Annotated in this window: 97 protein-coding genes, 3 tRNA genes, 1 pseudogene and 1 riboswitch (1 of these 102 running past the window's edge); of the genes and pseudogenes, 42 read left to right on the top strand and 59 right to left on the bottom strand. The window is 59.1% G+C overall.

Annotated features, from left to right (window positions below):
* Nucleotides 1-17, top strand: the end of a protein-coding gene (locus OKC31_RS07765) for a hypothetical protein (protein ID WP_270656663.1). Its footprint begins 367 nt before the window's first position; 17 of the gene's 384 nt are visible here — the last part of the coding sequence; the start codon falls outside the window, past its left edge; it ends in the stop codon at nucleotides 15-17.
* An 80-nt stretch (nucleotides 18-97) separates the two neighbouring features.
* A pseudogene (locus tag OKC31_RS07760) lies at nucleotides 98-1136 on the top strand (IS481 family transposase).
* A gap of 223 nt (nucleotides 1137-1359) precedes the next feature.
* On the opposite strand, the gene OKC31_RS07755 reads toward OKC31_RS07760, so the two are convergent.
* Entirely contained in the window at nucleotides 1360-2496 is a 1137-nt protein-coding gene (locus OKC31_RS07755; RefSeq protein ID WP_139472845.1) for a porin, read from the bottom strand.
* A gap of 395 nt (nucleotides 2497-2891) precedes the next feature.
* On the opposite strand from OKC31_RS07755, the gene dinG reads away from it, so the two are divergent.
* The 3 genes from dinG to OKC31_RS07740 all read left to right on the top strand — a co-directional run bounded on the left by dinG (nucleotide 2892) and on the right by OKC31_RS07740 (nucleotide 6844).
* On the top strand, nucleotides 2892-4964 hold the full coding sequence (gene dinG / locus OKC31_RS07750; protein WP_270656661.1) for an ATP-dependent DNA helicase DinG: 2073 nt from the start codon (nucleotides 2892-2894) through the stop codon (nucleotides 4962-4964).
* A gap of 142 nt (nucleotides 4965-5106) precedes the next feature.
* Nucleotides 5107-5766: a YccT family protein gene (locus tag OKC31_RS07745; RefSeq protein WP_270656659.1), complete on the top strand. Its 660-nt coding sequence runs from the start codon at nucleotides 5107-5109 to the stop codon at nucleotides 5764-5766.
* Nucleotides 5767-5947: 181 nt separating this feature from the next.
* Nucleotides 5948-6844, top strand: a complete 897-nt coding sequence (locus OKC31_RS07740; protein ID WP_270656657.1) for a histone deacetylase family protein — start codon at nucleotides 5948-5950, stop codon at nucleotides 6842-6844.
* A 158-nt stretch (nucleotides 6845-7002) separates the two neighbouring features.
* On the opposite strand, the gene ylqF is transcribed toward OKC31_RS07740, so the two are convergent.
* Nucleotides 7003-7953 carry a ribosome biogenesis GTPase YlqF gene (ylqF, locus tag OKC31_RS07735; RefSeq protein WP_270656655.1) on the bottom strand — a complete coding sequence of 317 codons (951 nt, stop codon included), beginning with the start codon at nucleotides 7951-7953 and terminating at the stop codon, nucleotides 7003-7005.
* Nucleotides 7954-8276: 323 nt separating this feature from the next.
* On the opposite strand from ylqF, the gene OKC31_RS07730 reads away from it, so the two are divergent.
* The 8 genes from OKC31_RS07730 (at nucleotide 8277) to OKC31_RS07695 (ending at nucleotide 16953) form a co-directional block, all read left to right on the top strand.
* Nucleotides 8277-9674 (top strand): alkaline phosphatase, encoded by a 1398-nt coding sequence (locus OKC31_RS07730; RefSeq protein WP_005334065.1) that lies wholly within the window; start codon nucleotides 8277-8279, stop codon nucleotides 9672-9674.
* Nucleotides 9675-9685: 11 nt separating this feature from the next.
* Complete coding sequence (locus OKC31_RS07725) at nucleotides 9686-11077, top strand: alkaline phosphatase (protein WP_101529765.1); 1392 nt, start codon at nucleotides 9686-9688, stop codon at nucleotides 11075-11077.
* 72 nt (nucleotides 11078-11149) lie between these two features.
* Nucleotides 11150-11836 carry a hypothetical protein gene (locus tag OKC31_RS07720; protein WP_270656762.1) on the top strand — a complete coding sequence of 229 codons (687 nt, stop codon included), beginning with the start codon at nucleotides 11150-11152 and terminating at the stop codon, nucleotides 11834-11836.
* Nucleotides 11837-11918: 82 nt separating this feature from the next.
* A complete protein-coding gene (locus OKC31_RS07715; RefSeq protein ID WP_270656654.1) occupies nucleotides 11919-12656 on the top strand; it encodes a substrate-binding periplasmic protein in 738 nt (245 codons plus the stop codon).
* Between the two features lie 245 nt (nucleotides 12657-12901).
* Entirely contained in the window at nucleotides 12902-13297 is a 396-nt protein-coding gene (rnk, locus tag OKC31_RS07710) for a nucleoside diphosphate kinase regulator (RefSeq protein WP_005334070.1), read from the top strand.
* Between the two features lie 192 nt (nucleotides 13298-13489).
* On the top strand, nucleotides 13490-14080 hold the full coding sequence (gene uhpA / locus OKC31_RS07705) for a transcriptional regulator UhpA (RefSeq protein WP_236271137.1): 591 nt from the start codon (nucleotides 13490-13492) through the stop codon (nucleotides 14078-14080).
* Entirely contained in the window at nucleotides 14077-15597 is a 1521-nt protein-coding gene (gene uhpB, locus OKC31_RS07700) for a signal transduction histidine-protein kinase/phosphatase UhpB (protein ID WP_005334072.1), read from the top strand. Before uhpA ends, uhpB begins: the two co-directional genes overlap by 4 nt.
* Nucleotides 15598-15618: 21 nt before the next feature.
* On the top strand, nucleotides 15619-16953 hold the full coding sequence (locus OKC31_RS07695) for an MFS transporter (protein ID WP_270656653.1): 1335 nt from the start codon (nucleotides 15619-15621) through the stop codon (nucleotides 16951-16953).
* A 92-nt stretch (nucleotides 16954-17045) separates the two neighbouring features.
* Here OKC31_RS07695 and OKC31_RS07690 read toward each other — a convergent pair whose 3' ends face one another.
* Entirely contained in the window at nucleotides 17046-18179 is a 1134-nt protein-coding gene (locus OKC31_RS07690; RefSeq protein WP_270656652.1) for a GGDEF domain-containing protein, read from the bottom strand.
* A 520-nt stretch (nucleotides 18180-18699) separates the two neighbouring features.
* On the opposite strand from OKC31_RS07690, the gene OKC31_RS07685 reads away from it, so the two are divergent.
* The 4 genes from OKC31_RS07685 (at nucleotide 18700) to OKC31_RS07670 (ending at nucleotide 21392) form a co-directional block, all read left to right on the top strand.
* Nucleotides 18700-19500, top strand: coding sequence for a transporter substrate-binding domain-containing protein (locus OKC31_RS07685; RefSeq protein WP_005334079.1), 801 nt, complete (start codon nucleotides 18700-18702; stop codon nucleotides 19498-19500).
* Nucleotides 19501-19599: 99 nt separating this feature from the next.
* Nucleotides 19600-20559, top strand: a complete 960-nt coding sequence (locus tag OKC31_RS07680; protein WP_236352767.1) for an amino acid ABC transporter permease — start codon at nucleotides 19600-19602, stop codon at nucleotides 20557-20559.
* Nucleotides 20543-20665, top strand: a complete 123-nt coding sequence (locus OKC31_RS07675; protein WP_265177487.1) for a hypothetical protein — start codon at nucleotides 20543-20545, stop codon at nucleotides 20663-20665. The genes OKC31_RS07680 and OKC31_RS07675 overlap by 17 nt, the downstream gene beginning before the upstream one ends.
* The gene (locus OKC31_RS07670) at nucleotides 20649-21392 is read left to right on the top strand and encodes an amino acid ABC transporter ATP-binding protein (RefSeq protein ID WP_058056064.1); all 744 of its coding nucleotides are present in this window, start codon (nucleotides 20649-20651) and stop codon (nucleotides 21390-21392) included. Before OKC31_RS07675 ends, OKC31_RS07670 begins: the two co-directional genes overlap by 17 nt.
* Before the next feature lie 107 nt (nucleotides 21393-21499).
* Here the strand turns inward: OKC31_RS07670 and OKC31_RS07665 are convergent, their stop codons facing one another.
* Nucleotides 21500-22291, bottom strand: a complete 792-nt coding sequence (locus OKC31_RS07665; RefSeq protein WP_201990370.1) for a substrate-binding periplasmic protein — start codon at nucleotides 22289-22291, stop codon at nucleotides 21500-21502.
* 168 nt (nucleotides 22292-22459) lie between these two features.
* Here OKC31_RS07665 and OKC31_RS07660 point away from each other — a divergent pair, with 168 nt between their 5' ends.
* The gene (locus OKC31_RS07660; RefSeq protein ID WP_201990372.1) at nucleotides 22460-23299 is read left to right on the top strand and encodes a sterol desaturase family protein; all 840 of its coding nucleotides are present in this window, start codon (nucleotides 22460-22462) and stop codon (nucleotides 23297-23299) included.
* Nucleotides 23300-23410: 111 nt separating this feature from the next.
* On the opposite strand, the gene OKC31_RS07655 is transcribed toward OKC31_RS07660, so the two are convergent.
* From OKC31_RS07655 to tadA, 9 genes are all read right to left on the bottom strand, one after another.
* Nucleotides 23411-24826, bottom strand: a complete 1416-nt coding sequence (locus OKC31_RS07655) for a basic amino acid/polyamine antiporter (RefSeq protein WP_270656651.1) — start codon at nucleotides 24824-24826, stop codon at nucleotides 23411-23413.
* 9 nt (nucleotides 24827-24835) lie between these two features.
* Nucleotides 24836-25738: a homocysteine S-methyltransferase family protein gene (locus tag OKC31_RS07650; protein ID WP_270656649.1), complete on the bottom strand. Its 903-nt coding sequence runs from the start codon at nucleotides 25736-25738 to the stop codon at nucleotides 24836-24838.
* Nucleotides 25739-26031: 293 nt separating this feature from the next.
* The gene (locus OKC31_RS07645) at nucleotides 26032-26574 is read right to left on the bottom strand and encodes a hypothetical protein (RefSeq protein WP_041202118.1); all 543 of its coding nucleotides are present in this window, start codon (nucleotides 26572-26574) and stop codon (nucleotides 26032-26034) included.
* Nucleotides 26575-26593: 19 nt separating this feature from the next.
* A complete protein-coding gene (locus tag OKC31_RS07640; protein ID WP_270656647.1) occupies nucleotides 26594-27913 on the bottom strand; it encodes a hemolysin family protein in 1320 nt (439 codons plus the stop codon).
* Nucleotides 27914-28103: 190 nt separating this feature from the next.
* Nucleotides 28104-28814 carry a phosphate signaling complex protein PhoU gene (gene phoU, locus OKC31_RS07635; RefSeq protein ID WP_005334097.1) on the bottom strand — a complete coding sequence of 237 codons (711 nt, stop codon included), beginning with the start codon at nucleotides 28812-28814 and terminating at the stop codon, nucleotides 28104-28106.
* Nucleotides 28815-28899: 85 nt separating this feature from the next.
* Nucleotides 28900-29718, bottom strand: a complete 819-nt coding sequence (gene pstB, locus OKC31_RS07630; RefSeq protein ID WP_005334102.1) for a phosphate ABC transporter ATP-binding protein PstB — start codon at nucleotides 29716-29718, stop codon at nucleotides 28900-28902.
* Between the two features lie 133 nt (nucleotides 29719-29851).
* Entirely contained in the window at nucleotides 29852-31501 is a 1650-nt protein-coding gene (gene pstA, locus OKC31_RS07625) for a phosphate ABC transporter permease PstA (RefSeq protein ID WP_064336777.1), read from the bottom strand.
* A 32-nt stretch (nucleotides 31502-31533) separates the two neighbouring features.
* The gene (locus OKC31_RS07620; protein WP_270656645.1) at nucleotides 31534-33771 is read right to left on the bottom strand and encodes an ABC transporter permease subunit; all 2238 of its coding nucleotides are present in this window, start codon (nucleotides 33769-33771) and stop codon (nucleotides 31534-31536) included.
* Between the two features lie 204 nt (nucleotides 33772-33975).
* Nucleotides 33976-34533 (bottom strand): tRNA adenosine(34) deaminase TadA, encoded by a 558-nt coding sequence (tadA, locus tag OKC31_RS07615; RefSeq protein ID WP_371167952.1) that lies wholly within the window; start codon nucleotides 34531-34533, stop codon nucleotides 33976-33978.
* A gap of 249 nt (nucleotides 34534-34782) precedes the next feature.
* On the opposite strand from tadA, the gene OKC31_RS07610 reads away from it, so the two are divergent.
* From OKC31_RS07610 to aceA, 4 genes are all read left to right on the top strand, one after another.
* Nucleotides 34783-34859: transfer RNA gene (locus tag OKC31_RS07610), tRNA-Pro, on the top strand.
* A gap of 223 nt (nucleotides 34860-35082) precedes the next feature.
* Entirely contained in the window at nucleotides 35083-35223 is a 141-nt protein-coding gene (locus tag OKC31_RS07605) for a hypothetical protein (RefSeq protein ID WP_005334106.1), read from the top strand.
* A 688-nt stretch (nucleotides 35224-35911) separates the two neighbouring features.
* Nucleotides 35912-37519 (top strand): malate synthase A, encoded by a 1608-nt coding sequence (aceB, locus tag OKC31_RS07600; RefSeq protein WP_270656643.1) that lies wholly within the window; start codon nucleotides 35912-35914, stop codon nucleotides 37517-37519.
* Nucleotides 37520-37592: 73 nt separating this feature from the next.
* Complete coding sequence (gene aceA / locus OKC31_RS07595; RefSeq protein WP_005344572.1) at nucleotides 37593-38906, top strand: isocitrate lyase; 1314 nt, start codon at nucleotides 37593-37595, stop codon at nucleotides 38904-38906.
* A 107-nt stretch (nucleotides 38907-39013) separates the two neighbouring features.
* Here aceA and hda read toward each other — a convergent pair whose 3' ends face one another.
* The 3 genes from hda to upp all read right to left on the bottom strand — a co-directional run bounded on the left by hda (nucleotide 39014) and on the right by upp (nucleotide 41614).
* Nucleotides 39014-39715, bottom strand: coding sequence for a DnaA inactivator Hda (gene hda / locus OKC31_RS07590; protein WP_021231044.1), 702 nt, complete (start codon nucleotides 39713-39715; stop codon nucleotides 39014-39016).
* 102 nt (nucleotides 39716-39817) lie between these two features.
* The gene (locus OKC31_RS07585) at nucleotides 39818-40837 is read right to left on the bottom strand and encodes a DUF2066 domain-containing protein (RefSeq protein WP_270656641.1); all 1020 of its coding nucleotides are present in this window, start codon (nucleotides 40835-40837) and stop codon (nucleotides 39818-39820) included.
* Between the two features lie 150 nt (nucleotides 40838-40987).
* On the bottom strand, nucleotides 40988-41614 hold the full coding sequence (upp, locus tag OKC31_RS07580; RefSeq protein WP_005334115.1) for a uracil phosphoribosyltransferase: 627 nt from the start codon (nucleotides 41612-41614) through the stop codon (nucleotides 40988-40990).
* Between the two features lie 176 nt (nucleotides 41615-41790).
* Here upp and purM point away from each other — a divergent pair, with 176 nt between their 5' ends.
* Nucleotides 41791-42828: a phosphoribosylformylglycinamidine cyclo-ligase gene (purM, locus tag OKC31_RS07575; protein ID WP_021231046.1), complete on the top strand. Its 1038-nt coding sequence runs from the start codon at nucleotides 41791-41793 to the stop codon at nucleotides 42826-42828.
* A complete protein-coding gene (purN, locus tag OKC31_RS07570; protein WP_005350686.1) occupies nucleotides 42825-43463 on the top strand; it encodes a phosphoribosylglycinamide formyltransferase in 639 nt (212 codons plus the stop codon). Before purM ends, purN begins: the two co-directional genes overlap by 4 nt.
* A gap of 239 nt (nucleotides 43464-43702) precedes the next feature.
* Here purN and OKC31_RS07565 read toward each other — a convergent pair whose 3' ends face one another.
* The 5 genes from OKC31_RS07565 to OKC31_RS07545 form a co-directional block, all read right to left on the bottom strand.
* Nucleotides 43703-44464, bottom strand: a complete 762-nt coding sequence (locus tag OKC31_RS07565) for a Nif3-like dinuclear metal center hexameric protein (protein ID WP_421298560.1) — start codon at nucleotides 44462-44464, stop codon at nucleotides 43703-43705.
* A 141-nt stretch (nucleotides 44465-44605) separates the two neighbouring features.
* Nucleotides 44606-45949: a sigma-54-dependent transcriptional regulator gene (locus tag OKC31_RS07560; protein ID WP_021231049.1), complete on the bottom strand. Its 1344-nt coding sequence runs from the start codon at nucleotides 45947-45949 to the stop codon at nucleotides 44606-44608.
* Nucleotides 45946-46980: a sensor histidine kinase gene (locus tag OKC31_RS07555; RefSeq protein ID WP_076492076.1), complete on the bottom strand. Its 1035-nt coding sequence runs from the start codon at nucleotides 46978-46980 to the stop codon at nucleotides 45946-45948. Before OKC31_RS07555 ends, OKC31_RS07560 begins: the two co-directional genes overlap by 4 nt.
* A 106-nt stretch (nucleotides 46981-47086) precedes the next feature.
* Nucleotides 47087-48508, bottom strand: a complete 1422-nt coding sequence (locus tag OKC31_RS07550) for a sigma-54 dependent transcriptional regulator (RefSeq protein WP_031227792.1) — start codon at nucleotides 48506-48508, stop codon at nucleotides 47087-47089.
* Nucleotides 48509-48776: 268 nt separating this feature from the next.
* The gene (locus OKC31_RS07545) at nucleotides 48777-49655 is read right to left on the bottom strand and encodes a DUF2726 domain-containing protein (RefSeq protein ID WP_270656640.1); all 879 of its coding nucleotides are present in this window, start codon (nucleotides 49653-49655) and stop codon (nucleotides 48777-48779) included.
* 196 nt (nucleotides 49656-49851) lie between these two features.
* On the opposite strand from OKC31_RS07545, the gene OKC31_RS07540 reads away from it, so the two are divergent.
* The 3 genes from OKC31_RS07540 to ppx all read left to right on the top strand — a co-directional run bounded on the left by OKC31_RS07540 (nucleotide 49852) and on the right by ppx (nucleotide 53991).
* Nucleotides 49852-50367, top strand: a complete 516-nt coding sequence (locus tag OKC31_RS07540; RefSeq protein ID WP_139463284.1) for a glycine cleavage system protein R — start codon at nucleotides 49852-49854, stop codon at nucleotides 50365-50367.
* A gap of 74 nt (nucleotides 50368-50441) precedes the next feature.
* Nucleotides 50442-52511 (top strand): polyphosphate kinase 1, encoded by a 2070-nt coding sequence (ppk1, locus tag OKC31_RS07535; protein WP_270656639.1) that lies wholly within the window; start codon nucleotides 50442-50444, stop codon nucleotides 52509-52511.
* Nucleotides 52501-53991 (top strand): exopolyphosphatase, encoded by a 1491-nt coding sequence (ppx, locus tag OKC31_RS07530; RefSeq protein WP_270656636.1) that lies wholly within the window; start codon nucleotides 52501-52503, stop codon nucleotides 53989-53991. Before ppk1 ends, ppx begins: the two co-directional genes overlap by 11 nt.
* Nucleotides 53992-54051: 60 nt before the next feature.
* Here the strand turns inward: ppx and mgtE are convergent, their stop codons facing one another.
* From mgtE to OKC31_RS07460, 14 genes are all read right to left on the bottom strand, one after another.
* On the bottom strand, nucleotides 54052-55395 hold the full coding sequence (gene mgtE / locus OKC31_RS07525) for a magnesium transporter (RefSeq protein ID WP_019446139.1): 1344 nt from the start codon (nucleotides 55393-55395) through the stop codon (nucleotides 54052-54054).
* A gap of 122 nt (nucleotides 55396-55517) precedes the next feature.
* Nucleotides 55518-55687: riboswitch (M-box (ykoK) riboswitch) on the bottom strand.
* 183 nt (nucleotides 55688-55870) lie between these two features.
* A complete protein-coding gene (gene flgL / locus OKC31_RS07520; protein WP_076492068.1) occupies nucleotides 55871-57079 on the bottom strand; it encodes a flagellar hook-associated protein FlgL in 1209 nt (402 codons plus the stop codon).
* Between the two features lie 4 nt (nucleotides 57080-57083).
* Nucleotides 57084-59087, bottom strand: a complete 2004-nt coding sequence (locus tag OKC31_RS07515; RefSeq protein WP_270656635.1) for a FlgK family flagellar hook-associated protein — start codon at nucleotides 59085-59087, stop codon at nucleotides 57084-57086.
* A 3-nt stretch (nucleotides 59088-59090) separates the two neighbouring features.
* Nucleotides 59091-60164: a flagellar assembly peptidoglycan hydrolase FlgJ gene (flgJ, locus tag OKC31_RS07510; RefSeq protein ID WP_270656633.1), complete on the bottom strand. Its 1074-nt coding sequence runs from the start codon at nucleotides 60162-60164 to the stop codon at nucleotides 59091-59093.
* A 43-nt stretch (nucleotides 60165-60207) separates the two neighbouring features.
* Complete coding sequence (locus tag OKC31_RS07505) at nucleotides 60208-61305, bottom strand: flagellar basal body P-ring protein FlgI (protein WP_005350664.1); 1098 nt, start codon at nucleotides 61303-61305, stop codon at nucleotides 60208-60210.
* 8 nt (nucleotides 61306-61313) lie between these two features.
* Complete coding sequence (gene flgH / locus OKC31_RS07500) at nucleotides 61314-61985, bottom strand: flagellar basal body L-ring protein FlgH (RefSeq protein WP_005350662.1); 672 nt, start codon at nucleotides 61983-61985, stop codon at nucleotides 61314-61316.
* Nucleotides 61986-61999: 14 nt separating this feature from the next.
* Nucleotides 62000-62788, bottom strand: coding sequence for a flagellar basal-body rod protein FlgG (gene flgG / locus OKC31_RS07495; RefSeq protein WP_005334158.1), 789 nt, complete (start codon nucleotides 62786-62788; stop codon nucleotides 62000-62002).
* A gap of 14 nt (nucleotides 62789-62802) precedes the next feature.
* On the bottom strand, nucleotides 62803-63549 hold the full coding sequence (flgF, locus tag OKC31_RS07490; protein ID WP_005334159.1) for a flagellar basal-body rod protein FlgF: 747 nt from the start codon (nucleotides 63547-63549) through the stop codon (nucleotides 62803-62805).
* Nucleotides 63550-63693: 144 nt separating this feature from the next.
* Nucleotides 63694-65067: a flagellar hook protein FlgE gene (flgE, locus tag OKC31_RS07485; protein ID WP_042080196.1), complete on the bottom strand. Its 1374-nt coding sequence runs from the start codon at nucleotides 65065-65067 to the stop codon at nucleotides 63694-63696.
* Between the two features lie 10 nt (nucleotides 65068-65077).
* Nucleotides 65078-65818, bottom strand: a complete 741-nt coding sequence (locus OKC31_RS07480; protein WP_005350659.1) for a flagellar hook assembly protein FlgD — start codon at nucleotides 65816-65818, stop codon at nucleotides 65078-65080.
* 15 nt (nucleotides 65819-65833) lie between these two features.
* Nucleotides 65834-66253: a flagellar basal body rod protein FlgC gene (gene flgC, locus OKC31_RS07475; protein WP_005350658.1), complete on the bottom strand. Its 420-nt coding sequence runs from the start codon at nucleotides 66251-66253 to the stop codon at nucleotides 65834-65836.
* On the bottom strand, nucleotides 66253-66651 hold the full coding sequence (gene flgB / locus OKC31_RS07470; RefSeq protein ID WP_005334169.1) for a flagellar basal body rod protein FlgB: 399 nt from the start codon (nucleotides 66649-66651) through the stop codon (nucleotides 66253-66255). Before flgB ends, flgC begins: the two co-directional genes overlap by 1 nt.
* Before the next feature lie 295 nt (nucleotides 66652-66946).
* Nucleotides 66947-67771 carry a CheR family methyltransferase gene (locus tag OKC31_RS07465; RefSeq protein ID WP_005350656.1) on the bottom strand — a complete coding sequence of 275 codons (825 nt, stop codon included), beginning with the start codon at nucleotides 67769-67771 and terminating at the stop codon, nucleotides 66947-66949.
* A gap of 17 nt (nucleotides 67772-67788) precedes the next feature.
* A complete protein-coding gene (locus tag OKC31_RS07460) occupies nucleotides 67789-68700 on the bottom strand; it encodes a chemotaxis protein CheV (protein WP_005334174.1) in 912 nt (303 codons plus the stop codon).
* 144 nt (nucleotides 68701-68844) lie between these two features.
* On the opposite strand from OKC31_RS07460, the gene flgA reads away from it, so the two are divergent.
* The 3 genes from flgA (at nucleotide 68845) to OKC31_RS07445 (ending at nucleotide 70352) form a co-directional block, all read left to right on the top strand.
* Nucleotides 68845-69528, top strand: a complete 684-nt coding sequence (gene flgA / locus OKC31_RS07455; RefSeq protein WP_005334175.1) for a flagellar basal body P-ring formation chaperone FlgA — start codon at nucleotides 68845-68847, stop codon at nucleotides 69526-69528.
* Nucleotides 69529-69618: 90 nt separating this feature from the next.
* Nucleotides 69619-69939 (top strand): flagellar biosynthesis anti-sigma factor FlgM, encoded by a 321-nt coding sequence (gene flgM, locus OKC31_RS07450; protein WP_005334177.1) that lies wholly within the window; start codon nucleotides 69619-69621, stop codon nucleotides 69937-69939.
* On the top strand, nucleotides 69936-70352 hold the full coding sequence (locus OKC31_RS07445; RefSeq protein ID WP_204483827.1) for a flagella synthesis protein FlgN: 417 nt from the start codon (nucleotides 69936-69938) through the stop codon (nucleotides 70350-70352). Before flgM ends, OKC31_RS07445 begins: the two co-directional genes overlap by 4 nt.
* Nucleotides 70353-70388: 36 nt before the next feature.
* Here OKC31_RS07445 and yfcE read toward each other — a convergent pair whose 3' ends face one another.
* The gene (yfcE, locus tag OKC31_RS07440; RefSeq protein ID WP_270656630.1) at nucleotides 70389-70931 is read right to left on the bottom strand and encodes a phosphodiesterase; all 543 of its coding nucleotides are present in this window, start codon (nucleotides 70929-70931) and stop codon (nucleotides 70389-70391) included.
* 10 nt (nucleotides 70932-70941) lie between these two features.
* Nucleotides 70942-72579: a peptide ABC transporter substrate-binding protein gene (locus OKC31_RS07435; RefSeq protein ID WP_270656627.1), complete on the bottom strand. Its 1638-nt coding sequence runs from the start codon at nucleotides 72577-72579 to the stop codon at nucleotides 70942-70944.
* Between the two features lie 156 nt (nucleotides 72580-72735).
* Between OKC31_RS07435 and OKC31_RS07430 the strand changes: the two genes are divergently transcribed.
* A complete protein-coding gene (locus OKC31_RS07430) occupies nucleotides 72736-73635 on the top strand; it encodes a DMT family transporter (RefSeq protein WP_270656625.1) in 900 nt (299 codons plus the stop codon).
* A 19-nt stretch (nucleotides 73636-73654) separates the two neighbouring features.
* Here OKC31_RS07430 and rsuA read toward each other — a convergent pair whose 3' ends face one another.
* A complete protein-coding gene (rsuA, locus tag OKC31_RS07425) occupies nucleotides 73655-74347 on the bottom strand; it encodes a 16S rRNA pseudouridine(516) synthase RsuA (protein WP_270656623.1) in 693 nt (230 codons plus the stop codon).
* A 168-nt stretch (nucleotides 74348-74515) separates the two neighbouring features.
* Here rsuA and OKC31_RS07420 point away from each other — a divergent pair, with 168 nt between their 5' ends.
* Nucleotides 74516-75715: an HD-GYP domain-containing protein gene (locus OKC31_RS07420; RefSeq protein WP_270656620.1), complete on the top strand. Its 1200-nt coding sequence runs from the start codon at nucleotides 74516-74518 to the stop codon at nucleotides 75713-75715.
* Between the two features lie 18 nt (nucleotides 75716-75733).
* On the opposite strand, the gene OKC31_RS07415 is transcribed toward OKC31_RS07420, so the two are convergent.
* Entirely contained in the window at nucleotides 75734-75913 is a 180-nt protein-coding gene (locus OKC31_RS07415; RefSeq protein WP_270656618.1) for a hypothetical protein, read from the bottom strand.
* 131 nt (nucleotides 75914-76044) lie between these two features.
* Nucleotides 76045-76698, bottom strand: coding sequence for a fructose-6-phosphate aldolase (fsa, locus tag OKC31_RS07410; RefSeq protein WP_270656616.1), 654 nt, complete (start codon nucleotides 76696-76698; stop codon nucleotides 76045-76047).
* Between the two features lie 128 nt (nucleotides 76699-76826).
* Between fsa and OKC31_RS07405 the strand changes: the two genes are divergently transcribed.
* The 4 genes from OKC31_RS07405 to OKC31_RS07390 all read left to right on the top strand — a co-directional run bounded on the left by OKC31_RS07405 (nucleotide 76827) and on the right by OKC31_RS07390 (nucleotide 82883).
* Nucleotides 76827-77723, top strand: a complete 897-nt coding sequence (locus OKC31_RS07405; RefSeq protein ID WP_270656613.1) for a glycyl-radical enzyme activating protein — start codon at nucleotides 76827-76829, stop codon at nucleotides 77721-77723.
* Nucleotides 77724-77775: 52 nt separating this feature from the next.
* Nucleotides 77776-80208, top strand: coding sequence for a formate C-acetyltransferase/glycerol dehydratase family glycyl radical enzyme (locus OKC31_RS07400; RefSeq protein WP_270656611.1), 2433 nt, complete (start codon nucleotides 77776-77778; stop codon nucleotides 80206-80208).
* 94 nt (nucleotides 80209-80302) lie between these two features.
* Nucleotides 80303-81049, top strand: coding sequence for a DeoR/GlpR family DNA-binding transcription regulator (locus tag OKC31_RS07395; RefSeq protein WP_005350628.1), 747 nt, complete (start codon nucleotides 80303-80305; stop codon nucleotides 81047-81049).
* Between the two features lie 127 nt (nucleotides 81050-81176).
* Complete coding sequence (locus OKC31_RS07390; protein WP_270656609.1) at nucleotides 81177-82883, top strand: extracellular solute-binding protein; 1707 nt, start codon at nucleotides 81177-81179, stop codon at nucleotides 82881-82883.
* Nucleotides 82884-82977: 94 nt separating this feature from the next.
* Here the strand turns inward: OKC31_RS07390 and OKC31_RS07385 are convergent, their stop codons facing one another.
* Both OKC31_RS07385 and OKC31_RS07380 read right to left on the bottom strand, forming a co-directional pair.
* Nucleotides 82978-83370 (bottom strand): DUF2750 domain-containing protein, encoded by a 393-nt coding sequence (locus OKC31_RS07385; protein ID WP_005334204.1) that lies wholly within the window; start codon nucleotides 83368-83370, stop codon nucleotides 82978-82980.
* Nucleotides 83371-83529: 159 nt separating this feature from the next.
* On the bottom strand, nucleotides 83530-84078 hold the full coding sequence (locus tag OKC31_RS07380; RefSeq protein ID WP_270656606.1) for a hypothetical protein: 549 nt from the start codon (nucleotides 84076-84078) through the stop codon (nucleotides 83530-83532).
* A 245-nt stretch (nucleotides 84079-84323) separates the two neighbouring features.
* Between OKC31_RS07380 and OKC31_RS07375 the strand changes: the two genes are divergently transcribed.
* Entirely contained in the window at nucleotides 84324-84572 is a 249-nt protein-coding gene (locus tag OKC31_RS07375) for a TIGR02647 family protein (RefSeq protein ID WP_005334209.1), read from the top strand.
* Here OKC31_RS07375 and OKC31_RS07370 read toward each other — a convergent pair.
* The 11 genes from OKC31_RS07370 to OKC31_RS07320 all read right to left on the bottom strand — a co-directional run bounded on the left by OKC31_RS07370 (nucleotide 84559) and on the right by OKC31_RS07320 (nucleotide 98285).
* Nucleotides 84559-84864 (bottom strand): hypothetical protein, encoded by a 306-nt coding sequence (locus OKC31_RS07370; RefSeq protein WP_021231075.1) that lies wholly within the window; start codon nucleotides 84862-84864, stop codon nucleotides 84559-84561. The two genes, OKC31_RS07375 and OKC31_RS07370, sit on opposite strands and share 14 nt — an antisense overlap.
* 90 nt (nucleotides 84865-84954) lie before the next feature.
* Nucleotides 84955-85164 carry a cold-shock protein gene (locus OKC31_RS07365; protein WP_005302803.1) on the bottom strand — a complete coding sequence of 70 codons (210 nt, stop codon included), beginning with the start codon at nucleotides 85162-85164 and terminating at the stop codon, nucleotides 84955-84957.
* A 208-nt stretch (nucleotides 85165-85372) separates the two neighbouring features.
* Nucleotides 85373-86473 carry a dihydrolipoamide acetyltransferase family protein gene (locus tag OKC31_RS07360; RefSeq protein ID WP_101529471.1) on the bottom strand — a complete coding sequence of 367 codons (1101 nt, stop codon included), beginning with the start codon at nucleotides 86471-86473 and terminating at the stop codon, nucleotides 85373-85375.
* Nucleotides 86470-87456 (bottom strand): alpha-ketoacid dehydrogenase subunit beta, encoded by a 987-nt coding sequence (locus OKC31_RS07355; RefSeq protein WP_270656603.1) that lies wholly within the window; start codon nucleotides 87454-87456, stop codon nucleotides 86470-86472. Before OKC31_RS07355 ends, OKC31_RS07360 begins: the two co-directional genes overlap by 4 nt.
* On the bottom strand, nucleotides 87449-88537 hold the full coding sequence (gene pdhA, locus OKC31_RS07350; protein WP_100654074.1) for a pyruvate dehydrogenase (acetyl-transferring) E1 component subunit alpha: 1089 nt from the start codon (nucleotides 88535-88537) through the stop codon (nucleotides 87449-87451). The genes OKC31_RS07355 and pdhA overlap by 8 nt, the downstream gene beginning before the upstream one ends.
* A 267-nt stretch (nucleotides 88538-88804) precedes the next feature.
* On the bottom strand, nucleotides 88805-89674 hold the full coding sequence (locus OKC31_RS07345; RefSeq protein ID WP_270656601.1) for a hypothetical protein: 870 nt from the start codon (nucleotides 89672-89674) through the stop codon (nucleotides 88805-88807).
* Nucleotides 89671-93660, bottom strand: a complete 3990-nt coding sequence (locus OKC31_RS07340) for an amino acid adenylation domain-containing protein (RefSeq protein ID WP_270656600.1) — start codon at nucleotides 93658-93660, stop codon at nucleotides 89671-89673. The genes OKC31_RS07345 and OKC31_RS07340 overlap by 4 nt, the downstream gene beginning before the upstream one ends.
* Nucleotides 93661-93785: 125 nt before the next feature.
* The gene (dhbA, locus tag OKC31_RS07335) at nucleotides 93786-94553 is read right to left on the bottom strand and encodes a 2,3-dihydro-2,3-dihydroxybenzoate dehydrogenase (RefSeq protein WP_270656598.1); all 768 of its coding nucleotides are present in this window, start codon (nucleotides 94551-94553) and stop codon (nucleotides 93786-93788) included.
* Nucleotides 94550-95497: an isochorismatase family protein gene (locus OKC31_RS07330; protein ID WP_270656596.1), complete on the bottom strand. Its 948-nt coding sequence runs from the start codon at nucleotides 95495-95497 to the stop codon at nucleotides 94550-94552. The genes dhbA and OKC31_RS07330 overlap by 4 nt, the downstream gene beginning before the upstream one ends.
* A complete protein-coding gene (locus OKC31_RS07325) occupies nucleotides 95494-97140 on the bottom strand; it encodes a (2,3-dihydroxybenzoyl)adenylate synthase (RefSeq protein ID WP_270656595.1) in 1647 nt (548 codons plus the stop codon). The genes OKC31_RS07330 and OKC31_RS07325 overlap by 4 nt, the downstream gene beginning before the upstream one ends.
* The gene (locus OKC31_RS07320; RefSeq protein WP_257697236.1) at nucleotides 97137-98285 is read right to left on the bottom strand and encodes an isochorismate synthase; all 1149 of its coding nucleotides are present in this window, start codon (nucleotides 98283-98285) and stop codon (nucleotides 97137-97139) included. Before OKC31_RS07320 ends, OKC31_RS07325 begins: the two co-directional genes overlap by 4 nt.
* 266 nt (nucleotides 98286-98551) lie before the next feature.
* Between OKC31_RS07320 and OKC31_RS07315 the strand changes: the two genes are divergently transcribed.
* Both OKC31_RS07315 and OKC31_RS07310 read left to right on the top strand, forming a co-directional pair.
* Nucleotides 98552-100504 (top strand): TonB-dependent receptor domain-containing protein, encoded by a 1953-nt coding sequence (locus OKC31_RS07315; RefSeq protein WP_216955108.1) that lies wholly within the window; start codon nucleotides 98552-98554, stop codon nucleotides 100502-100504.
* A gap of 125 nt (nucleotides 100505-100629) precedes the next feature.
* Nucleotides 100630-101694 (top strand): 3-deoxy-7-phosphoheptulonate synthase, encoded by a 1065-nt coding sequence (locus OKC31_RS07310; RefSeq protein ID WP_270656593.1) that lies wholly within the window; start codon nucleotides 100630-100632, stop codon nucleotides 101692-101694.
* A 77-nt stretch (nucleotides 101695-101771) separates the two neighbouring features.
* Here OKC31_RS07310 and OKC31_RS07305 read toward each other — a convergent pair whose 3' ends face one another.
* The 3 genes from OKC31_RS07305 to OKC31_RS07295 form a co-directional block, all read right to left on the bottom strand.
* Complete coding sequence (locus OKC31_RS07305; RefSeq protein WP_227094893.1) at nucleotides 101772-102770, bottom strand: LacI family DNA-binding transcriptional regulator; 999 nt, start codon at nucleotides 102768-102770, stop codon at nucleotides 101772-101774.
* A 177-nt stretch (nucleotides 102771-102947) separates the two neighbouring features.
* Nucleotides 102948-104849, bottom strand: coding sequence for a transglycosylase SLT domain-containing protein (locus OKC31_RS07300; RefSeq protein WP_040066126.1), 1902 nt, complete (start codon nucleotides 104847-104849; stop codon nucleotides 102948-102950).
* 99 nt (nucleotides 104850-104948) lie between these two features.
* The gene (locus OKC31_RS07295; RefSeq protein ID WP_021231088.1) at nucleotides 104949-107453 is read right to left on the bottom strand and encodes a putative bifunctional diguanylate cyclase/phosphodiesterase; all 2505 of its coding nucleotides are present in this window, start codon (nucleotides 107451-107453) and stop codon (nucleotides 104949-104951) included.
* A gap of 368 nt (nucleotides 107454-107821) precedes the next feature.
* Here OKC31_RS07295 and hpf point away from each other — a divergent pair, with 368 nt between their 5' ends.
* Complete coding sequence (hpf, locus tag OKC31_RS07290) at nucleotides 107822-108160, top strand: ribosome hibernation-promoting factor, HPF/YfiA family (RefSeq protein ID WP_005334257.1); 339 nt, start codon at nucleotides 107822-107824, stop codon at nucleotides 108158-108160.
* 111 nt (nucleotides 108161-108271) lie between these two features.
* Here the strand turns inward: hpf and OKC31_RS07285 are convergent, their stop codons facing one another.
* Nucleotides 108272-108781, bottom strand: a complete 510-nt coding sequence (locus OKC31_RS07285; protein WP_100654827.1) for a VC2046/SO_2500 family protein — start codon at nucleotides 108779-108781, stop codon at nucleotides 108272-108274.
* 124 nt (nucleotides 108782-108905) lie between these two features.
* Here OKC31_RS07285 and OKC31_RS07280 point away from each other — a divergent pair.
* Both OKC31_RS07280 and OKC31_RS07275 read left to right on the top strand, forming a co-directional pair.
* A tRNA-Tyr gene (locus tag OKC31_RS07280) sits at nucleotides 108906-108990 on the top strand.
* A gap of 34 nt (nucleotides 108991-109024) precedes the next feature.
* Nucleotides 109025-109109 (top strand) — tRNA-Tyr (locus OKC31_RS07275).
* A gap of 176 nt (nucleotides 109110-109285) precedes the next feature.
* Here the strand turns inward: OKC31_RS07275 and tamB are convergent.
* Nucleotides 109286-113107, bottom strand: a complete 3822-nt coding sequence (tamB, locus tag OKC31_RS07270; RefSeq protein ID WP_270656591.1) for an autotransporter assembly complex protein TamB — start codon at nucleotides 113105-113107, stop codon at nucleotides 109286-109288.
* 61 nt (nucleotides 113108-113168) lie between these two features.
* Nucleotides 113169-114944: an autotransporter assembly complex protein TamA gene (tamA, locus tag OKC31_RS07265; RefSeq protein ID WP_005334265.1), complete on the bottom strand. Its 1776-nt coding sequence runs from the start codon at nucleotides 114942-114944 to the stop codon at nucleotides 113169-113171.
* Between the last annotated feature and the right edge of the window lie 399 nt (nucleotides 114945-115343).

The raw sequence follows: 115343 nt of genomic DNA, 5'->3' as shown, positions 1-115343 counted from the left end.
GTATCCTGTTCGATTGATAATCCCGACACCAGCCTTGCCAGACACCAAGCCCCGCCAAGGGGCTTTTTTGCACCTGCAAAATACTATCAGCCTCTGCATGATCACCAACGAGAAAGTAGCACGTCGCAAACTCAGCCTGCTAGAGCTTGCCAAAGAGCTCAATAATGTCAGCAAAGCCTGCAAATTCATTGGCTACAGCCGTCAGCAGTTCTACGAAATTCGCCGTAATTACCAGACCTATGGCGCCGAGTGATTGCTCGACAAATTGCCTGGCTGTAAAGGGGCTCATCCCAATCGGGTTGCGCCCGAGATTGAACAGGCCATCTTCAATTACTCCCTCACCAGACCAACTCATGGCCCGCTGCGAGTCGCCCAAGAACTGGCTCTGCAAGGCATCAATGTCAGTGCGGGCGGTGCGTGGCGTGTGGCAACGGCACGACTTGCTCTCCAAACACGACCGCTGGCTGCGCCTTGAGAAAACTCACCGTGAGCAGACCATTGAGCTCAATGACGAGCAAATTCACCTGTTAGAGCGCTTCAGCCCCGAGTTTCGCGAACGCCAGATTGAGGTCCACTACACCGGGGAACTGGTGGCGGTCGACACCTTCTTCGTCGGCGCGCTCAAGGTGGTTGGTAAGGTGTATCTGCAAACCGTGCTGGACTGCTACAGTTGCCACGCCTGGGGACGGCTCTACACCAGCAAGCTGCCGGTGACCTCGGTTCATGTGCTCAATGAAACGGTGCAGCCGTTCTTCGAAGCCCACGAGGCACGGGTCTATACCATCCTGTCGGACAACGGGCGCGAGTTCTGTGGGCGCCCTGACCACCATCCCTACGAGCTGTTCCTGCAACTGGAGGGGATTGAGCACCGGACAACCAAGGTGCGCAGGCCACAGAGCAACGGCTTTATCGAGCGACTGCATCGCACACTGCTGGATGAACACTTCCGAATCAAGGGGAGAACGACTTGGTATTAGTCGGTGGAGCAGATGCAGACAAACCTGGATAGCTACCTGGAGCACTACAACACCCAACGGCCACATCAGGGCAGGATGATGGAGGGGCAAACCCCCTACAACATGTTCAAGAAGGGTCTGAAATTGATACCGAAGGAAGTGCGCACTAAAGTAGCGTAAACAAGACACCGATTTGAGGCCGGTGTCAGGTGATAACTAGATCTGTACAAATTAACCGAGACCGGCAATTTGCCAACTATCACTAGAAATTACAATCCGGCGATTCACCAGAACTCCGTTACGCAATAGCAATGCAGCCAAAAAGAAAATGGCCGAGATATCATCTCGGCCATTCGTAGCCTGGTCAAAGACTCAAGCCAGGATATTACTCATGTGCAACTTATTAGAAGTTGTACTGCATACCGAATTCAAACTGGTCGTCTTTTTCACCAGCATTTTCGATTGCATAGTTAGCGTAAGACTTCAGATTGCCAGTAAATGCATATTCAACACCGAGTACTACACGGTCAAAAATATCGGCATAACCAGCACTCTTACCAGTATAAGTTGCTTCGCTTTCTAGGAAGTTATAGCCAGCAAGCAACTTCCAAGCATCGATGGTATAAGAACCGGCGATTTCATAACCACGAGCTTTCATGCTTTCATCTGCATAAGACTCAATCTTGGATTGGTTATACATGGCACCAACGTAGAAGGCATCGTACGCATAAGACGCGCCCAGAGCCCAATCTTCTTTAGATTTGGCGCGAACAATCTCATCACCAAGAGTAACAACGACACCGTCAGCAAGGCTTCCTGCGGTCACATCTTCAAACTTCTTGTCTTGGTAACTCGCACCAAAACCAAAGCCGTTGGTGAAGTTATAACCAGCGCCGACCGCATAACCGTTTTTCAGGCCCGCGTCATTAGCATTGTTCTGACCACCTGCTGTGGTGTTAATACCAACTTGCTCATCAGATGAATAGGAGCTGTTGTGGCTGATGTAGGAAGCATTAAAGAAAGCGCCATCCCATGCACCACGATAAATCACTTGGCCTTCTTGACGACCGTCGTCCAAGTTGCCTACGTTGCCCAACTCTTCGAAGATATCGGCACGGTCACGAACACCCCATTTAGCAGCGGTATCAGTCTGACCAAACAGGAATTGACCGTACTGGGAACCATCAAAACCGGCAAAAACATGACGCGAAGCGAACTGTTTATCATCAGCACCTGAGTTTTCTGATTCGACCTGCCACTCACCCATGGCCAGAGCAGACCATGTATTATTCAGTGCGACCTTACCACTCAGCCCCATACGGGCATAGGTGTTGACCTCGCCCTTCTTGGTTTGAAACTGATCCTTTACAAAGCTATTTTTAGTCGTATCAAAACTCGCGCTGTCTTCCTCACCTTGATAGCGAGCATGCACGCGACCGTTCACATCAAATTTGGCGCCATCTTTGTCATACACGGTAGCAGCGTTGGCTGCGGAAGCGAACAGAGCCGGAATAGCAATAGCCAGAATTGTCTTTTTCATAGTTTCCAATGCCTACTGTAATTAAACACTAAGTTGTTGTTATTCCCTGTGTTAGCGATGTTCTTTGCATCACTATGCCGCCGAGACTAGCACCGGATTTTTTGAACCGCAATGAAAAAACTTGGAACTTTTTACGGAAATCATAGTCATGGAGGCAAAAATGTGAGCCAAGTCTCACCTGACAGCAAGGCAAAAGGAAAACGTTTACAATGAATCCTGCTGATTATTTGGACTCAAATAGTCTATTTTGCATGCAAGCAACGCTAACTACCTGATAAACAACCAAAGTGGTCTGATCAGCCTAAAACAGCCGTGATAATGGCTGTTACCTCGACCTCACCAAGGGGTTGCGGGTATCCTTGTCCTTCGATTAACCCCTAACTGGGCTTATCTTCATGCTCTCTACTCGCCTTAAAGCCACCATTCGTCAAACCTATCGCCAGATTTCGGATGGATTACCCGGTTTTGTGCCGCGCAAAGAGCAGAACTTTCTGGTGGCCGAGATAGCCAAAACCCTGACCGGCGAGTACGACAAACAGCGCCGTATTCTGGTTGCCGAAGCAGGAACCGGTATCGGCAAATCTCTCTCTTATGCGCAGGGTGCCATCCCGGTGGCGCGGCTCACCCAGAAAAAGCTGGTGATCTCTACCGCCACCGTGGCCCTGCAAGAGCAGCTGATCCACAAAGACCTTCCTTTTTACCACCGCCACAGCGAGCTGCCGTTTCGCTTTATGCTGGTCAAGGGGCGTCAGCGCTACTGCTGCGAGCATCTGCTGGAGCAGGCAGCCAGTGGTGCCGAGATGGCCAACTTCGAGCTCGACTTTGGCAGTCTGAGCAAATCCAAACCATCTGACAGCGACAAAGATCGCTACCAGGCCCTGTGGCAGGCCTACACCAATGGCAAATGGGACGGGGATCGGGACAACTGGCCGGAACCCATTCCCGACACTTGCTGGGATCGCATCGCCGCCGACCGCCACACCTGCAACAAGGCGCTGAGCCATCACCAGCACTGCCCCTTTCATCGCGCCCGCAACGACATGGAGAGCGCCGATGTGCTGGTCGTCAACCATGCGCTGCTGCTCTCCGATCTGACCATGGGCGGCGGCATCATTCTGCCCCCCCCCGATGAGTGCATCTATGTGCTGGATGAGGCCCATCACCTGCCCACCATCGCCCGGGATCACGGCGCGGCGTCGGCCAGCGTCAAAGGCTCGCGTCGCTGGCTGGAGAAGCTGGTACAAAGTGCAGGCAAGCTGGCGCGGACTCTTAATAAGGAGAGCCTGCTCGACCCCCAACTCAAACTGCAGGATGCACTGGCCTCCATCCAGCCCGACCTGAAGGAGGTCGAGCAGTGGCTCAGCGCCAACGATCGGCTTTTTGGCAGTGAACCCCACTACCGCTTCGCCGAAGGGGTATTGCCGGATCCCCTGCCCATGCTGGCGGAGAATCTCAAGGAGTCGAGCAAGAAGGCGCTGCGGGCGCTGGATCGGATGCAAGGGGCCATAGGTGAAGCGCTGAAAGATGGCGAGATCCGCCGCAAGGAGGCCGAACCCCTGCTGGCAGAGAGCGGTTTTCATCTGCAACGGCTGGAGAGTTTCTGCGCCCTCTGGGAGATGCTGGGGCGCCATGTGCCGACCGGCAAAACCCCGCTCGCCCGCTGGATGGCCAAGAGCGATGACGGCGATATCTGGCTGCACGCCTCACCGATTGAGGTAGGCTATCTGCTGGAAGAGTGGCTCTGGTCGAAATGTCTGGGGGCCGTACTGGTCTCCGCGACCCTCACCGCCCTCTCTTCCTTTAGTTATTTTCGCCATCAGGTGGGGCTCAAGGAGCACGACGGTACCCGCTATCTGCGCCTGCGCTCCCCCTTTGACTATCAGAAAGCCGAGCTCTATCTGCCCAAGATGGAGCACGAACCCAACTCGCCGGCCTTTACCAACGAACTCATCAGCGTGCTGCCACGCATTTTGGCGGGCAAGGAGGCGAGTCTGGTGCTCTTCTCCTCCTACCGCCAGATGAATGAGGTGGCTGTTGGCTTGCGAGCCAAGGGACTGTCATTGCTGGTGCAGGGGGAAGCCTCCCGCAATGCCCTGCTCACCCTGCACAAACAAAAGTGCGATGGCGGTCAGGCCAGCATTCTGTTTGGTACCGGCAGCTTCTCGGAGGGGCTGGATCTGCCGGGTCACTACCTCACCAATCTGGTGATCACCAAGCTCCCCTTTGCGGTGCCCAACTCACCGGTCGAGGAGGCTACCGCCGAATGGGTGGAGCAGCGAGGGGGGAACCCGTTTCTGCAACTGACGGTGCCGGAGGCCTCCCGCAAACTGATCCAGGCCTGTGGTCGCCTCATTCGCAAAGAGGCCGATCGGGGGCGAGTCACCATTCTGGACCGCCGCCTGCTGACCAAACGTTATGGCAAGGGGTTGCTTGATGCCCTCCCCCCGTTCACACGTCGGATCGAATAAATATGTCAGCCTCTATTGATAAACAAACTGACAGCAGCGCAAACGTTGACCACCAGAAAGAGCCATTGCCGCAGTAGACCAAACCTGTAAAAATGAGCCCCTGTTTTCAGTGGGCAATCGCCTGACTGTTCAAGGAGATGAAATGAAACTGACTGTTCTGGTACCGGCGCTGGCTGGTCTGTTGTGGGCCGGTAGCGCCCTTGCTGATGCCCAATTGGAAGTGACCACCCCGTATGTCGTCCAGCTGATCGATGGTCAATCCATCAACCCCAAGCTGCTCGACAAAACCAGCACCTTCCCCCTCTCTGCCGGCAAACACCAGTTGGTCGTCGCCTTTGAAGGCAACTACTCCAGCCGTAACGAAATCAAGCTGGTCACCGCCGAGCCGCTGGTGCTGAACTTCACCGCCGCCGACAATCAGCAGCTGGTGCTGGACTACAAAAAGCCCCGCAACGAAGCCGAAGCCAAGCAGTTTGTCAAAGAGCAGAAAGTGGCGCTGAAAGACAAAGTCAGTGGCCAGCAAGTGAGCAGCGAACAGTTCGTGATGCCGAAAGTAGAAGGCTTCCAGCTGACCCGTGACTATCAGCAAGAGCTGATCAACATGGGCAAAGCCTTCAACCAGCCCAAGACCGTCACCGTCTCCTCTGCTGCCGTGATGGCCGCCGCCAGCGCACCGGTTCAGGTTGCCCCCAGCAAGGCTCAAAGCAATCCGGAAGCGCTGACCCAGTTGCAAAACTGGTACAACAAGGCCGATGCGGAAACCCGCAAAGCCTTCCAGATCTGGGTTATCCAGCAGCAATAAGCCGGGCTGAGTGATTGACTGAAAGGGGAGCCAAGCTCCCCTTTTCCATATCCTGCGGTCTCACTCACGACGCGTCTTTATTTATGCGCTGCCACTTCCCCTTTATATAGGGAGTACATATATGGATTCATCTGCTGATTTCATATATAGAAAGCGCCACCTTGCCAGGGAGAATGGCACCATGTCGTTGCGCATTTTCTATCACCCTCTCTACTCCTCCCTGACGCTACCCGAGCGCCATCGCTTTCCGCTGGCCAAGTATCAGGGGCTGTTTGAACGCCTGCAGGTGCAGGGTTACCCCCTTGGCGAAGCACCGGCCGCAACCTGTGAGCAAATCTGTCGCATTCACGATGCCGATTATGTCGCGGCGGCCCTGAGCGGCCAGCTGGAAGATCGCGCCATCCGCAAGATCGGTTTTCCCTGGTCACCCATGCTGATAGAGCGCACCTTGCGCTCGGTGGGTGCCACCGTTGCCGCCAGCCGCCATGCTCTTGAGCAGGGATGCGGCTTGCAGATCTCCGGTGGCTACCACCACGCCCATCGGGATCACGGCAGCGGTTTTTGTCTGTTCAACGATCTGGTGATTGCGGCGCAGGCTTGCCTCGACGAGGGGCACTGTGAACAGGTGCTGATCGTCGATCTCGATGTGCATCAGGGGGATGGCAGTGCGGCCCTGTGCGCCGGACGGCGCGATATCATCACCCTCTCCCTCCATGGTGAGCACAACTTTCCCCATCACAAAGCCACCTCTCACCTCGACTTTCCGCTGCCAAGCGGCATGACGGACGATGCCTATCTCACCACATTGCAGCAGGCGCTCTCGCTGGCACTGCGCCTCTATTCGCCTGATCTCATCCTCTATCAGGCGGGCGTCGATGTGCATCATGCCGACGAGCTTGGCTATCTCTCCCTGAGCGATGAAGGGGTGCGCCTGCGCGATGCCATGGTGTTTGACTGTGCAATCCAGCATGGGTTGCCAATCGCGGCGGTGCCCGGTGGCGGCTATCGCCGCGACTGGCAGCAGCTGATCCCGCTTCATATGTCGCTGTTTGAAACAGCGCGCCACCGTTTTGGCTGATGGCATGGCTTTATAGCGCGGACACCCCATCAGAGTCGGGCGGGCACTTCACCAGATAAAACAGAAGAGGCGACCCCTGGGGGCGCCTATTCGTGTTTAGTCATCTGGGTCACACAAGCTCGCTCGTTGTCAGGCAAGCTTGGGACGCCTGAGGATAACTATTTCTGACGCTTGCGGGCGTACTTGCGACGGGCGCGGGCCTGACGCTCCTCTTCCCGCTCGGCCTTCTCTTTGGCTTTTTGCTCGGCTTCTGCGGCGGCTTCGACAATCTCGACGCTCACCATCTCCGGCGTCTCCAGCGAGATGCGGCCAAGCAAGCCGGAGCGGAACTCGTTGATCAGGATCTCGGACGCCTTGTGCAGGTCGGCCAGCCCCCCTTTGCGCATAAACGCCCGCTGGCGGGCGATCATCTCCAGCAGCTCGATCTCAGTCTCGGGCAACTCGTCAATCTGGTAGCGCGCCTTGATCCGCTCCGGATAGGCCTTGATGAAGTAATCGGCGGCGAACATGGCGATATCGGCATAGTCGAACACCGTGTCCTTGATGGCCGCTGTGATGGCCAGACGATAACCACAGGAGGGCGGGTTGAGCTTGGGCCAGAGGAAACCCGGGGTATCGGTCAGGATAACGTTGTTATCCAGCTTGATCCGCTGCTGGGACTTGGTCACCCCCGCCTCGTTGCCGGTACGGGCGATGATGCGCCCGGCCAGGGTATTGATCAGGGTGGACTTGCCCACGTTGGGGATCCCCATGATCATCGCCCGTACACCGCGCAGCTCAAAGTTGCGCTCCGGCAGCATCTCGTGGCAGAGAGTCAGCAGTTGCTTGATCTTCTCCGGCTCTTGTTGCGTCAGCGGCAGCGCCTTGATCCCCTTCTCTTTTTCCATGTGTGCCACCCACAGATCGGTGATCGCCGGATCGGCCAGGTCCGCCTTGTTCAGCACCTTGATCACCGGGGTATAACCACGCAGCTCGGGCACCAGCGGGTTTTCGCTGGAGAAGGGGATGCGGGCATCGAGCATCTCGATGATCACATCGACCTGGGGCATGACCTCGGCAATCTCTTTGCGGGCCTTGTGCATGTGACCGGGGAACCAGTTGATGGACATATCCGTTACTCTCTGTGGGGGCTGCGGGCGCGCGCATGGAACAACAGGCACTCTGCCGCGGGCATCGAACGAAGGGGGCGCATTTTACCTGCTGCGGGCACATTTTGACAGGTCATTCTAGCCATCACTTCATCAAATCAGCAAACCGCCGAGGCGGAGCAACCTTGCCGGAAGCGACCGGACCAACCGGCTCAATTGATAGATAAAACATTGATATAGTGTAACATTTTTATCACTTTTTCACACAACCGTCACCGATAGTCAGTAAAAGTGTCATCTGCCCCCTCTAGGCTGCGCTCAGGTTTTACAAGGAGCGAACCCCAATGAGAAAAATGGCAGGACTTGCAGTGATGATCGGCGCCGCCCTGGCTGCCGGCTGCAAATCAGACAATGACACGGTGGCGACCAAGCCCGCAGCCCAACCCACCAACGTCATCTTCTTCCTCGGTGACGGCATGGGTCTCAACACCCTGACGGCGGCCCGCATCTACGGTGTCGGCGAAGAGGGTGATCTCACCATCGATACCCTGCCAGAGACGGCCTTTATCAAGACTTTCTCCCACGATGCCCAGGTCACTGACTCGGCCCCCTCCATGGCGGCCTACATGACCGGGGTCAAGAGCAACAACGGCGTCATCAGCATGGACGGCGACGCCACCTATGAGAGTGACTGCAGCAAGAGCGCCGGCAAGCCGGTGACCACCCTGCTGGAGCTGGCCAAAGCCGATGGCCGCGGCACCGGTGTGGTAACCAGCACCCGGGTAACCCACGCCACCCCGGCGGCTACCTATGCCCATATCTGCAACCGGGATCTGGAGGCAGATATCGCCGTCCAGCTGGTACCGGGCGGCAAAGGCTACAACAGCGCCCTCAAGGAGGGGCTGGATGTGGTGCTCGGTGGCGGCAGCAGCTTCTTCCTGCCCAAAGCTGACAAGGGCAAGCGGGAAGATGGCCGCAACCTCATCAGCGAAATGCAGGCCAAGGGCTACCAGTTTGCCAGCAATCTGGATGAGCTGAACAAGGCCGATGCGGGCAAGCCGCTGCTGGGACTGTTTGGTTCCAGTCACATGAAATATGACCTGGACCGCCCTGCCAGCGAGCCGTCACTGGCCCAGATGACCCTGGCCGCCATCAAGCAGCTCAAGGGCAAAGAGAAGGGTTACTTCCTGATGGTGGAAGGGGGACGTATCGACCACGCCCTGCACGACACCAACGCCAAGCGGGCGCTGCAGGACACCATCGCCTTCGACAACGCCATCAAGGCCGCCATCGACGAGGTGAAAAAGAGCGACCCCGAGCTGAAAAACACCCTGATCGTGGTCACCGCTGACCACGACCACACGCTAGTGCTCAACGGCTATGCCAAGCGCACCGGCAAGACCACCGCCGACAACCCCGGCGTACTCGGCCTGGTGAAGAACTACGAGACTGGCGAGCCAAGCAAGGATAGCGAGGGCATGCCCTACACCATCATAGGTTTTGGCAACGGCTACAACCGGGTGGATGGCCCGCGCAGCAGCGTCGCCCCGCTCGACGACGCCACCGTCTCCGCCAATGACTACCACCAGGAAGTGGTGGTCAAGGTAGGCGAGATCGGCAACGAGACCCACGGCGGCACAGATGTCTTCCTCGGCGCCATCGGCAAGGGGGCTGACAGCTTCCATGGCTCACTCGATAACACCGCCGTGTTCGGCAAGATCAAGGCTGCGGCCAAGCTGTAAGGAGCACTTTCATGAGCAAACAGATGAACACATCCATCAAGCACACGCTGGTCTGCGCCGCCCTGTTCAGTGCGCTGGGCGCAACCTCCCAGGCACAGGCCGGTGATGCCAAAAACGTCATTCTCTTTATCGGTGATGGCATGGGCCCCACCGTGCTCACCGCTACCCGCCTGTTCAAGGTGGGAGAAGAGGGCAATCTGGAGATGATGAAACTGCCGCGCAGTGCCCGCATCAAGACCTTCTCCAACGATGCCCAGACCACCGACTCGGCCCCCTCCATGGCGGCCTACACCACCGGGGTCAAGATGAACAACGAGGTGATCGCCATGAGCAGCGACACCAAAGCCGTTGCCCCCGGCAAAGACGTCAATGGCAACAAAACCGTCAACAATTGCAGCAGCGATAACGGCAAGCCGGTGCCCACCATCCTGGAGCTGGCCAAGGCGGCAGGCAAATCGGTCGGGGCCGTCACCACTACCGAGCTGACCCACGCGACCCCGGCGGCTACCTACGCCCACATCTGCCATCGGGATGCCGCTTATGACATCGCCGCACAAGCTGTTCCGGGAGGCGCAGGTTTCAACCAGGCGCTGGGAGATGGGGTCGATGTGCTGATGGGCGGTGGTGCCAACCACTGGACCCCCTACAGCGCCAGCAACAAGGGCGGTCGCAATGACAACCGCGACCTGACCGCCGAGATGAAGGCGCAGGGATACAGCTATGTCACTACCCAAAGTGAACTGGCCAAGGTCACCAGTGGCAAAGTGCTCGGTCTGTTCAGCAGCAAATCCCACCTCGACTACGAGCTGGATCGGGTCGCCAAGGGGGCTGCCAATACCCAGCCGTCCCTCTCCGAGATGACCGCCAAGGCGATAGATCTGCTGAGCAAAAACAGTCAGGGTTACTTCCTGATGGTAGAAGGCGGCCGGATCGATCACGCCCTGCACGGCACCAATGCCAAGCGCTCGCTCACCGACGCGGTGGCTCTGGATGAGGCGGTCAAAACGGCGCTGGGTAAAGTGGATCTCAGCAATACCCTGATCGTGGTCACCGCCGACCATGACCACACCATGACCATTAACGGCTACTCCGCCAAGGGCAATCCGGTGCTGGATCTGGTGAAAAATGGCGACGGCTCGACCCAGAACGACGTGGATGGCAAGCCCTTCACCACCCTGGTGTTCGGTAACGGCCCCAATCGTGCGGCCGTGCGCCCGGTCCTCACCAGCGATCAGGTGATGGCCAATGACTACCTGCAGGAGACCGGCGTCAAGCTGACATCGGAAACCCACGGCGGCGGCGATGTGATGCTGTTTGCCGATGGCGCCGGCAGCAACCGCTTCAAAGGCACGCTGGATAACACCAAGGTGTTTGGCAAATTGCGGGAGGCGCTCGGCCTGTAAGCAGCAGGGGCCCGGCTGCATCTGAGCAATCGACTCAGCGGCCCGGGCCCCGGCTCTTTCGAGCGACAGATGATGATGCGACTTTTGCTTTCGTTATGGCTGCTTGGCAGCACCCTCGCCTTCCCTCTGCATGCTGACGACACGCCCCCGGATCTCGCCGCCCGGATCAGCTATCACGACCGGAACACCGGCAGCGATGGCATCGCCAGAGAGAGTATCTGGCAAGAGAAGTGGCTGCGGGTGGGTAATCAGGTGTGGAGCCAGCGGCTCATTCCCCTACCCCTTGCCCGCGCCTATCACGCCACTCACGACGCCACCCCCGGCCACAAGCACTTTACCCACCAGATGGCAGCCCGCTGGGTCAGTCGCAGTGATGAAGGTGAGTTGCAACTGCGTTATGCCGACAGCTGGCACAACCAGCTGGTTGAAGTGCCGGTGGAAGAGTATGGCCAGGTGGCCTTCAAACCCGACTGGCCACGGATCCGCCATCTCGTCCACCCGGCGCTGCTCGAGGGAATGACCCCGCTGGATGAGGCCGCCCCCGAGCAGGCCCGCTGGTATGAAAAGCGCGAAGGGCAGCGACGAACCCGCATTCTCTGGTCGAGTCAGTGGCAGATCCCGCTGGTGGTCGAATCGGCCAGTCTCGACGGCTATCGCAGCTACCGGATGGAGGTGACCCTGCGCAAGCTGCCTGCTCAGCTCCCCTGGCAGCAACTCGCTGATTACGAAGTGCGCGATCTGCGGGATTTCTTCGACTGAGATCCCAACCCCTCAGCGGGTACAACGACAACGCAGGCAGGAATGTTACACTCTGCATATTCGACTCTGGCTCACGACCTTGATGCGCGCTCTCTGCCTGCCCTTTTTTGCCCTGCTGTTATTGCTGGTACACACCGGTGCCCAGGCTATTGTGCTGGTGGCGGCCGAGTTGCCCCCCTATGTCATTCGCTCCTCTCACGGCAAACCAAGCGGTGTCGCCATCGAGATCATGGAAGAGGCCGCGCGACGCCTTAAAGAACCGCTCACCATCGAGCTGATGCCACTTCCACGTGCACTGACCCAGACAATTCACCGCCCCGATGTCTTGATGATACCGCCTGTGCGAAGCAGTCAGCGAGAGCACCTCTATCAGTGGGTAACGCCCATCCTCGATGAGCAATTTTTGATCGTCAGCGATCGCCGGTTTCACCCAAAAGCACTGAAAAGCAGCGATTTGAAAAACCTTGATGTGGGCGTGCTGCGCTACTCGTTTGGTCAACATCTACTCAAGCAACGCATCGGGATCCAGGGAGAGACAGTGGCAGATGAGCAACTCAACGCTCATAAACTCCATCGCGGTCGCATTGATGCCTGGGTCGCCGCATGGAATGTCATCCTGTATGCCCAACAACAAGACAAACGCTCATCACAACAGCTGGTTCGCGGGGAAGTGTTGATGAACACCCAACTGTTCCTGGCCGCTCACAAGAATTTCCCCTTCAAACAGGCGCAGCGCTGGCAAGCCGTAATCGACGAGATGCGCCATGATGGCACACTGGCGCGGATCATCCGTCAGTACAACTATCAGGCTCCTGAGTAGTCACTCAATCACGGTTGCCAAGGCCGGCCAGAATGGTTATGGTAGCCCCATGAAAATACTCGCTATTTCCTCGCATTTGCTCACACCCTGCTGAGCCCCCGCCTCGCTCCTTCGGCCGCGAGTCGCTTGGGGGCATGGCATTTTCAATTGATTGAACCTGTTGAATCCATTTTTGTAACACCCAGTGTGATGGCCAACCTGCACCCGCCGGTATGGGCCTATCCGCTATTGATAAGGAATATCTTATGAAACAACCTCATCTGGTTATCTCCAGCCTTGATCTGGACCGTATCGAACAACTGCTCGGCAACCATCCGCAGCATCTGGCCCTGCAAGAGGAGCTGGACCGCGCCGAGATCCGCGAACCGGCGGACATGCCGCCGGACGTGGTCACCATGAACAGCAAGGTTCGCTTCAAGATGCAGAGCAGCGGCAACGAGTTCTGCCTCACCCTGGTCTATCCGCGCGATGCCAAGGGCGACGAGAGCAACATCTCGGTACTGGCGCCGGTGGGCAGCGCCCTGCTCGGCCTGAAAGTGGGCGACAGCATCGCCTGGCCTGGCCCGGCCGGCCGCACCATCGAGGTCGAAATTCTGGAAGTGGTCTATCAGCCGGAGCGCGCCGGCGAGCTGCACCGCTGAGTCCCCCGGGCTGGTCATCCCCTGTTGATCAGCCCGCTTGCTCGCCCTTGCCAGCTGATCCCGATCAAGCTTTGCGCACCTTGCCCCCCGGTTTTTAGCCCCTTTTCCTGCTGCTGCTTGAGCCTGACTCGGGGGGCAGGTATCTTGTTGGCCGCGTCATGGTCATGACGCACCGAATTTCAGGCTGACATCATGATAAAAATTGCCCTCATCGACGATCACCAGATCGTCCGATCCGGTTTTGCCCAACTGCTCAATCTGGAGCCAGACCTGCAGGTGGTCGGCGAATTCGGCTCCGCCAGCGATGCCCTTGCCGGCCTGCCCGGCAGCGGGGCGCGCGTCTGTGTCTGCGACATCTCGATGCCCGATCAGTCGGGACTGGATCTGCTCAAGCAGCTCCCCTCCGGCCTTGCGGTGGTGATGCTCTCGGTGCACGACAGCCCGGCCCTCATCGAGCAGGCCTTGCAAACCGGCGCCAAGGGGTTTCTCTCCAAACGCTGCAGTCCGGACGAGCTGATCGCTGCCGTGCGCACCGCCGCCCAGGGGGGGTGTTATCTTACGCCGGACATCGCCCAGAAACTGGCCAGCAGCAGCCGGGATCCCCTCACCAATCGGGAGCGGGAGATTGCCCAGTTGCTGGCACAGGGGCTGGAGGTGAAGGCCATCGCCGAGCAGCTCGGCCTCTCCCCCAAGACGGTGCACGTCCATCGCGCCAACCTGATGGACAAGCTCAAGGTCAGCAACAACGTCGAGCTGGCCCACCGCATGCTGGATAGCTGGTGATCTCCCGTTTTGCCAGCTATGTCGCCATCGCGCTGGCGGCCTGCTTCATCTTTGCCGCCGGCTGGTTTTGCCTCTGGAGCATCAGCCTGCATCTGGCAGGCGGCCCGGCGCTGGCGGTGCTGCTGTTCCCCTTCGGCCTGCGCCTCGGCTTGCTGCTGCAAAGCCCGGGCCACTACTGGCCGCCGCTATTATTGTGCGAAGGGCTGCTGCTCTACTGGCTCAATCTGGAGGTAGGGCTGCCCCACTGGCCTTGGCTGGTCGCGGGCAGTCTGCTGACCCTGCTACCGCTGCTGATTGCCCGTCGCCAACAGGTGCGCAACGACTGGCAGCAACTGTTGCTGCTGCTCGCCACCGTCACGGCGGCGGCGCTGCTGCAAGCCCTGCTCTGGCATCTGGCCGGGGAAGATGGCCTCTCGGCCCTGCTGCTCAGCCTGACCGGCGGGCTGACGCTGACCTCCACCTGCATGCTGATCTGGCACTACCTCACCCGCGCCACCTGGGTGCCGCTGGGGCCTGCGCTGGTGGATCAGCCGGTGGAGTGGCGCTTTCGCCATCTGGTCTGGTATCTGCTGCTGTTCGTATTGAGCCTCTGGCTGCAACTGGGATTGCCCAACTCGCTGGTGCGCTTCACCCCGTTTTGTCTGGCCATCCCCATCATCGCCATGGCGTGGCGCTACGGCTGGCAAGGGGCACTGCTCGCCACCCTGATGAACACCATCGCCCTGCTGGCCAGTCAGGCCTGGCACGATCACCCCCTCGATCTGCTGCTCTCCCTGCTGGCCCAGAGTCTCACTGGCCTGCTGCTGGGTGCCGGGATCCAGCGCCAGCGCGAACTCAATCAGGCGCTGACGCGCCAGCTCGCCCACAATCGCCAGCTCACCGAGCGGCTGCTGGAGACCGAGGAGAGTATCCGCAAGGAGGTGGCGCGCGAGCTGCACGACGACATCGGCCAGACCATCACAGCCATTCGAACCCAGGCAGGGATCGTGCGCCGCCTAGCCCCCGATAATGCCGGGGTGGGCCAGAGCAGCGCCCTGATCGACACACTGTCGCTAGGGATCTACGACGCGGTGCGCGGTCTGCTCGGGCGGCTGCGCCCGCGCCAGCTCGACGACATGACTCTGGAACAGGCGGTACGGGCACTGCTCAGAGAGCTGGAGCTGGAGCGTCACGGCATCGTCACCCGGCTGGAGTGGCAGCTGGCGGATGGGGATCTCTCGGATGCCCAGCGGGTCACCCTGTTTCGGGTCTGTCAGGAGGGGCTCAACAACGTGGTCAAACATGCCAACGCCCACTCGGTCACCATTCGCGCCCGGACCAGCGGCGAGCAGTTGCAACTGGTGCTGGAAGATGATGGCCGCGGTCTGCCGGAAAGCCGCCCGCAACAGGGCTATGGCCTGCTCGGCATTCGCGAGCGGGTACAGGCCCTCGGGGGCAGTCTGCAACTCTCCTGCATCCACGGCACCCAACTGACGGTCAACCTGCCCAGTCGCAGACGGGAGGAGAGTCATGGCTAATCACCACCAGAGGGCCTGCCTGTGCTGAGTTTTATGAGAAGCGCGCCGCCCCGGCCCCTTATCCGGGATCAGGCCGAGATCGATGCCACCTATCGCCACTGGCGGCTGCACCTGCTGCTGACCATGTATCTGGGCTACGCGGTCTTCTACTTCACCCGCAAGAGTTTCAACTTCGCCATGCCGGACATGCTGGCGAGCGGCATGCTGGACAAGTCCGATATCGGCATACTCTGGACCCTGTTCTACATCACCTACGGCTGCTCCAAGTTCTTCTCCGGCATCATCAGTGACCGCGCCAACCCGCGCTACTTTATGGGTGTCGGACTGATGGCCACCGGCGTTATCAATATCCTGTTCGGCCTCTCGTCGGCACTCTGGATGTTTGCCGCCCTCTGGGTTGCCAACGCCTTCTTTCAGGGCTGGGGCTGGCCCCCCTGCTCCAAGCTGCTCACCAGCTGGTATTCGCGCACCGAGCGCGGGGTCTGGTGGTCGGCCTGGAACACCGCCCACAACGTCGGCGGGGCGCTCATCCCCCTTATCGTCAGCACCATCGCCCTGCAGCATGGCTGGCGCTACGGCATGATAGTGCCCGGCCTTATCGCCATCATCGCGGGGTTATTCCTCTGCTGGCGGCTGCGGGATACCCCGGCCGCCATGGGGTTGCCGTCGGTGGGCGAGTGGCGCAAGGATGCGATGGAGCTGGCCCAGCAGACTCAGGATGCGGGGCTCTCCCATCGCCAGATCCTGCGCAAATATGTGCTGGGCAACCCCTATATCTGGCTGCTCGCCTGCTGTTACGTACTGGTCTATGTGGTGCGCACCGCCATCAATGACTGGGGCAATCTCTACATGACCGAGCAGCGCGGCTTCAATCTGATGAGCGCCAACTCGGCCATCTCCATGTTCGAGGTGGGAGGCTTTATCGGTGCGCTGGTGGCGGGCTGGGGATCGGACAAGCTGTTCAACGGCAACCGTGGCCCGATGAACCTCATCTTTGCGGTGGGGATCCTGCTGGCGGTGGGATCGCTCTGGCTGATGCCCTTCTTCAGCTATGTGATGCAGGCGGCCTGCTTCTTTACTATCGGCTTTTTCGTGTTTGGCCCCCAGATGCTGATCGGCATGGCGGCAGCGGAGTGCTCCCACAAAAATTCAGCAGGGGCTGCCACCGGCTTTGTCGGGCTGTTCGCCTACATGGGGGCGGCGCTGTCGGGCTATCCGCTGGCCAAGGTGATGGAGATCTGGCACTGGAACGGCTTCTTCGTAGTGATCTCGGTGGCGGCAGGCGTTTCGGCCCTGCTGCTGCTCCCCTTTCTCAAGGCGCAGGCACCGAGAACCCCTCAAACGAATGCAGAGTAGCGGGTGGCAGCTGACAAGCTATATCCGGCAAACAGAAACAATCAGGGCGCGGATCACCGCGCCCTGATTTTATTCCTGAACCTATTCCTGCATCAGGCAGCCTGACAGACCCGGTTCTTTCCTTCCCGCTTGGCCCGATAGAGAGCGTCATCCGCACGGCTGAACAGGCTGTCAAAGTGCCACTCACCCTGCCAGTGAGCAATACCCATGCTGACGGTGATATGGATCCCCTCTACCTCGCAGGCTGCAAGCTGAACCCGCAGTGACTGACAACGGGCAATCGCCTCCTCTGCGGTGGCATGGCGAAACAACAGCACAAACTCCTCGCCCCCAAAGCGACTGGCCAATACTCCCTCCAGCTCGCGCAGTGCCAACCCGACCCGCTCCAGCACCCGATCCCCCACCTCATGGCCATGCCGATCGTTGATCTGCTTGAAGTCATCCAGATCGAGCACCGCCAGCGCCCCCTGCTGTGCAGGGCGTCCCCGGGCCAGACGCTCCATAAAACCACGGCGATTGAACAAGCCGGTCAACGGATCATGACTGGCCTGATAGCGCAGCTCCAGCGCCCGGTGCTGGTTGCAGAGCAGTAGCACCCCGAAGGTGAGCATGGAGCTACCCACCAGCATGGAGACATAGGGCAACACGTTGAACAACTGACGCTGGAACGGGCTTTCGATCACCTCGCCCCACACGGTAAATATCCGCATCAGGGTCATGGCAATCAGCACCAGATTGAGGCCAATCAGCACCCAGACCGCCACCTGATAATCGGGTCGACCGTGACGCCAGAGCTGCCAGATGATGAGCGTACTGAGCATGAGGAAGGTGGCGCTGCTGATCATCACCCGTACCGCAATCCGGCCATCGATGGCGACCGACCAGGTCATGACGGCGGCAAACAGCAGGATGAATCCCCAGCAGACAGGCCAGCCCGGCGATTGCCGGAAGAAACAGCGTTGGGCGACCAGCAATAACGACACATGAAAAATCAGGAAGACATTGCCCACCCAGGAGCCATAGGGGGTGGGTGTCAGCAGCAGACTGGCAAATCCCGCCTGACCCAGCATGGCAAACAGACTGGACCACCACCAGACCCCGACGCCGGGAATATCGTTGTGGGTAACGCGAATGATGGTAAGAGTGAGGAAACCGAGACAATAGCCACACAAGGCCATGATCATCAAGGTAAAAATATCCAGCTTAAGCAGTAGTGAGGCGTCCATACCAAAGCCATGCAGAGAGGGTAACTGAGTATATGAGAAGCGTTTGCCAAGACCCAGTGCGACTTGATGGTTTTCACAATAAAGCCCGTTCGTTTGCTGACAAACAGAGCAATGCGTGTGATATCCCACCAATGCGTATTCGTATCAGCCTCATAAAAAGCCTCTTACGGAGCCCAATAGCACAATAAGAGCTGCAAGCGGCACCCTGGCTTTGTAACAAAATGTCTTGGGGATAATTTGGGCTTGAACCCACTCAATTAGATAGATATGTTGTTTTCGTGTGATTTTATGAATGAAGCCATGAGCAATAAATGTCTCTAACCTGTTGAGTCTTCTGACACAATCTGTTTTTGGTACATTTTTCACTCAACCACTATTCATAGCATCTCATATGGGGCTTTTGTCCCGCTCAAGACATTCATCCTGTCTTGCCTGTTGCCGGATGCAGCAGTCTCTTGTGCCACGGAGTCGCACGGGATCAGGTTCAAGGCCGAACACACCACCGACAGAGACGTCACTTATGATCAAAAAACTGATTCTTTCTACCCTGCTGTTTTGCGGGATCGCCACGGCGGCCCCGACCCCTGCCCCCACCTCCACCCTGGATGCCGTGCTCGAACGTGGCGTGCTGCGAGTCGGCTTCGATGCAGGCTATCAACCCTTCGAGATGACCAACAAGCAGGGCCAATACATCGGCTTTGACGTGGATCTCGCCAAGATGGTCGCCAAAGAGATGGGCGTGAAGGTCGAGTTCGTCAACACCGCCTGGGATGGCATCATTCCGGCACTGCTGACCAACAAGTTCGACGTCATCATGGGCGGCATGACCGTCACTCCCCAGCGTAACCTGCGAGTCAACTTCGCCGATCCTTACATCGTGGTCGGCCAGACCATAGTCCTGCGCAAAGAGAAGGCGGGTGAAATCAAATCCTTCACCGACCTCAACGACCCGAAATACAAGATCGCGGTCAAGCTCGGCACCACCGGCGAGCAGGCAGTCAAGCGCCTGATCCCCAAAGCCACCCTGCTGCAGTTTGAAACTCAGGATGACGCCAAGCTGGAAGTGATCAACGGCAAGGTCGATGCGTTCGTCTATGACCTGCCCTACAACGCTATTTTCGCCTCCCAGAATCAGGGCGCCGTGGTGCACCTCGACAAGCCGTTCACCTTCGAGCCGCTGGCCTGGGCCATCCGCAAAGGGGATCAGGACACCCTCAACTGGTTCAACAACTACCTGCGCCAGATCAAGGGCGATGGCAGCTACGACCGTCTCTACAAGAAGTGGTTCGAATCCAACGCCTGGCTGAACCAGCTCAAATAACCTCCGGGGGGCGGCACATGCCGCCCCTGCACCACGCAGCTCCCCACACAATAACGAGAAGAGGTTGTGACTGTGCACACACCCAAACCGACAAGACAGATGGAAAAACAGCCCAATCAGCTACTCTGGCATGGGGTTTTCCTGCTGATGCTGCTGGTTGCCGTATTCGGCATCTACAAGGCTGTCCAGTCAGTGGATTACACCTGGCGCTGGGAACGCATTCCCCAATACATCGCCTATCAGGCGGAGCAGAAGAATCTCGCCGAATTTGACGGCACCGTGATGACGGGCACCAGCGAGGCCGAGAAGGGCAAGCTGTTCCTGCAAGACGATCTCGACCCCAATGTGCGGCAAGCCATTGCCAGTACCGGCGTACAAGTCGCCGAAGGGGATACCGTTTTTCGTGGCGATACCCTCGACACCCAACTGAGCTGGACCGCAGGCCCCATCGCCTGGGGCGTCTGGGTCACCGTCAAGCTCTCGCTGGTGGCAGGCATCTTCGCCATCCTGCTCGGCACCCTGGCCGGGCTGGCGCGCCTCTCCCCCAATCCCGCCCTGCGCAATCTGGCCATCACCTATGTGGAGCTGATCCGCGGCACACCGCTGCTGGTGCAGATCTTTATTGTCTACTTCTTTATCGGTACCGTGCTGAACCTCGATCGCTTCACCGCCGGGGTCGCCGCGCTGGCGGTCTTTACCGGTGCCTATGTGGCGGAGATCGTCCGCGCCGGTATCAGCTCCATCCACAAGGGGCAGATGGAGGCGGGTCGCAGCCTGGGTATGACCTCGGCCCAGACCATGCGCTATGTCATCCTGCCGCAGGCGTTCAAGCGGGTACTACCACCGCTGGCAGGCCAATTCATCAACCTCATCAAGGACTCCTCGCTGGTCTCGGTCATCTCCATCACCGATCTGACCAAGGCCGGTCGCGAGGTAGTCAGCTCCACCTTCAGTCCGTTCGAGGTGTGGTTTACCGTCGCCTTGCTCTATCTGGTGCTGACCGGCACCCTCTCCTTCTTGGTACGCCGTCTCGAGGTGAAATATGCACGCAGTAACTGATCCCATCATCAAGGTGCAACGGGCGTCGAGAAGTGCAGCCATCACCGGCACCCCTTTCACCTTCCCGGTTCGTTTTCTGGAGGCGAAATATGCGCGCAGCAACTGATCCCATCATCAAAGCGACCGGCGTAGAGAAGTTCTACGGTAGCGAAGTGCACGCCCTGAAAAATGTCAGCACCGAGGTGGCCGAAGGGGAAGTGGTGGTGATCGTCGGCCCCAGCGGTTCGGGCAAGTCCACCTTCCTGCGCACCCTCAACCAGCTGGAGACCATCAACGACGGCAATATCGTGGTCGATGGAATCAGCCTGACCGAACCGGGCGATGTCAACAAGCTGCGGGAAGAGGTGGGCATGGTGTTTCAGTCCTTCAACCTCTTCCCCCACCTGACGGTGCTGGATAATATCTGCCTCGCTCCGCAGAAGGTGCGTGGCCTGTCGCGCCGTGAGGCCGAAGACAGAGCCAAGGCGCTGCTGCTGAAAGTGGGGCTGTCGGTGAAAGCGGCCAGCTATCCCTCCCAACTCTCCGGCGGTCAGCAACAGCGGGTGGCCATCGCCCGGGCGCTCGCCATGCAGCCACGCATAATGCTGTTTGACGAGCCCACCAGTGCGCTGGACCCCGAAATGGTGGGGGAAGTGCTGGATGTGATGAAGGGGCTGGCCCGCGAAGGAATGACCATGGTGGTGGTGACCCACGAGATGGGCTTTGCCCGCGAGGTGGCTGATCGGGTGCTCTTTATGGAGAGTGGCGAACTGCTGGTGGATGAAAAACCTGCAGACTTCTTCGACAATCCCCCCTCCCCGCGTCTGCGCCAGTTCCTCAGTCAGGTGCTGTAGCCAACATGCTCTGCTGGATAAACGAAGAGGGACCGCAAGGTCCCTCTTCTTGTGTTTCACGCTGAGCAGACTCAACCCAGCTGAACCCGAGTGCCCCTCTCATCGGCTCAGCGCGGGGACTTTCCCAGATAGCGCTCCACGATCACTTTCACCCCGTCACGTTTTTTGAGCTGATAGAGCTCCTTGTCAAACTGGTCGATAAAGGCCTGTTTGTAGGGGTACTCCCCCTTGCGGCTGTAGCCGAGAAACCCCTGCTCCTTGCTGAGCACCGGCCCCTGTTTGAGCAGGGACATATCGGCCACCGCCAGCTGCTCGGCCTTTATCATGTTGAGCAACTCATAGAGCAGGGAGAGACGATCATTAATGGTGCAATCGACCCTGCCGCGGACAATCTTGAGCAGGTTCTCCCGATTGCTTTTCACCTCCTCCACGTCGATCTGCTTCTCTTTTACTGCCTGCCAGAAGGCATCGCCGCCGACGGCAAAACCGGCGTTCATGCCAAAACGCAAACCGTGATAGTCGAGCGGAAACCTGGCCTGCGGGGTATTGGCCGCCACACTGGCTCCGCACATCACCACCAGCTCTTCATCCAGCATCGGCTGGGAGTAGGGCCACATATAAGGGCGGGTGTCGGGCATGTAGTAGGGTGGAAAAATAGCGAAGGCGGCCCCCTGCTCCACCATGCTCAGGCCGCGCCGCCAAGGCATGGGCTTGAGCACCACCTCATAGTCAGGCATGGCAGAGGTCACCTCGCGGATGATGTCGGCATAGATCCCCCTGACCTCCTCCCCTTCCTGCCAGGAGTAGGGGGGATAGGCGGCATCCGCCAGGATCTCGACCCGGGTCTTGGCGTGCGCCATCATGCACAACCCCAACAACAAGCAACACCAGACGCGCATAAGCCAGCACCTCCTGAAAAAGCCTGCATCAAGCATAGCCATCCACTGCGCCTTCCTCTGCTGGCGCGCCATATTTCATGCCATCTCTTCGTTGGCTGAAAAATGTTAATGAAATATTAAGGTCATCCTTTATGCTGGAGAGCAATTGCTCTGAATGGATGGCCGCATATGGATGTGCAACTGCTTCTGCTCTACCTCTCCCCGATTTTTCTGGCCTTTATCGGCTGGGAGATGCTTTACCTGCGCAAACATGGCGCTGACTTTCCCACCGCCACCTACCAGTGGCGGGATCTGTTCGCCAACGCCGCCCTGGCCCTGATGCACCAAGGGGGCGATGCTCTGGCGGCCATCGCCATTGCTTATCTGTATGACACCCTCTGGGGCTGGCGACTGTTCGATATCGAGCTGAATCTCTGGAGTGTGCTACTGCTGTTCCTGTTGCAGGATCTCTGCTACTGGCTGTTCCACTTCACCAGCCACCATGTGCGCTGGCTGTGGGCCTCCCACGTGGTGCACCACAGCTCGGAGCGGCTCAACCTCTCCACCGCCTTTCGCCAGAGCCTGATGTACCCCATCTCCGGCATGTGGCTGTTCTGGATCCCGATGATTGTCATCGGCTTCCCGCCCGAGGCGGTGGTCGCCACCGTGCTGCTGAGTCTGGGCTTCCAGTTCTTCGTCCACACCCAGGTAGTGGGCAAACTCGGCTGGCTTGAGTGGCTCTTCAACACCCCCTCCCACCACAGGGTGCATCACGCCAGCAACGCCAAGTACATAGACCGCAACTTTGCCGGGGTGCTGATCATCTGGGATCGGCTGTTCGGCACCTTTGTCGAAGAAGATCCGGCCGAGCCGTGTCGCTTTGGCATCACCAAGCCGATCCACAGCTTCAACCCCCTCACTCTCACCTTCCATGAGTGGCGCGACATGCTGCGTGACGCCCGTGGCCTGCCATGGCGACAAAAACTCGCGGTGCTGTTTGGCAAACCGGCCGGACCAGCCAGACGCTAGGCCTTCGCCCCGAATCGCAACTCCCGGATAGCAAGCCCCTGATAACCAGTCCCTGATAACAAGAGAGCGCCACTGTGGCGCTCTCTTTTATGGTCAGTCACATCTTCGATATCAGAGATGGGCAAACGACCAGACGGCGGGGATCAGGCTCAGTAAGGTCACTCCGGCCAACAGCCGCTCGCGACCACTCAGGCAAAGATCTGCGCCCAGCTGACGGCGGCTGTAGAGAAACAGCAGCAAGCCCGGCCCGTAGAGCAACAACGACAGCAGCAGATACTCCACCCCGGCGGCATAGAGCAGCCAGAAGCCGTAACCGCTCGACACCAGCGCCACCGCCCGCATCAGACTGCGGCCCTGCCCGCCCTCACCCTTCCTGCTGAACGAGAGCTTGAGCAAGAACAGCCCGATCAGCAGGTAAGGCACCAGGATCATCGAGGTGGAGATAAGCAGCAGGCTGGTGTAACCCTTGCCGAGCAGCCACACCAGCAGCAGGCATGTTTGCACCGTCAGGCTGGTGAGCCAGAGCGAGGCGATAGGCGTCCCATTGCGGTTCTGGCGCCGGAAGATGGCGGGAAACGCGCCGTGGCGGGCTGCGCTGAAGGGCACCTCCGCCGAGAAGAGGGTCCAGCTCACGTAGGAGGCAAGCACCGAGACGATAAGGCCGACGCTGATGAGCAGCTTGCCCCAGGAGCCGGTCATCTGGGCCATCAGCCCTGCCATGGAGGGGTTGGGCAGCGCCGCCAGCTCGGGTCGGCTCAATATTCCCAGCGCCAGCACCGAGATAAGCACATAGAGCAGCAGTGCCAACACGACCCCCAGTACGGTGGCGGTGCCCACATCCCGCCGGTTTCTGGCGCGGGCCGACAACACCGCCGCCCCCTCGATACCGGTGAAGACCCAGAGGGTGATCAGCATGGTGTTGCGCACCTGCTCGGAAACCGGCACCGCCAGGCTACTACCCTGCTGATCCGCCGCGAAGGTGACCGGATCGAACCAGTAGCAGGCGAACAGAATAAACAGCAGCAGCGGCAGGCTCTTGGCCAGGGTCGCCACCAGATTGAACTGCGCCGCCTGCTGCACGCCGCGAGCCACCAGCAGGTGCACCGCCCAAAGGATGCAGGACTCGCCGACAAACGCCGCCAGGGTATTGCCGTCACCAAACCAGATCTGCTCCGGCGTATCGACAAAGCTGCCCAGCGCCGCAAAGGCGATCACCAGATAGCCCACCACGCCGATGGTGGCACAGAGCCAGTATCCCCAGGCGGAGAAGAAGCCCACCAGCTCGCCAAAACCTGCGCGGGCGTAGCTGTAGATGCCGCCGTCGAGATCCGGTCTGAGTCGCGACAGATAGAGAAAACTCATGGCGAGCGCCAGGATGCCCACACCCGTCACGCCCCAACCGATCAGCACGGCGCGGGCGCCTGCCACCTCGGCCATGTTCTGGGGCAGGCTGAAAATCCCCGCCCCCACCATGGAGCTGAACACCAGCGCGGTGAGAGACCAGAGCCCAATCTTGTTCTCTTTCATGGAAGCTCCTTAGCGCAACCGGCTGCTCAGCGCCTGCATATGCTCGGGACCGATACCGCAGCAACCGCCGATGAGGTTCGCCCCGGCCCCGCGCCAGCGCTCGGCCCAGCCAAGGTAATCCAGCGGCCCCAGATCGGCGCGGATCTCGTCCAGCCCATCGTTGGCGGTGGCCTCTTTGGGTTGCGGCGGGAAGGCGTTGGCATAGGCACCGAGGCGGATGTCGCTGCGACCCTCTGCCTGCAACGCAGCACTTGCCACCTTGAGCGCCCCCTCAATCACCTCGGGCTGACAGCAGTTGAACAGGATGGCATCGACCCCGGCCGCCACCAGCGCGGTCACCGCATCAGCTACCCGCTCGCCGGAACGTAGTCGCGGCTCGTTGCCCGGCGCCTCATCTTCCAGCGTGAAGGAGACCCAGAACGGCTTGCCATCGTCAGGCAGCAGCGCTTTCAGAGCCAGTGGCTCGGCAATCAGGCTCATGGTCTCGGCCAGCCAGATATCCACATGAGGGGATAGCGCCCGGATAAGCGGCGTCGCCAGCTCGCTCACCCGGTCCGCCTTGAACAGGTCGGCACGGTAGGAGCCAAACAGCGGTGGCAGAGAACCCGCCACCTGCACGGCGCCCTTCTGCTCGTCAGCCACCTCACGGGCCAGTTGACCAGCCAGCGCTGCCAGCCCCTCCCCGTCGGCAAAGAAACGCTCATCGCCGATATGAAACGGCACCAGCGCATAGCTGTTGGTAGTAATGACTCTGGCCCCGCTCGCCACATAGGCCTGATGCACGTAACGCACCGTCTCTGGCGCCTCCATCAAGGCCAGCGCCGACCACTCGGGTTGACGAAACGGTGCCCCCCGCCGTGCCAGCTCGCGCCCCATGCCCCCATCCAGCACCCACAATTCCCTGGTTTTCATCTGTCGTGTCTCTTTGTTATATGCGTTGTTTATTTGCGTATTTATCTGTTTGTTTTGTTGATCTGCGGTTTCGCATCGAATCGCTGCAGATCGTCCAGCTTCATCTTGGGAAGCGCTTTTATTATGCAGCCATAAAAACATATAGATGTTTAGACGGCCAAAACAAGATAAAACAAAGTGCCACGGGCGGCAATCAGTATCAGCAGAAATCAGCGTGCAAACGGCGAGGCAAACGCAGAAATGCAAGAGGCCACCCGAAGGTGGCCTCATCACTATCTTGATCCGCTGGCGACTTAACGCCCGGCCAGCACGCGCTTGATCTGCTTGACCCAGTCGGAGACCCGACCCTGCTGCGGCAAACCGCGCCAGATCTGCTCCCATTGGGCAGGGCTGAGCGGACGACCGAGACGACGCTGCACACCCGCATAGAGGTAGTCATGGGCCGTGGTGGCCGCATGCTCGGAGGTGAGGAATTTGGAGACCGGATCGGTCAACCGCACGTCCCGCATGCCGAGCAGCGGATAGTCGTTGTGCACCGCCGCCAGCATGGTCTCGCGCATGGCGGACTCGATGTAGCCACGAGCAAACAGGGCGGTCACCGACTCCAGCGACCCCTGATCCGGGCCGTGATACTGCTCGTCAAAGACCGGGCTCGGCTCGGCCATGCCGCTTTGTACCACCGCATCGGGATCCGGCTGCGGCACCACCACGGCAGGCTTGGGGGTTACCGGCTTGGCTGCCACTGTGGCTTTGCGCGGCGCACTCTGACTACAGGCACCCAGTGCCAGGGCGAGCGCGACACAGGCCAGCGCACGGGAATGAGACTGCATCTTCATGACTCTTATGTCGCTCCTTTTACGATTCCTGAGCTAGCTTCTCGGCCACCGCCGGTTCGACCCGGGTAACCAGCAGCTGATCAATCTTGTAACTGTCGATATCCACCACTTCGAACTTGTAACCGGCGTATTTGACCGAGTCAGTGCGTTTGGGGATCTTGCGCAGCATATACATGATAAAGCCGGCGATGGTCTCGTAGTTCTGGTTCTCTGGGAACTCTTCGATATCGAAGGCACGCATCACGTCGGAGATGGGGGTAACCCCGTCCACCAGCCAGGAGTTCTCGTCGCGCTGGACGATCTGCTCTTCCACCACGTGGGTCGCCCACTCGCCCATGACGGTACTCATCAGGTCGTTCATGGTGACAATCCCCACCACCAGCGCGTACTCGTTCATCACCACGGCAAAGTCGCCACGATGATTCTTGAAGTACTCCATCGCCTCATAGAGGTTCAGGGTATCGGGGATGATGATGACGTTCTGCACCAGGTTGCCACCGATAAGGTCGATGCTCTGGCCGCCGATAACGCGGATCAGCAGCTCTTTGGCATCGACAAAGCCCTTGATGCTGTCGAGGTTGTGGTCACAGACCAGAAACTTGTTGTGGGGATGTTCGGCGATCTTCGCCTTGATGCTCTCTTCACTCTCTTGCAGGGTGAAATAGATCAGGCTCTCGCGGGCCGTCATGGCAGAGGTGACACCAAGGGACTGCAACTCGAACACGTTCTCGATGAGCTGATGCTCCTCGCGCTGGATAACCCCCGCCTCGGCACCGGCATCCATCACCGCATAGATATCATCGGAGGTGATCTCGTCGTTGCGCACCGTGGAGACGCGCATCAGACGGAACAGGGAGTTGGCCAACCCGTTGAAGATCCACACCAGCGGCATCAACACGGTGACGAAGAAGAGCATGGGGCGCACCACCACCACGGCAATCTGCTCGGGCATGGTCATGGCCAGACGCTTGGGCATCAGATCGGCGATCAGGATAAACATGCCGGTGACGAACACGAAGGAGGCACCGGAGCTGATCTCGCCAAGCCAGGGACCCTGGTAGAACTGAGAGACAATCCCCTTGATGGCGGGGTTGAGGGCAGACTCACCCAGGATACCGCCCAGAATGGCGACGGTATTGAGGCCAATCTGCACCACGGTGAAAAAGTTGCCCGGCTGGGCCTGCAAGGCCAGCACCTTTTCGGCCTGGCGATTACCTTCATCCGCCATCACCTGCAATTTGATTTTGCGAGACGCGGCGAGAGAAATCTCGGAGAGGGAGAAGAACACACTGCCGCCAACCAGCAGCATTAAAAAGAACAAACTATCGGCAAAACTCATGATTAACCTATTGCTACACCCGCCTTAGCACAAGACGGCAAACTGGGCCCGGGAGACCGGACCGTGAGCCCATCCGGGACTCACACAGGGGGAGTATTCTATCAGAAAACAGCCAGTTGGGGGCTTTATCTTACTCCGACCAGTTATGCAACAAAAAAGGCGCTTCACGCGCCTTTTTATTCACTTCCGGTTAGCCCTTGCCCAGCAGGGTACCCAGATCATCCGCCTTGGTGTGGCGCACATCCTTGCCTTTCACGTAGTAGACGATGTACTCGCAGATGTGCTGGCAGCGATCGCCGACCCGCTCGATGGCCCGCGCCGCCCACAGGACGTTGAGCACCTGGGGGATGGTGCGGGGATCTTCCATCATGTAGGTCATCAGCTCGCGAATGATGGACTCGTACTCGCGGTCTACCTTGTCATCTTCCTTGTAGACCGCCAGCGCCGCATCCAGATCCATGCGGGCGAAGGCGTCGAGCACATCGTGCAGCATCTTGATGGTACGACGGCCCATGTTCTCCAGAGACACCAGCGGCGGCTGCGGCTTGTTGGCGTTGTCGGTCAGCATGCGGGCGATCTTGTCGGCCACGTCGCCAATGCGCTCCAGATCGGTGATGGTCTTGATGATGGCCATCACCAGTCGCAGGTCGGAGGCTGTCGGCTGACGCTTGGCGATGATGCGAGTGCACTCCTCGTCGATCGCCACTTCCATGGCGTTGACCTTGTGGTCGTTGGCCACGATTTTGCGGGCCGCATCGAGATCCTGATCGTGGATCGCTGCGATGGCGTCGGTGAGCTGCTGCTCCACCAGACCGCCCATCACCAGCACCTGGTTGCGCACGCTCTCTAGCTCGGCATTGAACTGACCGGAGATGTGTTTATTGAGGTTCATATTGTCCATACAAATAATCCTTGATTGCTCCGATTATGCCTTAGCCGTTGAACCGACTGCCAATCTGTTTGCTGAGATTCATCCTCTCCTCTCCTTAGCCGTAACGACCGGTAATGTAATCTTCGGTCTTTTTCTTGGCCGGGGTGGTGAAAATGGTGTTGGTATCCGAGTACTCGATAAGCTCGCCCATATACATGAAGGCGGTCTGATCCGACACTCGCGCAGCCTGTTGCATGTTGTGGGTCACAATCACCACGGTGAACTGGCTCTTGAGCTCGTTGATCAGCTCCTCGATGGTCAGGGTGGAGATGGGGTCGAGCGCCGAGGTCGGTTCATCGAGCAGCAACACTTCCGGCTCAATGGCGATGGCACGGGCAATCACCAGACGCTGCTGCTGACCACCGGAGAGACCGAAGGCGTTGTCATGCAGACGATCCTTCACCTCGTCCCACAGGGCCGCACCGCGCAGAGAGCGCTCGGCGGCCTCATCCAGGGTACGGCGATCATTGATCCCCTGCAGGCGCAGACCATAGACCACGTTCTCGTAGATGGACTTGGGAAACGGGTTCGGGCGCTGGAACACCATGCCCACCTGACGGCGCAGGGCAGAAACATCGACGCTCTTGTCATAGATGTTGTGGCCGTGCAGCTGAATTTCCCCCTCGATGCGGCAGATCTCCACCAGATCGTTCATCCGGTTGATGCAGCGCAGCAGGGTCGATTTACCACAGCCTGACGGGCCGATAAAGGCGGTCACCTGCCCTTTAGGGATCTTCATGTTGACGTTGAACAACGCCTGCTTGCTGCCGTAGTACAGGTTGAGATCCTTCACCTCCAGCGCGGTCTGCTCCGGGGTCAGGTTGAGCAGGTCCAGCGCGGTGTGCTGGGTAGACGTGGTCGTTACGTTGATCATCTGTTACCTCAAAATCTATCTGGAGTGGCCGGACAGCTGCCGGCGCCCCTCACGTATTGGTGCAGAGAGATGGCGGCTCGCGCTCGGCCGCCCCTCTGTTATCTCACTCTTGTATCACTCAAGCGGCGCCGGATTAATGCTCCAGCGACCGGAATTTCTCGCGCAAGTGGTTACGAATACCGATAGCGGTCAGGTTCAGACCCACGATCACCGTCACCAGCAGGAAGGAGGTGGCGTAGACCAGCGGGCGGGCCGCCTCGACGTTAGGGCTCTGGAAGCCGACGTCATAGATGTGGAAGCCCAGGTGCATGAACTTGCGCTCCACATGCAGATACGGGAAGTTGCCATCCATCGGCAGGGTCGGTGCCAGTTTTACCACCCCCACCAGCATCAGCGGCGCCACTTCACCGGCTGCACGGGCAATCGCCAGAATAAGGCCGGTCATGATGGCCGGGCTCGCCATCGGCAGCACGATGCGCCACAGGGTCTCGGCCTGGGTGGCACCCAGTGCCAACGAGCCCTGACGGATGGTGCTCGGGATCCGCGCCAACCCCTCTTCGGTGGAGACAATCACCACCGGCAGAGTCAGGATGGCCAGGGTCAGCGCCGACCAGATCACGCCGGGTGAGCCAAAGGTCGGGCTCGGCAGCGCTTCCGGGTAGAAGAGGCGGTCGATGCTGCCCCCCAGGGTGTAAACGAAGAAGCCCAGACCAAACACGCCGTAGACGATGGAGGGCACGCCCGCCAGGTTGATCACCGCAATGCGGATGATCTTGGTCAGACTGTTCTTGCCCGCGTATTCGTGCAGGTAGACTGCCGCCACCACCCCCAGCGGGGTCACGATGATCGCCATCAGGAACACCATGAACACGGTGCCGAAGATGGCCGGGAACACCCCGCCCTCGGTGTTGGCTTCACGGGGATCGTCAGAGACGAACTTGCCTATCTGGTGGAACCAGTGACCTACCTTGGCCAGCAGGCTCATGTCGTTGGGCCATACCACGTCCAGTACCTTGGACATCGGCATGGTCACCAGCTCGCCACGCATATCCTTGACGGTAATGGCGTCGCGGTCCGCTTGGCTACGCAGGGAGAAGAGCTCTTTTTCCAGCACTTGATAGCGATCGTTGAGGGCCTGACGCTCGCTGGCCAGTTCGGCTTTGAGCTGATCGGTCAGCTTGTCATCCAGCTCGGCCTTGCGCTCTTTCAGGCGCAGCCGCTCCAGTTGATAGTTGATGCTGCCGATGTCCCCTTTTTGCAGATCGTTGGCCTGTTCGGAGAGGGCATTGGCTCGCGCCAGCACCCGCTGCAGGGCAGGATGCAGATCAGAGGTGAGCTCGCGGCCATCCTCTTTCACCCCGACGATATAGCCATAGAAGTTGCCGTTAGTGGCACGCTCAACCATGGCCAGCTCAGCCGGCTGGCTCTGGGACTTGATGTCCGTCTCCAGCACCCAGCGAAAATCGAGGTCAACGAACTCACGGTTGCCGGTCTTGACCAGATAGCGGGTCAGCAGCTCGCGCTCTTCCCCTTCCAATGGCAGACCTGCAGCGCGCAGTCGCTCCACCGGTACCTGCTCGCGATCGTTGATCTCGCCGATCAGTACGCTCTTGTTGCCGCTGGCGTCTTCCAGCTGCCACTCATAGATGGGGTGCGGCCAGAAGTAGACCAGACCACGCCAGCCGATCAGCAGCAGCAGACCCAGTACCGCCACCAGACTCAGGCTGACGGCACCGCCGGTCATCCAGATCCAGGGGGCCCCTGATTTAAACCACTTACCCATTGTCGATTCCTTGTCCATTACAGAGTCGCCCCTTACATCGAGCTGTATTTTTCACGCAACCGCTGACGGACAAATTCGGCCAGGGTGTTGAACAAAAAGGTGAACACAAACAGGACGAAGGCCGCGAGGAACAGTACCCGATAGTGGGAGCTGCCCACTTCCGATTCCGGCATCTCCACCGCGATGTTGGCGGCGAGGGTGCGCAGCCCCTGGAACATGGAGAAGTCCATGATGGGGGTGTTGCCGGTAGCCATCAGCACGATCATGGTCTCGCCCACGGCGCGGCCAAGGCCCATCATCACCGCCGAGAAGATGCCCGGGCTCGCGGTGAGGATCACCACCCGGCTCAGGGTCTGCCACGGGGTGGCCCCTAGCGCCAGCGAGCCCTGGGTCAGGTGCTTGGGCACCGAGAAGACTGCATCTTCAGCGATGGAGAAGATGGTGGGGATGACCGCAAAGCCCATGGCGATACCGACCACCAGCGAGTTGCGCTGGTCAAACTTGATGCCCATTTCGTGAGTCAGCCAGATGCGCGAATCGCCGTGCATAAAAGCATTCTCGATGAGCGGGCTCAGGGCGAAGGCCCCCCAGCCAATCAGCAGCAGCACCGGGATCAACAGGATGGCGTGCCACCCCTCCGGCAGCCAGGACTTGCCGCGCTCCGGCAGATAGTTCCAGAGCAATGCAGTCAGCAGCATCCCCATCGGCAGCAATATCAGCAGCAGGATCACCCCGGGCAAGGCACCCTCGATGATCGGCGCCAGCCACAGACCCGCCAGGAAGCCCAAGATAACAGTCGGCAGCGCCGCCATGATCTCGACCGTTGGCTTGACGTATTTGCGCAGCCCCGCCGACATGAAGTAGGCGGTATAGATGGCACCGGCCACGCCGAGCGGCACAGCAAACACCATGGCGTAAAAAGAGGCTTTCAGCGTACCGAATACCAGCGGCACCAAACTCAGCTTGGCTTCAAAGTCGTTGCTGGCGGAGGTGGATTGCCACACATACTGGGGCTCCGGATACCCTTCATACCACACCTGTTGCCAGAGGGCAGACCAGGTCACTTCGGGGTGCTCGTTCTCCACCGAGAAGAGCTTGAAGGTATTCCCTTGCTGCATCAGCAACAGGTTGTGACGGGGGGAGATGGCCAGGGCAGAGAGTTCGCCCCCTTCCACCGTCTCGGTCAGCAGCTTGGTCTCGCCGGTGGCGTGGAAGAAGCTGATGATGCCGTCCTTGTCGGCACTGATGAAGCCTTTGCGAAAGTGCTCGGGAGTCAGCAGATCTACCGCGCCATCGCCCTTGAAGTCACGAATTTGGGTGAACTGGCGTTTGCCATCCTTCGCCACTTCGAACCACTGGGAAATCACGCCGTTGTCATTACCCACCAGCAGTGAAGAGGCGCCGGAGAGCAGCTGAACCCGGGTCACATTGGCGTTGGGTGCATTGATCTCCAGCACGTTGCGCAGGGAGATTTCGCTCAGGTTATGAATGTCATAGACGGAGAGACGATTGCCCTCGCGCACGAACAGGATCCGCAGATTGGGGGTCAGCAACATCTGATCCACATGGCGCGGCAGGGACGGAATGGTGTAGTTCTCACTGCTCCACTCAATCTCCCCGGAGATGAAGTTCTCCTCACCGCTCATCACAGTCATCACGCCACGACCATCTTCGGTCACGGCGGCGGTCGCCATCTTGTCCTTGGTGGCTTCGAACACCATCAGTTGCAGCGCCTTCCCTTGCGGGTCGATCACCACCGGCTCTTCGCCGAAGGGATATTGCAGGCTGGGCTCAATCACCCGCACATCGTTGGGATAGGAAACCTTGAACGCTGGCTGGACGACCTGCGCCTTGCCATCGGCAAAGCCGTAAGCAATCAGCCGCTGGCCCGGTGCCGGGGTCGCTACCGTGGTGATGTCACCAGCAACCTGAGCCTGACCCAGTGACTGGCCGACCTTGATCTTGTCATCTCCCTGCACCGTAAAGAAGTTGACCTGCCCTTTATCGCTGAAGCGATAGCCGATCTCGTTCTGCTCTTCCACGCCGAGCCAGGCGGTCTTCCCTGCGGCAGGCAGGGTAAACGAGGTGGTCTGCTCCATGGAGGCGCCATTGAAGATGGGTTTCACCACATAGAGCAGATAAAAGAAGATAAGCAGCAGCGCCACCAGTACCAGGGCTCCGCCTGTGGTGACGCCATATTTGGCCAATTTATCCTTGATCCGGCGTTTTCTACTGCCCGCCATGACCAGGTTTAACGATTCCGATGACATGCAAGACCTCAATGTAAGCTAGGCTTCGCGGCATTATATGGCGGTTGCATGACAGTTTTGTTACATCGAGAGTGCTTTAACAGAGGTTGTTAACGGAAAAATGGGCGGGGATCCTTTCGAAGGAAGATGGACGCAATGTATTGTTTATAAAGGGATATTTATGAGGATAATCAGCAAGGGCAGCCTGCACTGCCCCCGAATGATTCAGGAAAGGGTATCGTTTGATTGTTGGAGCGCCAGTTTGGCCGCCTTTTTTTCGGCGCGGCGGCGCTTGAAGAAGGCCGACAACTGAGCCGAGCAGGCATCGGCCAGCACGCCGCCGGTCAGCTCGACTCTATGATTGTGGCGCGGGTCCTGCAAGATCTCGAACACCGACCCCGCGGCACCGGTCTTGAGATCTCGGGCGCCGTAAACCACCCGCTTGACCCGGCTATGGATCAGCGCACCGGCACACATACAGCAGGGCTCCAGCGTCACATAAAGAGTGGTGTCGAGCAGGCGGTAGTTCGCCAGCTGCTTGCCCGCCGCCCGGATTGCCATCACCTCGGCATGGGCACAGGCATCGTGTTCGCTGATGGAGCGGTTCCACCCCTCTCCCACCACCTGACCATCCAGCACCAGTACGGCACCGACCGGGATCTCGCCAATCCCTTCGGCCCGGGCGGCCAATGCCATGGCATGGCGCATCCACTGTTCGTCCTGCTCGGTTTGGCTCTGTGCCTGACTCGGTATTTCTGGGACCTCTGATGGTTTCACGCCCATCCCCTCTTTATATTGTTCAATTGTGCTGTTTACATTCCAGCTATCCATACCTGTCAGATGAATCCATAGATAGCAGGCATGATAGCTCGCAGTGACAGGGCGGCGATTATGCCAAATCTGCACGTCAGACCCAAGCCGCATCCAGACTGAGCAATAAAGAAGCAATCGGCATCTCTATGATAAAAAAGGAGTTGCACCCGTTTGGCCATGCTATTAGACTTCCTCCCCGTCAGCCGAGTCTGACTCCGTCGGTGTGTAGCGCAGCCAGGTAGCGCATCTGCATGGGGTGTAGAGGGTCGGAGGTTCGAATCCTCTCACACCGACCATTTTCCCCGAGAATAGCCCAGTCAAACGACTGGGCTATTTTTTTGCCTCCGATTTATCCTCCTGACAACGCCAGCCTGCCAAGAACAAAAAACACTCAGAACCACTTGAATCTTTTTGCCGAACTCATTAAGATGCGCAACTTTCCGCCGGTAGACAACACAGGGAGGTGGAAACACGAGTGAAGGGATCACTGTCCGGCTTGCGTGCAACACAGGACCAGGCATGAACCAGAACACCGATTTCGCACCCGCCATTACGCTTTATTCCGTTCCTCACGACACCCCTTGCCACACCGAAAGCGAAAATGAACAGGTCATCCAGCTGGATGTGATCGATCTTGCCGAACCGGATGATGACTATTGAGCCCGGCCAGATGGCCGCTCAATCACTGGGGCATCGCCTGTTCAACACACTCAGTTTCACACCCTTGGCGAGAAATCTGCAAAAAACGACAAACTGCTAATTCTATCAAGGATGGCAGTATTATTGACTAATGCGTCTCCCTCTTCCCTCCCCGGCATCCCCCCCGACAATTGATACAAACCTACGTTATTGCGCTTCACTTTCCATCGTTGCAACCGCTGGTGCCAACAGAGCCTGCATCACCACACCAAGTTTAAAACGCACGTTCACCAACTAGATCTAGCAATAGCAAAACATTCATTGCCACATTCAAACGCACTTTATACGGCTGTTTTGGCAAAGCCTGGAGTTAGGTCGGGATTTGTTTTTGCATTTGTAATTTTATTACGTAATAAGTTACAGAACGAGGAGCAAGGTAACGGCCCAAATTAGCCGTTGTCAGATGGGAAAAAGCAGGAGCATAACCATCTGCGTAGAGTTTTTATACCAACCAAATAAAGCAATAAAAAACATCAACTTAACCATATCCAAAAAACAAGTGTTTAAAAAAAACTGTTGACGTACTCAACAATATTTCGCACCTTATCAATCGTGTTATCCCGTTGTTGCGGTAACGTTTCAGGAACAGGGATTCGACTTTAGTCGTAGTTAGTAAGTTCAAAATGTAATTCTCAAAGGAGTGAACCTTATGTCGGCACCGGCTCAGACCCACTGCAGCGCCCGCCTTCGCATCCAGGGCGAGATGCTGCCCGAATACGCGCAAATTCTGACGCCGGACGCGGTGGCTCTGGTCTCCGAACTGGTGGAACGTTTTGCTCCCCAAAGAGGGGAATTGCTGAAACAACGTGTGGCACGTCAGGCCCGTATCGATGGTGGCGAGCTGCCGGACTTCCTGCCGGAAACCGCCCACATCCGTGAAGGTGACTGGACCATTCGCGGCATTCCTGCCGACCTGCAAGACCGCCGTGTGGAGATCACAGGCCCGGTCGAGCGCAAGATGGTGATCAACGCCCTCAACGCCAACGTCAAGGTGTTCATGGCGGATTTCGAGGATTCACTGGCACCCGCCTGGAACAAGGTGATCGAGGGCCAAATCAACCTGCGCGATGCGGTCAACGGCACCATTTCTTACACCAGTCCGGAAGGTAAGGCTTATACCCTGAACCCCAATCCGGCCGTCCTCATTTGCCGGGTGCGCGGTCTGCACCTGCCGGAAAAACATGTCACCTTCGATGGCGAACCCATCCCCGGCGGCCTGTTCGATTTTGCCCTCTACTTCCTGCACAACTATCAGGCGCTGCTGGCCAAAGGCTCGGGCCCCTACTTCTACGTGCCCAAGTTGCAGAGCCATCTGGAAGGGCGTTGGTGGAGCGAGGTGTTCGCCTGGACCGAGGACAAGTTCGGTCTGCCCCGTGGCACCATTAAGGCCACCGTGCTGATTGAAACCCTGCCAGCCGTATTCGAGATGGATGAGCTGCTCTATCAGATGAAGGATCACATCGTCGCCCTCAACTGCGGCCGCTGGGACTACATCTTCAGCTATATCAAAACCTTGAAGAGCCATCCGGATCGGGTACTGCCCGACCGCCAGGTGGTGACCATGGACAAGCCGTTCCTCTCCGCCTACTCGCGGCTGCTGATCAAGACCTGTCACAAGCGCGGTGCGCTGGCGATGGGGGGTATGGCCGCCTTTATTCCGGCCAAGGACGCGGCCGTCAACGAGCAGGTCTTCGCCAAGGTCAAGGCCGACAAGGAGCGCGAAGCCAACAACGGCCACGACGGTACCTGGGTCGCCCACCCTGGCCTCGCTGATACCGCCATGGCGGTGTTCAACGCCACCATTGCGGCTGGTGCCAAGAACCAGATTGGCGTGCTGCGTGAGCAGGATGCCCCAATCACCGCCGCCGACCTGCTGGCCCCCTGTGAGGGCGAGCGCACCGAGGCAGGGATGCGCACCAATATCCGGGTCGCCCTGCAATATCTGGAGGCCTGGATCAACGGGAACGGCTGCGTGCCCATCTACGGTCTGATGGAAGATGCCGCCACAGCCGAGATCTCCCGCACCTCCATCTGGCAGTGGATCCGCCACGGCAAGAGCCTGTCTAATGGCAAGGTAGTGACCAAGGATCTGTTCCGCCAGATGCTGGCCGAGGAGCAGGAGGTGGTCAAAGCCGAGGTGGGCGCCGCGCGCTGGCAGGCAGGACGCTTTGCCGAGGCAGGCGAGCTGATGGAAGAGATCACCTGCGCCGATACCCTGATCGATTTTCTGACGCTGCCCGGTTACGAGCGGCTCTGAATCACGGGCCCCCAGCGGGGCTCGCCAATAACAAGTCAATGGAAACGTGAAATCAATGAAAGAGGGAACTGATATGGCACTGACCCGTGAGCAACAGATCCAGGCTATCGAGAAAGACTGGGCGGAAAACCCCCGCTGGAAAGGGATCAAGCGCGGCTACAGCGCCGAAGATGTGGTGAACCTGCGCGGCAGCTTGCAGCCGGTGCACACTCTGGCCCAGCGTGGTGCCGACAAGCTGTGGGGTCTGATCCACGGCGACGCCAAGAAAGGCTACGTCAACTGCCTCGGCGCCCTGACCGGTGGTCAGGCGGTGCAGCAGGCCAAGGCGGGGATCGAAGCGATCTACCTCTCCGGCTGGCAGGTGGCGGCGGACAACAACTTGTCCTCCACCATGTATCCGGATCAGTCCCTCTACCCGGCCAACTCGGTACCGTCCGTGGTGGAGCGCATCAACAACTCCTTCGCCCGTGCCGACCAGATCCAGTGGGCCAACAAGGTTGGACCGCAGGATGAGGGCTTTATCGACTACTTCCTGCCCATCGTGGCGGATGCGGAAGCCGGTTTCGGCGGTGTGCTTAACGCCTTCGAACTGATGAAGGGGATGATTGAAGCGGGCGCCGCTGGCGTGCACTTCGAAGATCAGCTCGCTTCGGTCAAGAAGTGCGGTCATATGGGTGGCAAGGTGCTGGTACCGACTCAGGAAGCGGTACAGAAACTGGTTGCCGCCCGTCTGGCAGCCGATGTGTGCGGCACCACAACTCTGGTGATCGCCCGTACCGACGCCAACGCCGCTGACCTGTTGACCACCGACGCTGACCCGTACGATGCAGACTTCCTGACTGGCGAGCGCACTGCCGAAGGGTTCTACAAGGTACGTGCCGGAATCGATCAGGCCATCGCTCGCGGTCTGGCTTACGCCCCCTACGCAGACATGGTGTGGTGTGAAACCGCCAAGCCGGATCTGGACGAAGCGCGTAAATTTGCCGAAGCAATCAAGGCCAAGTTCCCGGATCGCATCCTGGCCTACAACTGCTCCCCGAGCTTCAACTGGAAGAAGAATCTGGACGATGCCACCATCGCCCGCTTCCAGCAGGAGCTCTCCGACATGGGCTACAAGTACCAGTTCATCACCCTCGCGGGTATCCACAACATGTGGTTCCACATGTACGAGCTGGCCTACCAGTACGCCCGTGGCGAAGGGATGAAGCACTACGTCGAGATGGTGCAGGAGCCGGAATTTGCCGCCGCCAGCCGTGGCTACACCTTCGTGGCACACCAGCAGGAGGTCGGTACCGGTTACTTCGACAAGGTGACTACCGTCATTCAGGGTGGCCAATCCTCGGTCACCGCGCTGACCGGTTCCACCGAAGAAGATCAGTTCCACTGATAGGCAGAGCTGTCTTGAAATAGCAAAACCCCGGCCTGAAGCCGGGGTTTCTTTTTATCTGTAATTCAAACGAAAGTCAGGCGCACAACCGCACACAGTCGAGAGGCTCAGAGCTCGAGGATCTCTTTGACAAAGGGAATGGTCAGCTTGCGCTTGGCGCGAAATGAGGCGTTGTCGAGCTGATTGAGAGTGGTGAGCAGGGTGCGCATATCGCGGGAGAGTCGGTTGAGCAGGAAGCGGCCCACATCGATGGGCAATTTGAAGCCCCGCAGCTCGGCACGCAGCTGCAGGGCACTGAGCTTGCCTTCGTCATCCAGCTCTTCGAGATGGAAACTCACCCCCCAGTCGAGGCGCGAAGCGAGATCCGGCAGTTGCAGCCCCAGTTTGCGCGGTGCGCTGCAGCCGGTGACCACCAGCGTCCCCTCGCCCTTCTCCTGCCAGCGGTTGTAGAAATCGAACAGCGCCCGCTCCCACACGGCATTGCCGGCGATCGCCTCAAGGCTGTCGAGACAGACCAGCGGCAGGCTTTCGAGGGCATCGAGCATGCTGGGATCGAGCTGTTCAAACTGATCGAGGGAGAGATAGGCCGCCGCCGCATCGCGGGCGTTGACCTCGGCACAGGTGGCGTGGAGCAGATGAGAGCGTCCGGATCCCTTGGCTCCCCAGAAATAGAGGAAAGGCGACCCCTGACCGATGGCCGCATTCTTGAGGGCGGTGATCAGATGAGCATTGGTGCCGGGATAAAAACTGACGAAGGTTTCATCATCCGGTAGTTGTACGGCTAAAGACAGTTGGGCCGGTTGCTTCACTCGTTGGGCTTTGACTGTGACATTTGTGGCTAAGTGTATCATCGCAAAGGCTGATAGAGAACCGCCCGGACAAGCCGGGCGGTCTACAAAAGCCTTATAAAATCAGGGCTGCGACCATTGGTAACGCAAACCGCTGCCATTATCGTCAACCTTGCGCAAACGACTCTCAAGTTGCAGCGCCCGCACCAATTCGGCCTGATCCCCTTGCAGAGTAAAGTTGAAGGTGACCTGGTCCCCCTCCAGCTTGCCGATCGCCACCTTGCTGACGTTGGCCATCCCCTGCAGCATCTTCTGCACGGCGATCATGCTGTCCACTTCGGAGAGGCCATCCACCACCAGGGTCTGGCTGGTTGCCGGACCAGAAATGCGGGCACCGTAGTTTTTCACCAGCCAGGCCGCCAGGGTATCGGCAAACCCTTGCGCCACTTCGGCCTGAGTGCCGGTGTTATTGCCACGGGTCAACTCGGCCACTTCACCGGCCGCTTTGGGGCCATAGAGTCCCCAATCGATGCTCCACTTGTCACCTTCCGGTGTCAGCTTGCCCAACACCACCATCTCGGCGCCATAGCGCTGGCTCGCATGCAAAATCGGGTCGGCAAAGCGTCCCCAGACGTCGGTGGCACTGACCGCCATGTTGTCATCGAGATCCATCAGCGGAATGCTGATGGGCAGCCCCAGCATCTGGGCCTGCTCGCGCAAGGCTTGCGCCCAACCATCGCTGGATTGATCCGCCAGCAAGCGACGCTCACCCTGATCCACCACCAGCCAGATGGCCATTTGGGGACGAGCTGGGCCAAGCAGGGCAAACTGGCTCTCGGAGACCAGGCTGTTGACCTTGTCACTCTTGAACTCGGCTTTCAGATACTTGACGGAGTCCTGATCCTGATAGCCATAGCTTTTGACATAGTCGCCCGGGGCCGCCAGCGCCTTGACCACCACCGGCTGGGTGAGGATGTCGCGCTTGCCGGTCACCTTGATCAGCACCTGACCCAGTGCCTGCCCTTGAGCGGCCACCATGTCACCACTGGTCGGTGCCTTGCCCTGATAGAGGTCGGTCACCTGAGCGGCCGAGGCCATGAATGACAAGCCGCAGCAGAGGGCGGTCACAACACGTTTGAACATGAACAGAGTCTCGAAATGGGAGAGTGTGCTTATGGTAGCGGCAAGGCGCATCCTGCGGCAAGGCTGGCACAAGCGGCCACAAACAGCAGAGCCGGCGATGCGCCGGCTCCGATCACCCCTTCCACATGGGAAGCAGGTCAAGGCATAAACTTATTTGGTACCGAAGATCTTGTCGCCTGCATCGCCCAGACCCGGCACGATGTAGCCTTTCTCGTTCAGCCCCTGGTCGACAGAAGCGCAGTAGAGCTCTACGTCAGGGTGAGCCGCTTCCAGCGCCTTGATCCCTTCCGGCGCGGCAACCAGTACCAGCACCTTGATGGATTGGCAGCCTTTCTTCTTCAGCAGATCGATGGTGGCGATCATGGAGCCGCCGGTGGCCAGCATCGGATCGATGACCAGCGCCAGACGCTCTTCGATGTTGCTGACGATCTTCTCGAAATAGGGAACCGGTTGCAGGGTCTCTTCATCGCGGTAGATACCGACCACGCTGACGCGGGCGCTCGGCATGTGCTCCAGCACGCCATCCATCATGCCAAGGCCGGCACGCAGGATAGGTACGACGGTTACCTTCTTGCCTTTGATCTGGTCAACTTCTACTGGCCCATTCCAGCCATCGATGATAACCTTCTCGGTTTCGAAGTCAGAGGTCGCTTCATAGGTCAACAAACTGCCCACTTCTTTGGCCAGTTCACGGAAACGCTTGGTGCTGATATCGCCTTCACGCATCAGACCGATCTTGTGTTTGACCAGGGGGTGTTTGACTTCAACGACTTTCATTATTATCTCCTCTAACCTGCCGCAAAAAAATCGCGGAATCATACAACAAAAGCCACCGCTTGTAGAGCATTTCCGCGCAAAAACGCGCAAACGATTTCCTTTCTGGTTTTTCACCGCCACTGTTAGAATACGCCCCGAATTTTACCCTCCACTTCTTTACATGACGGGGAATACTCGTGACTGACAAAACCTCACTGAGCTACAAGGATGCTGGCGTAGATATCGATGCCGGCAATGCACTGGTTGAACGTATCAAGGGCGTGTCAAAGCGCACTCGTCGTCCTGAAGTCCTTGGTGGTCTTGGCGGCTTTGGGGCCTTGTGTCAAATCCCTGCGGGCTACAAGGAGCCGGTCCTGGTCTCCGGAACCGATGGTGTGGGCACCAAGCTGCGGCTGGCCATCGACCTGAAGAAGCACGACACCGTGGGCATCGATCTGGTGGCCATGTGCGTCAATGACCTGATCGTACAGGGCGCCGAGCCGCTGTTCTTCCTCGACTACTATGCAACCGGCAAGCTGGACGTGGACACCGCAGCCGCGGTGGTCACCGGGATCGGTGCCGGTTGCGAGCAATCAGGCTGTGCCCTGGTGGGCGGCGAGACCGCCGAGATGCCGGGTATGTATGAAGGGGAAGACTACGACATCGCCGGTTTCTGCGTCGGTGTGGTGGAGAAGAGCGAAATCATCGACGGCAGCAAGGTCGGTGAAGGGGATGCCCTGATCGCGCTGGCTGCCAGCGGCCCTCACTCCAACGGCTTCTCCCTGATCCGTAAAATTCTGGAAGTCTCCAAAGCCGACGTGCATCAGCCGCTGGGTGACACCACTCTGGCCAACGCCCTGCTGGAGCCGACCCGCATCTATGTGAAACCTGTGCTCAAGCTCATCAAGGAGTGCGAGATCCACGCCCTCTCCCACATCACCGGCGGTGGCTTCTGGGAGAACATCCCCCGTGTCCTGCCCGCCAACACCCAAGCGGTGATCGATGAGCAGAGCTGGCAGTGGCCGGCGGTGTTCAGCTGGCTGCAGCAGGCTGGCAACGTCACCCGTCACGAGATGTATCGCACCTTCAACTGCGGCGTCGGCATGATCATCGCCCTGCCCGCCAACCAGCTGGAGAAGGCGCTGACCCTGCTCAAGGCAGAAGGCGAGAACGCATGGCACATCGGTCATATCGCCAAGGCAGCAGACGGTGAGGAGCAGGTCGTCATCAAATGATGCGGATCCTCGTCCTAATCTCTGGCAGCGGCAGCAACCTGCAGGCGATCCTCGACCACTGCGCCAGCGGCAAGATTGCCGGTGAAGTGGTCGGCGTTATCAGCAACAAGGCCGATGCCTATGGTCTGGTTCGCGCCAAAGAAGCTGGCGTGGCGACCTCCATTCTGGCCCAGCAGCAGTTTGCCAGCCGGGAGGAGTATGACGCCGCCCTGCTGGCGCTGATGGCAGACTATCAGCCGGATCTGGTGGTGCTGGCCGGGTTTATGCGGATATTGAGCGGCGATCTGGTGCGCCATTTCGCCGGCAGAATGATCAATATCCACCCCTCCCTGCTGCCCAAGTATCAGGGCCTGCACACCCACCAGCGCGCTATCGATGCCGGTGATAGTGAGCATGGCGCCAGCGTCCACTTCGTCACCGAAGAGCTGGATGGTGGCCCGGTTATCCTGCAGGCCCGCGTGCCCATCTTTGAAGGGGACACTGCGGACGAGGTAGCGGCACGGGTACAGGCGCAGGAGCACAGCATCTACCCGCTGGTGGTGCGCTGGTTCTGCGAAGGCAGGCTGCAGATGGTGGACGGCGCTGTGCAACTGGATGGCGCCCTGCTGGGCCCCGCTGGTTACGCATGCGAGTAAGCAGACGCCTTGTCGAAATGTGAAAAAGGAGGCCGATGGCCTCCTTTTTGTTTCCTGAATTTTCCCACCACAGGCACAGGCTTAAACCTGTTCACGACCTGCAGCGAGAAACCGTCAACAAGGTTACAAGCTGCCCAGGAACCGGAGCGTATGGACATACGTGAGCACTCTTTGCTGTATACATAAGCGAGCAGCACATGAGCCTTGATCACGGTTTCATAGCCAGATCGTGGATAGGTTTAGACAGGATTGTCGATATCGATAAAGGTCACATCCAGCCCATGCACAGTCGCCAGCCACTCCCCCAGCGCCTTGACGCCGTAACGCTCGGTAGCGTGATGGCCCGCAGCGTAGAAGTGCATCCCCATCTCGCGAGCGGTGTGAATGGTCTGCTCGGAGGCTTCACCGGAGATAAAGGCATCGATGCCCTGCTCCGCCGCCAGATTGATGTAGCTCTGACCGCCACCGGTGCACCAGGCCACGGAACGGATAAGCTCGGGGCCGCTGTCGCCACAATAGAGTGGTTCACGGCCAAGGCGCTCGGCAATCAGCTTGGCAAAATCGCTGCCGCTCATCGGCTCTTCCAGCTTGCCCACCATGGCGACGCTCTTGCTGTTCCACGGCTCCAGACCGCGACGCACCTTGATGTCGAGCAGCTTGGCGAGCTGGGCGTTGTTACCCACCTCGGGGTGGACATCCAGCGGCAAATGGTAGGCAAACAGGTTGATATCGTGGGTCAGCAGGGTCTTGAGCCGACGCTGCTTCATGCCGGTGATCTGGGCCGGTTCACCGCTCCAGAAGTAGCCGTGATGAACCAGAATGGCATCGGCTTCGGCAGCCACCGCCGCGTCAATCAGCGCCTGACTGGCTGTGACACCGGTCACCACCTTGCGAATGCGCTCGCGCCCCTCCACTTGCATGCCGTTAGGGCAGTAATCCTTGATGGCGTGCGGTTCGAGCAGATGGTTCAGTACGGTTTCGAGTTTTCGATGAGAGATCATAGGGGTCCCTTATTAAGGCTCGGTCCCCTGCTTTACCAATAAAAACAGGGCCCAGGCTCAAAACGCCAAGGGCCCCATGATAATCGAGCCGGGCCGTCAAGACCATGACAGCCCCCACACAGTGCGGTTTCCCTCTCGGCCTCAGGCTGGCAGGTCGATCCCCGCCTCCCGCATCTGGGCCAGCTTGTAGCGCAGGGTGCGCGGGCTGATGCCGAGTCGGTCGGCCACCGCCTTGCGGCTGCCGTTACAATCTTGCAGGGTGTCGAGGATGATCTGGTGCTCCTGCTGCTTGAGCTCGCTGCCGAGGCGATCGCCGCCATAGCTGCGCTCCACGCTGACAAACTCCATCTCCTGCTCGTCCAGCTCTTCCAGAATGAGGTGGTCACAATCAATGACCCCGTCGGGGCTGAGGATCAGGGCCCGCTGTACCACGTTGTCCAGCTCCCGCACATTGCCGGGCCAGGGGTGGGCCAGCAGTCGCTCCCGCGAGGCGTCCGTCAGCTGTGGTGTCGGCAGTCCCTGCTGACTGGCATGAAGCGCCAGCAGATGCTCCGCCAGCGGCAGAATATCACCGGGCCGCTCGCAGAGGGCAGACCAGCGCAGCGGGAAGACGTTGAGGCGATAGTAGAGATCTTCGCGGAACAGGCCATCCTGCACCGCTTTTTTCAAATCCCGGTTGCTGGTGGCGATGACCCGCACATCCAGCGGGATCATCTTGCGACTGCCGAGCCGCTCCACCTCTTTCTCCTGCAACACCCGCAACAATTTGGCTTGCAACCCCTGATCCATCTCGGTGATCTCGTCGAGCAGCAGGGTGCCCCCCTGCGCCTGTTCGAACTTGCCCGGGCACCCCTGTACCGCACCGGTGAAAGCACCCTTCTCGTAGCCAAACAGGGTCGCCTCCAGCATGTTTTCCGGAATGGCGGCGCAGTTGATGGCGACGAAGGGCTGCTCGGCGCGGCTGGAATTGTCGTGAATGTAACGGGCCAGCACCTCTTTCCCCGTCCCGCTCGGGCCGGTCACCATCACGGTCGCTTCGCTTCTGGCCACCCGGGTCGCCAGCTGGAACAGCTCGGCAGTTTTGGGATCCCCGTAGACCACGGCGCGCTTCTCCACCTTCTGGGCGGGTACATAGCGGCTGACCTGATTAAGCAGCACCTCCGGCGAGAACGGCTTGGCCAGATAGTCGATGGCCCCTTCACGCATGGCGCGCACCGCACCGTCGATGTTGGCGTAGGCGGTCATCAGCAGCACAGGGATCTGCGGATATTGCTGGCGGATGGTGGCCAGCAGGGTGAGGCCGTCCATCCCCCCCATCTGGATATCGGAGATCACCATGTCAAACGGCTGACGGGAGAGGGCCAGCAGAGCCCGCTCGCCGCTGTCCGCTTCACGGCACTCATAACCCCCCAGTAACAGGGTGTCCACCAGCGCTTCGCGCAGGCCATTGTCATCTTCAACTACCAGGATCCTGGCCTGTGTCATGCTACACCTCCAAGCTGCACCGGTTGCTGATGCAGGGGGAACGACAGAGTAAAGCAGGTGCCCTCACCGGGAACCGAGGCCACACCGACCTCCCCCTGATGGGCACGCACTACAGATTGCACCACCGCCAGCCCGAGACCTGTGCCCTGGGAGCGAGTGGTAAAGAAGGGTTCGAATACCTGACCGAGCTGATGGGAAGGGATCCCCTTGCCATTATCGATGACCCGCATCTCTACCCGGGCACCGCTGCGTACCGCGCTGACCAAGAGTGAGGTGGCCCCTGCCTGCTGGGCATTGGCAATCAGATTGTTGATGGCCCCCGCCAGCGCACTGCTGTTGGCCAGCAGACAGAGATCTGGCTCTGGCGCCTCCATGTGCAGCTCGCAGCCCTGCTGCTGGCAGAAGGCCTCGGCTCCGGCCTGCACTTCGGCCAGCAGCCCTTGTACCGAGATGGGGGTGACCACCTGATTGTCGCCATTGCGGGCGAACAGCAGGATGTCGTTGATCTGCTTCTCCAGATCCTGCAAACGGGCCATCAGCTTTTGCTGAAACTGAGAGCGAGATTCCGGCTTGAGGGTACGGTTGGCCAGATTGGCGGCATAGAGCATGGCGGCAGAGAGCGGAGTACGGATCTGGTGGGCGAGCGAGGCCGCCATATTGCCGAGCGCCGACAGCCGCTTCATGTGGTTGATGCGGTCTTGCAGTTTACGGGTTTCGGTCAGGTCATTGATAAAAACCAGCTGGCCGGGCTGATCCGGCAGCGGTTGGGTCGAGAGCTGCACCCGGCGCCCATCGCGCAGGGAGATCTCGTGGCCATCATCCTCGCGCGGCTCGAAGCAGCGGGCAATGATGTGGCGCCAGAGCTCCCCTTCCAGCGGCTCCCCCAGCAGGGAGATGGCCGCCGGATTCGCGCGGGTGACCACCCCTGCCCCGTCAAGCAGCAACACCCCGGTGGGGAGCGCCTTGAAGATGGCATAGAGCTGGCTCACTTCGTGGGACTGGAGTGGCATGTCCTGCTGCTGGATTGTCATAAACCTGACCTCAAACTGGCTATTGGGTCAGGTTATTCAATTTCCATGCCACTAAAATATGTTAATTAAAACAATAGATTGCATGTTGGCGTCAAGGCTTTGACCCTCAGACGTCCTTGCTCATCCCGTACTTTTTCATCTTCTCCACCAAAGTGGTACGCCGCATGCCGAGCAGATCGGCGGCGCGGGCCACCACCCCGTCCTGAGACTCCAGCGCCTGACGGATCAGCTCCACTTCGAGGTCGGCCAGCATCTCTTTGAGGTTGACCCCCTCCTCCGGCAGCTGCATGGTGCGAGCCGAGGCGAGGGCGTGATCCAGCTCGGGCGGATCCTGAAACACCGCCGCCAGCGCATCCCGTTCATCCATCTCGGTCAGCCGCTCATCCCGCGGCTCGCTCGGCAGCAGGCGATAACGGCTCGGCAGATCGGCCACATCGACGATCTGGTGCGGGTAGAGGATCAGCAGCCGTTCCAGCAGGTTGGATAACTCGCGTACGTTGCCGGGCCAGGGGTACTGCATCAGTGACTCCAGCGCCCGCTGAGTCAGCCGAATAAAGCCGTGGTGCTGCTCGGCATGGCGGTTGAGCAGCTCCTGCAGCAGCAGCGGGATGTCGTCGATGCGATCCCGCAGCGGCGGCGTCTCTATGGGGAAGACGTTGAGGCGGTAGTAGAGATCTTCGCGGAAACCCTGAGTGCGGATCATCGCCTCCAGATCCCGGTGGGTCGCCGCTATGATGCGCACATCGGCCTGAATGGGCTTGCCGCCACCGACCCGGTCGAACAACCGCTCCTGCAATACCCGCAGCAGTTTGACCTGCATCGGCATCGGCATGTCGCCGATCTCGTCGAGAAACAGGGTGCCCCCCTGCGCCAGCTCGAAGCGACCACGACGGGCCGCGATGGCGCCGGTAAAGGCTCCCTTCTCGTGGCCGAACAGTTCGCTCTCCAGCAGCTCGGCGGGAATGGCTCCGCAGTTGATGGGCACGAAGGGGCCACTGCTGCGGGAAGAGAGTTCGTGGATGGCGCGCGCCACCACCTCTTTACCAGTGCCAGACTCCCCGAGGATCAGCACGTTGGCATCGGTCTCGGCCACCTGGCTGATGAGGCGGCGTACCTCCTGGATCCCCTTCCCTTTACCCACCAGCAAGCGCAGCAGGGCCTGACCCTTGTCATGGGTCTGCTGACGAGGATGCAAGGAGACGAACGCCTGACAGAAGTGCAGATGACGGGTAAGGGATTCATAGGTAAAGGGCGAGAGCGCGACCCCGATAAAGTTGCTGTTGGGCAGATCGGCCTCAACCAGCGAGAGGAAGGGGGTACGGGGGAAGGCAGCCAGCAGCTCTGACAAGGGACGGTCGGTCAGCTCACCTACCAGTACCCCTTGCAGCGGACCGGAGGATTCGATGGCCACATCCAGATCGCTTTGTGCCACCTCCTGCCACGGGATCCCCATAAACGAGAGCACGGTTCCCAACTGTTGGCGCCGCTGCGCATCGGCATCAACAATCAACACGCCCATCTCCACCATATCCATTCCTCGCGATGTCCTGAACTAACTTATTGTTTTATTTGATGATAAAACAGCTACCGACTGTCTTTTTGCTGGCACACAAAGTGCCAAAATTCCGACACATTGTCAAAAATTGTCGTATTCAGGCTAAGTGTATCGACAGAAACGGGAGATTAGATAAATTTTGCCGAGGAATTTTCTGCATTGGCGCCGTTAACAAACGCAGCCAAAAGCGGAAAGAAAACTGCCCTCGTCAGAGGGCAGCATGGGACACAGTGAAGCGCTCTCAGTGGCGATTATGGTGGTGCGGCGCCGCGTAACGACACTCGGGAAAACGGCTGCAAGCCATAAAGAGTCGACCGGCGTGGGGGCCTTTTTTCGCCTCCCGCTCCACCAGAGGTGCATCACAACGAGGGCAGTGGTGTACCTCGTGCTCTTCATCATCCTCCACATCGGCAAACAAGCCATCGACCAGCTCCCCCTCACTCTGTGGCGCCTCCATCACCCCCTTGGCCTGAATGGCGGGCTCGCGGAGCGACGCAGGCGAGATGGCCTCGGCATGGGCATTGCGGCCACGCATCCCGGCACCGACATCCACGCCGTCCAGCAGCAGAGGGTTGAAGGTGGGCTCGCGGCGCGCCCCGTGCGGCAGATCGTCGATCAATGGTTCGCTGGTTTTGACCAGCAGCGGCAGGATCTGTTCGCGCAGCTCTGCCACCAGATAGCTGGCACTTGCCGGGATCTGCAGCAACGGCAGTCCGGCGCTGTCGCAGGCGGTTTTCAGAAAGAGATCCCGCGCCTTGCGCTTCTGGTGACGATGGGAGCTGTCATCGAGTTCGATGGCGCAGATAAAGGAGAGATCCGCGGGGTGGCAAAGCAGATAGTCGAAATGCTTGGCACTGATCTTGTTGAAGTACTGCTGCCATTTACTTTTGCCGATCCCGGCCTGCGGCGTCAGCACATCGGCCACCCGTACCTTGGCAAAGACCCGGGCCTTGTCACCCACCGCCAGATCCAGCACCCCGAGGAAGGATCGCTCGGCGGGACTGAACAGGGTCTCCTGCACATCATAGGGCAGGCGCTTTTGCTGTCTGCCTCTGCTCCAGAAGATCGCCAGCACAAGCAGCGCCAGCAACAACAATCCCGATAGGACAAGGGTATTCATGAGAGCACGATCCAGTTCATGACACGAAAGGGGAATCACTTTACCACAGCCGCCACGGAGCAAGGCAGCAGACCCGTGTATAGAAAGTGAAAAGTCCCGTCTTTTTATCTATTTGTCAGCAGGCGGGGGTTCATATGACCAGCCCCAGCAGGCACAATAGGGATAGAGCAAGAAATCCCATTTCAAGGAGAGCAGGATGCAAAAGCAATTGGTGGTCACCGTGATCGGTGCAGACAAACCCGGGATCGTCGAGAGTCTGGCTGCAGTCATCAGCCGCGAGCAGGGCAACTGGCTGGGCAGCGCCATGAGCGAACTGGCGGGCCAGTTTGCCGGTATCCTCCATGTCTCTGTCCCCGATGAGCACTATCGCAGCCTGTGCGAAGCACTGGCCCTGCTACCGGGTCTGACCATCAGCTTTGCCGAAGGGACACCGACCACCGAGCCAGCCCATCAAGTCATGATGACGGTGACCGGCAACGACCGCCCCGGTATCGTCCATGAAGTAGCCAGCATCCTGCGCCAGCTCGAGATCAACGTGGCCGATCTCACCACCGGCTGTGAACCGGCTCCCCACTCCGGCGCCCCGCTCTTCTATGCCCATGCGCTGGTTGCCCTGCCCGACGGGCTCGCGATGGATACGCTTATCACCGCGCTGGAATCCCTCTCCGACGATCTGGTGGTCGACATCGACGAAGGGTTCAGCGAGCAGTAACAATGCTGTCATTTATTTGTCATATATTAACGCCATAACTGCCGCGCAGACGCGACCTGAAACAGAGGCACAAGATGAGCACCGACAAGCAGTATGAAGAGAAAGAGCTGAGCTGGCTCTCATTCAATGAACGGGTGTTGCAAGAGGCAATGGACAAGACGGTGCCCCTCATCGAGCGGGTTCGTTTTCTGGGGATCTTCTCCTCCAACCAGGATGAGTTCTTCAAGGTACGGGTATCGGACGTCAAGCGTCGCATCCTCATCAATGAAGTACATGGTGGCGACGATGAAGCGAAAGTGCTGCTGCGCGCCATCCAGCAAAAAGTGATGGCGCTCGGTGAAGCGTTCGACAACACCTATAAAGAACTGTTGATTGCGCTGGCCCGCCACAACATCTTTCTGGTCAACGAGAACCAGCTCTCCGATGCCATTCAGAAGTGGCTGCGGGTCTTCTTCAAGGAGAAGGTGCTGCGTCACATCATCCCGATCCTGCTCAACAAAGAGGTCAATCCGGTCAAATTCCTCAAGGATGAGTACACCTATCTGGCCATCGAGATGAAGAAGAACGGTCAGGTGATCCAGTACGCCCTAGTGGAAGTGCCGACCGACGACCTGCCCCGCTTCTTCCAGCTGCCGCCGGAAGGGACCCGCCGCAAGAAGCAGATCATCATTCTGGATAACGTCATCCGCTTCTGCCTCGACGAGATCTTCAAAGGCTTCTTCGACTACGACGAGATTGCCGCCTATGCGGTGAAGCTGACCCGGGATGCCGAATATGATCTCTCCGACCAGCTGGACTTGAGCCTGGTGGACAAGATGAGTGACGGCTTGAAGCAGCGCCTCACCGCCATGCCGGTGCGCTTCGTCTACGAGCGGGAGATGCCCGCTGCCATGATAAGCTTCCTCAAGCTCAAGCTGCAGATCAGCTCCTACGACGCCATCATGCCGGGCGGACGCTATCACAACTTCAAGGATTTCATCGGCTTCCCCAACGTGGGCCGTGACTATCTGGAAAACCCCAAGCTGCCGGCCCTCGATTGCCGCGATTTTGACGGCTTCGTCAACGCCTTCGATGCGATTACCAAGCAGGATATCCTGCTCTACTACCCGTATCACAAGTTCCACCACTTCACCGAGCTGGTGCGCCAGGCGGCGTTCGACCCGGCGGTCAGCGCCATTCGCATCAATATCTACCGGGTGGCCAAGAAGTCGCGGATCATCCACTCCCTCATCGATGCCGCCAACAACGGCAAGAAGGTGACCGTGGTGGTCGAGCTGCGCGCCCGTTTCGACGAAGCGGCCAACATCGACTGGGCCAATATTCTCACCGATGCCGGGGTCAAGGTTGTGTTCGGGGTGCCGAGCCTCAAGATCCACTCCAAGCTCTGCCTCATCACCCGCCACGAAAATGGCGAGGCGGTGCGCTACGCCCATATCGGCACCGGCAACTTCAACGAGAAGACCGCCAAGATCTACACCGACTTCTCGCTGCTGACCCGCAATCCGGATATCACCGCCGAAGTGGAAGGGGTATTTGAATACATCGAGTACCCCTATAAGCGTTACAAATTCAACCACCTGCTGGTCTCCCCCATCAACAGCCGCCGTCAGCTCTATCGCCTCATCGACAACGAGCTCTCCAACGCCAAGGCGGGCCAGCCGAGCGGCATCATCCTCAAGATCAACAATCTGGTGGACAAGGATCTCATCAACCGCCTCTATGCCGCCGGGCAGGCCGGGGTGCCGATCCAGATGATCATCCGCGGCATGTGCGCCCTGCGTCCGGGCGTGCAGGGCCTCAGTGACAACATCAAGGTGATCAGCATCATCGACCGCTTCCTCGAGCACCCGCGGGTGATGGTGTTCCACAACAAGGGCAACCCCCAGCTCTATATCTCCAGCGCAGACTGGATGAGCCGCAATATCGACGGCCGTATTGAGGTGGGCACCCCCATTTATGATGAGCGCCTCAAGCAGCGCATCATGGACATTCTCGAACTACAACTGAGTGATACCTGCAAGGCGCGGGTCATTGATGCCGACCAGCAGAACGAGTATGTGAAGCGGGGCAACCGCCGCAAGATCCGCTCTCAGGTGGCGATTTACGACTATCTCAAACGTATCGAGTCAAACAATGGACAATAGTCTCTATGCCGCCGTGGATCTCGGCTCCAACAGTTTTCATATGGTGATCGCCCATCTGAGCGAAGGGCGTTTTCGCATCGTCGATCGCATCAAAGAGCGGGTGCGTCTGGCGGAAGGGATGGATGAGCAGAAGCGGATGAGCCCGGAGGCGATGGAACGCGGCCTCGCCTGCCTCTCGCTGTTTGCTGAGCGCCTCACCAATATCAAACCGGACCAGATCCGCATCGCAGGTACCTACACATTGCGCCGGGCCAGCAACGCGCGCGAATTTGTGAGTGAAGCAGCCAAGGTGCTCAACCACCCCATCGAGATCATCAGCGGGCAGGAAGAAGCACGGCTCATCTATCAGGGGGTTGCCCATACCCAGCATATCGAGGGCCAGGTACTGGTGATCGATATCGGCGGCGGCAGCACCGAACTCATCATCGGTGAAGGGTTTGAACACAAGGCCCTTACCAGTCGCAAGATGGGCTGCGTCAGCTTTACCCAGAGCTTCTTTGCCAGCGGCAAGCTGAGCGACAAGCACTTCACCAATGCCGTGCTGGAGGCGCAGCACCAGCTCGCCCCCATCGTCAACCAGTACCGCAAGCTGGGCTGGCAGAGCTGCCTTGGCAGCTCAGGCTCCATTCGTACCGTGCGCGACGTGCTGCAAGGTGAGGGGCTGACCGATGGCAGTATTACGCTGGAGGGGCTGGAGCGGCTCAAGGCGCTGATGATTGAGCGCAAGCGAGTCGATAACCTCAAGCTGACAGGGCTTACCGAGGAGCGTCAGGAGGTGTTTGCCGCTGCGGTCGCCATCCTGCTCGGGCTGTTTACTTCGCTGCCCATCCAGCGGCTCGACTACTCCGATGGTGCGCTGCGCGAAGGATTGCTGTATGAGTTCGAGGAGCGCTTGCAGCACCACGATATTCGCGAACGCACCGCACAGGCGCTCGGTACCCACTACCGGATGGACCGCAAACAAGCCGCCCGGGTGGAGCAGAGCGTGCTGACGCTGTTCGATGCCCTGCAAGAGCCCTGGCAGATGGAAGTAGAGCCCTATCGAGCCATCCTCGGCTGGGCGGCCCGGCTTCACGAAATTGGCCTTGCCATCAACTACAGCGGCATTCATCGCCACTCCGCCTATATCCTGCAACACACCGACCTGCCCGGCTTCAACCAGGACGATCAGGCGCTGCTGGCTGCGCTGGTACGCTTTCAGCGCAAGGGGCTCAAGCTCTCCGAGCTGCCGCCCCTACCCAACCACGACATGCAGACGGTGCTGCGCTGCATCCGAATCCTGCGCCTCGCAGTCGCCGCTCACCACAAGCGGCAGGACAACCTGCTGCCTGAGTGGAAAGTCGCAGTGCAAGGGGATCAGCTGGTCGTGACCCTGCCGATCGACTGGTGCGAGGAGAACCGTCTCCTGATGCAAAATCTGGAGAAGGAGCACCGCTACTGTCAGGAGCAGGGCTGGCCACTGTTGTTCCAGCTCGGCTAAACCGGAAAGATAAATGCAAAAGGCAGCCCAATGGCTGCCTTTTTCATATCAATCTACCCGTTACTGCAACTCGGGCAGCAACCACTTGGCCATCTCGAAGTAGATGATAAGGCCGGTGCCATCCACCAGTGTCGCGATGAATGGCGCAGAGACCACCGCCGGATCGATGCGGAAACGGCGCAGCACCATGGGAATAATGGATGCGACCGTAGCACTCCAGAGCACGATGGCGATGATGGTAAAGGTCACCACCATGCCAATCTGGGGACCGACGCCGAGACTCCATGCCCGTACCCAGGCCGCCATGGCAATGGCACCCGAGATGAGCAGACCGGTGGAGAGCTCCTTTTTCAGCACTGTGCCGAGATTGCGCAGACTCACCTCCCCGACCGCCATGGCACGTACTATGGTGGTGGTGATCTGGGTGCCGCTGTTACCGCCAGTACCGATCAGGAGCGGAATAAAGAAGGCCAGCGCGATAGCCGCTTCCAGCTGCTCCTCGAATGCCCGCAGCACGGTGCCGGTGTAGGCTTCCGCCACAAATAGGATAAGCAGCCAGCCCACCCGTTTGCGCCACAGCTGCCAGGGAGTCGCCTGCAGATAGGGAGTATCGAGTGGCGAGGAGCCACCCTGCATCTCGGCATCCTCGGTGGATTCGAGCTCCAGAATATCCGCAGCATCATCGACGTGGAAAATACCGACCAGTCGCCCCTGATCCTCGACAGGCAATACCGACAGGTCGCGGTCGATGAGCAGGCGCGCTGCCAGCTCCTGATCGGCTCGGGCGTTGATCCGCACCGTCTCCCGATCCATCAGGGTCGCGACACTGGCCAGCGGGTCGGCGATCAGCAAGGTCTTGAGGGAGAGGCTTCCTTGCAGACGACCATCCCCGTTGACCACATAAATATGGCGAAACAGCTGGGCATTGTCCCAGGCATCGTGGATCAGCTGTTTGGCGTGACCGACCGTGTCCTCCTCCCGCACCGCCAGATATTCGTGGCGCATGTTGGCACCCACTGACTCGGTGGGCCAATCCAGTAGGGAGTAATACATGGCCTGAGCCTGGGTCGGAAAGCGAGCCAGCAACATGGTGCGATCCTGACGACCCAGTTTGCGCAGGATGGCGACCATCTCGCGGCGGGGAATGGCCTCCTGCAACACGCTGACGATGCTGCCATGGAGCCGCTGCAACAGGCGCCCGGCACTCTCGGCCGAGAGTGAACCAAGCAGTTCGGCCCCTTGCGGGATTGGCAGGGTATCAAAGATACAGTTGAGCTCTTCCGGACGCAGGGTCAGCAGTTGATCGGCGCGCTGAACCGGATCCAGATTATGTTCCAGCCAACCCTGCAGGGCGGCCAGATCGAGCAGTTGGTGACGGTTAAGAATGGTATGTGTTTTCTTCATCACAGATATCCTCATGTGATTTCAGGCGAGCCTGAATGCCTCCAGAAATAGCCGGAGGCAACGACAAGAAAACAGCAATTTGATTGACGAGTAATAGGCAGGAAATGACGCCGTTCGGCGTGTCATCATCCCCACGTACCAGCTTTAGCACTGTATAACGTATCCGGCATGCCGGAAGCCACTTGGGTTTACACCTTAATCCGATGAAAACTGTCCTGATCTTGGGCGTCTCTGGACGTCGTGAGATCAGTGGCCTGTGTTTATACAGGAGCCTCGCCTAACGAGATGCTGCAAATAATTCGCACAACCCTCTGTTGTGCGGGCGGCATGATTATCCAATCCCGCTGGGAGGTCAACCCCGCAACCACCATTAAATGGGCAACGGCAACAGCTTGTTACAATTGGCAGGAGATGACACGGAACCAATTTTCATATTCTGGACAAAAGAAAAGGCCCCAAAGGGGCCCTTCTTTAATTAGCGAATATAGTCAAATAGCGTCAGACGGCTTATTTTGCTGAAAGAGAGTTGTGAGGCACTCAATGCCGCATCCTCTTTTGACAGCGCGGAAATCACTTCATAAAGGTCCGCTTCCGACACCTTGGCTCTCGCCTCGGCGTTGAGGGTACTCAATCCTTCATTGGAGCCCATAGCCTGCTCCAGACTGTTCATCCGGCCGCCCAACTCACCCAACCCATGATCGATATTCAGACGGGCATTTTTCATATGAACGGTGGCATCGGCTATTTTCTGCTCGAAGGTCTCGGCAGAAATAGCCGGATCTCGCAGAGCCGTAATAAAGTCCGACATACCATTCAATATGTTGTCATTCTTCGGTGGATTAAGATCAAACTGCTGAGCCGCACCACCTGCAGGCAAATCAAGGGTCAACTCCAGACCATTAAAGGGGATCTTGGTGCCAGCAGTGTAGTTACCCGTTTGCAACGTATTGCCACCGGCATCCTTGATATCATAGGTATCAGGCGGACCTATGGTGGTTGATACGGTATAAGTGTTGCTGGGCAGTGCCGAGTTATAATTGGACTTATAGAAATTATCAAAGTTACCCTGATCGCCTATCCCGACCTTGATATTTGCGGTGGTTGCACTGGCGGTTCTTCTGGTCGCCACGATTTCAAACAGATCCTGCCCGGAATCATTGGCAGCGATTTGTACTGTGGGTGAGACCTGAATATTTCGCTGACCTGGATCACCCTGATAAATATATTTTCCGTTGACGTCTTTTATATATGGCTGGGTCTTGCTCTGATTGCCACCAAATATAAATTCACCCGATGAGTTTTTGCTATTCATCAGGTCGAACATCTGCTGCTGCAACCCTTCAAGCTCGCTGGCGATGGCCTTGCGATCATCCATGCTGATAGCGCCATTATTTGACTTCTGGATCAGGGTCTGGGCACTGAGCATCGCCGTATTAAGAGAATCCAATACTGTCTCTTCATGCCCCAGGCTGTTTTCCAGCAAGCTGCCATTGACACTGTACTGCTTGAACAGGTCAATCTCCTTGGTCAGAGCCATCTTCTGACTCATCCCTGCGGGATCTTCTCCAGCTGTCTGAAATTTATTGCCGGTTTGCAGTTGTTGATAGGCAGTATTCAACCGCTCGTTGGCACTGTTGAGGGAATATAAATTCCGGTCGTAGATCATGTTGGTGGTGATGCGCATGACGTTACCTCACGGAAGAGAGCAGTGTATCGAAAATGGTTTTGGCCGTGCTGACGATTTGCGCCGATGCCGCATAGGATTGCTGGAAGCGGATCAGATTGGCCGCCTCCTCCTCCAGATTGACCCCAGACACGCTTTCAAAGATGCCGGTGCTCTGGATAAGCTTGGACTCATTGGCCTTGAGCAGCGTTTTTGCCTGACTGGTATTGTTACCCACTTCCATCACCAACCCGGAATAGGCCTGATTGAAGGTCATCTTGTCGTTGGTCGTCCCACCATTGGTGCTCTTGCGCACCAGATCCTTGTTTTGCAGCTCGGCCAGAACCAGGCCATTGCTGTTATCGGCAAAGCCATTGCTGTTGTAACTGAGCTTGAAGCTGTCACCGGCATCCACCGTGCCGGTGATGCTGAACTCGTAGCCGGGGGCCTGTTTCGGGTTGGCATAGACTGCGGCTCCGGCGGGGAAAGGGTTGACGATCGCAGACATCAGGTTTTGCCCTTTGCTGCTCGCAGGGGCAGTGCCAATCAAGGTAGTACCATCGGCTTGAAACACCTGATAGTTACCACTGCCATCAATTTTGACCACCTGGGGCGCTGTCGGGCTCAGACTATTGGTACCAAAACCTGACCCTGCACCTGTATTGAATACGCCACCCAGTTTGACATCTGCCCCGCCGCCATTATTAGTGGTCTTTTCCGCTTTAAGCGGAGAGGCCAGGGCCAAATCTTCCGGTCGGGTGATCAGCTGACCCAGACCGGCGGCCGCACTTTTGGTGGGTTGCAGCAACAGTTTGTCACCCGCAGCCGGCGTACCGGTGAGATCGATCGAGATCCCGTGTCCGGGCAGCTCAAAGGTCGCTGGCGGCATGGTCCCCGTACTCACAGAGGTACGATTGCCAGACTTGTCGAGCGAGAACACCTCATAACCGGTAGCGCTGCTAAATTGCACTTCGTAATCAAACGGGGTCACTGATGTCCCCTTGCCCGGCACGAAGCTGACATTCGCCCCGACCGTCCCCGTGTTATTGCCGTAGGGTAAGCCCTTGCTGGTAGGCAGGGTGAAGATATCGCCGCCAATCTCGTTATCCAGATCCATCCCGAGGCGGTTCTGCTGGTTCATCGCATCCGCCATCGCCACGGCCAGCTGCCCCAGTTCGCGCTTGGTCGGCTCAAGGTCGGTACGCGCCTTGAACAGCCCCCCCATGGCACCACCAAACGTATCGTGATCGATGGTTGCCTTGTTCGCCCCCAGGGTCAGCTGCAGCTCCTGATCCCGGGAGTCAGGATCTCCTGCAATCACCTTGAACTGGGCGACGCCCCCATCGAGGATCAGCGAATGGCCGGTGCTCATATTGACCAGCATGCTGCCGTTGGGTTGGGCTACGGTGCGAATATCCATCTTCTCCGACAGCTGGCGGATCGCCTCATCCCGTTGATCAAACAGCATCAGGTTCTCTTCGGGTGACCCCTGGGTGCGGATGATGGCCTGATTAAGATCATTGATGCTGGTGAGCAGGCTGTTGACCTGCTTGGTTTCATCTTCAATGCGGGTGTTGAGGGTATCGCTCTGCTTGTCGAGCTGCGCCGAGAGGGTATGAAAACGGTTGACCATGCCACTCAACTCCGTCATCACCACCTTGCGCCCACCGATCTCGGCAGGCGATTCATTGGCAGAGTGAAATGACTTGAAGTAGGAGGTGATGGCCGCCCCCACGCTGTTGCTGGTATCCCCAAGCAAGCTGTCAACGCCAGCCAGCTGTTCATAATGGGTCAGGGAGGCATGATAGGCAGAGGTATCACGGCGCACCTCCCCCTGCATATAGTCGTTGATCACCCGCTCGGTCTTGATGTCACCGGTCCCCAGACCGATGGTATTGGTATACACCAGCGTACGCTCACGCACATAGCCCTGGCTATTGACGTTCACTATGTTGTTACTGGTGGTCTGCAGCAGGCGTTGCTGTGCCAGCACGCCCGATGAACCAATCCCAAGCAGGTCGCTTGCCATACGTTACAGCTCCATCTCGTTGTATTGGGCAATGGCATCACTGCGCAATACCTGTTTCAATTTTCTGGCGTAGTGCGGGTCGGTGGCATAACCCGCCTGTTGCAGCGCCTCGAAGTAGCGATCAGGACTATCCACCTTCGCCAGGGCTCCCTTGTAGCGAGAGCCGGAAGTGAGGAAGTCCACGTAGTCGTTGAAGCTCTCTTCAAACGACTCATAGGAGCGAAATGCCGCTTTCTGGCGGGAGGCGACGCCTTGCTCATACTCGAGCGTGCTGACCACCGCCTTTGGCCCTTCCCAGCGCGGATCGGCCTTGATGCCAAACAGGTTATGGGTCACCTGCCCCTCGCCATCCTTGATCACCCGCTTGCCCCAACCGCTCTCCAGTGCCGCCTGGGCGACCAGTACCGCCGGGCTTAACCCCAGCTTGTCGGCCGCTTTCTTGGCCAGCGGCATCAGGCGATTGACGAACTCTTCCGGTGTATCGAACTCTTTGCCCCCACTACCGGTGGCACTGCCCTCTTCGCTGGCCATGCGTCCCATGGGCGGAATGCTGCGGTGCAGTCGACGGGGCATAGTGAGTGCGTGGCTCTCCTTGACCCCCTCGGTCATCTCTCTTTCAGCAAAATCTTTGCCAACTTTTGATGCCGCGATCAAATCATCGGCAGCGGCCGTGGGTGGCTGATAGGGTTTGTAGGTCCGTTCGGTGCGCTGTGGCATCTTGAGCACCCGTCCATCCTGATGGGTAAAGGTCTCGGGAGAGAGCTGCTTGGCCACCATGTCAGCCAATCCCAGCCCCCCCTTGCTGGACATGTCGGCGACCCTCTGCTCATCCAGCATCCCTTCATAGAACTGGGTATAGCTGCTGTTCATCGGGTTGTCCTGAGTCAACACCCCGTTGGCCTGACGCATGCTCTGAAACAGCATCTGGGTAAAGATTGACTCGAACTGGCGTGACGCACTCTTGAGCGCTTCGGCCTGCCCCTCTTTGCTTTGGCTCATCTGGCGCAGACGATCCAGGTTCTTGATGTCCTGTACCATCCCGAGATTCATACCGCTGTTGCTGTCAAACTCCGCCATTTTGCTTACCTCATTGCCACCCGTGGCAACCACTTGCCGCTTGTTACAATATGACCAGTTGCCCCTCGATGGCGCCTGCCTGCTGCAGCGCTTCAAGGATGGCCATCAAATCACCGGGGGCGACTCCAACCTGATTGACCGCCCGGACCAAATCGTCCAGGGTCGCACCGGTATCAAACTTGAACATCCGCCCCGGCTCTTGCTGGACATTGATGGTCGAGTTGTTGGTCACCGTCGTCTCTCCTCCCGCCAACGGGTTGGGCTGGGAGACCTGCTGGTTTTCGGCGATGGTCACCGTCAACCCGCCATGGCTGATGGCCGCCGGTTTGAGCTTGACTTGACTGCCGATCACTATGGTGCCGGTGCGGGAGTTAACGATGATCTTGGCCGCCTCGTTGGCCGGATCCACCTCCAGATTCTCGATGGTGGCGAGATAGGAGACACGCTGACCCGGATCCCGCGGGGCATAGACCTTGACCGAGGTGGCATCGAGCGCCTGAGCGGTATTGGGCCCCACCAGATCGTTGACCACATCGGCCAGACGGCGCGCTGTAGTAAAGTCGGGTCGGTTAAGGTTGAAGGTGATGGTGTCCCCCTGACTGAAGGAGTTGGGCACCTCCCGCTCCACGGTCGCACCGTTGGCAATCCGCCCGACGGTCGGGGTATTGATCACTACCTTGGAACCATCAGCCCCCTCGGCCCCCAGACCACCGACCACCAGACTGCCCTGGGCGACCGCATAGACCCGCCCATCGAGCCCTTTCAGGAAGCTTTGCAGCAGAGTGCCGCCCCGCAGGCTCTTGGCCTCGCCGATGGCAGAGACCGTCACGTCGATGGTCTGGCCCGGCTTGGAGAAGGGAGGCAGGTCGGCATGGATCGCCACCGGCGCCACATCCTTGATCTTGGGCTTGATGTTATCCGGCACCTTGATGCCAAAATTGTTGAGCATGGTACGGAAGGTCTGCTCGGTGAAGGCGTTGTTCTTCTCGCCAGTGCCGGGCAACCCCACCACCAGACCGTAACCAATCAGCTGGTTGTTACGCACCCCTTCAACCGAGCTGATGTCCTTGATCCGGGCCGCATTGGCCACGCCCAAGGGCAGCAGACAGCAGAGCAGTGTGACAAGACGGAGTGACTTCATAACATCTCCTAGAGCGGCCACCAGGGACCATTGAAAAAGCTGGTAAGCCACCCTTGCTCCTGGCTATTGGCCAGATCGCCGGTACCACCGTAGTAAATGCGGGCATTGGCCACTTTCTGGGACGAAACGCTGTTATCAGACGTCACGTCCTCCGGGCGAATAAGGCCGGTGATCCGGATATATTCATTGCCATTATTAAGCATGATCCACTTCTCGCCGCGCACCACCAGATTGCCGTTGGGCAGTACCTTGGCCACGCTGACCGAAATATTGCCCTGCAGGCTGTTGCTCTGATCCGCCTTGGCCTGGCCCTTGAACGCGCTGTCTTGAGCAATGGAGGCTGAGAGATCATAGGGGCTGGCGGTCACGGGCACGCCACCCAACTTAACCGGGTCCAGATTGAACTTGTTATTCTTGCCACTCTGAGTATTGGCCTTTTTCGAGGCGGAGGTCGACTCCGACAACTCGATGGTAATGATGTCGCCTACCTTGTGAGCCTTGATATCCGAATAGATGCCATTGACCTGATCCGGCTGGAAAATTGCCCCTGTCGGTCGCACCGACACCGGCTCCGACTCCCCATAGACGGGGGAAAACTCGGGATCATCAGGCTTGGGCGTATTGGGAGTGCTGCTACACCCTCCCAGCACCAACAATCCCAGCATCCATACGGCTTTCATCATGCACCTCCTAATTAGGTACGCTGGATCAGGAAGGACATCATGCCGTCCACGGCGGAGAGCACCTTGGAGTTCATCTCGTAGACCCGCTGAGCCTGAATGAGGTTCACCAGCTCTTCGGTCACGTTGACGTTGGAAGTCTCCAGCATCCCCTGCTTGATCACCCCCAAGCCATCGGCACCGGCAGTCCCCTGAGCGGCAGCACCGCTGGATTGGGTCTCGACAAACATGTTCTCCCCCATCGGCTGCAAGCCGCTGGCGTTGACGAAGTCGGAGATATTGATCTGACCGACGACCTGAGAAGCGCCATCGCCCTTGAGCTGCACCGAGACCTGGCCATCTTCACCCACAGTGACGCTCTGGGCATTTTCCGGGATCTGGATTTCCGGTTGCAGCGGGTAGCCATTACCCGGGGTCACTATGGTCCCTTCATCGTTGAGGGTGAACTGACCGTTGCGGGTATAGGCTGCACTGCCATCCGGCAGCTGAATTTCAAAGTAGCCACGACCACTGATCATCAAATCGAGCGAGTTGTCGGTGGTTTGCACATTGCCCTGGCTGTGGTTTTTCTGGGTCGCCACCACCTTGGCACCCGCCCCCAACATCAAGCCGGAGGGGAGCTCGGTATCGGCAGAGGAGCGGCCACCGGGCTGATTGATGTTTTGATAAAGCAGATCTTCAAAGATGGCCCGTGACTTTTTGAAGCCCACTGTGCTGGCGTTCGCCAGGTTGTTCGAGGTGACCGAAATATTGGTCTGCTGTGCATCCAACCCGGTCTTGCTGATCCAGAGTGCGGGATTCATAGGTAACTCCTTGATTAGCTGATTCGCAGCAGTTGGGTTTGAGCTTCATCATTCTCTTCGGCCGTCTTCATAATTTTGACCTGAGTTTCGAACTGGCGTTGCAGCCGGATCAGGTTGGTCATCTCATCCACCACATTGACGTTGCTCCCCTCAAGGGAGCCGGCAATCAGGCCGACATTGGCAGAGGCGGGTTCATTCTGGCCATCTTTGCGGCGAAACAGACCATCTTGCCCCTTCTCCACCGCATCGGCGGCCGGGTTGACCAGCTTGATCCGCTGAAAATCTTCCGGCAAGTTGGCGGCTGCCCCCTCCGGACGACCGCTGATGGTGCCATCCCGATTGATCTCGAGTTTCTCCATCGGCATCGGCAGCACGATGGGCTGACCACCGTCATCCACCACATTCAGTCCGGTCGAGGTCTGCAAGTTGCCGGTCGCATTGACCTGCAAATTCCCCATGCGGGTATAGGCCTCACCGCCCTTGGGATCCTGCACGGCAATCCAGCCAGGACCATCCACCGCCACGTCCAAATCCCGTCCGGTGGTCATCAGCATGCCATGCTGCAGGTTCTGCCCCGGGCGCTCAGCCATGGCAAACACCCGGCTTGGCAAGCCCTCTCCGAACGCCTGCATGCTTCTCGCCTGCTCAAAATCGGACTTGAAGCCGGTGGTATTGGCATTGGCGAGGTTGTTGCCGCGAACAGCCAGGCTGTTCATGGTCTCTTTGGCCCCGGACATGGCGATATAAAGCAGGTGATCCATGGAATTCTCCGTCAAACAGATGACTCTGACAGGAGAAATGCAATTAGAGTGCCAACAGCAGAGATATGGGGGGATAAGGAGGATGGGAATGCGACAGAAACAGAGAGGGGGCCAAGCCCCCTCTCATTATCATTTATTGCGCGATTAACGGATCTGCAGGATGGTTTGCTGCAGCGAACTGTTGACCTCCAGAGAACGGGAGTTGGCCTGGAAGTTACGTTGAGCAGTGATCAGGTCAACCAGCTCCGAGGTCAAATCCACGTTGGACTGCTCCAGCGCCGATGATTTGATGGTGCCAAATGTCCCTGAGTTTGGCGTCCCCGGCAAAGCATCGCCAGAGAGCAGGGACTGTCGCCAGGAGGTATCGCCAACCTGAGTCAATCCTTGCGAGTTGGCAAACTTTGCCATGGCAACCATAGCGACCTTGAGTGTGGTGGCATTACTATAGGTAGCAGAGACAATCCCGTCTGGCGTGATCTCCACCTTGGTCAAACGGCCAACAGTAGAGCCATCCTGAGTCAACTTGTTGACTTCAAACGGAGAAGAATACTGAGTCACAGTGCCGAGTTGAATCTCAACTTCCTGGGTGGGATCTGCACCGTTGGTGATAATGCCAGCACCTGCCGGGGGCGCGACCCCCAACTGTTCTGTCTTGATGGTTGCCGGTGTTGTTGGCGTCACCATCTTGCCATCAGCGCCAAAGGTGATGCGTGCGGCAAGCGGTGGAACAGGAGTCACACCAGCCGCCATCGTTGTTGGAACCCCCCCTGCAACATCAATGGGTTTATCCCCCTCATACATGTACATACGCCAAGCGGTAGGGTTGGCAGGCTTTGTCACATCAGCTGGGTCAGCTTCCTTGACAAAATATTGTGTGATCACATGAGGAGAACCCAATGAATCATAAATAGTGACCGATGTAGATGAGGCATAACTTTTAGGATTATTGATCGGATCAAAAATGGAGGCGTCTGCAGCAGTGTTACCTGCAGCCAACGGGGTTGAATCAGACTTCAGATTAAAGCTGGCTTCAATCTTGGTTGTTTGTTTCGGCTCCCCTGCCCGATCCGGGATCTGGATAGGCTTGGTTGCGTTTATGCTCACCGCTTTTGGCGTTCCATCAACGTTCACCTCATAGCCTTGCAGATAATGGCCCTGATTGTTGACCATATAACTGTTTTCATTGAGCTTGAAGGCACCGGCACGAGTATAGGTGCGATCCAGGTTGGTCAGGCCATCGGAGGTCACAAAGAATCCATTCCCCTGAATCGCCAAGTCGAGTGCGTTATTGGTAAATTGCAGCGCCCCCTGATGGAACTGCTGGGCAACCGCACCGGTCGCCACACCATTACCGACCTGGGTCTTGGCATTGACAAAGATGGAGTTGGCATAGACATCCGCAAACTCGGCTCGGGACTCCTTAAAGCCCATGGTGTTAACGTTGGCAATGTTGTTGGCGGTGACGTTCAAGTCTTTTTGTGCCGCGTTGACACCGCTCAAGGCATTGTTAAATGACATATCCAGCTCCTTAGATCGATGCTGTCGACGTGGTTTTTGACTGAGTTGTTGGTTTGTTCTGATTAGATCCTGAAATTTGCAGGATACTGTTAAGCGTTGTAGTGCCTAGACCTCTCAGATTAAGTTGAGTCGGGTTGGTTCCGTTCCCCAGGACCACACTATCAACCTTGCCATAGGTCAGGGCCGAGATGCTCTCCGACTTTCCATCCATGGTGCCGTTAGCTTTAATCACGTATTTTCCAGGCTTGGCCGGATTGCCACTCTTGTCTTTACCATCCCAAGCAAATTCAACATTGCCGCGTAAATCACCTTCCAGAGGAAACTCCTTTATCACCTGACCCTTTTCATCTTCCACCGTGATTTTCACATTCGAATACTTGTTCTCGACACCGACAGCCACAACCCCGGATATAGACCCCTCTTTCTCCAAATAACCGATATTGCTAGGGAGCAGCACATTTTGTCCGACCAGTGCAGAGGCTTGCAGCGCCTGACTAGATGTCATCAGAGTATTGAGATTGCCCATCTGGGTGGACAAGCTGTTGATCCCCTCAGAAGTCGACATGGATGTCATCTGGGAGAGCATCTGGGCGTTATCAACAGGCTTGAAAGGATCCTGATACGACAGCTGCATGGTCAGCAGCTTCAGAAAAGAAGCTTGATCCAGCTCTTTCTTCGGCGTTGTAGTGGTGCCTGTCGTCTGGGTCGTGGTACGGCTGATGCCGTTCACATTATTGGTTGTATCGACCATGCTGCATCCCTCCTATCAGGACTTGCCAAGCTGGAGCGTCTGCTGCAGCATCTTCTTGGCCGAATCTGCAACCTGTACGTTGGTCTGGTAGCTGCGCGAGGCGTTGATCATGTCGGCCATCTCTTCAACCATGTTGACGTTTGGCTTGAAGATAAAACCGTCTTTATCCGCCATCGGGTGGTTGGGGTTGTACTCCTTGAGCAGTGGCGCCTTGCTCTCGACAATCCCCTTCACCTCAACCCCGACCGAGCCCTGCTTGTCAGACATCGCCTGATCGAGCTGGGCGGCAAAGACTGGCCGCCTGGCGTGGTAAGTATTTTCCACACTGGAGCTGACGCTGTCCGCATTGGCCATGTTGCTGGCAACCGTGTTGAGGCGCACTGACTGTGCGCTCATAGCCGAGCCTGCTATGTCAAAGACCTTGAACAAACTCATCACTGCTCTCCTTTCAGGGCCTTGAGCAGGCCACTGATCTTGCTATTCATAAATTCAAGGGAGGTTTGATACTCGAGGCTATTGCGCAGAAATTCGCTGCGCTCCTGCTGCACATCGACTGTATTGCCGTCACCGGTATCCGGTTGCAGTGGGTTGCGATATTGCACAGTACCCGGAGCGTCCATATTCAAGGCAAAATGCTTTTCGCTGGTCGTTGCCAAACCAAAACCCTGATGCGACTGGGCCTCCTGCAATGCCTGAGCAAAATTGATATCCCTGGCTTTGAAGCCCGGGGTATCTGCGTTGGCAATATTGCTGGAAAGCACCTCAGCACGCTTTGCGCGAACGCTTATGGTGTGTTGATGCACACCGAATGCCTTGTCAAATGAAAGAGCCATAGCACACCTCCTGCTTGGTTTATTTTGTCTGCAAGAGGTGTGCCATAAGCAAATCACTCAGATCGATGGTGTGGATATGAGCACATTTCAGACCGAAAACGGCAGGAGCATCTCGCGCATTGAGTCAGACGGCATCATTTGGCCACCTTAAGGCTTCAACCACTTTTGCAGTGGCGAGATATGGTAGGTAAATAGAAAGACTGAGCTGTAGATAAAGAAAGAGGGAAGCTCGTAGCTTCCCTCTTTGTATGAACTGGCAATATCCGGCAGACCCCGAATATCAAGGCGGTCAGGCCTATTTGACCTTGTAGACAATCCCCGGATTACAGCGGATCATCTCAAACCGATCAGTCAACCCGGCCAGTGACTCCGACGCTCCCAGCATCAGATATCCACCGGGGTTGAGACTGGCAGCAAACTGGTTGAGGATCTTCGACTTCACTTCCGGCGCAAAATATATGAGCACGTTACGGCAAAAAATAATGTCAAACTTGCCGAGCAGACTATAGCTCTCCAACAAGTTAAGTGGCCGGAAGGTGGTCAATTTTCTGACTCGCTCAGCAACCCGCATCTTGTTGTCACCGTAGGGCTCAAAAAACATCTTCTTGCGCTCCGGTGACAAACCGCGTGCCAGAGCAAGGCTATCGTAAACGCCTTCCTTACACTGATTGAGCATGGTCGTCGAAATATCCGTCCCGACAATCTGCACGCCACCAGGCAAGGTCCCCGGCTTTTTCATCTGCTGCTCCAGTGCCGTCATGGCAATGGAATAGGGCTCCTGACCTGACGAGGATGCAGCCGACCAGATCTTGATGGGGCGGCCACTTTTCCCCAACTCGGGGAAAATCTTGTCAGTAAGAAGCTGAAACGGGTAAGTATCACGAAACCAGAGGGTCTCGTTGGTCGTCATGGCATCTACTACGGCCATTTTCAGGTCACGCTCTCGCACACTCATTGCACGTGTAACCAGATCAGACAGACTCTCGATGCCAAACTGAGCCATCAAAGGTGAAAGACGGCTCTTCACCAGATACTGTTTGTTATCCCCCAGCACAATTCCGCTCTGTACCGCCAGAAAGTTGCTGAACTGTTTGTATAAGTCGTCCGAAAGTGTCTTCATGCAGCTGTTCTTCTTTATTAGAGTGCGTTTTGTACGGCCTTGGCCAATTCATCAGGCTGGAACTTGGCGATAAAATTGTTCGCACCAACTTTCTGCACCATTGCCTGGTTGAATACTCCACTGAGCGAGGTATGCAGAATAACATGCAAATCCTTGAGATTGGGATTATTCCGGATCTCGGCAGTGAAGGTATAGCCATCCATTTCCGGCATTTCGATATCCGAAATAACCAGCGCAACCTGATCCTTGATAGGACCATTTTTGGTCATTTCCAGCAGCATGTTCAATGCTTCGCGGCCATCTTTTGCCAACACGCACTCGACACCGATAGCCTCAAGCGCACGTTGTACCTGTTTGCGTGCCACTGAGGAGTCATCCGCAACAAGAACAGGACGCCCCAGAGTCGGGTGGTCGACACTGGCCTGAACCAACTCCTCACTCACATCCGTTGCAACCGGAGAAATTTCGTTCAATATCCGCTCAACATCAAGAATTTCGACCAACTCGCCATCGACTTCAGTCACGGCAGTCATGTAGTTGATGCGACCCGCACCTTTGGGCGGAGGCAGGATGGATTCCCAGTTCATATTGATGATGCGCTCGACCGAATGCACCAGAAACCCCTGAATAGAGCGGTTGTACTCGGAAATGATAATGAAGCATTTGCTCAGATCATCAATCGGGCGTTTACCAACTGCCATGCTGAGGTCGATAACCGAGATCGTCTGGCCACGAATATGAGCCACTCCGCGAATGCAGGAGTTCAATTTTGGCATCACGGTTAAGGGGGGACACTGCAACACTTCACGCACTTTGAATACGTTGATGCCAAATCTTTGACGTCCATTGAGACGAAACAACAACAACTCCAGCCGGTTTTGCCCCACTAGCTGGGTACGTTGGTTGACCGAGTCCAGGATACTGGCCATAAACACTCCCTAAAAACGCTTGGCATTAATCATGCATGCGTGATGGATTGCGTCAGACTATCGATGTGACAACGAACAGATTCTGAAGCAATCATAGTTAAATATGGTGATATGCGTGAACAACTTATCGACCAACGAGCGAAAATGATTAACCGACTTTTACTCATCAGCCTCTTTTTTGGCAGCATATCTTCCAGCTACGCCTCGGACGTCACTACTTATCTGCAAGAAAAGGCACAAGAGTTCGTTTACAGCCAGCTGGATATTCCGTTGGATGCCAGAGCCGAGGTCACCTCTGCCACGCTGGATGAACGGCTCCCACTGACCCGCTGCGAAGATCTGCTCACTATCAGCTTACCAGCAAAAATGGAAATTCGCCGTAATACAACAGTTTACCTTAAATGTGAGGAAGAGAGGCCTTGGGACGTCTATCTCCCGGTGCGGGTCAGTATTCAAAAGCCCTATGTCACTGTGACCAACCCCATCGCCAAGGGGGACCTGCTGAGTGAAAGCCAGCTGGTGTTGGCCTATCAGGATCAGACCCTGATCCGCGGCGACTACCTGACTGACACAGCCCCTCTTGTCGGAGTACGCAGCAAGCGGGAGCTAAAACCGGGGCAACCCATCCGTTTGAGCCAGGTTTGTGTCGTGTGCAAAGGGGATCAGGTCACCCTGACGGCAGAAAATAGCAACTTCCAGATCAAAACCATGGCCCGAGCCTTGCAAGATGGCAGCTTCGGAGAGATCATCAAACTCGTCAATATTCGCTCCGGCAAAACCGTTGAGGGTAAAGTCAGTGCAGTAGGTGCCGTATCGGTCACTTTTTAAATCCGGATCCTTGACAACTTTTTTCTAAAGTTTTGATCTGCCGCACCGATAACAGGTAAGCAAACCTTAAAGCAGACGAAGGTAACTAAAATGGCCATCAACAATATCAACAACTTGGCGAATAATCGGTTGCAAAATACCGCTAATAGCCAGGGGACAGGCAGCAAGTCAGTCACCTCATCGCCCGAAAACAAAGCGGCTACTGTCAAGCTGGACTCCGTCTCCTTGACCAGTGAGGCGCAACAATTGCAAAAGATGCAACAAAACCTCAATACCGCCTCGACCGGCAATGAGAGCAAGGTCGAACGGCTGAAAAAAGCCGTCGCGAGTGGTGAATATCAGGTTAACAGCGACGCTGTGGCCAAGAAGATGTTCAGTTTCGAGGCCAATCTGGACAAAGTTCTGGGATGATGGATTTACCTTCGTTACTGCACATCCAAGATGATTACCTCAGCCAGATGCAAGGCATTCTGGAAGAGGAGTTCAGCTTGCTCGAACAGCATCAGGCACTGGCCCTGCCCGCACTGACCGAGCGCAAACAGCAGTTGCTTGCTGCGATAGAAACTCTGGACAAGACACTGGCAGAGATGCCTGAACTGGCACTGCAGCTGGCAGCCTATCCCGACGAGATGGCGCAGCTTCGGGCAAAACTGGATGCTTGCCAGGCACAAAATGATATCAACGGTCGATTGCTTGAATTGAGCATCGTCTCAAACCGTCGTCTGGCAACCTTTCTGAGTCAGCTGCGCGATCGCAACAGCCTGACCTATGACGCCAAGGGTAACACTCGCTCTGGCACCCGCTCCTACGGTATCAAGGCCTGACATCTCTTATCAGGCCTTGCATTTTTGCTCTCCGTTTTAAAGCACCAGTCGCAACAGCTCTTGCCCGTCCTCACACGCATTGACGCGCAGTACTCCGTCCTCATAGCTCCCGTAACTGGCAGGCAACTCGCCGCGCGGGAAACAGATCGACCCCGGGTTCATCAATACCCGCTCCCCCTGCCACTCCAGCACCGGCACATGGGTGTGACCGCTCAGGAACAGACTCCCCACAGGCAGCTGTACCTCGTCCGGGCGATAAAGATGGCCATGGCTGACAAACCAGCGCCGCTCATCGACCAGCAGCTGGTTGTAGGGGGCTGTGATGGGAAAGCGCAACAGCATCTGATCCACTTCGGAATCACAATTGCCCCGCACCGCGATGATCTGCGGTGCCAGCTCGTTGAGCCGATCAGCCACGGCGGCCGGGTTATATCCCTCCGGCAGAGGATTGCGCGGGCCATGGTTGAGCAGATCGCCGAGCAGCAGATAGTGATCCGGCTGCCAGGGCTCAAGTTGGGTCAGCACCCGCTCCAGCGCAATGATGCTGCCGTGGATGTCGGAAATGATGGCAAGTTTCATGAAATGCACCTCACTGCGGGCTGAAATAGAGATCCTTGGTAGCAATCGTCCCTTTCAAATTCTGGCTGGGCAGTCCCCGCAAGGTGGGATCGACCAGTCTCATCTGATTGTAATGATACACGGGGAGGATCGGTGCCTCCTCAAGCAGCAACTGTTCGGCATGCCGGTAGAGTTCAACCCGGCTCGCGCTGTCCAGCGTATTGGCAGCCTGCTCCAGCAACAGATCAAAATCGGGATTGCAGTAGCCGCTCTCGTTGCGCAGATCCTGACAACGGAAGCTGCCCAGCATGGCTGATGGCTCCACGTAATCGCCAAACAGGAAGCTTCTGGCCACCTGGAAATCACCGCTATCCTTGGCCACCTGATAGGCGCCCCACTCCAGACTGTTGAGGGTGACCTGCACCCCCAGCTTCTGCCACATGGCGGCAATGGCCATCGCCATCTGTTTGTGGGTTTCTGCGCTGTTGTAGGTAATGCTCAGCTTGAGTGGATTGGCACTGTTATACCCGGCCGCTGACAGCAACGCTGCCGCTTTGGCCTGGCGGGTTGGCATATCTTCAAGCGCCACAGGCAATATCACCCGGGGGTAACCCGGCATCTCCGGCAACAGCGACCATGCCGCCTGTTCATCCTGACCGCTCACCGATCCAATAAGCTGCTGTCGATCAACCGCCATGGAGAGCGCCTGACGCACCCGCACATCCTGCAGTTCGGGGCGTTTCAGATTGAACGCATAGAGATAGGTGCCAAACAGCGGCAAGCCCCAGAGCCGCTCCGGAGATTCGCGCTTCATCTTCTGGTAATAGCCGAGGGAGACCTTGTTGGTGAGCTGTATTTCACCAGCCTCATAGCGCAGCCGTTCGGCATGTTGCGAAGTGATAGGCAGATAGGTGACCCGTCCGATACGGGTGTGAAGGTCATCCCAGTAGTGGATATTGCGCTCGGCTTCTATCCGCTCGTTTGGCGTCCAGCTTGTCAGCCGGTAAGCACCATTGCTCACCAGCTTGCTGGGCTCGGTCCACTGCTTGCCAAATTTGGCTATCGCCTTCTGATTGACTGGCACAAAGGGGCGCTGACTGATGAGCTGCAGGAAATAGGGAGCCGGCCGCTCCAGAGTGATTTTCAGGATCTGATCGCTTTGCGCTTCAATGCCCAGATTGCCGAGCTCCAGCGCGCCGGCATAGATGGATTGCGCATTGTTGATCCCCGTGGCCAGCAGCAATCCGGCAGAAGGGGAGTTGATGGCCGGATCGAGCAGACGGCGCCATGCATAGACAAAATCAGCGGCCACCAGCGGCTCGCCATTGGACCACTTCAGTTGGGGGCGCAGGAAGAATCGCCACTCCAGCCCATCTTCACTCACCTCCCAGCGCTGTGCCTGAGCAGGAACGATATGCCCCTGACCATCTTCGCTGACCAGCCCTTCAAACAGATCGACCAGTACCGCTTCCCCCGGAAAACCGGATCGCACCAGCGCCGGATCCAGTGACTCCGGCTCGGCACCGTTGCCCTTGACCAGGGTTTGCCGATCGGCAAGCAAAGGCTGCTGCTCAACGGTGGTGGCATGGGCCAGGGGACCTGCCAGCACGGCAAGCAATAGCGGGGAGAGCCAGCGTTGCGCCAGCTTGGGGAAGAAACCAGACCTCATGACAAAACCTCGAATAAAACCACTACAGGAGGGGAAGGCCGACGGCGCGCCTGATGAATGCCTGATGCCGCTCTTGTTATCCCCGAAAACGCCCCGTATTGTATCGGGCTTGCCCGGGAGATGGAGTCTTTCGGGTTAATTTTTTCAGGAGTTTTTATGGGTTATGAGTGGCTGGCCCTCGCGTCGGCCAGTTTATGGGCAATTGCAGCGCTAATTTCGGTCAAACCGGCCCGTCATCTCGGCGCATTTGCCTACAGCCGCTGGCGCATGTTTCTGGTCAGCCTGATGCTCGGCACCATGAGTCTGCTCACCGGTGGCTGGCAAACCCTTACCGCAAGCGCCCTGCCCCTGCTCGCCATCTCGGGACTGGTCGGCATCTTCGTGGGCGATACGGCGCTGTTTGCCTGCATGAACCGGTTGGGGCCAAGACGCAGTGCCCTGCTCTTCTCTTGCCATGCGCTGTTTTCCGCCCTGCTTGGGCTATGGCTCCTTAATGAACAGCTGACGGGCTGGCGACTGCTGGGGGCCATGCTGGTCTTTGCCGGCGTGATGCTGGCGATCCTGTTTGGCAAACGCAGTAGCAGCAACGAGTGGGAGCAGATCCGTGGCAATCTGGCACTGGGAATTGGCCTTGGCCTGACGGCGGCACTGTGTCAAAGCGTGGGAGCCATCATCGCCAAGCCGGTGATGATGAGTGGTGAGGTGGATGCGGTGAGCGCATCGGGTATCCGGATGGGCAGTGCCCTGCTGGCCCACTGCGTCCTGCGGCTGGGGCGCTTGCCGCTGGCCATGCCGCTCAAACCGGTCAATCGCCAGATCCTCGCCATGATTGCCACCAACGGTTTTCTGGCGATGGGGCTGGGGATGACGCTGATCCTGATGGCGCTGCGGCAGGGCGAGGTGGGCATGGTGGCCATTCTCTCCTCCACCACGCCGGTACTGCTGCTGCCGCTGTTGTGGTGGCACTCGGGGGAGCGGCCATTCATTGCCGCCTGGGCGGGGGCACTGATTGCCACCCTTGGCACGGCGCTGGTGCTGGGTTTCAGTACCCACTGACACCCGGCACCATCCCTGATCAGAACAGGGCAATCTCCTCAGCGGTCAGCTCGCGGTATTCACCGGGGGCCAGATCGTCATCCAGCGTCAGGCCACCCACCCGCTCGCGATGCAAGCCAACGACCTTGTTGCCGATGGAGGCAAACATCCGCTTGACCTGATGGTACTTGCCTTCGTGGATGGTCAGACGGGCCTCGCACTCGCCGAGAATTTCCAGCTGGGCAGGACGGGTTTTATCGGTCTCGTTACGCAGGTAGACCCCTTCGGCGAACAGCGCGATTGCATCCGGGCTCACCGGATCGGCCAGCCAGACGTGATAGGTCTTGGCACACTCGTGGCGCGGCGAGGTGATACGGTGGGACCATTGACCGTCATCTGTCACCAGCACCAGACCCGTGGTATCGAGGTCGAGGCGCCCCACTACATGCAGCTTGCCCATCGCCGGTTCATCCATCAGGAAGAAGACGGTCGGGTGATCCGGATCCTCGTTGGAGCAGACGTAACCTTCCGGCTTGTGCAGCATGAAATAGCGGTTGCGCTGCTCCAGCGTCAGCAGCACGCCGTCAAACTCGATCTGGCTCTGCTCATTGATATGAAAGGCGGGCTGCTTGACCACAATGCCATCCACCATGACCTCACCCTGACGGATCAGTTTGCCTGCCAGCGAGCGGGTCAAATCGGAACAATCGCACAGAAATTTATCAAGCCGCATTCACAACCTCGGAGTCCAACAAGTAAAGGGGCGTCATTATATCGGGTGGGGGCGACAACGCCACTGTTAGGGGGTTGCCAATTATGACGAACTGGTCATCCGATGTTACACTTCTCCGGTGTAACCCATCCGAACGATACTCATAATAATAAGAGTCAGGAAGCCCTCATGAAGTCTCAAGCATCCTATCCCGTCATTCCCGTCAACCAGCTGAAACCCGGCATGTATGTCATTGCTATCGCCAGCCAGACAGGTGGGATGGAGATCGCCCAGATGGGCTTGGTGACCAGCGTGGCGCAAATTGCCAATCTGGTGCGTCAGGGGGTGCTCACGGTACGCATCGATCTGGCCCGCAGCAAGCTGGGCAGTGCCGAAAGTGACGCCTTTACCTCCCCCGATCTCAATGCCAACAGCGCCCAGGTAGGGCGCCGGGCCAGTGCCAACGGCGAAGGACGGGAGCTTAAAATCCGCCGCCTTTATCAGGAAGCGCGCGAGCTGCAAGGCAAGTTCATTCGCCACCTCAAAGCGGGTGAACCCATCGACATCACCCCGCTGGCCGAAGTCGCCGAAGAGATGGTGGACACCATGTTCACCCACGGCGATGCCATGCTCTGTCTGGCCCGTATTCGCGCCAAGGATGCCTACCTGATGGAGCACTCCATGAACGTGGCCATTCTGCTGGCCAACTTTGGCCGCTATCTGGGACTGGAGCGCAGCGTGCTCAAGGAGCTGACCCTGGGTGGCCTGCTGCACGACGTGGGCAAGATCATGACCCCGGACGAGGTGCTCCACAAACCGGGCAAACTGACCGATGAGGAGTTCGCCATCATGCGTCAGCATGTGGTGCACAGTTACGAGATCCTCAGCAATACCCCTGGCATCACCCCCACCATGCTGGAAGTGGCCGCCAACCACCACGAGCGGCTCGATGGCTCCGGCTACCCGCAGCGACTCAAGGGAGAGCAGCTCTCTCTCTACACCCGGATGAGCGGCATCGTCGATGTCTATGATGCCATCACTGCAGATCGGGTCTACAAAGCGGGTATGCAGCCGACCCAGGCCTTCCGCATTCTGCTCAAGGGGATCAATCATCACTTCGATGCCGAACTGGTCACCAAGTTCATCAAGTGCATGGGGGTCTATCCGGTGGGAACCCTAGTACAGCTCTCAAACCAGCGCCTGGCTATCGTGATGCAGCGCAACGAGCAGCAGCCGCTCAAGCCGGTGGTCAAGGTGATCTATCACGCCACCCAGCGTCACTACCTCGAGGTACAGTGGCTGGATCTGGCCAAGTCAGGGGTGCAGGAGAGCATCGAAAACACGGTCGACCCCAAAGAGTTTGGCATCAACCTCGCCAACTTCTTCTAAATCTCTCACCTCGGATATTCATGATTGGCGCTGGCTGTCGAGCCAGTGCCGGATCAAAAACTCCTCATCCAGCGGCGAGAGATCAAAACGCAGACTGGCCTCTTCAATGGCGGCGATATCGTGCTGGTGGTGCTCGCTGAGCCAAAGCACCGCACGATGCAAATCTTCACCATGGGGGAGCAGCAGATGGTCGCTCATGGGATACCTCCGGTAAACTGCAGGGCGGCCAGCGAACGTGGCCACCTGTTTCAAGTCTAGTCGGTCAATCCCCATCACCCGCGCTTCTTCACCCTCCCCCCTCAATCACGGCAATCAGCTTGTCACCGGGATCAGCGACCGAAGACGCGCTGCCAATCCTGATCGAACTTCACCAGCGCCGCATCCACCGCCGGCACATTCAGCAGCTGCTCCGCCACATCGAGCGGCAAGGTGATGGACTGACAACCCGCCAGCAGGCAGTCGAGCGCCTGACGGGGAGTGCGGAATGACGCCGCCAGCACCTTGCTGTTCGGCGCGTGCAGCGCAAGCAGCTGTTGCAGCTCCTGCACGGTGGCGATGCCATCGCCCCCCTGAGCATCCAGCCGGTTAACGTAGGGCGCGACATATTCCGCCCCCGCCACCGCCGCCAACCAGCCCTGCAGCGGGGTATAGACAGCGGTGCCCAGCGTCGGCACACCGTTGGCGGTCAGGCTCTTGATGGCCGCCAGCCCCTCTGCACATACCGGGATTTTGATCACCAGATCCGGGTCCAGTTCACGCAGGGCGAATGCCTCGCGCACCATATCGGTTTCGGTTTTGGCCATCACCTGGGCAAACAGGCGCGCCTTGGGCCCCAGCACGTCGCGCAGGGCGGGCAGCAGCTCACAGAGCGGCAATCCCCCGGCGGCGGTAATGGAAGGATTGGTGGTGACACCGGCCAACGGCAGGATCCGTGACCAGCGACGCACTGCCGCCACATCGGCGGTATCGAGATACAGCTCCATCTCTAACTCCTTAACGGGATGTTCAATATGTCGCCATTCTAGCGATAAAACATCTGCAAATAGCTTGATCGAAATCAAATCAACTTTCGAACGAAAGCAAATAGAATGCAAATACAAAAGGAGGCGGTATGATTTTCGACCTGCAACGATATTCAACTCACGATGGCCCCGGCATTCGCACCCTGGTATTTCTCAAGGGGTGCTCGCTGGCCTGTCGCTGGTGTCAAAACCCGGAAAGCCGCTCTCCCAAGCCGGACATACTACTCGACCGGCGCCAATGCATCGAGGGATGCCGGCTCTGCAGCGATGCCTGTCCGGCAATCTTGCATGACAGCCAGGGTGTCCAGCTCGCCCGCTCAGCCCTCGGCAATCAGGATGTGGAACGGCTTCGCGGCCTCTGCCCCAGCGAAGCGCTGCAGGTGTGCGGCCGGGAGGAGAGCCTAGACACCCTGATGGCCACCATCTTGCGGGATCGCCCCTTCTTCGAGCGCAGTGGCGGCGGAGTCACCCTCTCTGGCGGCGAACCCTTCATGCAGCCCGAATTTGCTGCCGACCTGCTGGCCCGCTGCAAGGCCGAGGGACTGCATACCGCAGTGGAAAGTTGCCTGCACGTGCCCTGGCACCAGATTGAGCCAAGCCTCCCCCATCTCGACCTGCTGCTGGCGGATCTCAAGCATGTGGATGAGAAGCGCTTCTTCGACTGGACCCGCGGCAAGTTCGCCCTGCCCTTGACCAACCTCAAGCGTCTGGCCGAGCGCGGCGTGGCCATGCAGATCCGGGTGCCGCTCATCCCCGACTTCAATGCTGACCACGCATCCATAGAGGCCATTACCCGAGCTGCCGCCAGCCTTGGCACTGTGCAGGAGATCCACTTTCTCCCCTACCACACCCTGGGCGCAGGCAAGTACGCCCTGCTCGACCAACCCTATCAGGCCCCCCGGCAGCCACTCGATGACCCGGCACTACTCGCCTTTGCCCATGAGTGTGCCCGTGCGCAGGGGCTGACCCCGCTCACCCGGGGCTAGCAACACCCTATGAGATCAGCCACTCACTGCCCAATGACCAGAGGATAAGACCATGACCCAGCTCGACCTCAATACCCTCAGCCCGCGGATCTGCGCCCACAAAGAGAGCCTGATCCACATCGTTCAGCCACCGGTCTGCACCGAGCGCGCCCGTCACTACACCGAGGCCTATCAGGCCCATCTGGCCCGGCCACTGCCGGTGCGCCGTGCCCTGGCGCTGGCCCACCACCTCAAGGCGCGCACCATCTGGATCAAGCACGACGAGCTGATCGTCGGCAATCAGGCCAGTCAGGTGCGGGCGGCGCCGCTGTTTCCTGAGTACACGGTGAGCTGGATTGAGAAGGAGATCGACGAGCTGGCAGACCGTCCCGGTGCCGGTTTTGCAGTCAGCGAAACCGACAAGGCGATCATCCACGCCCTCACGCCCTTCTGGCGCGGCCAGACGGTGCAGGATCGCTGCTTCGGCCTCTTTACCGATGAGCAGAAAGCACTGCTGGAGAGCGGCATCATCAAGGCCGAGGGCAACATGACCTCGGGGGATGCCCACCTCGCGGTCAACTATGAGGAGCTGCTCACGCTGGGGCTCGATGGCTTCAAGGCCAAGGTGGCCGAGCGGCGCAGTCGGCTGGATCTGGCGGATTGGGCCGATCTGCAGCGCGAGCAGTTCCTGCACGCCGTCGCCATCACCCTGGAGGCAGTCAGCGATCACATCGCGCGCTACGCCGCACTTGCCCATGATATGGCAGTACAAGAATCTCGCCCCGAGCGCCGAAACGAGCTTGAGACCATCGCGCTCAACTGCGCCCACATCGCCCACCAGCCACCCGAAACCTTCTGGCAGGCACTGCAGCTCTGCTACTTTATCCAGCTCATCCTGCAGATCGAATCCAACGGCCATTCGGTGTCGTTTGGCCGGATGGATCAATACCTCTACCCCTGGTATCGCCGCGAGGTGGAATTGTCGGAATCCCTGCCTCGGACACGCATCATCGAACTGCTGCAAGGGTGCTGGCTCAAGTTGCTGGAGGTGAACAAGATCCGCTCCGGCACCCACTCCAAGGCCTCCGCCGGCAGCCCGCTCTATCAGAACGTCACCATCGGCGGCCAGAACTGGCGGGATGGCACTGCCCATGACGCGGTCAACGGCCTCTCCTACGCGATTCTGGAGTCCTGCGGCCAGCTCCGATCCACCCAGCCCAACCTCTCTGTGCGCTACCATGCCGGGATGAGCGAGGATTTCCTCGACGCCTGCATTCAGGTGATCCGCTGCGGCTTCGGCATGCCCGCCTTCAACAACGACGAGGTGGTGATCCCCGAGTTCATCAAGCTCGGGGTAAGCGTGGAGGATGCCCACCACTACGCCGCCATCGGCTGCATCGAGACCGCCGTGCCCGGCAAGTGGGGCTACCGCTGCACCGGCATGAGCTTTATCAACTTCGCCCGCATCCTGCTGGCGGCACTGGATGGCGGCCGCGATGCCACCACCGGCAAGGTATTCCTGCCCCAGCCCCAGTCGCTGCGAGACGGGAGCTTTGGCAACTTTGACGAGGTGATGGCCCGCTGGGATGAGCAGGTGCGCTACTTCACCCGCAAATCCATCGAGATCGACTGCGTGATCGACAGCGTGCTGGAGGCCCAAGCCCACGACATTCTCTGCAGCACTTTGGTGGATGACTGCATCGAACGCGGCAAGACCATCAAGGAGGGAGGCGCCGTCTATGACTGGGTCTCCGGTCTGCAGGTGGGAATTGCCAACCTCGGTAACAGCCTGGCTGCCCTGAAGAAACTGGTGTTCGAGCAGGGGATTGTGGATCAGCAAGAGCTGGCCGAAGCACTCGAGCAAGATTTTGCCGGACTGGCGGGGGAGCAGCTGCGCCAGCGCCTCACCAACGCCGCCCCCAAATATGGCAACGATCTGGACGAGGTTGACCTGCTGCTGGTGCAGGCCTACCAGAGCTACATCGACGAGCTCAAGGGGTTGCACAACACCCGCTTCGGCCGTGGCCCCATCGGCGGCACCTACTATGCCGGCACCTCCTCCATCTCGGCCAATGTGCCCTTCGGTGCCGCCACCATGGCTACCCCGGATGGCCGCCACGCCCGCACGCCGCTGGCGGAAGGGGCCAGCCCCTCGTCGGGTTCGGATCGTCTCGGTCCGACAGCGGTATTCAACTCCATCGGCAAGCTGCCCACGGCGGCCATTCTCGGCGGGGTGCTGCTAAACCAGAAGCTGAGTCCGGCGAGCCTTGAGAACGAGCGGGACAAGGCCAAACTGATGAGCCTGCTGCGCACCTTCTTCGAGGTGCACAAGGGGTGGCACGTGCAGTACAACATCGTCTCGCGGGAAACCCTGCTGGCGGCCAAAGCCAATCCGGATCAGTACCGGGATCTGGTGGTACGGGTGGCGGGCTATTCGGCATTCTTCACCGCCTTATCCCCGGATGCGCAAGATGATATCATCGCCCGCACCGAGCACAGTCTCTGACGGGGCGCCCCCCATGGCGCCTGTGACGTCATATGATTGGCAAGCCACCCTCGGGTGGCTTGCCGCTATCCACCACCTTGCATGTGAGCGCACCATGAATCCACGCCACCAACTGATCCTCACTCTGGTCCATCAGGCTCGCAAGATGAGCGTGAGTGAACTCTCCCGACACACAGGAGTGTCTGAGGTGACGGTGCGCAACGACCTCACCGCGCTGGAGAAGCAGGGACTGCTCAGACGAGTACACGGCTCGGCCATGGCGCTGGAGACCGATGACCCGGATGCCCGGATGAACATCAATTACCTGCTCAAGGAGCGCCTCGCCGAGCGGGCCGCCCAGCTGGTAGAGGATGGCGAGACGGTCTTTATCGAGGGGGGCAGCGCCAACGCCATGCTGGCGCGCCATCTGGCCCTGCACAAACGGGTCACCATCATCACCATCAGCAGCTATATCGCCCATCTGCTCAAAGACACCCCGGCTCAGGTGGTGCTGCTCGGCGGGCTGTTCCAGCATCAGAGCGAGAGCGTGGTGGGGCCGCTCACGCGCCTCTGCATCGAGCAGGTGCACTTCTCCAAGGCCTTTATCGGGGTCGACGGTTTTCATCCCGAGATGGGTTTCACTGGCCGCGACATGATGCGTGCCGACGTGGTCAACAGCGTGCTGGCCAAGGGGATGACCAATGTGGTGATCACCGACAGCAGCAAATTTGGCGCCATCCACCCGAGCCAGCTTGGCGCGCCGGGCCAGATCAACGTGCTGGTTACCGACGATGCCCTGCCCGCCCCCATGCGGGCCGCCATCGCGGCCAAGGGGATCACCCTGCACTGCGTTGCGGCCTAGGCCACCCGCTAATTCACGCTATTTCATTGACCTGACAGGATAAAATTTTCATGATGAGCCAGTCCCCATCGGGACTGACATCACCAGTGCGTGATCTGCAGGAAGCAGACTTCAGGAGAGCAAGGACATGCCATCGACCATCACCGCCGGGGAGCGCCGACTCTCCCCTATCATTCGCGCCACCGCCATCACCCTGACCCTGCGCAAATATGGCCCCGACTCCAACGGCGGCTTTGCCGGTTACGTGCGGGAAACCAACCTGCCACTGCTGAGCACTCATCCCGTTACCGGCAACCCCATGCCGATGCTGGCAAACGAGTGGGCTTTCGGCGCCGACAACAAGACCCTCTATTTTCGCATCAATCCCAAGGCGCGCTGGTCAGACGGCCAGCCGGTCACCGCCGATGACTGGCTCTTTACCCTCAAGATGATGCGCAGCAAAGAGATCAACGACCCCTGGTACAACAACTACTACAGCACCCAGATAGCCGATATCACCAAGTTTGATGATCACACCCTGGCCATCACCAGCGGCACCGAAAAGAGCCGCCAGGATCTGCTCGAGTCACTGCCCATCAGCCCAGAGCCGAGCCACGCCATCAAGCTCACCGCCAACTGGGTCAAGGAGTACAACTGGAAGGTGTTGCCAGTCACCGGCCCCTATCAGATCGATCAGGTGAAAAAGGGTAAATCGGTCACCTTCAAGCGGATTGAACACTGGTGGGGGGATGACGAGCGCTACTTCCAGCATCGCTTCAATCCTGCACGGATCGAGATCAAGGTGCTCAGGGATCTGAACATCGCCTGGCAGCACTTCCTGCGCGGCGATCTCGACACCTTCCCGCTGGTGATGCCCAACTGGTGGCACGACAAGACCAACACCGCGGAGTTCGAGAAGGGGTATATCGCGCGTACCTGGTTCTACAACCAGACCCCGCAATCGCCAATGGGGCTCTATCTGAACACCGCCGATCCGCTGCTGAATAATCTCGATGTGCGGCTCGGGGTCCAGCATGCCCTCAACCTCGACAAGATGCTCACCACCCTGCTGCGGGGGGATTACCAGCGACTCAACAGTTATGGCTCAGGTCAGGGTGAGTTTACCAACAGCGAGATCAAGGCCCGTCCGTTCGATCCCAAACTGGCACGGGAATACTTTGCCAAGGCAGGCTTTAACAAAGTGGGGCCACAGGGGATTTTGCAAAACGACAAGGGGCAGTCACTGGCCCTCGCCATCACCTACACCACGGCGGAGCACGCCCAGCGGCTCACGCTGTTGCGGGAAGAGGCCAAGAAGGCGGGACTTAATCTGGAGCTCAACCTGATGGATGCCTCGGCCGGTTTCAAATCGATGCTGGAGAAAAAGCACCAGAGCGCCTGGATGGCCTGGGCAGGCAGCCGCTATCCCGCCTATTGGGAGTTCTTCCACAAGGTCAACGCCAACAAGCCCCAGACCAACAACATCATGAACATCGATGACGATGCCATCACGGCTCTGGTGGAGCAGTATGACAAGGAGTTCGACTTTGCCAAAAAGGCGGCCCTGTCACGGCAGATCCAGCAGCGGCTCTATGAGCTGGCAAGCTTCGTCCCCGCCTATCAGGTGCCCTACACCCGGGAAGGGGCATGGAGCTGGATAAAACTGCCAAAAGTACCTGCCACCCCCAAGAGCGAGCAGCTCTACTGGCCCCTTGGGGGCGACAACAGCGGTTACAGCTATGGCGGTCTGCTATGGATTGATGAAGAGCTAAAATCCGAGACCAGGGCAGCCATCAAGAGTGGCAAGATCTTCCCGGCCGAGCCCATCATCGACACCACTTATCGCCAGCCCTGATTGCATCAGCCCATCGGCAAAAGTCCTTAAAACAAAAGACCCCGCCAGATAGCGGGGTCTTTGTTGGCAACCAGTGTTGCGAATAGCTAGGTGATCAGCCGCGCTTGGCCTGCTTCTCGGCAATGGCGTCAGCCACGTCGGCCGGCTCCAGTACGATGCCTTCCTGATCCGGGGTCGGGAACACGGCAACACACAGCTCGTCCTGCTCCATACCGTCAACCCAGCGCTCCAGCCACACCTTGAGGGTGATGGACTGCGGCTTGCAATCGGCCCACTCACCTTCGGCCCACGCCTTGGCGTACTCCGGGTGCGGCCATACCGGGATGCAATCTTCATCATCGGTGGTCAGCATCATGACACCATGCTCGTCAGTCAGGACGAACAGCTCTTCATGCTCGACCAGCTTGCTGATGAAGTGATCGTAACGGTAATCAGCGTTCAGTTGCAGCGCGGCATTGCGCTCGGTGTCGCTCAGTTCATAGCTCATTGGCCAAGTCTCTCTCTCGATAAAGGGCGCCATGTTCACATCTTGTCGTCAGCTTGTCCAGCTTGCAGCCCCTTGGCACCGGATGGGGAGGACAATGACGCCAATAAGGATAGAGCAGCCTCCTCGATAGCGAGACCGCCAGCCATCATATTGCCCCTTTTACAACTCTGGCGTGATCAGCTGCACATCAGGCTGCTCGCTCAGCTTTTGCCGCAGCCAGTAGGCGGACTCCACCTCGACAAAGCAGAGCAGATCCCGGCCATTGGCCGCCATCGCCATCAGCTGCTCAAAACGCAGCTGTTGTTGCTGCTCCCAGGCGGCAGCGAGTTTGGCACCGTGGGCCTCATCCACCACTTCGCGACGCAGCTCGAACAGGTTATCGGTGATCGGGCTGTTGATCTTGGCGGCGGTGTGCCAGTACATCAGCAGGTTATCCATCATCTCGCTGTCGTAGTTGGCCAGTGCATCCAGCTCTGGCGTATCGCCGCTGTCGCTGGCGGCAAAATCACACCAGCCCGCATCGAGTGACGCCAGCTCATGAGCCCCATTGGCATGCTTGCGTAACAGCGCAATGTCGGCCCCCTTGCGTGCAGGTAACCATACCTCGCCCTGATGGGCATCCAGCAGGGAGGTCAACGAAGCAGCGGGGTAGACAGGAAAGCGGGCACAAAGTGAATGCAGCAGGGATACCAGAGTGATCTTGACCATGAGCGATACCTTGAACAGGGCGAACAGCCACCAATAGACCGTCCGATATAAAGAAGTGCCCTATCCTACCACGTTTGGTCCGGCTCGGCCCTTGACGAAGCTGTCAGCCAACCATCTGATTACGCCGAAAAAAACAGCATTTGAAACGCAGCATCCAGCCAAAGATCAATAATTTGAGCCAGCGCCCACTAAAGTGGATCCGGGGATGCTAGTTTGCATACATCTTTAGCGTAAGGAGTAAATCCATGATTGGGATCGACCAGGTTTCTAACGAATTCGTGAACGATTTGAAAATACTGGCATGCTTTGATCCGGCCAACATGAGCCTGGGGATTAAATTACGCAGCGATATGTCTGAAGAGTTGTGCCAGGCGGCAGCCCGTCTGCATCAACAGGGGCTCATCAGCGCAGAAGATGGCGGCTATCTCACCCCGTTTGGCATGACCATGGTTGAACACCTGCAACATCTGCTGGTCGCACTCAAACCGCTTTGACCGGCTGTGGTGCCCAGAGGGAAAAGTTGAGTAGCTCCCAGCGCTCCCCTTGGTGAAGATGACAGGCAAACAGCAAAGGACCTTCGGGTCCTTTTACTTTGCCATCCACCAGCCACTCCCCCTCCCTTTCAGGCACCAGTCGCGCATTTACCTCATCGGGTTGCAGCGCAGCACCTATTCGGACCTGGACAAACTGCTGGCAGATCACCTGCGCTTCCATCGCGGATTGAACCGGTACCGGCGCATCGGACGTCGGAGTCAAGGTGGCAGCAAGCAGGAGCGATAGCAGCATGATTCAGCACATGGGAGTTAGTAGCAGAAGCCATATAAACAAAAAGCCGTGGCACCAAAGGTACCACGGCTTTCTTAAATTCTGTAAGAATTACAGAGCGGTTACGTTCTCAGCCTGCGGGCCTTTCTGACCTTGGGTCACAGAGAACTGTACGCGCTGACCTTCAGCCAAGGTACGGAAACCGTTACCTTGAATGGCGCTGAAGTGAACGAAAACGTCCGGGCCGTTTTCTTGCTGGATGAAGCCAAAACCTTTGGTTTCGTTGAAAAACTTAACGGTACCGGTGATCATGTTAGACATATCTTTTAAACCTGTATTCAAAATAATTACTTATGCTTTTCAGCGGGTAAAGCTCAAAAAACGGGATTAACTTATGAACAACAGGACAAGATGTGAAACATCGTATTCATTGACATAACTATCGCCCTTTCAAGCTGGTTTGGATTATACGTGGCTTTGTAGATTACGCAAACAAATTTGTGCCCTGCCAATGACAGGGCACAAACCGTTATAAGGTGGCCGCTTCCAACGCTTCGACCAGCGCTCTGAGAAAACGAGCCGCCTCCCCGCCAGTACAGGCTCTGTGGTCAAATGTCATCGACAGCGGCAATGCCCTGACGGGACGCGCTTCACCATGGATGAACACCACTTTTTCGAACAGTTTGCCTGCCCCTATGATGGCTACCTGCGGCGGCGTGACAATGGGGCTGGCATAGCGGCCTGCGATAGCGCCGAAGTTGGTGAGCGTAATGGTCGCCCCCTGCAACATCTCGCGCGGCACGGCGCGCGCCTTCACATCGGCGATCATCCGATCCAGCCCCTGCCGGATATCCGCCCCCTCCCGCTCGGCCACGTTCTCCATCACCGGCACATAAAGGCCATGCTTTGAATCCACCGCGATGGCTACATTGACCTCTTTGAACAGCCGCCGTGACAGGGTTTCACCATCAAACCAGGCGTTCATCGAGGGCTCGGCGCGGCACGCCACGCCAATGGCCTTGATAAGGCGCACCGTCACATCCTCATCAGGGCGCCAGTGACGCAAATCCACCTCATCGGTGATGCTGACCGGCACCACAGTCTGATGAGAGAGCTCCATCGCCTTGGCCATGGCACGCCGTGACCCTTTGAGGAATTCGTTGCCACTGCTCTGCTGGGCCTCGAATGCCTGCTGCACATCCAGCTCGGTCACCATGCCGCCGCTGCCACTTCCCTTGATCCGGTCGATATCCAGACCCAGTTTTTGTGCCAACAGTCGCACCGCAGGCATGGCTTGCACCAGCGATCCCCCCGGGGCAATGGCCCCCACCACGAAGTGATCCTCGATATGTTGCTGATGGGCGCTCACCTTGCCCACCACGGTGCCATCATCTTCGCCCCCCTCGAACTCCACCAGCGGCGCACCGATATGGAGGATATCCCCCTCGGCGCCGCAGAGACGGGCAATCACCCCGGCTACCGGAGAGGGTACATCCACCAGCGCCTTGGCCGTTTCCACCGACAAGAGCACCTGATCGACCGCAACGGTATCACCGGCACTCACCTTCCATTCGACGATCTCGGCTTCGGCCAACCCTTCACCCAGATCCGGTAATTTGAAAAATTTCATAGCCACTGGTTCTCCATCAGCTGGTGAGCGGCATCGGCGATATCCTGCTCGGTGATGAGGTAATACGCCTCGTTGCGATAGTAGGGGACGGCGGCATCCACCCCGGTCAACCGTTTGGGTGGCGCCTTGAGGCTGGGAAGTGCCTGCTCGGTCACCCGCGCCACAATTTCGGCCCCGACCCCGAAGCTGCCACACGCCTCGTGTACCACCAGTAAACGGCCGGTCTTGCGTACCGAGGTGAGGATGGTCTCCATATCCAGCGGCTTGATGGTGGCCAGATCCAGCACCTCGCACTGGATATCCTGCTCGGCCAGCAGGTTCGCCGCCCGCATCACCTCCTGGATGCAAGCCCCCCAGGCCACTACCGTGATATCCCGGCCCGGGCGCAGGGTGAAGCAGACATCCAGCGGCAGGCCGACACCGTCATCCACCACCTCGGATTTCATCGAGCGATAGATGCGGTCCGGTTCGAAAAACATCACGGGATCCGGATCGCGGATGGCCGAGAGCAGCAGGCCATAAGCACGCCTCGGGCTGGAGGGGATCACTACCCGTATCCCAGGGATATGGGCAAACAGCGCCTCGACACTCTCGCTGTGATGTTCAGGCGAATGAATGCCCGCGCCATACGGGGAGCGATAGACAAGGGGACAGGAGAGGCGGCCACGGGTGCGGTTTCGCATCCGCGCCGCCTGACAGATGATCTGCTCCATCCCGGGGAAGATGAAACCCTGAAACTGGAACTCAGCCACCGGCTTGAGCCCCTGGGTCGCCATGCCGACCGCCACCCCGGCGATCAATCCCTCGGCAAGCGGCGTGTCGATCACCCGCTTGAAACCGAACTTGTCGCGCAGGCCCACAGTGGCGCGAAACACCCCGCCGTTGACCCCCACATCCTCGCCCAGTACCACCACATCCGGGTCGTGTTCCATCTCGTAGTGAAGGGCCATGTTGACCGCTTCCAGCAAACTGATCTCACTCATGACCAACCTCCTGCTTCATCCCCTTGGCAATCACTCGCTCGCGCTGGGGCAAGAGTTCGGCGGGCAGGCTGGCATAGTGATAATCGAGCATCGCCTCCGGCGGCTGGGGCGCCATCGCCTCATAACGGGCAACCGCCTGCTCTACCTCTCGGGTAGCCTCCGCCAGCAGGCTCTGCTCCTGCTCCTCATCCCACCAGCCCTGGCTGTGCATAAACTGGCGCAGCCGCTTGACCGGCTCTTTCGCCCAGGCGGCCTCGACCTCGGCCCCATCGCGATAGCGAGTGGCATCGTCGGCCGTGGTGTGATCGCCGAGGCGATAACTGACCGCTTCTATCAGGGTCGGCCCCTTGCCGCTGCGGGCCCGTTCGACGGCATTGCGCGCGGCATCGTAGACCGCCACCACATCGTTGCCATCCACCTGCAGGCTGCGCACCCCTGCACCAATCCCCTTTTGGGCCAGCGTAGGAGCGCTCGATTGCAGCTTGCGCGGCACCGAGATGGCCCACTGGTTGTTGTTGACGATGATGACCATCGGCAGATGCCAGACCCCGGCGCAGTTGAGCCCCTCTAGAAAATCACCCTTGGAGGTACCGCCGTCGCCGATAGTGACTACGGCGACGCGCGGTTGATTACGCAGTTTGAAGGCCGAGGCAATACCGCAAGCGTGGGTGATCTGGGTGGCGATGGGGACGCAGATGGGGAGATCTTCAGAGGGAGTCCCATCGGGTTTGAGAAAATAACTGCCCCGCTCGTCACCGCCCCAATATTGCAGGTTCTTCTCCATCGGCACGCCCCGCACATAGAGGGTAGGCATGTCCCGATAGTAGGGAACGTAGACATCCTGCGGCTGCATGGCCAGACCAATGCCAATCCCCACTGCTTCTGCGCCGAGATGGGAGGGAAAAGTACCGAGTTTGCCGGTTCGTTGCAGCGCAATCGCTTTTTTGTCATAGCTGCGCACCATCACCATATTGCGGTAGAAGGTGTGCAGTATCGCCTTGTCCAGCCAGGTCGGTAAGGTGGCGACCGGGCACCCTTCCGCATCGAGGTAACGAAGGAAAGGGATGTCGACATGGGTCATAACTGGCTCCTTGCCGTTGTGAGCGTCACCGATGCTGGTGACACCTAGATGTAAATACCTTGTTAAACAAAAAGCAAAGAGATTTGCTCAGGTAAGACCAGTAGAAACTTCTTTAAAGTAGCGAAGGAGCTGAATTTTCGGCGATGAGTGGCAAGATATGCCGTAAATGGTGCAACTTTGCAGCGCTGAATGCAGGATGCAAAATGTAAAAAAGGGGAGCCTTGCCCCCCTTCTGTTACTCAAGTCAGCGGTTACACCAACCAGTAGTTACGCCAGCCACTGTTGCAGCTGGCGGGCTATGCCAGCTGGCAGCAAGTGAGCGCGGCTTAGCAAGCGGCTGCGCCAGGGCTCGGCCAGCAAGGTGGGGCAAATTCGCATCTCCCGCCCCCGGTCAGCCACGCGCACCAACCGATCGATAAGAGTCTCCAGCGGCGGATGCACCGGCCAGTGGGGATAGAGGTCGACAGTCGTGATACCGGCCAGATCGCACACCCGCTCCTCTTCCCCATCTCCCTTCCCAGCAACCATTGGCCTGGGGTGAAGCACCTGCAGCCAACCTGGCCGTGCCACCTCCAGCAACTGGCCCAGCGTCGGCTGCGCAAAGTGGGGATCTCCTGCGGCTTTGAGCAGATGTCGCGCCCCCGCCAGCACCACCACGCCGCGGGCGGGAAGTGCAAGAAGATAGTCAGCCAGCGCCTGATCCCGCCCCCTGTTGTGTTGCTGCCACCGCTCCGGGCTCATCGCCTGCCACTCGAATAAGGGCTCGCAGAGATGCACCCGCAGCCGCATATGTTCAGGGCGCGCCAGATTGCTCTGGCGCAGAGCGGAAAAGAGAGCCGGAAACTCGGGGGCCATCAAGGCGGGAAAGGCGCAGGAGTCGAGCCAGACCGGATAGAGCCGCGCCAGCGTCAGCGGCTCACCCTGCCAGCTCTCCTGCCCCGTCAGCCAGGCATCGAGCAAGCCCTGATGGCGGCGGTTGCCGCACTCCAGCACCAGATCGGTCATGACTCCCCAGAGCGCCGGATCACACAGCCAGGCGTGCTGGCGCCGGATAAAATCCGGGTGCCAGTGCGGCTCTCCCAGCCCTACCAGCTTGCCCGCCAGCAAGGCTTCCCGGATGGCTGCAACCGGGGTCATGCGTCCCCCTCCTGCCGGATGTGCGGTTGTTGCCAGACCCCATAGACCCGCTCACCAATAAGGGCGCCGACCTGCGCCAGCCAGTCGGGATGCACCATCTCCTGATGCAGGCAGGGGAAGCGCTCATAGCGGATTTTGCCTTCTGTCAGCGGCTCCCAGCCGCGTCCATCCAGCCAGGGCTGGCGGGAGGCTGACGCCTCGATAAAGATCACCTCCCCGTGGTAGCAGTAGTCGACCGGCTGACGGATCAGCCGGTTGTTGTGGCCCACCAGCTCAATCATGGCGCTCACCACCTGCTCGTCGAGCATGGCCAGCGCACTCCCCTCTGCCCCCAGTCGGACCACCACGTCGCCCCGAGTAAGGGAATCGAGCGCATCGTCCGCAACCGCAATGCCTCCCATCCGCAGCAACGCATCGAGCATCCGCTGCTCGTCGGGCAACGGCTGGGTCTGCCACTGCTGACAGGGGTAGGCATCGAGCAGCAGCACCATGGCAACCTCCTGTCCCTGCTCTTGCAGCATGGCGGCCATCCGGTGCACCAGCATGCCCCCGAGCGACCAGCCGAGCAGCCAGTAGGGCCCCTCGCTCTGCTGACGACGCAGCTCGGTCACATAGTCAAGTGCCAGCTCGTCGAAGCTGGCGGGCAGCGGGGCATCCTGCTGGCAGAGCGCCCTTGCCTGCAGGGCATAGACCGCCATATCGGCCGGCAGATGGGGCACCAGCGGCGCATAACACCAGCCGAGCCCCCCTGCGGGGTGGACGCAAAAGAGGGTGGGGCACGATGTGCCAGACTGCGTACCATGCGCCCGCAGGGGCAACAGCATGGGCATGGCCTCCCGCTCACCGCCAAGACGGCACGCCAACTGGGCTGGGCTCGGCGCTTCGAACAGACTGGCCAGAGTGAGCGCCTGTCCGGTCGACTCTTCAATGCGCACCACCAGCTGCGCAGCCAGCAGGGAGTGGCCGCCGAGGGCAAAGAAGTTATCGTCGGCGCCGACCCGCGCCAGCCCCAGAACCTCGGCGAAGAGGCGACAGAGCCGCTCCTCCAGCAAGGTTTTCGGCAGCGACTGACCCACCGCCGATGTCATATCAGGCAGCGGCAGCCCCTTGCGATCCAGCTTGCCATTAGGGGTAAGCGGCAGCTCGGCCAGGTTTACCAAGAGCCCCGGCACCATGTAGTCAGGCAAGGCAGCGCCAAGGGTGGGTACCAACTCGGCCAGCGTCAACTCGCTGCTATCTGCGGCCACCACATAGGCCACCAGACGGCGATCGCCGGGGGCAAATTCGGGGGCCAGCACCACCGCCTGCGCCACTCGGGGATGGCGCAGCAGCACCTGCTCGATCTCCTCCAGCTCGATGCGCTGGCCACGGATCTTCACCTGAAAATCGAGGCGCCCCAGATACTCGATAGCGCCATCCTCGCGCCAGGCGGCCAGATCGCCGCTGCGATAGAGCCGTCCCGCGCCGAAGGGGTTGGCAATAAAGCGCTCGGCGGTGAGCTCGGGCTGACCAAAGTAACCCTCCGCCACCTGCACGCCGCCGATCCAGAGCTCGCCTGCCACACCGGGGGGCACCGGCTGCAACCAGGGGTCGAGAATGTGGATGCTGGTATTCCAGACCGGATAGCCGATGGGCACGCTGGTCACCGCCTCATCTGCCCGGCAGGGATACCAGGTGACATCCACCGCCGCCTCGGTCGGGCCATAGAGGTTGTGCAGGGGGGCTGAGAATGTCCCATACCAGCGCAGCACCAGATCCGCGGGCAGCGCCTCGCCGGAGCAAAATACCTGCCGCAGTGCCTGGCAACGCGCAGGCTCGGCCTGAGTGACAAAGATCTGCAGCATGGAGGGGACAAAGTGCAAGGTGGTGATCCCGGCCTGCTCAATCAGTTCGGCAAGGTAGGCGGGATCCTTGTGGCCACCCAGTTTGGCGAGCACCAGCCGCGCCCCGGTCATAAAGGGCCAGAAAAACTCCCAGATGGAGACATCGAAACCGGCCGGGGTCTTTTGCAGCACCCGATCCGCCGGGCCGATGGGATACATGTGCTGCATCCAGAGCAGCCGGTTGACGATGGCGCCATGGCTCACCACCACCCCTTTGGGCCGACCGGTCGAGCCGGAGGTGTAGATGATGTAGGCCGCATCTTCCGGTTTGGGGGCTGGCAGCTCACAAGGTTCTGTCGCCACCACTTCTATCGTCGCCAGCTGCTCTGCCACACCGGGGGCATCGAGGCAGACAAGTGGCGCCGCCACATCGAGCGGCATCTGAAGCGTACGACTGGTCAGCACCAGTGCAGGATCGCTGCTGGCGAGAATGTAGCCGATCCGCTCCGCCGGATAGTCCGGGTCAACGGGCACGTAGACGGCACCCACCGCCATGATGGCCTGCTGGGCGAGAATCAGCTCGGGAGAGCGCGGGATCACCACCGCCACCCGGCAACCGGGGCCCACGCCCCTCCCCGCCAGATAGCATGCCAGCTGGCGGGTACGCTGGCGCAGCTCGGCCACTCGCCAGCGCTCGGCGCCACACTCCAGCGCAATGGCGCTCTGATCCGCCGCCGCCAGCCCCTCGGCCAGCAGTGCGCTCAGGGTGGTGGTCGGCAACGGATGGTCGGTTTGGTTCCAGCGCGCCAGCTCAACCTGCTCACAGGGCAGCAACAGCGGCAAGCGCACCGCCAGGGCCTCGTCACCCGCCTCACTCCAGGCCGCCAGATAAGCTACCAGCCGGGCCAGATGACGTTCACTCTCCTGTTGGCTGAAGCACCCCTGACGGGTTTCGAGGGTCAGGGTCATAGCGCCAGCCTCCTCGGCAAAGTAGAAGGCGCACTCCTCCACCGGCCCGGCCGCCAGCACCTGCACCTCGCCACGAACCAGGTTGTGCCCTTCACCAAAGCTGAGGGTGCGGGCAAAGGGCATCAAATTGACCTGAGGGCCAAACAGCGGCTGGCCCGGCTGGCGCTGCTGCAACCACTCCTGACGGCAGCCCTGATGGCGGCGCAGGGCGGCAAATTGCCGCTCGACCTGTGCCAGCAACGCCCCTACCCGGCTGGTGCCGCTCAGCTCGATACGCAGGGGCACCACATTGACCTTCATGCAGGGGGTATCGGCCGCCGCTGAGCCCAGCCGCCCCATTAGTGGAATACCCAGCACCACCTCACCAACGCCACTCATCCGCTGCACATAGCTGGCCACTGCTGCCAGCAGCAGGCTGTAGGGGTGACAGGCCGAACGACTCGCCCGCGCCACCAATGCCTGCCACTGGCGGCCAGCAAGCCGTTGTTCAAGACGATATGTGGGGCCCGGCCCTTGCGCCGGACGGCGGGAGAGCGACGCCGGGTTCTCCACCCCGGCCAGCTGCTGCACGAAGAAATCGCGATCCCGCGCGGCACGCGGCGAATCCTGATAGGCCGCCTCCTCGGCCAACAACTCCTGCTGGGTCGCATAGCGACAGGGAGCAGGCTGCTCGCCGATGCAGAGCGCCTCATACCAGCTCGCCACCCGCTGGCAGAGCAAACTCAGGCCAAAGCCGTCGATGGCGATATGGTGCACGGCAATAAACCAGGCCCACCGCCCCTCGCCAAGGCGATAGAGAGTGGTGGCAAACAGCGGCCCCCCGGTCAGATTGAAGGGGACGGCCAACTGCGCACGCATCTCGACCTGCGCGGCCGCGAGTGGGTCGGCTTCACTGCGCAGATCCCGCTCTGCCAGCTGCCAGCAGGCGGGGTTGGCCACCATCTGCGGGCCATCGGCAGTAGCCACAAAGGCGCAGTGCAGACCGGGGATCTCGTCGATGGTCTGGCGCACCGCACGGGTGAAGTGATGGGGAGCCAGCGCCCCCTCCAGCAGCCAGTACTCGCCGGTATTGCAGGCGGGGCTCTGCGGATTTTTTTGCTGGGCAAACCAGATGCCCGCCTGAGCAGTGGTAAGCGGCCAGCGCGGGTGCTCACCACGCTGGTGGGTGGCGCGCATCGCCATTGTCTGTTCCATGGGAATGTCCTTGCGCAAACATCGAGCGGGCAGCGACTTGCTCCTGCCCGCATGGCTGAAAAGCGAGGAGGCCTGGCCTCCTCCATAAAGAGAGTGTCACGCCTGCCAGATCGGCAGCGCGCGGGCTAAACCCCCAGAGTGGCACCGCCATCGACCACCAGATCCTGCAGGGTGATATGGCTGGCCGCATCGGAGGCGAGAAACATCACACAGGCTGCCACCTCTTCGGGGGTCCCAAGTTTGCCAAGGGGGATCCCCAGCTTGAACTGCCCGGGCAAGCCCGCGATGGTGCGCTGCTCTCCCTCCCGCTGCTCAGCCTCCCCCTCCTGCCACATGCCGTACAGCATGGGGGTGCGGGTCGAGCCCGGCGACACCAGATTGCAGCGCACCCCATAGGGGGCAAGTTCCAGCCCTGCCGTTTTAGTGAGGCTGGTCAGCGCCGCCTTGGAGGCGCCATAGATGCCCATACCCACTCGCGACACCCGACCGGCATTGGAGGATACATTGACTATGGCGCCCCTGCGCCGTCCCTGAAACCAGGGGGTCAGGGCCCGCATCAGATAGAAGGGGGCGAAGGTGTTGATGGCGAAGGTGCGCTGCAAGAGGGCGTCATCCACCTCATCGAGCCTGCCGGTCGCCAGTACGCCCGCGACATTGACCAGCACATCGGGCCCCAGCCCCTCCTCCAGCAGCTGTTCGCAGCAGCGGGTCACGGCCTCGCTGTCGCTGACATCGATCACCACCCTCTTCACGTTGCCGGGCAGTGCCTCGGCCAGTTGCAGATCGAACGCCACCACGCTGGCCCCCGCCTCAGCAAAGGTACGCGCCACCGCATGACCAATTCCCTGCGCTGCACCGGTTACCCAGACGGTTCTGCCTTGCCACTCTCTCATGGGGTGCACTCCGCTTCGCTGACGTGCTCTTCGTTGACCTGATAAGCCTTGTTCTGACTGACATTGGGTTGACTGACATTAAGCTGACGGGAGAGGAGCCCCCACCAGTGAGCCAGGGTCGGCGTGCGGGCCAGCTCGGCCAGCTCCACCACCAGCCCCTGCTGACGCCACTCTTCCACCAGCCCCATCACCGCCAGCGAGTCGAGACCGTAGTCGAGCAGGTTGTCATCCTCGGTGGGCTGCTCATGCTGCATCTCGGCGGGTAGCCGCGCCAACACCTGAGCCCGTAGCGACTCGTGAGTCAGGGGGCGTTTGCTGGCTGCCATCACCTCGGCCACGGTAATCACCCGACCGGCATTGCGGCTGACGTAGGAGAGCGCCAGCAGATGATCTTCGCGGGAGAAGTCGGCGATGGCATCAGCCACCAGGAAGGGGCGGATATCGCGCATAAAAGCATCGACCGCCGTCTGCATCACCCCGATATGGCCGTAGATGCCGCAGATCACCAGCTGATCTCGCCCCCATTGGGCCATCAGCTCGGCCAGTGGAGAGCGGCAAAAAGCGCTGTAGCGCCACTTGGTCAGCACCGTATCCTGCGGCTCGGGGGCCAGCGCCGAAACAATCGGCTGACGCTCCGGCGCTCGGGTCAATCCGGGCCCCCACATGTCATTGAGCAGCGCCCGATCTGCCTGGCTCTGCTCGGCGGGCTGGGCGGTATAGACCACCGGCATGCCGAGAGCACGCGCCTGACGGATCAGGGTGGCGATATGGTCGATGACCTGATTGATCAGCGGATTGTCCGGCCCGTAGAAATCGACGAAATAGTGCTGCATATCGTGGACCAGCAAGGCGGCTCGGCCCGGTTCGAAGGGCCAGTTCACCCGCCCGCTGGGCAGCTCCTCAGCGGTGGGCAGCGGATAGGCGGCGAGGGATTGAATGGTCATGCACACTCCTTGGCGAGCTGCTCGCGCAGCGTCTGTTTGTCTATCTTGCCGACCGGGGTGTGGGGCAGTTGCTCCACCAGCACCAGGCGATCGGGCAGTTTGTAATCGGCCACCCCCTGCTCGCGCAGGAAACGGCGCAAGCGGGGCAGATTGAGGGGCTCGCGGCACATCAGAAAGGCGCAGCTGCGCTCCCCGAGCATGGGATCGGGCATGGCGACCAGCGCCGCCTGCCGCACCTCCGGGTGGGTCAGCAACAGCTCTTCAATCTCGAGGGCATCGATCTTCTCCCCGCCCCGGTTGATCTGATCCTTGTTGCGCCCTACCACCATCAGATGACCGCCGGGCAAGCGACAGACCAGATCGCCGGTGCAGTAGAAACCGTCCCGGTCGAAGGCTCGCTGATTGTGGGCATCAGCCTTGAAGTAGCCGCGAAAGGTGTAGGGGCCACGCGTCCAGAGCTCGCCGCACTCGCCATCGGGCAAGGGGCGCCCGTCGCTGCCTCGCACCTCCACATCGTCGCCCGGGCTCATCGGGCAACCCTGGGTATTGACGATGTGCCACTGGTCATCCTCGGTGCGGGTGTAGTTGACCAGCCCCTCGGCCATGCCGAACACCTGCTGCAAGCGGCAGCCGAGGCGGCTCGCCACCGCCTCGGCGTGAGCCGGGCTGAGGCGCGCACCGCCCACCTGCACACACTCCAGAGAGGTCTGCGGATAGTGGCTGGCCGCCTCCAGCCAGAGCGCCAGAGCCGGTGGCACCAGCGCCGCCCAGTTGACCTGATGACGCTGCACCAGCGGCAGACAGGTTGCAGCAGAGGGATCCTTTGCCAGCACCACGCAGCCACCGGCATAAAACACCCCGAGTGCCCCAGGGGAGCTCAGGGGAAAGTTGTGGGGCGCTGGCAAGGCACAGAGATAGATCACCCGCTCATCCCAACCGCACACCGCTACGCTCTGGCGCACGCTATAGCCATAGTCATCGTGGGTACGGGGGATCAGTTTGGGGGTACCGGTGCTGCCGCCGGAGAGCTGGAAAAAGGCGACCTGATCGGCCGGGGTAGGAGTTGGAGCGATAGCCGTCAGCGGCGAACCATCAGCACGGGCTATCGGGTCAGGCTGACACCATGCAAATCCTGACTGAAGATAGGAGCCTTCTGCCTGCTCGAACAGCAGTGTCTGGCAAGAAGGCGATACCAGCTCATCAAGGGCCGCCAAGCTCCCCGCTTTACCGGCAAAGCCGGGATGGGAGGGGCTGAGTACCAGCAAGGCGGGCTCAATCTGGCGGGCAAAGGCCACCAGCTCGCGCCGCTGATGGCTGTAGAGGGCATGCACCGCCACTACGCCGCAGCGGATCAGGGCAAACCAGCAGATATAGAACTCGGCGCAGTTGGGCAACTGCACCAGCGCGGTATCGCCATGGCCCAGCCCGCGCGCGGCCAGCCGCGCCGCCAGCGCATCGACCTCACGTTTTAACTGGCCATAACTGAGGGCTCGCTCGCCGCAGATCAGGGCCGTGCGCTCGGGATAACGTTCGGCAAAGTCATCGAGCAAGGCGGTGAGCGGTTGTCCGCGCCACCACCCTTGCGCCCGGTAGTGAGCTGCCAGCTCGGCGGGCCAGGGGGTAAAGGGTACCAGCGGCTTCATGCCGTTACCTCCGGCTCCCGGCTTTCGAGGCCAAACGCCCGCAGCATGGTGCCAAGCTTGGCGGCGGTCTCCTGCCACTCCGCTTCCGGCGAGGAGCCCACCACCACCCCGGCGCCAGCATAGAGTCGCAGTTGCCTACCGGCCAGCACGCCACAGCGAATGGTGACAACCCACTCGCCATTGCCATCGGCATCCATCCAGCCAACGGCGCCACAGTAGAAGCGGCGATCGTACCCCTCGAGCCGGGCGATGGCCTGACGCGCAGCCGAGAGCGGCGTGCCGCACACCGCCGGTGTCGGGTGCAGTGCCAGCGCCAGTGCCAGAACGGGAGAGGGCTCATGGAGCCGCCCGGCGATGCGGGTCGAGAGGTGCCACATGGTAGGGGTCGCGATCACCTGCGGCTCCAAAGGGACGTCCAGCTCTCGGCAGAAGGGAGCGAGGGCGGCGGCGACCGCATCGGCCACCAACGCATGTTCATAGCGATCCTTCTGCGCCCCCAGCAGCTCGGCACTGGCCGCCTGTTGATCGGAAAACGCGTGGCGCGGACGGGAGCCCGCCAGCGGATTGCTCACCACTTTCATCTCGCTGCGTGACACCAGCAGCTCGGGGCTCGCACCAAGCAGGGTCTCCCCCTCCGGCAGCGGGATCTGGAACACATAGGCCCCCGGATTCTGGGCCAGCAGAGAGCCATAGGCGTGTGCGGGGGAGGTCTGCTCTGCGCTCTGCACATCGATGGCGCGCGACAACACCACTTTCTCGAGTTGCCCCTCGCTGAACTGCTGCAATGCTGCCCGCACTGCCCCCTGATAGTGGGCAGAGCCGGTCACTTCGCTCACCTCGCCATGGAGCTGGCAACAGCTGGCGGGCAACAGCGCATCCCTTGCGACCCACTGCGATTGCGCCGGGATCACCAGATGCCAGGGAGATTGGGTATCAAACGGAATGGCGCCGATGGCGATGGGATTGACCATCCCCTGCTGGCGCAACTGACGCAGATGGGCGAGCAGCTTCTCCGGCGGGATGCCGGTAAAACTGTCGTGGATACCGGAGGCGACCAGTACCCTGTCACCGCTGGCAAAACAGCACACTTTATCCAGCCCGACCGCTGTGGCGGGCCACTCTCCTTCCAGTGCATGGTCACACATGACGGTGCTACTCCTTGGAATGAATCACTGCCTGACACGACTTAAAGTGAGCCATTTGACTCACCAGATATCAGGGTGAACGGCATCCTAACAAGGAGCGAAAAAACGATCAATACAAATGAGAATCAATTTCATTAACTTCTTTTTAGTCAAAAGAGAGTGACGAACGAAACTGAGCTTCGCCGATAAAAAAGAGTTGCGATCGGAGCAAATTAAATTTGATAATGATAACGCTTATCATTTGAATGTTATGGAAGATGTAAATAATGAAATCCTCAACCTCCCGTTTTATTGCTCCCAGCCTGCTGGCCACCACCATCGTCACTCTGCTGACCCAGCAAGCGATCGCCGCCAGCAACGCCCCTCAAGTCGATGAGGTGATCACCGTCACCACCACGGCGCACAATACCCGCTCGGCGCCAGCCTCTATCTCTGTCATCACGGCCGAACAGATCGCCGCAGCGCCCGTCAATGACCTTGCCGACCTGCTGCGCCACGAAGTGGGCATTCAGGCTGAAGCTGACACCAATGGCCGCAGCGATATCGGTATTCGCGGCATGTCCGGCAAGTACACCCTGGTACTGGTGGATGGCAAACGCCTCTCCTCCTCCAATGCCCTGTGGCGCGGCGGCAACTTCGACAACACTCCCGTGCCCCTTGGCATGATCCAGCGGGTCGAGGTGATCCGTGGCCCCATGTCGGCACTTTATGGCTCCGATGCCATCGGTGGTGTCATCAACATCATCACCAAGCAGCCGGGCAAAACCTGGCAAGGGGCGGCCGATGCCGACTTCAAAGCCATCGAGGGCAAGGATGGCGGCGATCAGCACAGAACCAACCTGGGCTTTACCGGCCCGCTGACCGACAACCTGCTGATCCGGATGAACGGCGAGGTGTATGACCGTCAAGCCTGGACCCCCACCGAAGCTGCTGACGGCATCCCCCTTATCGAAGCCAAACAGACCCGCAACTTCGCCTCCACCCTCAGCTGGCTGGTGGATGAGCAGCAGCGCTTCGAGCTGGATTACCTCTACAACCAGGATGAGCGGCCTCTCGATATCTTCCGTAAAACCGGCAACAAGGTGCACAGCCGCCAGCAGCAAAACGATCGCAACCTGTTTGGTCTGACCCACAAGGGGAACTGGAGCTGGGGTGACACCACCGTCATGGCCAACTATGAAAGCTCCCAGATCGATGATTTCAATACCAGCTACTCGGCCCCGCAGCAGCGCGAACTGGAAGAGAACACCTTGACCCTCAAGGGCTACACCAACCTGGCGCTGGCCAACCACTACCTGACCCTGGGTGGTGAATATCTGGATCGGGAGCTGGTGGATGCGGTGAGCTACAAGGATATCGGCGGCAAGGAGAGTCACTCTCAGGAGGCGCTGTTCGCTCAGGACGAAATTGGCCTGACCGACAGCCTGACCTTCACGCTGGGCGGCCGTTACGATCACCACGAGATCTACGGCAGCCACTTCACCCCGCGCGGCTATCTGGTCTATGAGATGAACGATGTGGTGACCGTCAAGGGCGGGGTCAGCCAAGCCTTCAAGGCTCCGGCACCACACCAGTACTCCAACGGCTACAGCATCGAGAGCTGCGGCGGCAGCTGCCGCATCTATGGCAGCGACAAGGTCAAGCCGGAAACCAGCACCAACTACGAGCTGGGTGTCATCGCAGGAGAAGGGATCTGGGAAACCAGCGCTACCCTCTTCTACTCCGACATCGACGACATGCTCACCTTCAAGCAGTTGCCGAACTCCACTGACCGCACCTGGTACAACCTGGAGAAAGCCACCACCAAGGGGCTGGAGCTGACCGGCAAGCTCGATCTGACCGACAATATCAACCTTGGCGCCAACTACACCTACCTCAAGGCGGAAGGCGATCAGGGTCAGGCACTGCCCGAGCGGCCGGAGCACAAGGCCAATGCCAAGATCACCTGGCAGGCCACCGAGCGGGTCAATGCCTTCGTTGGCACCACCTACACCGGCACCCAGTTTGCCGAGCAGACCGTCAACAAGGTTGTCGTACTGCACAAGCTGCCCAGCTATCAGACCTTCGATCTCGGTACCGGCTTCAAGGTCACCGAGAACTTTGACCTGCGACTGGGGATCAACAACCTGACCGACGTGCGCCTGCAAGAGAAAGATACTGTCTTCCAGAACGTCGAACCGGGTCGCAGCTACTACGTCAGCGGCTCAGCCCGCTTCTAAGGTAGCCAAGGTCGATATAACAGAGCGCGGGCCCATGCCCGCGCTCTGTTAACCAAGAAAATAAGGGGAAGATCCCCACTGGACAGCAAAGAGCATGCAGATTTCCATTTTCATCAGGATCGCTCATGTTCACCTCACTTCTGAATGCTTCACCCCTTGCCACCCTGCCCACCCCTGACGAGATGTTAAAGGCCAGACCCTGTCCGGCACGGCTCGCTCGCCAGATCGCTCGCAGCCGCCAGCAAGCCCGCCATATTCTGCAGGGAGAGGATGATCGCCTGCTGCTGGTGATCGGCCCCTGCTCCATTCACGATCCGGCAGCCGCCCGCGACTATGGTGGCCGGCTCGCTGAACTGCAGGGCCAATACGGGGAGCAGCTGCAACTGGTGATGCGCACCTATTTCGAAAAGCCGCGCACGACGCTCGGCTGGAAAGGATTTATCTTCGATCCCGACCTCGATGGCAGCGATCAACTGGAAAAGGGACTAACCCAGGCTCGGGAGTTACTGTTGGCACTTGGACAGGAAGGGCTCGCCTGTGCCACCGAATTTCTCGATCTCACCAGCATGCTCTATCTGGGCGATCTCATCAGCTGGGGTGCCATTGGCGCCCGCACCACCGAATCCCAGCTCCACCGCCAACTGGCCTCCGCCCTCCCCTGCCCCATCGGTTTTAAAAACGGCACCGACGGCAATATCCGGATCGCGGTAGAGGCGATCCTCGCCAGCCGAGCGGCCCACCTCTATACCCAGCCTTCCGGTAATGGCCAGCTGGCACTGGTGCGCAGCCATGGCAACCCCGACTGCCACCTGATCCTGCGCGGTGGCCGCCAGCCCAACTATCAGAGCTGTCATGTGGCAGAGGCTGGCGACTTGCTGCGCCAGCATCATCTGTCACTCCGGCTGATGATCGATTGCAGCCACGGCAACAGCCAGAAGCAGCATGCCCGCCAGCTGCTGGTTGCCCGTGACATTGCCGACCAGCTGGGTGCTGGTAGCCATGCCATCGCCGCCATCATGGTGGAAAGTTTTATCTGCGAAGGGCATCAGGATATCGGCAGCAAACCGCTACGCTACGGCCAGTCGATCACCGATAGCTGCATCGGCTGGGAACAGACAAGGCAACTGCTCGATATGGTGGCAGAAGGGGTGGAGGCGCGCCGTCAACAGCGGATCGCCCTGGCGGGATAAATAGCGGATTAGAGAGACAACGCAGAAAAGAGTGTGGCCCCGATGGGGCCACCTTGTTGTTCACTGTTTGACGCACATCAGGCGACTGACTCACGCTCCACCAGCTGGGCTTCAAACTTGAGCGCCAAGCCGTCCACCGGCTTGTGATCGAGCAGACGCAGTGCCAGCTCGGCTGCGCGGCTGCCCATCTCCTCGATGGGGTAGCGCACCGTGGTGAGCTTGGGATAGATGTAGCGGGCGTAGGGGATATCGTCGAACCCCACCACCGATACCTGCTGCGGGATCTTGTAACCCCGCTCCAGCAGGCAAGAGATCGCCCCCGCCACCATGCCATCGTTGAAACCGAGCACGGCCGTGAACTCGACACCACGGGCCAGCAGTTCACTCATCGCCACATATCCGCCATTTTCGTCGGCATAGGCGCGGCTGACGAGAGCAGGATCAAAGGCGATCCCGGCTCTCGCCAGAGTTTGGGTGTAACCGGCCATCCGCTGCTGACCATCGACAAACTCTTCATCATCGGAGGTGATAAAGGCGATGTTGCGATGACCGGCATCCAGCAAGTGCTGGCACGCGGTGGTGATCCCCGCCTGGTTATCGAGCCAGACGCAGCGATCCTCAAAGCCCGGCACCTGACGGTTGATAAACACGATGGGAGTGGTACCCGCCGCCAGCTCGCTCAGCTCCTCGTCCGGAAGCGCCTTGCTGTGGAGGATCAGCGCATCGCACTGGCGCTGCAGCAGCGCCTGAATGGCGTGACGCTCGCGTGCGATATCGTGGTTGCCAGACATGACGATGGTGAACTTGTTGGCCTGATCGACCATGGTTTCGATGCCACGCATCATCTGGGCAAAGAAGGGGCCGCCGCAGAGGTCGCCAACCAGCACGCCAATGCAGTTGGAACGCTTGCTGACCAGTGCCTGGGCAAAACTGTTGGGTCGAAAATTCAGTTCCTTCATGGCCGCCAGTACGGCCTCACGCTTTTCCGGTGCTACCTGTGCCGTGTTGTTGATAACCCGCGACACGGTGGAGATAGACACATTTGCCAGCTGAGAAACGTCTTTAATCGTTGCCACTATCCATTCCTTTATTGTGGGGGAACCTGTCGGTGCCGACGCCCGAGTATACCCTGCGGCCTGATGCAATTCCCGGAGCCAGGTCACCAGGCATGTTTCCTTTGGTAACAAAACCTTACCCGATGATACCCGGCAGCAGGGAAATTTGAAAACAGGGGCCGGCTGGCGGCCCCCGACTCAATAGGCGTGATTGAGCTCCCGCTCTGACATGAAGCGCAGCGGCTGCTGCAGCTTGTGCTGATAAATGAGATCGAACGACAACACGTTTTGCACGTAGTTGCGGGTCTCCTTGTAGGGGATGCTCTCGACCCACACGTCCATCGGCTTGTTGTCACTCTGCTCTCGCCAGCGTTTTACCCGTCCCGGCCCGGCGTTGTAGGCGGCGGCCGCCAGGATCCGGTTGCCATCATAGACATCCAGCAAGCGCTTGAGATAGGCGCTCCCCAGACGAATATTCATCGTCGGATCAAACAGTTGCTGCTCGTTGCGATAGGGCACCCCCAGCTTGCCGGCAGTCTCTTTGGCAGTAGCAGGCATCAGTTGCATCAGACCGCGCGCCCCCACCGGCGACTGGGCCAGCGGATAGAGAGCACTCTCCTGACGGGAGATGGCGTAGAGCAAACTGGTGTTCATGGTACGCTCTTGCGCCATCTGGGAGAAGGTGCGCTTGAGCGGCAGCGGGAAGCGCAGGTCGAGGGCATCCCACGCTTCGGCGCGAATGCTGGCGAGAATGGCCAGCTCGTGCCAGCCCTGATTGAGGGCGATATGACCAAACTCGATGCGCTGGGCCACCGGATTGCGATCCATGTTGTGGATCCACTCCGAGCGGGCCGCCGCAATCTCGTTCATCGACAGCAGCTCGCGCACCCGCAACAGGAAGGGCCAGCGCTGACTGGCAGTGCGCCAGTCCGGTACATGCTTGACGCTCTGGTTCTTGATGCGATAGGGCACACCGGTGCGCTGGGCCGCCATGAAACCGTAGAAACCACGCAGGTTGGCAGTCTCCAGATAGAGATCCCGCGCCGGTTTTTGCTGCCCCTGCACTTCAAGGGAGCGCGCCATCCAGTAGCGCCAGCGATCCTCTTTCTGACGGGCCATCGGCATCATCTTCACCCAGCCGGAGAGGCCACGCCAATCCTGCTCCCAGATGGCCAGTCGCGCCCGCAGCTCGGTAATGTCGGGATCCGCCAGCTTTTTCACCGTGCTGTCGACCCAGCTGCGCTGGGCAATGGAGCGATCCAGCAGCAGGCGGCGGGCAATGGCACGCTCTACCGGTTTCACCTCAGCCTGGGTCAGGCCGAAACGGCTGCGAAACAGCGCAAGCTGGCGCAGCACCGACTCCGGCTCCTGATTGGCATAGCGGGTCAAACCGAGGGAGAGCAGCTTGCGGGAATAGGGATTGCTGCTGAAATAGGCCGGGTTCATCGCCTTGGCGGGCTGCTCAAACAGGGTCACCATCTGATCGCCATAGCTTTGCAAGCCGCTACCCAGGGTCGCGCCAAGGTGGCGGATCAGATTGGGGTTTTCCGCCTCGAACGCCAGCGTCATCCGCTGCCAGATCTTCTCCTGGGTTCGCTGACCGGATGCCTGCCACAGCTGGAACAGCGGGGAGCAGGCATCGGGACGGGATTGGCCGCTCATCCAGATCTTGCCCGCCCCCTGCAACGCCTCTTTCGGCTTGCCGGTGTAATAGAGCGCCTGATAGTGCATGCAGAGCAGGTCGGTGGAGCTCGGCTTGGCCGGATAGAAGCGCAGGAACTGCGACCACTGCTGGCTCTGGGCCAGATAGGTCAGATAGCTGCGCTCCAGCCGGTTGGACTGGGGGGTATCCCCATGCTGGCGGATAAAGCGGGTCACATCGTTGTAATCCGCCGCCCCCGGACGAAAGGCGAGCTGATAGTAATCGAGGTAAGGGAGCAGGGGGTAATGGGTCAAACGGGCACGAATTTGCTGGAAACGGGCCTGATCATTGGCCCGTACGGCGTCATACGCCTGACGGTAGAGCGTCTGGTCGGCAGTCTGCGCCATCAGGGTCGGCACAAACAGCGCCGACAAAACAATTCCCCATACAGCTTTCACTGAACATCTCCATTGAGGGCAATACACCGCCCGGTGGCGGTGGGTCTACTGCCTCTCATTCTACCCGTTGCCGGGCAGCGCTACAGCGGGGAGCAGGGACTATTTTTCTGACTCGCTCAGCTGCATTTCGCGCAGTTGCTCCGGCCTGGTCAGACGCTGTACATATTTCTCCAGATAGGGCACCGGCAGCGGCTTGGAGGCGAGATAGCCCTGATAGAAACTGCACCCCTGCGCCTTGAGAAACTCCAGTTGCTGACGGGACTCCACCCCTTCTGCCGTGACGTTGAACCCCATATGTCGCGCCATGGCGATCACCGCCTCGACGATGGCCATGTTGTCGCCATCTTTCGGGATGTCCTGAATGAAGGAGCGGTCGATCTTGAGCTCATCGGCAGGCAGCCGCTTGAGGTAGCTCAGAGAGGAGTAACCGGCGCCAAAATCGTCGATGGCAAAGCTGATGCCGAGCTCCTTGAGCTCGGTCATCTTGCTGATGGTGTCCTCGGCATGACCCAGCACCACGGATTCGGTGATCTCCAGATTGAGGCAGGCCGGATCCATGCCGGTTTGCGCCAACACATCGTGGATCCGCTCGACAAAATCGGTGGCATGGAACTGCTTGGCACTGACGTTGACCGAGATCTGCGGAATATGGATGCCGTTCTCCTCCCACAGCACATACTGGGCACACGCCTCGTGCAGCACCCAGTTGCCGATATCGACAATCAGGTCCGTCTCCTCGGCGATGGGGATAAACTCGGCCGGCGAGACCAGCGAGCGACCGGCCGGCTGCCAGCGAATGAGCGCCTCGACACCAATGATATCGCCGCCATCGACCATATGCTGGGGCTGATAGTAGAGGGTCAGCTCTTGCTGGCTGAGGGCGTTACGCAATTCGTTGTGAATGAGCAGACGGCGATCCGCCTGCTGCTGCATCGAGGCATCGAAGAAGCGACGGGTCTTGCGGCCAGCGGACTTGGCCTGATACATGGCGGTATCTGCCTGCTTGAGCAGATCATCGACCCCCTGCTCCCGATCCGGAAACAGGGTAATGCCGACACTGGCGCCGATGTGCAGCACCTGCCCCACATAGGTATAAGGCGCGGCAATCTCGGTGATAAGCCGTTCGGCAATGATATCGGCCTGCATCTCCGCCTGGGGCGGGCTCGCCGAGAGCGATGGCAGCAACAGTACAAACTCGTCACCGCCGAGGCGGGCCAGACAATCCCCCTGTCGCACCAGCCGTTTGAGACGGGCGGCGACCTCCTTGAGCAGCCAGTCACCGGTGGCGTGGCCGAGGGAGTCGTTGATGGTCTTGAAGTGATCGAGATCGATAAAGAGCAGCGCGCCAATCAAGCCATCGCGGGTCGCCTCGTTGAAGGTCTGCACCAGAGTCTCGTGGAGCTGACGGCGATTGGGCAATCCAGTCAGCTCGTCGTAATAGGCGAGATCCTGAATGCGTCGCTCGGCCGCCTTGCGCTCGGAGATATCCTCGAAGCAGATGACAAAGTGGCTGATCACCCCTTTTTCATCCTGCACCGGCGTCACTATCTCCCACTGGGGATAGGTGTGACCATCGACATGGCGACGCTGGGTCTCCCCCTGCCAGCGGCTGAGGGTATTGAGCTCGTAACCGAGCCCCCCCAGATTTGGCCAGAGATCCTCTTCCAGATGCAGGCCCAGCACCGACTGGCTGTCAAAGCCGGTGATCTGGCTGAAGGCGTTGTTGACCCGCAGGATCTTGAACCCCGGATCCGTAATGATGATCCCTTCGTGGGTCTCGAATGCAACGGCAGAGAGGCGCATCTGGGCATCTGATTGCAGGCGCTCCAGCTCGGCCACCATCCGTACCGAGAAGGTATTGAGCACCGAGGTGAGGTTGCTGGTATCTGCCGGGGCCGAATAGAGCAGCGCCAGATGGCCCAGAAGTTGGCCTCTGGCATCAAACAGCGGCTGACCATAATAAGTCTGCCCGGCCGCCAGCCAGGGTTGATACTCCTGCGACTCGTCGATCACCTCGAAACAGATGGCCCCTTGCTTGTAGAGCTCCTGACAGGGGGAGCCCGCCAGCGGATAGTCCTTCTGCGCCAGCCCGTCGGCGGCCAGCACTTTGACCCGGTCGGCACCGCACAACTCACCCACCCAGACCGCATCCACCTTGAGGATATGGGCCAGCTGGCTGACCAGGGTATTGAAGAAATCGAGCCCGGTGCGGGCAGAGAGCGCCTGCGCCAACTGGGTGAGCAGGGTGGTTTGCAGCAACGGCAAAGAGAGATTGAGAGAGGAGACCGCACTGTTGGCGGTATCAAGAGGGGCCAGCCAGCCACAGCAGATCTGCTGGGTGGGCACAAACTGGCCACTCCAGAGCACATGGTTGAGCTGCCCCTGATCATCTTTCAGATGACCGATGAACTGTTCAGGCAGATGTGATTCATGAAGCCGGACGAGAAAGTCGGCAAAGCCTGCCTCATCTTCCGGTAACAGGCGAGCGGCCCAGGGATGATTGCCCTCCCCTTGCCACTGCTGGTAGGCCCCCTGATCAGAGAGACTCCACTGATCATGTTGCCGATCGAAAAACCACATGACTTGCGTGGCCTGCTGCTTCATTTACCACTCCAACACAACAACCAACCACGTTTGATGTCCAATCAGGCATAGCAACGCCCCCTGCATCCGCTCATCAGATCAGAGGTTGCGAGGGAAGAGTACAAACATGCGATATCAAGCAGTGGAAACCGGACATGAGGTCGACACGAAGTGCTGCCAAGAAGGGACAGAAACGATCCTATTCCCGTCATACTGCCTGCCAGTTTCATGGAGCTCAAGCTGTTTTTGGCACGAAACCGGAAAAGATCACAATTTATAAGTTGCTGAATAGCCAAGGGAAGGTTATGTGACATAGATCACATTTCAATCTTTACCAATGAGTAATCTGAAGGTGAAGACATAAGCAAGTCGACCCGAAGGGGGCCAATATGAAAATCGAAATTACCAGCAAAATCATCGACATCACCCCGGCTATCCGCGAGCGCATCGAATCCCGTTTTGAAAAGCTCGAACGTCTTCAGGTGCCTCTCATCACACCCCATGTGATTGTTTCCAAAGAGCGTCTGATGTTCACTGTCGAAGCCAGTGCTGGCATCCCCAACGGCAAACTGTTTGCCCAGGCAGAGCATGAGGATCTCTACGCCGCCATCAACGAACTGGGGCAAAAACTGGAGCGCCAACTCAACCGTCACACCGAAAAGCCAATTGCCCGTCGTGCCAATGCCGCGCTCAAAGAGCAGCCGCAACCGGATGAAGCTGACGCTTGATAGCATGCCGCAAGGCTAAAAATTCCAAAGAGCATAAAGGCGGGGTCACCCGCCTTTTTGTTGCCTGTGATTTGCCGACAAGCACAGCATTACACCAGTGAACAGGCGCCATCAACTGAGCCAGTGCAACCGGGTATCCACCCCCTCTTGCAAACGGTCGAGGATCGGCAGCAATACCAGCGGATCTTCCTGCCTCGGCATATCGGCCAGCTTTCCTTGCAACCGCTCCCGCGCCAGCGGCGACAGGTTATCGTAGACAGCCTCATCCAGCAGCGGTTGTTTGACCGCCAGCGGCGGTGTTTGCAGCGCCAGCCAGAGCCGCACATCCACCATGCTTCCCCCCTGTTGCAACCGCTCATTGATGGCACTGCAGTCACTCCCAACCCCTTCAGCCACCAGCACCTCTGCCGGTCTCAGGTCAAAGTGCAGACGCCAGTCACGGCTCTGGGGAGTGGCCGCCGGTTTGGCATCAAACCAGGGCTGCTCCTCCACCGCATCGGTCAGCAGGGCCAGATGCAACCGGAAATCCGCCCGATCGCCATGCTGCAGGTCACGGTTGAGGCGCTGCCCCAACTGGCCCTCATCGACGAGCAGGTGATTACGGATTGAACTGGGCAGCATGAGATAACTCTCGAAAATGGCGATTTCACTGGTTATCGGCCACAAATCCAATTCTTTTAATGGAAAAATCCTGCTTGGGGGTTCACAAAACCGGAAGATCTGTTAGTATGCGCCTCGCACTTGTGGAGGGGTTCCCGAGCGGCCAAAGGGATCAGACTGTAAATCTGACGGCTCTGCCTTCGAAGGTTCGAATCCTTCTCCCTCCACCATTTCAAGTGCGACAAGTTGAAAGCAATACCCCGTGGAGGGGTTCCCGAGCGGCCAAAGGGATCAGACTGTAAATCTGACGGCTCTGCCTTCGAAGGTTCGAATCCTTCTCCCTCCACCATCATTCAGAAAACCCGGCCTAGCGCCGGGTTTTCGCATTTCTGGTCTGCCCAATCCGTTATTCCTCTGCACTCCAGTCCCTTATCGCCGTTTGTCTGCTACCGATCGCGCAATAAAAAAACGGGAGGCGTGCGCCTCCCGTTTACGTTCATATCAGCCCTGTTACGGGATGAAGCGTTACAGAGTAAAGCGATAGAAGATATCGACCGCCTGAGCCACCCCGCTCATCGCCTGCAGATAGAGCCGTGGCAATACCTCGTAGCGCAGCTTGAATTCGGCGATGGGGCTGAAAACCCCGACCCCGTACTGGAACTGCAAGCCCGGCAGCAGATAGGCCGACAGCGTCACCTGGGTGTTGTCGCCACTGCCCGCCGTATCGAGGGAGACATCGCTCATCCCGAGCGACTCGCCGATACTCGACACCACACCGTTGGCCTGACTCACCGCACCGGCCACCAGCAGACCGTTGAAACCGCCATCCTCACCGCCGGTCTGCAACCCTTTGCCGCGCAGCAGATAGGAGAGCTGTTCCGACTGCGCCATCTGCGGCTCGGAGTAGACAGTGATCTCCGGCTTGCTGGCAGGGCCGGTCACCCGCACCCCGACCGTCACCTGACCTTCTATGGTATCGGGATCCCGGTTGGCCTCGATGTTGAGGAACGGCCGATCCAGCGGACCGGAGAAGAGGATCCGCCCCTCCTTGATGATGAGGTTCTGACCGTAAGCCTTGAAGCGGCCGTTGGTCAGCACCAGCTGGCCGTTGCCTGCCAGCGGCTTCTCGGGATCCTGACGGATATTGAGGCCACCGGAGACATCGGTCTTCAACCCCATGGCATCAAGCTTCACATCGTTGCCAAGGCGGATCGCCACCTTCATCGCCAGCGGCAGACTTGCCTGCTTGGGAGCAGGGGGCAGATCGTCATAGACCACGGTCACATCGTCTGAGACCGCCACCGCCGAATCCGGCAGGCTCTTGACCAGAATACGTGCCCAGGGAATATCCACCTGACCGGTAATGCGGGTCTCCTCACCCAGCGACACCGCGATATCGGGAGAGACTCTGACCCGGCCCATGCCCGGATATTGCGCCTCCAGATCCTTACCCTGAATGGTGAGGCTGCCGCTGACCGGCATCTTGGCCCAGCTGAGCCAGCCGCCCAACGCCAGCGGTCCCTTGCCCACCAGCATGGAGCCATCGAGCTCGGCGCGGTTGCCTTCGATCTTGAGGCGGGTCACCAGCTTGGTCAGGGTCACCATGTCGGAGTGGGTCTGCACTTCACCGTCACGCAGGTTGAGCTGGCCAAACAGCAGGGGCGCCCCCAGGGTGCCGTCGAAGCGGGCATCGGCGGAGATGATCCCTTGCAGGGAGCGCACCTCAGGGATGAGCGGCGCAAAGGTATTGAGCTTGAGATCATCAAACTTGAGCTGACCACCGAGCAGACCGCGACCGGCGGGCTCCTTGATCAGCAGATCGGTATCGATATTGCCGATCTGTTTGGAGGCAAAATCGAGGCGAATGGCCGCCTGCTGCCGCTCGAAATCAAGGGCCAGAGCCAGCTGCTGATAGTCGGTCTTGAGGCCATCGGCCACAAAAGTGCCTGGTGTGGTACGCACCACCGCATGCAAGGTAGGCTGATTGCCACGCCAGCTGGCGCGGCCATCGGCCGAGAGCATCGCCTGCCAGCGGAAGTTGTCCGGCAACCAGGGGCGCAGCCGCTTGAGATCAAACTCGCTCAGGGCAAACTCCAGAGTGCCCTGGGCAGCGGAAACCTGACTCCCCTTGACGCAGAGGCTGGCCCCCTGGGAGCCGAAGCAGAGATCCCCCATCGCCAGCCGCTGACGCGGCAGATCAAGATCCAGTGCCCAGGGGGAGCTCAAGTCCCAACGGCGCAGCGGGGTTTTCAGCTGCAACTCGGAGAGCGCCCCGCGCCAGTGATCCCCGCGCACGCCGCCACCCAGCTTGAGGTTGGCGGCAACAGGGTCACCCTTCATGGTCAGGGTCAACAGATGCTGACTGATATCGCCGCTGAGATTCAGGGCCAGCTGGCTGAGCTTGGTCTCACCCTGTTTCAACTGCGCCACCAACAGCGAGAGCTCACCGGCCGGTTTGGCACCGATCACCGCATTGCCCTTGAGGCTAATGCCCTTCAGGTCGGTGCCGGCATAGTAGAGCCGCTCGGAGGCCAGATCCGCATCGATTTTTGGCGTCTGCTGATTGCCACTGACCTTCACCTGTCCCTTGATATCCCCTTTCAGGCCGGGATAGATGCCCCCCAGCTGGGGAGCCTGCAGGTTGGCATCGAGCTTCCACTGGGCGCTGCTGATACTGCCCTTGGCCTGCAACTGGTTGGGGCCACTTTGCAGCGAGAGCGCCGGGATCTGCCACTCCATCTTGTCGTTGCCGCTAAGCTCCCCCTTTAGGGCCAGCGGGTACTGGTTGAGCTTGCCATCCACCTTGAGCTTGGGCAGTTTCAGCTCCCAGTGGCCCGCCTCGTTCATCACGAAACGGCTCTCCAGCTCACCGGCCAGCGTCCCTTTCAGCTCGGGCAGCAGCTCGGCCGGATTGATCCCCTTGAACAGAGTGGTTCCCTGCCACTCGATCCCCTTGTTCCAGGCGAGCTTGCCATCGAGCTTCAGCTCCCCCTTGAGGGCGTTGAGCTGCAAGGCTATCTTGCTGAGCCGCTCCAGATCCCCCTTCCCATCCAGCGCAAGCTTGAAGGGGGGCACATCGGTCCCCTTGCCGGAGGTATTGAGGGCAAACTGGTAGCCGGAGAGCTTGCCCTTGGCAGTCAGGCTCCCTTTGTCCAGCCGATAGCTCGGCTCATCTTTGGCTGGCTTGTGCAGATCTTTGGCTGGCTTGTGCAGAGGCCAACCGAGGCTCTTCCAGTCGAGGGCCACATCAAAAGGGAGATCCGGGTCGAGCGAGGCCAGAGAGCCCTTGAGATTGGCGGCGACCGGCCCCTTGGCCGACAACGCCAACCCCAGCTTGCCGACCGAACCGCTCAGCGCCAGCGTGGCCTGCTCACCCTGCAGCTCGCCATCCAGCAGCCCCTTGCGGGCCTTGGCATCCAGCGTCACCGCCAGCGGGTAGTCGTCACTGAGCTGGATGTAGCCCTTGAGCGCCAGATCGGCCATGGCGTGGCGCAGCGAGAGCTCGCGCACCTCGATGCGATCGTCGGCAGCAGTGGCCGACAGCAGCAGCTTGTCGAGCCCTTCAATCAGCTCGCCCTGCTTATATTGCACCCGGGTCGCACTGACCCCTTCCAGCTGGATGGGGAAAGGAAGATGAATGGCGGGCAGGACAATGGGGGCTGCCTTTGCCGTGTTCGCAGCTGGCGTCCCTTTGCCCTGTTTGACGGTCTTGGCGCTGGCCTTGTCGTTGCGCGCCACCGCAGTCACGGCTTGCTTCTCGTTAGCGGCCGGCTGCTTGGCAGATTTGGCTGTGTTGACGGGTGCCGCGTCGTCCAGCGTCACCGTCAGGTTATCGAGCACCGGGCCACGTACAATCAGCCCCTTGCGGTTGAGGGTGGCGCCGATATCGAGGGACCCCAGGGTCACGGCCACGCCGGGCACTGCCAGATCGAGATCGGCTACCTTAAGGCTGTCGACCTGGATCTTGAGTGGCAGCGGGCGCCAGACAAAGGGTTCGGAAGGCTCTTCCGGTGCAGGCTCGGAGTCGGCTACCTTGACCACCGGATGGGTCACCGCCAAGGATTTTATCCAGAGCTTGCCCTGCAGCAACTTGCCGAGATCCCAGTCGAGCACGGCGCGATCCACCGTGACATCCACCAGATCATCCTGCCAGCCGGCCCCTTCCAGGGTCCAGCCGTAGCCAAGCTGACCGGCCACCAGCTCCCCCTTGAGAGAAGGAAGCGCTCCCTTGGCCTGTTGCCACAACCACTTGTTGCCCTGATGGGTAAAGCCCAGCAGGCTGACGCCGATGAGCAGCAGGAACACCAGCCCCATAAGCCAGAGAAAAATACGTTTTAGCCAGATCACAATGCAGACCCCCGCGCAAGATACAGCCGCAGCGGCCAAAGAAAAAAGCGTTTAGACAACATCATAATTCAGGCCCCAATGCGAAATGCAGCCGCAAGGGCTTGTCCTCCTCCGATACCCCGACCGCCAGATCCAGCCTGACCTGGCCGATGGGGGTGACCCAGCGCACACCGACGCCGGTACCTATTTTCCAGGGCTCGCTGTAATCGGTGGTGGAGGTGCCGCCATCCACAAACATGGCCCCCAGCCACTTCTCGCTGAAGCGGTAGTTGTATTCCAGACTGGCCACGCTGGTGTAGCGGCCACCGGTCAGCTTGCCATCCGGCCCGGTGGGGGAGATGCTCTCATAACCAAAGCCGCGCACCGTCTGATCGCCACCGGTAAAAAAACGCAGAGAAGGCGGCACCAGCGAGAAGCTGTCACCTATAATGGCCCCCTGCTCGGCCCGCATCAGGAATCTGTGGTTATCGCCGAGGGTACGCAGCCACTTGCTGCGCCCCCACACCCGCATAAAGCTGATGTCGGAACCCCATCTGGGGTCGGAGAACTCCAGCGTCAGCTGCTGGCGATCCCCCCAATCGGGCACCAGGGTACCGCGCACCCGCAGTCGGGACCAGGAGACCCCGGGGATCAGCAGCAAGCTGTTCCCCTCGTCGGCGCCCTGGGTATAGATCTCGTTCTCCAGCCGGATAAAGACGTCCCGATCCCAGCTCTCCGGCCGTCGCGTCCAGCGGTGCACACCGATGGTAGTGAGATCGGAGCGGGTATCGTTGTTGTCCTTGTACTGGTAACCGGTCTGGATGGAGTAGTAGTCCCGCAGCGGGTTGCCCACCGGGATCTGATAGTCGAAGCTGAGCTCTGCCTCCGGCGCCGACACCTTGGCGGTGGCAAACAGGCGGTGACCATAGCGGTTGACCCAGGGCTTCTCCCAGGTGGCACTCATCCGCGGCCCCACGTCGGTGGCGTAACCGATACCTGTCTCGATTTCGTGATCGACCCGGTTATCCAGCGTCACCGCGATGGGTACCCGATAGTTGCTCGCCTCGCTCAATACCGGCTTGATATCGACCTGACGGAACAGCTTGGTGGAGGAGACATCCTGCGACATCTCGGCCAGACGGATGGCGAGATAGGGGTCGCCGCTCTTGATGTTGATAAGCGGGCGAATAAGGTGAAGCGCTTCGGGAGTGGCATCGTAGCGGATCTCGCCAAAACGGTAGCGATGGCCCGATTCGAACAGAATAAAGATCTCTGCCGTCCCCTTGTCCGGGAACACCTTGACCTGACTCTTGCTCAGCTTGGCATCAAAGTAACCGCGCGCCAGCCCGAGGCTGCCCAGATCGGCCTTGATGGATTCATACTTGGCGTGGTTGAGGGGCTCGCCCTCTTTGAGGGGCAACTTGTCCAGCAGGGCGCTGTAAAGCTCGTCGCTGCCCGCATCCCCCTCCAGCAGAATATCGAGGCGGGAGACGATAACCGGCTCCCCCTTGTCCACCTCAATCACCACTTTGGACGGGGTTTTCTTGTCGCGACTCAGGGTGATTTTCGGCTGGTAGTAGCCATAAACCTGCAGCGCCTTTTGCACGCTCTCGGTGATTTTGGCGCGGGCCGGGCGGTATTGCCGCTCCTGATAGACTGGCAGGGCATTGAGATAGGCTTCAACGTTATCTTTGTTCTCCCCTTTCAACCCCTTGACCTGATAGGTGAGCTTGGCGGCAAACGCGGGCGAAGCCAGCAGCGACAGCAACAGGCCCACCCCCAGTACCCGCAGGCCGCGGCGAAACGCAGGGCCGGACAGTGAACGCCCTGCCAGCAGGGATGAAATGCATCCTGTCAAAGGTCAATATTCCTGAATCTGTGGTGAAGGAAACCAGCGCCCTTTCGGGCCAACCCCGAATGCGGCGCAGCACGCCATGCAGTGCATGGCCGTGACACAATAATGCGCGCCAGAAAAATGGCGAACCTTATCCTAACATAGGCATCGGCCAGCGACAGCGCGGTGCCATTGGCAAATTCGCCATATCTTTTAAGAGGTTGACCACAAATCACACATTTTGGTGACAATGACGACGCCCGCTTTCCCGATGAGGGCGAGCTGACCTGCCCTGAACATGCTTCACCCCGTCGTCAGGCACCATTTGTCACCTCTCCCCCTCTCTTTACCCAAAAGCACCGTAAAGCCCCGTCATTCATGGCGGGGATATAAGGTGTGAATGGCGTAGCCGTTCCATGGTTA

The sequence above is a fragment of the Aeromonas sp. Y293-4 genome, from assembly GCF_027705905.1.
In the GTDB taxonomy this organism is placed as follows: domain Bacteria; phylum Pseudomonadota; class Gammaproteobacteria; order Enterobacterales; family Aeromonadaceae; genus Aeromonas; species Aeromonas veronii.
This window is presented reverse-complemented; position numbering and strand designations above follow the sequence as displayed.

What these genes read in the sequence shown, in the direction of transcription:
- OKC31_RS07755 (WP_139472845.1), bottom strand. Translation starts at nt 2,496, where the DNA reads ATGAAAAAGACAATTCTGGCTATTGCTATTCCGGCTCTGTTCGCTTCC.
- dinG (WP_270656661.1), top strand. Translation starts at nt 2,892, where the DNA reads ATGCTCTCTACTCGCCTTAAAGCCACCATTCGTCAAACCTATCGCCAG.
- OKC31_RS07745 (WP_270656659.1), top strand. Translation starts at nt 5,107, where the DNA reads ATGAAACTGACTGTTCTGGTACCGGCGCTGGCTGGTCTGTTGTGGGCC.
- OKC31_RS07740 (WP_270656657.1), top strand. Translation starts at nt 5,948, where the DNA reads ATGTCGTTGCGCATTTTCTATCACCCTCTCTACTCCTCCCTGACGCTA.
- ylqF (WP_270656655.1), bottom strand. Translation starts at nt 7,953, where the DNA reads ATGTCCATCAACTGGTTCCCCGGTCACATGCACAAGGCCCGCAAAGAG.
- OKC31_RS07730 (WP_005334065.1), top strand. Translation starts at nt 8,277, where the DNA reads ATGAGAAAAATGGCAGGACTTGCAGTGATGATCGGCGCCGCCCTGGCT.
- OKC31_RS07725 (WP_101529765.1), top strand. Translation starts at nt 9,686, where the DNA reads ATGAGCAAACAGATGAACACATCCATCAAGCACACGCTGGTCTGCGCC.
- OKC31_RS07720 (WP_270656762.1), top strand. Translation starts at nt 11,150, where the DNA reads ATGATGCGACTTTTGCTTTCGTTATGGCTGCTTGGCAGCACCCTCGCC.
- OKC31_RS07715 (WP_270656654.1), top strand. Translation starts at nt 11,919, where the DNA reads ATGCGCGCTCTCTGCCTGCCCTTTTTTGCCCTGCTGTTATTGCTGGTA.
- rnk (WP_005334070.1), top strand. Translation starts at nt 12,902, where the DNA reads ATGAAACAACCTCATCTGGTTATCTCCAGCCTTGATCTGGACCGTATC.
- uhpA (WP_236271137.1), top strand. Translation starts at nt 13,490, where the DNA reads ATGATAAAAATTGCCCTCATCGACGATCACCAGATCGTCCGATCCGGT.
- OKC31_RS07690 (WP_270656652.1), bottom strand. Translation starts at nt 18,179, where the DNA reads ATGGACGCCTCACTACTGCTTAAGCTGGATATTTTTACCTTGATGATC.
- OKC31_RS07685 (WP_005334079.1), top strand. Translation starts at nt 18,700, where the DNA reads ATGATCAAAAAACTGATTCTTTCTACCCTGCTGTTTTGCGGGATCGCC.
- OKC31_RS07680 (WP_236352767.1), top strand. Translation starts at nt 19,600, where the DNA reads ATGGAAAAACAGCCCAATCAGCTACTCTGGCATGGGGTTTTCCTGCTG.
- OKC31_RS07675 (WP_265177487.1), top strand. Translation starts at nt 20,543, where the DNA reads ATGCACGCAGTAACTGATCCCATCATCAAGGTGCAACGGGCGTCGAGA.
- OKC31_RS07670 (WP_058056064.1), top strand. Translation starts at nt 20,649, where the DNA reads ATGCGCGCAGCAACTGATCCCATCATCAAAGCGACCGGCGTAGAGAAG.
- OKC31_RS07665 (WP_201990370.1), bottom strand. Translation starts at nt 22,291, where the DNA reads ATGCGCGTCTGGTGTTGCTTGTTGTTGGGGTTGTGCATGATGGCGCAC.
- OKC31_RS07660 (WP_201990372.1), top strand. Translation starts at nt 22,460, where the DNA reads ATGGATGTGCAACTGCTTCTGCTCTACCTCTCCCCGATTTTTCTGGCC.
- OKC31_RS07655 (WP_270656651.1), bottom strand. Translation starts at nt 24,826, where the DNA reads ATGAAAGAGAACAAGATTGGGCTCTGGTCTCTCACCGCGCTGGTGTTC.
- OKC31_RS07650 (WP_270656649.1), bottom strand. Translation starts at nt 25,738, where the DNA reads ATGAAAACCAGGGAATTGTGGGTGCTGGATGGGGGCATGGGGCGCGAG.
- OKC31_RS07645 (WP_041202118.1), bottom strand. Translation starts at nt 26,574, where the DNA reads ATGAAGATGCAGTCTCATTCCCGTGCGCTGGCCTGTGTCGCGCTCGCC.
- OKC31_RS07640 (WP_270656647.1), bottom strand. Translation starts at nt 27,913, where the DNA reads ATGAGTTTTGCCGATAGTTTGTTCTTTTTAATGCTGCTGGTTGGCGGC.
- phoU (WP_005334097.1), bottom strand. Translation starts at nt 28,814, where the DNA reads ATGGACAATATGAACCTCAATAAACACATCTCCGGTCAGTTCAATGCC.
- pstB (WP_005334102.1), bottom strand. Translation starts at nt 29,718, where the DNA reads ATGATCAACGTAACGACCACGTCTACCCAGCACACCGCGCTGGACCTG.
- pstA (WP_064336777.1), bottom strand. Translation starts at nt 31,501, where the DNA reads ATGGGTAAGTGGTTTAAATCAGGGGCCCCCTGGATCTGGATGACCGGC.
- OKC31_RS07620 (WP_270656645.1), bottom strand. Translation starts at nt 33,771, where the DNA reads ATGTCATCGGAATCGTTAAACCTGGTCATGGCGGGCAGTAGAAAACGC.
- tadA (WP_371167952.1), bottom strand. Translation starts at nt 34,533, where the DNA reads ATGGGCGTGAAACCATCAGAGGTCCCAGAAATACCGAGTCAGGCACAG.
- OKC31_RS07605 (WP_005334106.1), top strand. Translation starts at nt 35,083, where the DNA reads ATGAACCAGAACACCGATTTCGCACCCGCCATTACGCTTTATTCCGTT.
- aceB (WP_270656643.1), top strand. Translation starts at nt 35,912, where the DNA reads ATGTCGGCACCGGCTCAGACCCACTGCAGCGCCCGCCTTCGCATCCAG.
- aceA (WP_005344572.1), top strand. Translation starts at nt 37,593, where the DNA reads ATGGCACTGACCCGTGAGCAACAGATCCAGGCTATCGAGAAAGACTGG.
- OKC31_RS07585 (WP_270656641.1), bottom strand. Translation starts at nt 40,837, where the DNA reads ATGTTCAAACGTGTTGTGACCGCCCTCTGCTGCGGCTTGTCATTCATG.
- upp (WP_005334115.1), bottom strand. Translation starts at nt 41,614, where the DNA reads ATGAAAGTCGTTGAAGTCAAACACCCCCTGGTCAAACACAAGATCGGT.
- purN (WP_005350686.1), top strand. Translation starts at nt 42,825, where the DNA reads ATGATGCGGATCCTCGTCCTAATCTCTGGCAGCGGCAGCAACCTGCAG.
- OKC31_RS07565 (WP_421298560.1), bottom strand. Translation starts at nt 44,464, where the DNA reads ATGATCTCTCATCGAAAACTCGAAACCGTACTGAACCATCTGCTCGAA.
- OKC31_RS07560 (WP_021231049.1), bottom strand. Translation starts at nt 45,949, where the DNA reads ATGACACAGGCCAGGATCCTGGTAGTTGAAGATGACAATGGCCTGCGC.
- OKC31_RS07555 (WP_076492076.1), bottom strand. Translation starts at nt 46,980, where the DNA reads ATGACAATCCAGCAGCAGGACATGCCACTCCAGTCCCACGAAGTGAGC.
- OKC31_RS07550 (WP_031227792.1), bottom strand. Translation starts at nt 48,508, where the DNA reads ATGGTGGAGATGGGCGTGTTGATTGTTGATGCCGATGCGCAGCGGCGC.
- OKC31_RS07545 (WP_270656640.1), bottom strand. Translation starts at nt 49,655, where the DNA reads ATGAATACCCTTGTCCTATCGGGATTGTTGTTGCTGGCGCTGCTTGTG.
- OKC31_RS07540 (WP_139463284.1), top strand. Translation starts at nt 49,852, where the DNA reads ATGCAAAAGCAATTGGTGGTCACCGTGATCGGTGCAGACAAACCCGGG.
- ppk1 (WP_270656639.1), top strand. Translation starts at nt 50,442, where the DNA reads ATGAGCACCGACAAGCAGTATGAAGAGAAAGAGCTGAGCTGGCTCTCA.
- ppx (WP_270656636.1), top strand. Translation starts at nt 52,501, where the DNA reads ATGGACAATAGTCTCTATGCCGCCGTGGATCTCGGCTCCAACAGTTTT.
- mgtE (WP_019446139.1), bottom strand. Translation starts at nt 55,395, where the DNA reads ATGAAGAAAACACATACCATTCTTAACCGTCACCAACTGCTCGATCTG.
- flgL (WP_076492068.1), bottom strand. Translation starts at nt 57,079, where the DNA reads ATGCGCATCACCACCAACATGATCTACGACCGGAATTTATATTCCCTC.
- OKC31_RS07515 (WP_270656635.1), bottom strand. Translation starts at nt 59,087, where the DNA reads ATGGCAAGCGACCTGCTTGGGATTGGTTCATCGGGCGTGCTGGCACAG.
- flgJ (WP_270656633.1), bottom strand. Translation starts at nt 60,164, where the DNA reads ATGGCGGAGTTTGACAGCAACAGCGGTATGAATCTCGGGATGGTACAG.
- OKC31_RS07505 (WP_005350664.1), bottom strand. Translation starts at nt 61,305, where the DNA reads ATGAAGTCACTCCGTCTTGTCACACTGCTCTGCTGTCTGCTGCCCTTG.
- flgH (WP_005350662.1), bottom strand. Translation starts at nt 61,985, where the DNA reads ATGAAAGCCGTATGGATGCTGGGATTGTTGGTGCTGGGAGGGTGTAGC.
- flgG (WP_005334158.1), bottom strand. Translation starts at nt 62,788, where the DNA reads ATGAATCCCGCACTCTGGATCAGCAAGACCGGGTTGGATGCACAGCAG.
- flgF (WP_005334159.1), bottom strand. Translation starts at nt 63,549, where the DNA reads ATGGATCACCTGCTTTATATCGCCATGTCCGGGGCCAAAGAGACCATG.
- flgE (WP_042080196.1), bottom strand. Translation starts at nt 65,067, where the DNA reads ATGTCATTTAACAATGCCTTGAGCGGTGTCAACGCGGCACAAAAAGAC.
- OKC31_RS07480 (WP_005350659.1), bottom strand. Translation starts at nt 65,818, where the DNA reads ATGGTCGATACAACCAATAATGTGAACGGCATCAGCCGTACCACGACC.
- flgC (WP_005350658.1), bottom strand. Translation starts at nt 66,253, where the DNA reads ATGAGTTTGTTCAAGGTCTTTGACATAGCAGGCTCGGCTATGAGCGCA.
- flgB (WP_005334169.1), bottom strand. Translation starts at nt 66,651, where the DNA reads ATGGCTCTTTCATTTGACAAGGCATTCGGTGTGCATCAACACACCATA.
- OKC31_RS07465 (WP_005350656.1), bottom strand. Translation starts at nt 67,771, where the DNA reads ATGAAGACACTTTCGGACGACTTATACAAACAGTTCAGCAACTTTCTG.
- OKC31_RS07460 (WP_005334174.1), bottom strand. Translation starts at nt 68,700, where the DNA reads ATGGCCAGTATCCTGGACTCGGTCAACCAACGTACCCAGCTAGTGGGG.
- flgA (WP_005334175.1), top strand. Translation starts at nt 68,845, where the DNA reads ATGATTAACCGACTTTTACTCATCAGCCTCTTTTTTGGCAGCATATCT.
- flgM (WP_005334177.1), top strand. Translation starts at nt 69,619, where the DNA reads ATGGCCATCAACAATATCAACAACTTGGCGAATAATCGGTTGCAAAAT.
- OKC31_RS07445 (WP_204483827.1), top strand. Translation starts at nt 69,936, where the DNA reads ATGATGGATTTACCTTCGTTACTGCACATCCAAGATGATTACCTCAGC.
- yfcE (WP_270656630.1), bottom strand. Translation starts at nt 70,931, where the DNA reads ATGAAACTTGCCATCATTTCCGACATCCACGGCAGCATCATTGCGCTG.
- OKC31_RS07435 (WP_270656627.1), bottom strand. Translation starts at nt 72,579, where the DNA reads ATGAGGTCTGGTTTCTTCCCCAAGCTGGCGCAACGCTGGCTCTCCCCG.
- OKC31_RS07430 (WP_270656625.1), top strand. Translation starts at nt 72,736, where the DNA reads ATGGGTTATGAGTGGCTGGCCCTCGCGTCGGCCAGTTTATGGGCAATT.
- rsuA (WP_270656623.1), bottom strand. Translation starts at nt 74,347, where the DNA reads ATGCGGCTTGATAAATTTCTGTGCGATTGTTCCGATTTGACCCGCTCG.
- OKC31_RS07420 (WP_270656620.1), top strand. Translation starts at nt 74,516, where the DNA reads ATGAAGTCTCAAGCATCCTATCCCGTCATTCCCGTCAACCAGCTGAAA.
- OKC31_RS07415 (WP_270656618.1), bottom strand. Translation starts at nt 75,913, where the DNA reads ATGAGCGACCATCTGCTGCTCCCCCATGGTGAAGATTTGCATCGTGCG.
- fsa (WP_270656616.1), bottom strand. Translation starts at nt 76,698, where the DNA reads ATGGAGCTGTATCTCGATACCGCCGATGTGGCGGCAGTGCGTCGCTGG.
- OKC31_RS07405 (WP_270656613.1), top strand. Translation starts at nt 76,827, where the DNA reads ATGATTTTCGACCTGCAACGATATTCAACTCACGATGGCCCCGGCATT.
- OKC31_RS07400 (WP_270656611.1), top strand. Translation starts at nt 77,776, where the DNA reads ATGACCCAGCTCGACCTCAATACCCTCAGCCCGCGGATCTGCGCCCAC.
- OKC31_RS07395 (WP_005350628.1), top strand. Translation starts at nt 80,303, where the DNA reads ATGAATCCACGCCACCAACTGATCCTCACTCTGGTCCATCAGGCTCGC.
- OKC31_RS07390 (WP_270656609.1), top strand. Translation starts at nt 81,177, where the DNA reads ATGCCATCGACCATCACCGCCGGGGAGCGCCGACTCTCCCCTATCATT.
- OKC31_RS07385 (WP_005334204.1), bottom strand. Translation starts at nt 83,370, where the DNA reads ATGAGCTATGAACTGAGCGACACCGAGCGCAATGCCGCGCTGCAACTG.
- OKC31_RS07380 (WP_270656606.1), bottom strand. Translation starts at nt 84,078, where the DNA reads ATGGTCAAGATCACTCTGGTATCCCTGCTGCATTCACTTTGTGCCCGC.
- OKC31_RS07375 (WP_005334209.1), top strand. Translation starts at nt 84,324, where the DNA reads ATGATTGGGATCGACCAGGTTTCTAACGAATTCGTGAACGATTTGAAA.
- OKC31_RS07370 (WP_021231075.1), bottom strand. Translation starts at nt 84,864, where the DNA reads ATGCTGCTATCGCTCCTGCTTGCTGCCACCTTGACTCCGACGTCCGAT.
- OKC31_RS07365 (WP_005302803.1), bottom strand. Translation starts at nt 85,164, where the DNA reads ATGTCTAACATGATCACCGGTACCGTTAAGTTTTTCAACGAAACCAAA.
- OKC31_RS07360 (WP_101529471.1), bottom strand. Translation starts at nt 86,473, where the DNA reads ATGAAATTTTTCAAATTACCGGATCTGGGTGAAGGGTTGGCCGAAGCC.
- OKC31_RS07355 (WP_270656603.1), bottom strand. Translation starts at nt 87,456, where the DNA reads ATGAGTGAGATCAGTTTGCTGGAAGCGGTCAACATGGCCCTTCACTAC.
- pdhA (WP_100654074.1), bottom strand. Translation starts at nt 88,537, where the DNA reads ATGACCCATGTCGACATCCCTTTCCTTCGTTACCTCGATGCGGAAGGG.
- OKC31_RS07345 (WP_270656601.1), bottom strand. Translation starts at nt 89,674, where the DNA reads ATGACCCCGGTTGCAGCCATCCGGGAAGCCTTGCTGGCGGGCAAGCTG.
- OKC31_RS07340 (WP_270656600.1), bottom strand. Translation starts at nt 93,660, where the DNA reads ATGGAACAGACAATGGCGATGCGCGCCACCCACCAGCGTGGTGAGCAC.
- dhbA (WP_270656598.1), bottom strand. Translation starts at nt 94,553, where the DNA reads ATGAGAGAGTGGCAAGGCAGAACCGTCTGGGTAACCGGTGCAGCGCAG.
- OKC31_RS07330 (WP_270656596.1), bottom strand. Translation starts at nt 95,497, where the DNA reads ATGACCATTCAATCCCTCGCCGCCTATCCGCTGCCCACCGCTGAGGAG.
- OKC31_RS07325 (WP_270656595.1), bottom strand. Translation starts at nt 97,140, where the DNA reads ATGAAGCCGCTGGTACCCTTTACCCCCTGGCCCGCCGAGCTGGCAGCT.
- OKC31_RS07320 (WP_257697236.1), bottom strand. Translation starts at nt 98,285, where the DNA reads ATGTGTGACCATGCACTGGAAGGAGAGTGGCCCGCCACAGCGGTCGGG.
- OKC31_RS07315 (WP_216955108.1), top strand. Translation starts at nt 98,552, where the DNA reads ATGAAATCCTCAACCTCCCGTTTTATTGCTCCCAGCCTGCTGGCCACC.
- OKC31_RS07310 (WP_270656593.1), top strand. Translation starts at nt 100,630, where the DNA reads ATGTTCACCTCACTTCTGAATGCTTCACCCCTTGCCACCCTGCCCACC.
- OKC31_RS07295 (WP_021231088.1), bottom strand. Translation starts at nt 107,453, where the DNA reads ATGAAGCAGCAGGCCACGCAAGTCATGTGGTTTTTCGATCGGCAACAT.
- hpf (WP_005334257.1), top strand. Translation starts at nt 107,822, where the DNA reads ATGAAAATCGAAATTACCAGCAAAATCATCGACATCACCCCGGCTATC.
- OKC31_RS07285 (WP_100654827.1), bottom strand. Translation starts at nt 108,781, where the DNA reads ATGCTGCCCAGTTCAATCCGTAATCACCTGCTCGTCGATGAGGGCCAG.